We start from the raw sequence: 81,170 nt of genomic DNA, 5'->3' as shown, positions 1-81,170 counted from the left end.
GGGTGTTGAGCGGGGTGACCACGCCACCGAGGTTCAGGACGCCGAGCGCCGCGACCACGCCGAACAGCACGATAAGCCAGAAGGCCACATCGCCCAGGCTGGCGCCGACGGAATGTTTCGGATTGTCGGACAGGTTGGCCTTGGCGGCGCCGGGAATGCGGTCGACCCCCTTGGCGATGGCCCATTTGATCGCCTTGCCGATGAACCAGGCGGCGATAAGAATGACGATGGCCCCGAGGGCGCGCGGCAGCCAAACCTGCAGCAGCGCCTCCCAGCCGATGAATTCGTAGCCGGTGTTGTTGTACACGCGTGCCCCTCATGCGTCGGGACGCGCGGCCTCTCCGCGCGTTACCCCTCGGATAAGCCAACCCGCGCGGTCGAACAGAGTTCCGAAACGGTCGCCGCGGGTCCTAGGGGGGTGGCGGCGTGGCTGTCGCCGATGTCGCTCCGCTGGTCAGGCCGGGTGCTCCGGGGTTTGGTTTTCGGAGGGTGACCGTAATCAGCCGAGCCGTGATGTCATAGTCGAACTGCAACTCTGTCAATTGAGCGGCCAAGGCGATTTCGTTCACCAGCGCAATGTCCTGGGCCAGAGCCAGCCGCTCGGTTTCCAAGATCAGGGCCGCCTCCGCGAGGTCGGTCAGGGCATCACCGACGCTGATCTGGCCGGCGGCGGGGGGAACGGTCGAGGCGGAACGCTGCGCCCTCGCGCCATCCGAAATCAGGACCCGGTCCGGAACCCTATCCGGGACAGGCGGCAGATTGATCGGCGTCAGCGTCTGGCTGATGCCGCTCAACGCCTCGTGGGTCTGGATCTTTTTCAGATCGGATTGGGGATCGGTGCCCGAAATCAGGGTGTCGACCGCCCTGAAAGGCGATGCGAGGATGGCCGCAACGGTTTCCAGAGGCGTGAACCGCAGATCGCGGTCTTCGGCCAGGAGGGCGGCATCCAGGCTAAGGGCGTCGGCAGCGTACGCGGCCGGCCAGCGTTCCCCACCTGCGGTGATCGCATTGACCAGGACTCCGATCTGTCCCCGCGCGACCGACAGGGCGTGACAGTGATCGACCACCTGTTGCGCATCGGCCAGGATCACGGCGCGAGGCCCGGGAACATTGGTCCAGGCGGTGACCTGATCGAGCGTAGCCTCGGCCGGCTGGCAGGAGAAATCCAGCGACGATCCGGCGCGGGAGGGTCGGGCGGCTTCCCGCCCGTCAGGCGGCTGGCTCTGAGCGGGGTACCGAGCCTTCAACCTGCGAGCCGCGCTGACGAGGCCGTCGTAGCGGGCCGTGATCAGGTCCATGCCCAGGCCGCCGGCGAAGAACAGGTCGCGGGTCGGCTCGTTGGCGTTGAACTGGGTCAGCACCACAGGCGCCAGCGCGCCGTAGATCCAGTTGTTCTGGGTGTTGGTGCTGACATTGCCGCTGGCCGCGGCACCGATGGCGCCGATAACGGTGACGCCCGACGCAGCGTCGAGGAAGCGCTGTTGACGGCTGGACCTTTGCTGGTACGCCTCGGCCAAGCCCCGAGCTTCCAGCCTGACCGCCTCGTGAGCTTTCGCGATTTCCTGGCTCGACGCTGGCGGAGCACTCAACTCCCTGAGCTTATTGAGGCAACCCGCCCGCGCATTCAGGTCGCCATAACGAAATGGATCGCCTTTGACGTTCGGCGGACAGCTCGCTGTCGGCTGTTCATGACCCGCAGCCTTGTCGTCATTGTTTCGTTGGGCGTCGTCCGTCGTCGAGTCATCCTGCGCCCCTGGGATGGGAGTCGCGGACGGCGCGTTGGTTTGCTGCGGCGCCGTAGCCTGCTGTGCAATCGCAGAGGGGCTCCACATCAGAACGACCGCCGTCGCCAGAGCCTCAATTACGCGGTGTGTCGTCATGGCGCCCACCCTCAACCTCAAGCTGAGTGTGCTACCTGCGCGCGTCCGAGTCCATACCCGCGTTATGTAAGCCGGTCCGCCTTTCTCAGACCCGGAAACAGCCTGGCCCAGATGCCCGTGGCGGCCAAGGCGCCCAGGCCCCCGAACACGGCTGCGCCAATGGGGCCGAGGAAGCGGACGGCCACGCCGGAATAGGCCTCGCCGAGTTCGTTCGACGCGCCGATGAACAGCATGGAGACCGAACTGACCCGGCCGCGCATGTGATCGGGGGTGGCGATCTGGATCAGGGTCTGGCGGATGTTGACGCTGATCATGTCGGCCGCGCCGCCGATGAACAGCACCAGGGCGCTCAGCCACACCCATTTCGACAGACCGAAGGTGAGGGTGCAGACGCCGAACACGGCCACGGCCGCGAACATCCACAGGCCGCCGCGCCGCATGATCGGATAGCGCGACAGATAGAGCGCCATCATCAGGGCGCCGACCCCAAAGGCCGCGCGCAGCAGGCCAAAGCCCTCCGGCCCCACATGCAGGATATCGCGCGCGAAGATGGGCGTGAGCAGGGCGACGCCGGCGAACAGCACCACGATCAGGTCCAGGGAGATGGCGCCCAGCACGATGCGGGTGGTCCAGACGTATTTCAGCCCTTCCTTCACCGCCGCCCAGCGCGAAGCCTGCTGATCGACGGCGGGCGGCTTGCCGGAGGTGCGGATCAGCAGCAGGCAGGTCGCGCCGATCAGGAACATCATGACTGAGGTGGCGTAGGCGGCCGGCACCGCGAAGCCGACGATGACCCCGCCCAGCGCCGGTCCGGCGATGGCCCCGGTCTGGAAGGCGAGGCTCTGGGCGACGATGGCGCGCGGCAGGCCCGGCCGTCCCACCACCATGGGCAGCAGCGCCTGGCTGGCCGGGGCGAGAAAGGCGCGGGTGGCGCCGAAGAAGGCGGCGACGGACAGCAGCCCCCACAGCGGCGGAGCGCCGTGCAGCGCCATGGCCAGGAAGGCGACGGCGCACAGCATTTCCAGCCCGACGCAGGCGACGACCGTCAGCTTGCGGTCGCGGCGATCCGCCATCTCTCCCGCCGGCAGGGTGAAGGCCAGCAGCGGCAGGAACTGCACCAGCCCGACCAGCCCCAGATAGAGGCTGGCCTGTTCGATCGGATGATCCTGGCGGGCGATCTCATAGACCTGCCACAGCAGAGCGGAGGACTGGACCTGAATGCCGAACACGGCCGCCAGCCGCCCGACCCACAACAGGCGGAAATCGCGCAGCCGCCAGGGATTGGTCGCGCCCTCGGGCGGATCCTCGGGGACCGGCGGGGCCGGCTGCGGATTTTCGGGAGCGTCGAGATGCGTCACGAGGACGCGGACCTAGCCTGATCCGCGCCTCGCGTCGCCAAGGATTTCAGCCCGGGATCAGGCCGCGCCGACGGGCGTACACCAGCGCCACGCCGCCCAGCCCCATCGCCAGGATGATCATCGCCCATTCCGTCAGGGTCGGCACCGTCGCGGCGGCCGCCGAGAATGTCACGGCGGCTGGTCCGTCGAACGCGTAGCCGTAGTCGCCGTCGCCCGGTGAGTTGAGGCTGCTGAGCACGACCGTGTAGACGCCCGCCGGCAAGGCGACGGTCAGGCCGTCATCGACCGTGGCGACGCAGCCGACCGTCGGATTGTTGGTGTCGAACGCCCCGGAATAGATGCCGAGCGAGGCGTCGTCGGGCACGAACAGATCGGTGACGTCATAGGACCCGCCGACGCTCACCGTCATGGTCTGGGTCTCAAACAGGGTGTCGCCGACCCCGCTGTGGATGTTGCAGGGTTGGCCCGTGTCGAAGTGGTGGTCGTTGGTCAGGCTGTCGCCCGGCGCGAGTGTGTAGTTGATCGTGCTGACCACCTGAGCGGCGGCCGATCCGGCGGTGGCGAGCGTGATCGCCGCCGCAGCCAGGGCGAGTAGTTTTTTCATCGAGACCCCTCCAAGAGTGCTGCGACGAATTAGCGCACCCTTGAGCGATCGGGGAGTCATATTTCGCGGTTCGCTCAAGAATTTCGCAGGCTTGGCCAGCTATGCCGCCCGACGCTCATTCTCTATGTCTTGCCCATGACCCTCGCCGCCTTCGACACGCGCCACGACCCCGTCGAGCTGACCCGCGCCCTTATCCGCAAACCCTCGGTTACGCCGGTGGACGCGGGGGCGATGGATATCGTCCAGGCGGCTCTGGAGCAGTTGGGATTCGCCTGTCGCCGGATGGCCGTGGAGGGGATCGAGAACCTCTATGCGCGGCGCGGGACCACGGGGCCGAACCTCTGTTTCGCGGGGCACACCGATGTGGTGCCGGCCGGCGACCTGGGCGCCTGGACCCACGATCCCTTCGCGGCGGTGATCGAGGACGGCAAGCTGTACGGGCGCGGGTCGGCCGACATGAAGAGCGGCATCGCCGCCTGGATCGCGGCGGTGTCGGCGGTATTGGCCGAGGGTGAGCCACAGGGATCGCTGAGCCTGCTGATCACCGGCGACGAGGAGGGGCCGGCGCTCTTCGGCACCAAGGCGGTGGTGGCCAGGCTGCTGGAGGAGGGCGAGCGCATCGACGCCTGCGTGGTCGGCGAACCGTCGTCGATGCAGGCGCTGGGCGACACGATCAAGATCGGCCGGCGCGGCTCGCTGAACAGCTGGTTCACGGTGCGCGGCAAGCAGGGTCACGTCGCCTATCCGGACCGGGCGGCCAATCCGGCGCCGGTGCTGGTCGGCCTGATGAGCGAACTGGCGGGCCACCGGCTGGACGACGGCTATCCGGAGTTCCAGCCCTCGAACCTGGAGATCACCACCCTGGACGTCGGAAATCCGGCGCCGAACCTGATCCCGGCCGAGGCGAAGGGCCGGACCAACATCCGCTTCAATCCCGGCCAGACCGGCGCGGGGCTGATGGCGTGGATCGACCAGGTCGCGGCCCGCCACGCGGCCGACAGCGGCCTGTCGATCACGGTCGAGCACATGCATTCCGGCGACGCCTTCCTGACCGAGCGGGGGCCGTTCGTGGACGCCGTGGTCGCGGCCGTCGAGCGCACCACCGGCCTGACGCCGACCCTGTCGACGACGGGCGGGACCTCGGACGCGCGCTTCATCCGGGCGATGTGTCCGGTGCTGGAGCTGGGCCTCGTGGGCCAGACCATCCACCAGGTCGATGAGCATGTGGCGGTCGAGGATGTTCATCGCCTGACCGCGACCTATCGCGCGGTGATCCGGGCCGTGCTCGGCTGATCCGCCTCAGTGGTTGTCGCGCGGCAGGCGGTCGACCAGGCGATGGTATCCGACGGCGGGGGCGAGGACGGCGCCCGTCTCCAGCTCTGTCACCATCCCGCGCTGGATCTCCTGCCACGGGGTCTGGGAGGCTGGACAGGCGTAGCCGCCGGCGGCCTGGAGCGCCGCGCGTCGGTCGGTGAGGTCCTCGTCGGACAGAAGGACGTCCACGCGCCCGGTGTTCAGATCGACCCTCAGCCGGTCGCCGTTCTTCAGCAGGGCGATGTTCCCGCCGGTGGCCGCCTCGGGCGAGGCGTTGAGGATGGACGGCGACCCGGAAGTGCCCGACTGGCGGCCGTCGCCGATGCAGGGCAGGGCGGCGATTCCGGCTTTGATCAGATAGTCGGGCGGGCGCATGTTGACGACCTCGGCCGCGCCCGGATGGCCGACCGGACCGACGCCGCGCATGACCAGGATGTGGCCCTCGGTGATCCCCTCGGCCGGGTCGTCGATACGGGCGTGATAGTCTTCCGGCCCGTCGAAGACGGCGACCACGCCCTCGAAGGCGTCGGGGCTGTCGGGGTCCGACAGATAGCGGGCGCGGAAGTCCTCGGAGACGACGCTGGTCTTCATGATGGCGCTGTCGAAGACATTGCCGCTCAGCACCAGAAAGCCCGCGTCCTTGACCAGGGCGGTTTCGACCGTGCGGATCACGTCGGGCAGGACGATCTCGGCGCCCTTGCAGTTGTCGCCGATCGAGCGCCCGTTGGCGGTCAGGGCGTCCTCGTGGATCAGGCCGTGGCGCATCAGTTCGGCCACCACGGCGGGCACGCCGCCCGCCTGATGATAGTCCTCGCCCAGATAGGCGCCGGCGGGCTGAAGATTGACCAGCAGGGGCACATGATGGCCCAGCCGCTGCCACTCGCCGATCGGCAGTTCGACACCGACGTGGCGGGCCAGGGCCGTCAGGTGGATCGGCGCATTGGTCGAGCCGCCGATGGCCGAATTGACCACGATGGCGTTCTCGAACGCCTCCCGGGTCAGGATGTCGGAGGGCTTCAGGTCCTCGGCGACCATCTCGACGATGCGGAGGCCGGTCTCATAGGCGATCTGACCGCGCTCGCGGTACGGGGCGGGGATGGCGGCCGAGCCGGGCAGCTGCATGCCCAGCGCCTCGGCCAGGCTGTTCATCGTCGTGGCCGTGCCCATGGTGTTGCAGTAGCCGACCGAGGGGGCGGACTTGGCCGCCAGCTCAAGGAAGCCGCGATAGTCGATCTCGCCCTTGGCCATCATCTGACGGGCCTGCCAGATGATGGTTCCGGACCCGACCCGCTCGCCGCGATGCCAGCCATTCAGCATCGGTCCGACCGACAGGGCGATGGCCGGGATGTCGACCGTGGCCGCCGCCATCAGGCAGGCCGGCGTGGTCTTGTCGCAGCCGATGGTCAGCACCACCCCGTCAAGCGGATAGCCATGCAGCAGCTCGACCAGGCCGAGATAGGCCAAGTTGCGGTCCAGGCCGGCGGTGGGGCGCTTGCCGGTCTCCTGGATCGGGTGGACCGGAAACTCCATGGCGATGCCGCCCGCCTCGCGGATGCCCTCGCGCACCCGCTTGGCCAGCTCAAGATGGTGGCGATTGCAGGGGCTGAGGTCGGAGCCGGTCTGGGCGATGCCGATGATCGGCTTGCCGGACTGCAGCTCCTCCAGGGTCAGGCCATAGTTGAGATAGCGCTCCAGATAGAGCGCCGTCATGTCGGGGTTGTCCGGATTATCGAACCAGGCGCGACTGCGCAGCGGCTTTCGGCCCGGGGGCGGTTGGGCGGTCATCTCAGTTCCAGCCGCCGTCGACGATGTGATGCTGGTTGGTGATGGCCGAGGCCTCATCGGAACTCAGGAACACCACCAGCCGAGCCACGTCGTCGGGGACCAGCCGCCGCTTCAGGCACTGATTGGCGTAGATGTCCTTTTCGGTCTCTGGCGTGACCCAGAGCTTCAGCTGGCGCTCGGTCATGATCCAGCCGGGGGCCACCGCGTTGACGCGCACCCCGTGCTCGCCGAAGTCGCGCGCCAGGGAGCGGGTCAGGCCCAGCACCGCCGACTTGGACGCCGTATAGGCCGCCATGCCGCCCTGGCCGATGATCCAGGAGCAGGAGCCGAGATTGACGATCGCGCCGCCGCAGGCCGCGATCATGTCGGGCAGGACCGCCTGGGCGGCGAAGAACTGGTGCTTCAGATTCACGGCGATGCGGCCGTCCCAATAGGCCTCGGTGACCTCCAGCGTGTCGTGGCGCTCGTCGTGGGCGGCGTTGTTGATCAGGATGTCGATGGGTCCGAGCGTCTCGCGGACGGCGCCGATGGCGGCCTTGAGCGCGGGGATGTCGGTGACATCGCAGCGCTGAAAGGCGATGTCAGGGCCCAGTTCGGCGGCGAGGGCGGCGCCACGCTCGGCGTCGATGTCGAGGATGCCGACCCGGGCCTTCTGGGCGGCGAAGGCGCGCACGATGGCTTCGCCGATACCCTGGGCCCCGCCCGTGATGACCACGACCTTGCCTTCGAGGTCCGGATAGATGGCGGCCATGGATGCTGCTCCAACCGGCCGACCATTTATGAGTAAAAGTCGTGCCTACCAGCGAAAGTGACGGCGTGCGGTCAGATCGTCAATGGCGCTGATCAGCGTCAGGCCTGCGATGCCGCCGTCATCTCACGGGAGATGCGGCCCGCCCCCTCGATCAGGATGGCCGGGACCGCGTCGAGGTCGCAGACCTTGGGCAGGCGCTCGATGTGGGGGCAGATCAGGGTGGCGATGATGCCGTCGACGCCCATGACCGGGGCGACAACATCGGTGACGCCGCGCACGAAGTCGCTGGGCCGGCGCGCATGGCCCTCGGCGGCGGCCGCCTCGGCCTCCTCGACGAAGACCTTCACGCGCCGCTCCCCGTGCAGCGGCTCCAGCCGGGCGCGCAGGGCGGCCTTGGCGGTGTCCGACGCCTTGCCGTACATCATCAGGCCCGAGGTGGCGTCGATGATCGGGCGGCGATAACCGACCCGCACCGAATAGCCGAGATCGCCAGGAGCCTCGATCCGGGCGACCACAACGATCTGATCCTCGGACGGCACCACCAGATGGCAGGACTGGCCGGTGGCGAGGGTGACGTCGCGCATCACCGGCAGGGCGACATCGATGATCGATTTGATCGGCGCCTGGGCCATGCCGAGCTGGAACAGCCGGTTGGTCAGGCGATAACCGTCGGCCGAGGGCTCGATATAGCCGCGGAACTCCAGCACCTGGATCATGCGGAACAGCTCGCTGACCGAGCGGCCCAGCAGCGCCGACATCTGCGACGGCGTCATCGGCCGGCCGCGCTCGGCCAGCATCTCCAGAATGTCGAGACCCTTTTCCAGCGCCGGGGCGCGGTACTTGCGGTCGTCGTCGGTGTCGTCGGCCATGCGCCCCTCGGTTTGCGCGGCCAAGCTAGCGCGGGGCGGGCGGCGCGGCCAAGCGGCTTCGGCACGGCATGATCGCGCGCCATTGAGCCCGCCCGCGCCCTCGTGTAACCCGCCCGCAACAGTCAGCCGTCGGAGGTCCGCTTGACCGCCTCGAAATATCCGTCGTCCTTCGACTACGAAGCCCTGCTGGCCTCGGGCCGGGGCGAGCTGTTCGGGCCGGGCAACGCCCAGCTGCCGGCCCCGCCGATGCTGATGTTCGACCGGATCAGCCAGATCAGCAGCGACGGCGGGTCCTACGGCAAGGGCTATGTCGAGGCCGAGCTGGATATCCATCCGGACCTCTGGTTCTTCCAGTGCCACTTCATCGGCGATCCGGTGATGCCGGGCTGTCTGGGCCTGGACGCCATGTGGCAGCTGGTCGGTTTCTATCTGGGCTGGATCGGCGGACCGGGACGCGGGCGCGCGCTGGGCGTCGGCGAAGTCAAATTCACCGGCCAGGTGACCCCGGACGTCAAGAAGGTGGTCTACAAGATCGACCTCAAGCGGGTCATCAACCGCCGCCTGGTCATGGGCATCGCCGACGGCGTGCTGGAGGCCGACGGCGTCAAGATCTATTCGGCCGAGGACATGCGCGTCGGCCTCTTCCAGGCAGCCCAGGGACCCGGCGAGAGCGCCGAGCCCGCGGGCGGCTAATCCCCCTCAACGACAAGACCCCATCCCAGGAGTTTCAATGCGTCGCGTCGTCGTCACCGGCATCGGCATCGTCTCTTCCATCGGCACGGGCGCCGAGGAAGTCACCGCCTCCCTGAAAGAGGCGCGGTCGGGCGTTGTTTCGGCCCCCGATCACATCACCCACGGCTTCCGCTCCCAGGTCTGGGCCCCGCCGTCGATGGGCGCCACGGCCGCCGACTGGGCCGACAAGGTCGATCGCCGCGCGGCGCGCTTTCTGGCCAACGGCACGGCCTGGGGCCACATCGCCTTCGAGGAGGCGCTGAAGGATTCCGGCCTGTCACCGGACGAGATCAAGGACGAGCGCATCGGCCTGATCGTCGGCGAGGGCGGACCCTCGACCCAGGTCATCCTGCAGGCGGCCCAGACCACGATCGAGAGGGGCTCGCCCAAGAGGATCGGCCCGTTCGCCGTGCCCAAGGCGATGGCGTCCGGTCCCTCGGCGGTGCTGGCCACCTGGTTCGAGCTCAAGGGCATCAATTATTCGATCAGCTCGGCCTGTGCGACCAGCGCCCACTGCATCGGCGCGGCGGCGGAGCAGATCGCCTGGGGCAAGCAGGATGTCGTCTTCGCCGGCGGCTGCGAGGACATCGACTGGTCGATGTCGAACATGTTCGACGCGATGGGCGCGATGTCGTCCAACTTCAACGACACGCCGGCCAAGGCGTCCCGCGCCTATGACAAGGACCGCGACGGCTTTGTCATCGCCGGCGGCGCGGGCATCGTGGTGCTGGAGGAATACGAGCGGGCCGTGGCTCGCGGGGCGAAAATCTACGCCGAGGTCACCGGCTACGCCGCCAATTCCGATGGGCACGACATGGTCGCCCCGTCGGGCGAGGGCGCCGAGCGATGCATGAAGCTGGCGCTGAAGATGGCCGGCGATCCGACGATCGACTACCTCAATCCCCACGGCACCTCGACGCCCGTCGGTGACTCCAAGGAGATGGCGGCGGTCAGGAATGTGTTCGGCGACGTCGTGCCGATGATCTCCTCGACCAAGAGCCTGACGGGTCACTCGCTGGGCGCGGCCGGCGCGCAGGAGGCGATCTACTGCCTGCTGATGATGGCGAACGATTTCGCCGCCGAGAGCGCCCACATCGAAACTCTAGACCCTGAGTTCGACGGCATGCCGATCCTGAGGCAACGCCACGACGGTCCGCTGACCCACGTCATGTCCAACAGCTTCGGGTTCGGTGGGACCAACGGCACGCTGATCCTGTCGAAGGTCTGAGCCGCAGGGCTCAGGCCGGGGCCATGGCCCTGAGCCGGCCGGCGGCCTTGTCCAGCAGGTCGGTGGCGGCGCGGCCGTCCAGGTCGGGGATACTCTGACCCGCCAGGTCGTCCTCGATCTGCGGCGTCACCAGCACCTGACCCATCGACCAGTCGGAAAAGGCGCGTCCGGGCGCCTCGCCCTCGGCCAGAACTCGTATGTCGGAGTGGCGCGGGTCGCGCTCCAGCCGCGCCATCAGCATGGCGATCCGGCCCCGGTCGCCCTCCAGCACCTGCAGGAACCAGCCGCCATGCGACAGCAAAAGGCCGGTCAGGCCGTCGCGCGCATTGTTGCGCTGGGATTCACCGAGAATCTCGACGATCGAGAGCAGGTTCTGGCCCGCCTTGCCGACGGCCTTGCTGATATAGACCGTCCGCCACACCTTACTCATACGCATAGACTCCACTCTCGGATGTACCGGTTCTGACCGTGGAAGGTTAAGGATGATTGGAGACGGCGTCTGTCCGCCTGGCGACGTCAGCGACTTGATGCGAGCAGCCGCGCGGGCCATCTGAGCGCCATGCAGACCTCAAGCTTTCCCGACTGGCACGGCACGACCATCCTGGCGGTGCGCAAGGACGGCAGGACCGTCATCGCCGGCGACGGCCAGGTGTCGATGGGCCCGACCGTGGTCAAAGGCGCGGCGCGCAAGGTGCGCACCCTGGCGGGCGGCCAGGTGCTGGCGGGCTTCGCCGGCGCCACGGCTGACGCCTTCACCCTGATCGAGCGACTGGAGGCCAAGCTGGAGCAGTATCCGGATCAGCTGGCCCGCGCCTGCGTCGATTTGGCCAAGGACTGGCGGACGGATCGTTACCTGCGCCGGCTGGAGGCCATGCTTCTGGTGGCGGACAAGAGTTCGATCTTCACCGTCACCGGGGTCGGCGACGTGCTGGAGCCCGAGCATGGCGTGGCGGCGGTCGGGTCCGGGGGAAACTACGCCCTGGCGGCCGCGCGCGCCCTGATCGACCACACCGACCTGCCGGCCGAGGACATCGCACGCAAGGCCATGGCCATTGCGGCGGACATCTGCGTCTACACCAACGGCAATCTGACGGTGGAGACGCTGGGATAATCAGGCATCTCCCTCCCCGCCAGGGGAGGGCGGTCGTCGCGCCAGCGAGGACCGGGTTGGAGCGGCGGGTGCTGACCGCCGCTGCACGTTGTGCGAGGCGCGCCCCGACCCGGTCGCTTCGCGACCACCCTCCCCCGAGGGGGAGGGAGATTTGAGCCCTCAGTCTTCCTCGGGCTCCATCGGGCCTTCGATCTCGGCCTGGGCGTAGTCCATCAGGGGCTGCATCATCTCGGGATCGGCCATCTGGCCGGTCATGTTGCTGACGCCGATCATCGTGCCCTGGGCGTTGGCGGCGATCTCCGCGCCGGCCTCGACCATGGCTTCGGAAACCAGAGCGTCCACGTCTATGTCGGCCAGGGCCTCGCCGGCGATCAGGGAGGCGTGGCTGGTGGCCAGGGTGGTGAAGGCGGCCACGTCGCCCGCGTATTCGCCCCACAGGGCGGCGATGGCGACGCCCTTCGCGTCTTCAGACAGGCCGTCATCGTCGCTGATGGCTTCGGCGCGGGCGCCGAACTCCTCCATCCGCGCTTCGAAGGCGGCGCCGGCGGCCTCGAGCTCGGCTTCGGCGGCCGACGTCGGGGACGCGTCGGGCTCGGCGGCCAGGGCGGACGACAGCGGCAGCAGGGCAAGCGCCGCGACGAGGGACAGGTTCAGGGCGGACTGGCGCAGGCGGGTCATGAAGACGCTCCGGGGATCAAGGGTCGCCGAAGGGTCCGCCCGAACCGCTCCGCGCTCAAGTGAAATCGCGGTAAGGCGGCGCTCGTCTTGCGTTTTCGCGACTTTTCGACCATAAGCCGCCGCTTCCAGCGCAAGTGATCCTCGCGCTCGACCCACACGGTCTCTTTGGTCGTGCTATCGCGCTTCGCGCTACTTGAGCACGCTCCGTCCGGGCTCAAGTAGGCCGCAAGGCCGGTGGCCCAAAGAATGAGGTGGGAGAGAACCCCCTGCCGACGTGATCGTCGCCAGGGGTCGAGGTCGTTTGGCGCGGTGCTTTTGAGTGGCCCATTGCTCTGAGATCAGGCCTGCGGCCTGACCCGAGAATGGGCGTTGAGGTTTGAATGTTCGAGGCTCTGAACGAGCGGCTGACAGGGGTTTTCGACCGGATCACCGGTCGCGGCGCCCTGTCCGAAAAGGATGTCGCCGAGGCGATGCGCGAGGTGCGCGTGGCCCTGCTGGAGGCCGACGTCGCCCTGCCGGTCGTCAAGGACTTCATCGCCTTCGCCTCCGAGCGCGCCATGGGCGAAGAGGTCATCCGCTCGGTCAAGCCGGCCGATCAGGTGGTCAAGATCGTCTATGACGGCCTGGTCGAGATGCTGGGCGGCGAAGAGCCGGTCCCGCTGAACCTCAACGCCACGCCGCCCGCCGTCATCCTGATGAGCGGCCTGCAGGGCTCGGGCAAGACGACGACCTCGGCCAAGCTGGCGCTGCGCCTGACCAAGACCGAGCGCAAGAAGGTGATGATGGCCTCGCTGGACACCCGGCGTCCCGCGGCCATGGAGCAGCTGGAGACGCTGGGTCGCCAGATCGAGGTCGCCACCCTGCCGATCGTCAAGGGCGAGACGGCGGTCCAGATCACCCGTCGGGCGCTGCAGGCGGCGAAGCTTCAGGGCTTCGAGGTGCTGATCCTCGACACCGCCGGCCGCACGACGCTAGACGAAGCAATGATGGCCGAGGCGGCCGAGGTCGCCGACATCTCGCGTCCGATCGAAACCATCCTGGTGGCCGACAGCCTGACCGGCCAGGACGCGGTTCGCACCGCCAAGGCCTTCCACGAACGCCTGCCGCTGACGGGCCTGATCCTGACACGGGCGGACGGCGACGGGCGCGGCGGCGCCATGCTGTCGATGCGGGCCGTCACCGGCCTGCCGATCAAGTTCCTGGGCGCGGGCGAGAAGACCGATGCGCTGGAGGTGTTCGACGCCCGCCGCGTGGCCGGCCGCATCCTGGGCCAGGGGGACATCGTCGCCCTGGTCGAGAAGGCCAGCCAGGACCTGGACCAGGCCAAGGCCGAGAAGATGGCCAGGAAGCTGTCCCAGGGGAAATTCGACCTGGACGACCTGGCCAGCCAGCTGCAGCAGATGAAGCGGATGGGCGGCCTGCAGGGCCTGATGGGCATGCTGCCCGGCGCCCAGAAGATGAAGGCCCAAATGTCGGCGGCCAATATCGACGACAAGATGATCCTGCGTCAGGAGGCGATCATCTCCTCCATGACCAAGGCCGAGCGCAAGAAGCCGGATCTGCTGAACGCGTCCCGCAAGCGGCGCGTGGCGGCGGGCGCCGGCGTCGATGTGCAGGACATCAACCGCCTGTTGAAACAGCACCGGCAGATGGCCGACGCCGTGAAGTCGCTGTCGCGTGGCGGCGGCAAGAACCTGATGAAGATGGCGCAGATGATGGGCGCCGGCATGCCGGGCGGCCTGCCGGGCATGCCGTCCGGCGCCGACATGGAGCGCCTCAAGGCTCTGGGCGGCGGCAAGCTGCCCGGCATGAACACCGACGCCCCGCCGGCCCTTCCCGGGCTCGGCGGACCGCAAGCGCCGGGAGGCCTGCCCGGTCTTCCCGGCTTTCCCCCGAAGAAATGATCCCTTCCTTCTAGAAAGAGACTGACAATGCTGAAGATTCGTCTGAGCCGCGGCGGCGCCAAGAAGCGCCCCTACTACCACATCGTCATCGCCGACTCGCACGCGCCCCGCGACGGCAAGTTCATCGAGCGCGTCGGTTCCTACAACCCGATGCTGCCCAAGGACCACGCCGAGCCGCGCGTGAAGCTGAAGGCCGACCGCATCGCCGAATGGCTGAAGAAGGGCGCCCAGCCGACCGACCGCGTCGCCCGCTTCCTGAGCCAGGACGAGACCCTGGGCGAGACCGTCAAGTGGCAGGCCGGCAACAACCCGAACAAGGCCCAGCCCGGCAAGAAGGCCCAGGAACGCGCCGCCGAGCGCGCCCAGCGTGAAGCCGACCGCGCCGAGGCCGAAGCCGCCGCCAAGGAAGAGGCCGCCGCCGCCGCCGCCCAGGCCAAGGAAGACGCCAAGGCCGCCGAGGAAGCCGCCAAGAACGCTCCGGCGGAAGAAGCTCCGGCTGCCGAGGAGGCCCCCGCCGCCGAGGCCGCGACCGAGGAAGCTCCGGCTGCTGAGGAGGCTCCGGCCGCCGACGCCGACAAGGCGGACGACAAGACCGAAGAGAAGGCCTGAGCCTAGCCCCAGAGGCGCTCAAGCCCAGATACGACAAGGCCGCCGCCCCGAACCGGGACGGCGGCCTTTTTCTTTCGCGAACGCTACGCCCCTACCAGAGGCGGACGCGCTCCTCCGGAGCGACGTAATAGGCGTCGGTCGGTTGGACGTCGAAGGCCTCATACCAGGCGTCGACGTTGCGGACCGGGCCGATCACGCGGAACTCCGCCGGCGAGTGCGGGCCCTGGGCGATCTGCTGACGCAGCGCGTCGTCACGGTACTTGGCGCGCCATACCTGGGCCCAGCCGTAGAAGACGCGCTGGTCGCCGGTCGTGCCGTCCAGAACCGGCGCCTCCTGCCCGTTTAGCGACACGCGATAGGCTTCCAGCCCCAGGGTGACGCCGGCCAGGTCGCCGATGTTCTCACCCATCGTCAGCCGTCCCTGAAGGTTCTGGCCCTCGATCGGCTCATAGCTGTCGTACTGGGCGCCCAGCCGCGTGGCCTGGGCCTCGAAGCGCTGCTCGTCGGCCTCGGTCCACCATTCGGTCAGCACGCCGTCGCCATTGGACTTGCGGCCCTGATCGTCGAAGCCGTGGCCGATCTCGTGGCCGATCACCCCGCCGATGGCGCCGTAATTGACCGCCGGGTCGGCGTCAGGGTCGAAGAACGGCGGCTGCAGGATGGCGGCCGGGAAGACGATCTCGTTCTTGGTCGAGGAGTAGTAGGCGTTGACGGTCTGGGGCGTCATCGACCACTCCTCGTCATCGACAGGGCCGTCCAGACGGTCCAGCTGATAGTCCCAGTTGAAGTCGCTGGCGCGGACCATGTTGCCGAACAGATCGCCCGGCTGAACCTCGAGCGCGGAATAGTCGCGCCACTTCACCGGATAGCCGATCTTGACGCCGAACTTGTCGAGCTTCTCAAGGGCCTTGGCCTTGGTCTCCTCGCCCATCCAGTCGAGGTTGCGGATGCGCTCGGCCAGGGCCGTGCGCAGATTGCCGACCAGTTGCTCCATCTGGGCCTTGTTCTCGGCCGGGAACCAGCGCTCGACATAGAGACGGCCCAGGGCCTCGCCGACCCGCCCGTTGGCGAAGCCGACGGCGCGCTTCTCGCGCGGGCGCTGTTCCAGCTGGCCAGACAGCTCGCGGCTGCGGAAGTCCCACTGGGCGTCAGCGAACCGCTTGGACAGATAGGGCGCGGACTGATCCACGACATTGAAGGCCTGCCAGGCGCGCAGGGTCTCGATGGGGGTCTCGGCGTAGATGGCCGCGATCTTGGGGAAGGCGGTGTTCTGGCTCAGCACGAAGCGCTGCTGGTCGGCGACGCCGGCCTGTTCGAAATAGGCCGCCCAGTCGAAGCCGGGCGCGAAGGCGGCCAGCTCGGTTGGGGTCATGGGGTTGTAGGTCCGGTCCCGGTCGCGGCTCTCGGCGCGGGTCCAGTGGGCCTCGGCGATCTTCGTCTCCATGGCCACGATGTCGGCGGCCGCCTGTTCGGCGTTGTCCCAGCCGATCATGGCCAACATGCGCGCCACATAGGCCTGATAGGCGGTCAGCTTGTCGGTGAAATTGGCCGTCAGGTAATAGTCGCGGTTGGGCAGACCCAAACCGGACTGGCCCATGTAGGGGGTGTACTGAACCGGGTTCTTGGCGTCATCGGACACATAGAGACCGAACACCGACGAGCCCGGCCGCGACTGGGTCGCGCCCATGTGGGCGGCCATGGCGGCGTGGTCGGCGATGCCGCGAATCTCCGTCAGCATCGGCTCGATCGGCTGCATGTCCAGCGCCTCGACCCGGGCCTCGTCCATGTAGCTGTTGTAGAGGGCGGCGATCCGGTACTCGTCGGTTCCGGCGGCGGGGCTGGAGCCCGCGATGTCGTTGACCAGGGTTTCCAGCCGGTTCTCCGACAGCTGGCTGAGCAGGTCGAAGGAGCCGTAACGGGTGCGGTCGGCCGGGATTTCCAGCGCATCGACATAGGCGCCGTTGGCGTACTGGAAGAAGTCCTCGCCCGGACGAACCGAGGTGTCGCGACCGTCCAGGTCCACGCCCCAGTCACCGTATTTGGGCGACTCGATGCCCTCATAGCCGGTGGCGCCCAGCACGGGCGCGTCGAACAGGGCGACGGTGTCGCAGGCGGCGTCGAGGCAGTCGGCGCCGTCGAGATCATGGGCGAGGGCGGTCGAAGGCAGGATCAGGGCGCCAAAGGCGGCGCCGACGAGCAGGCGTTTCATCATAACTGGTTCCTCGTAGGCGCTTCATGCGCTCTGGAAGCGGAAGGCGCGCACCTTATGCCCCCCGGCGGCGCGTGATCCTTAAAAATAGTTCATCAGCGGAAAAGTGAAAGGCGGCCGATCCGCGCGGCGATGCTTCACCGCCAGCGACGGCCCTCGCCGTGCTTGCCGGTCGAGGCCCAGCGCGCCTCTTCGGCGCGATGCACCCATTGTTCGGAGACAAGCCAGCCCTTCACCGGACGCAGCGTCGCCAGGCATCCGGCCACCAGCACAGGCAGGGTCACGAGCAGATGGAAAAGGATGGAAGGCCGATAAGCGATCTCGATCACCAGAAAGATCATCATCACGACGATGCCGATGCCGGACATGACGAAGAAGGCAGGGCCGTCCGCCGGGTCGGCGAAGCTGTAGTCCAGCCCGCAGGCCGGACACTCGTCGCGGATGGTGAGGAAGCCTCGCAGCAGCGGTCCGTCGCCGCAGCGCGGGCAGCGGCAGCGCAGGCCCGTGGACAGACTGGACAGGCGGGGATGTTCGGGCGGCGCGGCGGGCTCGGTCATGGCTGCCGACATATAGGATCCGATGCGGCGAACGCACAGGCCAACGTCGCGCGGCAAAATAGTCCTAGCGGTTAATCGGCATTAAGATACAATATGTTGTGGAGAACAAATCCCGAATCGCGCCGTGTCAGTGATTCGGTCCTGATTCGTTTCGCGCCTGTTCCGCGACTCCGCCCAGCACGCTTAACCCATGGAGCCCCGGCGTGATGTCTAATCTTGCCACGCCCCTCGCTTGGCGCCCGATGACGATGGCGGACCTCGAAGGCGTGGTCGCCGTCGCCGCCGAGGCCTTTCGCGACCATTTTGAGGACCGGGTCTGTTTCGCAGAGCGGCTGACGCTTTATCCGCAGGGATGCCGGGCGCTGGCCGAGCCGGACGGATCGGTGCGCGGCTATGTCTTCGCCTATCCGTGGCGGGCGGACAGCGCGCCAGCGCTGAACAGCCTGATCGGGGCGATCCCGGCCGATGCGGCGGTTCTTTATCTGCATGATCTGGCGCTGAGCCGCGCGGCGCGCGGAGGCGGCCATGGGCGATCGGGCGTGGAGACGGTCATCGATCTGGCGCGCGAGGGCGACTGGCCCGCGATCACCCTGGTCGCGGTCAATGACGCGGCCGCCTTCTGGGCGCGTCATGGGTTCGCGGTCGCCGATCCGCCCGGCATGACCGAAAAGCTGGCCAGCTATGGTCCCGACGCCCGCTACATGGAGCGGCGGGTCTAGGCCCTCGTCGCCACCATCATGTAGTTGATGTCGCTGTCGCCCTCGCTCCAGCGGTCGGTCAGGGGCGAATAGACCAGGCCGTACGGGCCGGACACGGCTACAGGCTCCTCGGACAGCATCAGGCGGATCTCATCGGGCTTGAGGAACTGGCGCCAGTCGTGGGTGCCGGCCGGGACCCAGCGCAGGACGTATTCCGCCGCCACCTTGCCCAGCGCCAGGGACTTGAGCGTGCGGTTCAGGGTGGCGACCACCATCATCCCGCCGGGCGCGATCAGCCGGGCGCAGGTGCGCAGGAAGGCCTCGGGGTCGGCGACATGCTCGACGATCTCGAGCGCCAGAACGACGTCGAAGGGGCCGGCGCCCTCGGCTTCCATCTGTTCGGCGGTGGCGGCGCGGTAGGCGATGTCCAGACCCATCTGTTCGGCGTGGGCGCGGGCCGTGCCGATGTTTTCGGACGAGGCGTCGACGGCGGTGACCTCGAAGCCCAGGCGCCGCATCGGCTCGGCGATCAGCCCGCCGCCGCAGCCGATGTCGATCAGGCGCAAACCCTCGAACGGCGCGCGTGCCCTGGGATCGCGATCGAAATGCCCGGCCGCCCGGTCGCGGATGAAACCCAGCCGCGCGGGATTGAACTTGTGCAACGGCGCGAACGGCCCCTTCGCATCCCACCATTCGGCCGCCTGGGCCGAGAACCGCGCCACGTCAGCCGGATCGATCGAGGCGCCACGCGCGGTCCCGACATCGGGGCTTTGGGCTTTGCCGGAGCCGGACGGGTAGGTAGAAGCGACCATGGCCCCGGGATGAACCCGCCGGGCCTCCCACGCAAGATGCGGTGAGCCCCGGGGAGACGCGCCGTCACCATGACGCGACTGGTGTTGAAGTTCGGCGGCACCTCCATGGCCGATCTGGAGCGCATTCGTCGCGTGGCGCGGATCGTCGCGGCCGAGGCGCGCTCGGGCAAGGCGGTGGCGGTGGTGGTCTCGGCCATGGCCGGCAAGACCAACGAACTGGTCGCCTGGACCGACGGCGCGGGACGGCCGGGCCCGGGCATCGACCTCACCGACGACGAATACGACACCGTGGTCGCCTCGGGCGAGCAGGTCACGGCGGGGCTGCTGGCCCTGACGCTGCGCAACATGGGACTGAAGGCGCGGTCGTGGCTGGGCTGGCAGATCCCCATCCTGACCGACGACGCCCACGGCCGCGCGCGGATCGAGGATGTGCCGGGCGACCGGCTGGGCGCCGCCATCGACGCGGGCGAGATCGCCGTGGTGCCGGGCTTTCAAGGCGTGACCCGCGACGGCCGGCTGACCACTCTGGGCCGCGGCGGCTCCGACACCTCGGCGGTGGCGGTGGCGGCGGCGCTGGGCTGTCGTTGCGACATCTATACCGACGTGGACGGCGTCTATACGACCGACCCCAGGATCGAGCAGAAGGCCCGGCGGCTGGACCGGATATCCTATGAGGAGATGCTGGAGATGGCGTCCTTGGGGGCCAAGGTGCTGCAGACCCGCTCGGTCGAACTGGCCATGGCCAAGCGCGTGCCGGTCCGGGTGCTGTCCAGCTTCGTCGAGCCCGACGCCTCCGGTAAGCTACCAGCCGAGGCCGGCACCCTGATCTGTGACGAGGAGGAAATCGTGGAAAAGCGCATCGTGTCGGGTGTGGCCATGAGCCGCGACGAGGCCCGCATCACCCTGCTCGGTCTCGCCGACCGGGTGGATGGTCCGGCGGACGTCTTCACCCGCCTGGCGGAGGCGAACGTCAATGTGGACATGATCGTCCAGTCCCAGTCGCGCACCGAGGGCACGGTCAATCTGACCTTCACCACCGGCCGCCGGGACGCCCAGCGGGCCGCCGAACTGATGCGCGCGGGTCAGGCGGAGATCGGCTTTTCAGAAATCCGCGTCGACGAGGACGTGGCCAAGGTCTCGGTCGTGGGCGTCGGCATGCGCAGCCACGCCGGCGTGGCCCAGACCATGTTCCGGGCCTTGGCGGACAAGGGCATAAAATTTCAGGCGATTTCCACTTCCGAAATCAAGATCAGCGTTCTTATCGATGCCGCCTATGCCGAACTGGCGGTTCGCGCCCTACATTCGGCGTACGGACTGGAGACGGTATAGTCTCAGGCGACATGGCCGGCGATCGGCCCTGACCGGGAGGACGGATGCCCCAGGGCGGCGGATTATCGACGCGAGGACCCAGGAACCTCCTGCGCCAGATCCGCGAGGCGATGGCCGGCGGCGGGCCCGCCCAGGCCCGCCTCAACCAGGTGGTCCGCATCATCGCCCTGTCGATGGTGGCCGAGGTCTGTTCGCTGTATCTGCGCCGCGCCTCGGGCGAGCTGGAGTTGTTCGCCACCGAGGGTCTGAACCCCGAGGCGGTTCACAACACCCGCCTCAGGCCCGGAGAGGGCCTGGTCGGCGAGGTGGCCCGCATCGCCGAGCCGATCAGCCTGATCGACGCGCCCAGCCACCCCAGCTTCTCCTATCGGCCGGAGACGGGCGAGGATCCCTATCACGCCTTCCTGGGCGCGCCGCTGCTGCGCGGCGGCCGGGCTGTGGGGGTGCTGGTGGTCCAAAACCGGGCGGCGCGGCACTATGACGCCGACGAGATCGAGGACATCCAGACCATCGCCATGGTGCTGGCCGAGACGGTGGCGTCCGGCGAGCTGGTCGGGCTGGAGGAGCTTTCGGAAGTCGAGCTGGCGCCGCACCGCGCCGAGCGGCTGAAAGGACAGAAGTTCGCCGACGGCCTGGCGGTCGGCCACGTCGTCCTGCACGAGGCGCCGATCGCGCCCGAACAGCTGCTGGCGCTGGATCCCGTCGCCGAGGAAATCCGGCTTCACGCCTCCCTTGATGCGCTGAAGAGCGGCATCGACCACATGCTGGACGGCGGTCAGGGCAAGCTGGGCGGCGCCTCCTACGAGGTGCTCGAAACCTACCGGATGTTCGCCGACGACCGGGGCTGGAACCGGTCGCTGGAAGAGGCGGTGCGCTCAGGGCTCACCGCCGAGGCGGCCGTCGACCGGGTCAGGAACGAACACCGCGCCCGCTTCGCCAAGGCGCGCGACCCCTACATCAAGGAGCGACTGCACGACTTCGAGGACCTGGCCAACCGGCTGCTGCGCATCCTGGCGGGCGACAAGCCGGGCGACCGTGCCCTGCCCGACGACGCCATCCTGGTGGCCAAGAACCTGGGCCCCGCAGACCTGCTCGAATACCCGCGTACAAAGCTGAAGGGCTTGCTGATCGAGGAGGGCTCGGCCGCCAGCCACGCCGCCATCGTGGCGCGGGCGCTGCAGATTCCGTGCGTGGGCCGCCTGATGGGTCTGCGCGACCGGCTGAGCGAGAACGACCTCGTCATCGTCGATGGCGAGGGCGGCGAGGCGTTCCTGCGGCCCCGGCCCGACATGGTCGAGGCGGTCACCCAGCGCATGGCCATGCGCCAGAGCCGCCAGGCCGAGTTCGACAAGATCCGCGACCTGCCCGCCGTCACCCAGGACGGCACGCGGGTGACCCTGCTGACCAACGCCGGCCTTGCCGTCGACCTTGAGCTGCTGGACAAGAGCGGGGCCGAGGGCATCGGCCTGTTCCGCACCGAATTCCAGTTCATGGTCTCGGACGAGTTGCCCAAGCTGAACGCCCAGACGGCTCTGTACCGCCTGGTGCTGGACGCCGCCGACGAGCGGCCGGTGACCTTCCGCACCCTGGATATCGGCGGCGACAAGGTGCTGCCCTATTTGGAGGCGGAGCGGGAGGAGAACCCGGCGCTGGGTCGCCGCGCCATCCGGCTGGGGCTGGATCGTCCGGCCCTGCTGAGGATGCAGCTGCGCGCCCTGCTGACGGCGGCGGGCGGGCGCGAGCTGCGCGTCATGTTCCCGATGATCGCCACGGTCGACGAGTTCCGCGCGGCGCGCGAACTGGTCGACTATGAGGTGGCCTGGGCCCGGCGTCGCGGCCGGCCCCTGCCGGAACTGCTGCGCGTCGGGGCCATGATCGAATGCCCCAGCCTGTTGTGGCATCTGGACGCCCTGCTGCCCCTGACCGACTTCGTGTCGGTGGGCTCCAACGACCTGTTCCAGTACATGTTCGCGGCCGACCGGACCAATCCCCTGGTGGCCGAGCGCTACGACCCGCTGTCGCCGCCGGCCCTGCGCGCGCTGCAGTATATCCAGAAGAAGTGCGCCGACACCGGCACGCCGGTCTCGGTCTGTGGCGAGATCGCCGGCAAGCCGCTGGAGGCCTTCGCCCTGGTCACCCTGGGCTTCACCCGGCTGTCGGCGCCGGCAGCCGGCGTGGGGGCGGTCAAGCGCATGGTGCTGTCCACCGACCTGGTCGCCGCGCGGCGCGGCATGGCCAATCTGCTCGGCTCCTCGGCCGCCTCGATCCGGGGCGAGCTGGAAAGCCTGGCCCGCAAACTGAACGTCGCGCTCTAACGTCGGCGCCTGTGGCTGAGGCGGTTCATCACCACGGGCACGACGGGGCCACAGCGAACACAACGGGTTCCTCGAGGACGACGGGCTTGAACGCGAGCGTCGAACCGCGAAGACAATGATCGAGGCCAAGGGCCTCGATCGCTCGGAACGGACCGGCGCGATCTGAGCTGTGGATGTGTGCCCGGTTTCGTCGTGTTCGTTGTGATTCCGCTGTGTTCTCCGTGATGAACCTGTTTGTCACCGCGCCGCAGATGACGCCTGCAGAGGATGGGTCTAGGCTTTTCGGAAACGGGGAGCGGACATGCCGGCGGATCGGGATCGCGGACAGGGACGGATCGACACCTATCGCCACCCGTGGGTCGTGCGCATCACCCACTGGGTCAATGTGCTCTGCGTCGTCATCCTGGTGATGAGCGGGCTGCAGATCCTGCGGGCGCATCCGCACCTTTACTGGGGTCTGGCCTCGACCTTCGACGATCCGTGGCTGAGCTTTCCGAACATCCCGTCGTGGGCGACCCTGCCCAGCTGGCAGGACCTGGCGCGGGGGCGGCGCTGGCACTTTTTCTTCGCCTGGCTGTTCGTCATCAACGGCCTGATCTACCTGGCCTACATCCTGATCTGGGGACGGCTGAGGCGGGTGCTGTTCCCCACCCGCGCCGACATCGCCGACATCCCGCACAGCGTCGTCGAGCACGCCAAGCTGAAATTTCCCGAAGGCGAGGCGGTGCGACGCTACAACGTCATTCAGAAGCTGACCTATCTGGCCGTGTTGCTGGTTCTGCTGCCGCTGATGCTGTTCACCGGCTTGGGCATGTCGCCGGGCATGAACGCGGCCGCGCCCTGGATGATCGAGATCGTCGGCGGTCGCCAGTCGGCGCGCACCCTGCATTTCATCGCCGCGGCCGGGATCGTGATCTTCGCCATCGTCCACGTGCTGCTCGTGGTGTTGTCCGGCCCGATCAACAACATGCGGGCCATGATCACCGGCTGGTACCGCATCCGCCTGACGGGAGATGACCGTGCCGAACCCTGACCGCCGCCGTCTGCTGCTCGGGGCCGGAGGGCTTGCCGCCCTGCCGCTGCTAGGCTCGTGCGACAGCCTGGCCCGCAACGAACAGGTTCAGTGCACCCTGGCCACGGCCGAGAAGGCGACCAAGCGCTCGCAGCGCGCCCTGGCCCGTCAGGCCCTGGCCCCCGAGTACGAAGAAAAGGATATCTCCGACGACTTCCGCGCCAACGGCTCGGTCGACCCGGCGGCGGCGGAGTACCGCGCGCTGAGGGCCAACAATTTCCGCGACTATCGCCTGATCGTCGACGGCCTGGTCGAGCGGCCGCTGGCCCTGTCGCTGACCGATCTGCGGCGGATGCCGTCACGCACCCAGATCACCAAGCACGACTGCGTCGAGGGCTGGACCTCGATCGGCAAATGGAAGGGCGCGCGGCTGTCGCACATCCTGCGTCAGGCGCGGCTGAGGCCGGACGCCAAGTATCTGGTGTTCCACTGTTTCGACGCCCTGAGCCAGACCGAGGACGGCGAGCGCTACTACACCTCGATCGATCTGGTGGACGCCTTTCACGAACAGACCATCCTCGCCTACGAGATGAACGACGAGATCCTGCCCATCAAGCATGGCGCGCCGATCCGCCTGAGGCTCGAGCGCCAGCTCGGCTACAAGATGGCCAAATACGTCAAGCGCATCGAGGCGGTCGAAAGCTTCGCCCACATCGGCCGCGGCAAGGGCGGCTATTGGGAAGACCGCGGCTATGAGTGGTACGCCGGGGTCTAGACCTCCGACGCCCGCTTGCGGGTGAAGGCGTAGAGCGCGAAGGCCAGGGCGGCGAAGGCGATGACGCCGACGATCATGGCCGGCCAGCCGGTTCCCTCGGGGATCAGGGCGAAGGGCGAGCCGTTCTCGGTGCCGACCACGACGGCGGCGGTGAACACGCCGAACAGGCTCTCGCCGACGATCAGGCCCGACGCCAGGAGGACGCCCATGCGCTTGCCGACGTCGGCGAACCGAGTTTTCGACACCCAGCGCTCATAGGCCCAGCCGGCCACCGCGCCGATGACCAGCATGGTGGTCACCGCCGCCGGCAGATAGACGCCGATGCCGACGGCCAGGGCGTGCAGCTTGATCCGGTCCTTCGTAGCGCCGCGCAGGGCGATGTCGGCGACGATCACCGCCCCCCCGATCAAGGCGCCGATGCCGATCAGGTCCCAGCGCAGGTCGCCGCCGATGACGCCGCGCGCGAGGGCCGCGATCAGGGTCGCCTGGGGAGCGGGAAGGGGATCGGTGCCCTCCACCGTCGGAGCCGGGCCGCCGACGAAGCCATAGGCCTGGTTGAGCAGATCCAGGATCAGCGGAATGACGATGGCGCCGGCGACCACGCCGACGATCAGGGCGGTCTGCTGGCGCCAGGGGGTGGCCTCGACCAGCTGACCGGTCTTGAGGTCCTGCAGGTTGTCGTTGGCGATGATGGCGACGGCGAAGACCACGGCTGTGACCATCAGGGCGTAGGCGATGATCGACGGATCGGCGGGCACGCCGGCGATGGACATGACGCCGAGCATCAAGAGCGAGGCGACGATGATGGCCAGGATGCCGACGCCCGACACTGGACTGTTCGACGAGCCCAGCAGGCCCGCCATGTAGCCGCAGATGGCCGCCACCATGAAGCCGATCACGGCGACATAGATCAGTCCGCCGACAACCAGCAGCGCCGTCGATCCGGCCAGCACCGTCCCTTGCGCGAAGACCGCCAGCAGCACGGCGATGCCGACAAGGCAGGCCAGGGAGATCATGGCCACGATATTGATCGGAATGTCCTGTTCGGTGCGGTCCAGCACCTCGCCCGAGGCGCGTCTGGCGTTGGCGGCCAGGGCCGAGGTCAGGCCGCCGATCAGGGGGCCGGCCATCTTCAACAGGGTCCAGATGGCGGCGACGCCGATGACGCCGGCGCCCATGAAGCGCACCTGCTCGGCCCAGACCCCCAGAGCCGCCTCCTCGGCCGCCCCTGGCGTGGCCTGCATGGCCGTCATGATCGGAACCGCCAGGCCCCAGGCGATGATCAGCCCGACCAGCTGCGACAGTCCGACGGCCAGGCCGATTAGGTGTCCGGCGCCCAGCAGCGCGAACTGCATGCCGAAGCCAAGCCCCGTGGCCCCGCCGCCCAGCGCGGCCGGGAGCCGGAAGAAGGTGGCGGCTTCGCCCGCGAACACCCGCGCCCCGGCGCCCAGAGCATAGGCGGCCGAGACGACGGCGCCGATGACCACGATGCCGAGACCCTTCTTGTTCTCGCGCACCGCGCTTTCGGTCTGGGCCGCGCCGCGCGATCCGACCTTCAGCACGGCGGCGGCGGCGACGCCTTCGGGGTAGGGCAGGCCGGCCTTGACCACCAGCGACCGGCGCAGCGGGATGGAGAAGGTGACGCCCAGAACGCCGCCCAGAATGCAGATCGCCACCGATTGCCAGAAGGGGAAGCTGGTCCACCAGCCGACCATGACCAGGGCGGGCAGTACGAAGATGATGGCGCTCATCGAGCCACCGACCGAGGCGACGGTCTGGACCGTCATATTTTCCCAGATGGTCGACGTCCGGAACAGGCGCAGCGCCGCCATGGAGATGACCGCCGCCGGAATGGCCGAGGCGAAGGTCAGGCCGACCAGCAGGCCCAGATAGGTGTTGGCGGCGGTGAAGACGACGGCCAGCAGACAGCCCAGCACCAGGGCGCGCAGGGTCAGCTCCAGCCGGCGTCCCAGGCTCGGCGTGGCGGCCGGGCTGGCGGGCGTCGGCGTCGCGGCGGGCGTATCGGTCATGTCAGGGGCTCCCTCTCCCGGAGGCGGAGGTAAGACCGGATTGAGCGAGGCGTCCAGCGACATGATGAATCGCGCTAAGGGACGGCGCATGGACACTCTGGAACAGCGCTGGGCGCGGCTGGCCCCGCACACCACGATGGTCGGCCCTGACGACGAACGGCGGCGGCCGACGGCGCTTCTGTTTCACGGCTGCGGCGGGCTGAGGGATCACCTGCCGCTCTATGCCGAGGCGGCGACGGCGGCGGGCTGGCGGGCGGCGATCGTCGACAGCTATGCGCCGCGCGGCTGGAGCCGGGAATACGCCATGGCCACGGTCTGCACTGGGCTGCAGTTCCACGGCGACAAGCGCGCCGGCGATGTGCTGGCGACCATTCGGGGCCTGTCCGACCACCCGCTGGTCGATCCCGAGCGGCTGGTGCTGGCCGGGTGGAGCCACGGCGGCTGGGGCATCATGGAGGCGATGAGCGCGGAGTGCTCCCGGCCCTGCCTGGGCGTGGCCGATCCGGGCGCGGTCTCGCTCAAGGGGGTCAAGGGGGCGTGGCTGGCCTACCCCTATGTCGGCATCGGGGCGTGGAACCGGATGCGGGCGTGGCGCCACTGTCCCAAGGTTCTGGCGGTGATCGCGCGCAAGGATCACCTGACCACCGTCCGGAACGCCGAGCGGGTGCATGACATGGTCCGGGGCTGCGGCGCCGAGGTCGAGACCTGGATCGCCGAGGGCAGCCACAGCTTCGACGAACCGATGAACGCGCCACCCATGCGTCACGACTCAGCCCTGGCCGAGGAGTCACGGCGCCGGTTCCGCGCCTTCCTGGAGGATGTCGCGCCGATCTAGATGGGCAGGGTCGCCGCGAAGGCCGCGAGGTCCCCGCCGGGGAACAGATGACCGGCGACGCCCGCGCGTCGCGCCGCTTCCAGATCGCTATCCCGATCGCCGATAAGGAAGGATCGAGGGAGGTCCAGATCGAGATCGCGGGCGGCCCTCAGGATCATGCCGGGGTTGGGCTTGCGGTCCGGATGGTCGGGGTGGCGGTAACGGTCGTCGACCGCCTCGCCGTGAAAGGGACAGGCGTAAACCGCGTCGATGCGCGCCCCCTGGTCGGCCAGTCGCGCGACCATCAGGGCGTTGAACGCCTCCATCCGCTCCAGGCTGAACAGGCCGCGCGCCACGCCCGACTGGTTGGTGACGACGACCGTGACGAGGCCCCGGTCGTTCCAGCGCCGCACGGCCTCGACGGCGCCGGGCATCAGGCGCAGGTCCTCGTCGCGGTGGGGATAGCCGACGTCCTCGATCAGCACCCCGTCGCGGTCGAGGAAGACCGCCGGCGTCACGCCTCGCCCTCGGGCAGGACGTCGGTGGCCATGGTCATCAGGTGATAGAGGCTGGAGGCGGGAACGCGCCCGTCCAGCGGCCGCCCCTCGGCGTCGAAGCTGTCGATCCACAGTCCGGGTGTGTCGGTCGCCAGATGGGTGTCGAGCACCCGAGCCAGCAGCCGGTCGGCCTCCACGGCGTCGCCCAGCCGGTCCAGGGCGCGGACGGCCTCGGTCTGGGCCCACAGCCGCTCGCCGCCGTCGATCAGCTCGGCCGTGGGCGTCACTTCGCGGACCAACAGGCCCTGCGAGCCGAGGCCGCAGGCCATCGCCGCCGTGGCCAGTTCCGTCGCCTCCGCGCGCGGCGCGCCGGCCTCCAGCAGCAGCCAGGCCCACTCCATCTGATGGCCCGGTTCGACAACCGCGCCGCGCTGGGGGTCGAGCGCGAGGTCGTCGGTGAAATACTCCCGCACCGTTCCGTCGGCGCGGAACCGCGTGCGCATCAGCTCCAGGCATCGCTCGGCCGTGCGCGCGAAGACGGCGTCGGGCGCCAGGGCCTTCCACGCCAGCATGGCCTCCAGCATGTGCATGTGCGGGTTCTGGCGGCGCGGCGTCACGGCGGGGACCGCCTCGACCCAGCCGCCGGCGGGATGCGCCATGGCCACGCTCATGGCCTCCAGCGTCTCCAGCGCCAGGTCGCGGGCGCGATCCTCGCCGAGCTCGCGGAAGGCCGCCGACAGGGCGTAGAGGGCGAAGGCCTGATCGTAGAGGTCAGGCGCGTCATCCACGACGCGGCCGTCGTCGTCCACCGTACGACGCCACAGTCCGTCGGCGCGGCGGTGGTCGTCGATCAGGGTCTGGAACGCCCGCCGCGCCAGCGCGCCGCCGCGACGCCAGCCGCGTCGCCGGGCCTCGCACAGCACATAGAGCTGACGCGCCTGGACGCGGCACCGAAGCGGCATGCCAACGACCGCCCGACCCTCGAAATCGAGCGCCTCGACCGCCCGGCCGCGCGCGTCGATCCCGACCTCGGCCCACAGGGGCAGGGCGGATTCGACCATCCAGGCTCGTAGGCGACGGCGGGGCTCGGTCAGGGGAACGGCGGACTCTCCCTCAGTCGATCAGGCGCAGGGCTCCGACCCGATCGCCGACGCCATCGGGCACCGGCACGGGCGAGGCGCCGTAGTCGGCGTTGATCACCAGGGTGGGCGAGCCCACGATCTGCAGCTTGCGCACGATCATCACTGTCCAGTCGGCGGCCTCGGCGACCTGGTTCTTGCCGGTCACCACGAACATCGAGGCCGGGGTGTAGACCACCCCTTCCAGCACGTCGACATTGTCGCTGGCCATGACGAAGAGGCTGCCCGTCGCCTGGGTGCAGCCGTCGAGATCGACGAGGTCGAGGACGCCCCCGAGCAGGCCCAGCAGACCGCCGCCGTCATCATCGTCATCGTCATCATCGTCATCATCGTCATCGTCGTCATCGTCATCGTCGTCGTCGTCGTCGTCATCGTCATCGTCGTCAGAGACGCCGCACCAGGTGCCGCTGGGCGGTTTCAGCCCCACGATGACGAACCCGGCCAGAGCTCCGTCCTCGCGGCCTTGCAGCTGGACCTTGGCATTGCCGCCGAATTCGAAGGCCGCGTCATCGAACACCAGGGCGACATCGGTCCCGAGCAGCCGGCTGTCGCCGATCATGGTCAGCATGCCGTCGACGAACCAGTGGTCGCCCGGCGCCAAAGTCAGGGTCGTCTTGCCCGATACCTCGATGTCGCCGCAGTGGACACCGGGCTGCAGGGTCGTGTTGGCTTTGATCTCGGTCGGCTTGGGATCCCTGGGGCAGGGGGTTGGCGGCGAGAAATCGATGCCGACATAGGGGTCGTCCATCGGCGGGGCGCCGGAGTGCGCGGCCTTGATGATTGAGCCCTGGGTCCGACCCACGGCTTGGGCGGCGCCGGTGGACATGCGCGCCAGGAGATCGACGCGGATGTCCGAATTGGAATGGATCAGACAGCCCTGGGCGTCGACCTTGGACAGGCCCTTCATGCGCAGGACCGCTCCGGCGTCAGGACTGTGGGCGAGGATGCACAGCGGCATGGTGGAAACGGACGCGGCCGTGGCGTCGGCATGGATCCGCCATCCGCCGGGCGGCAGCATGTTGCCGAAGAAGGACAGGCGCCGCCCCTCGACGCTGACCTTGATGGCCCGCTGGCGAGTGGGCAGTTCGATGACCTCGGCCTTGACCACGGCGTCAGGGTGATCGGTCAGCTGCGTCAGCTGACCCTTGGCCCAGGACTCCGCGCGGGCGGCCGGCGCCTTGCTGTCCACCGCCATGCCGAGCTCGCGGGCGCCGGCCAGGGCGGCGGCTTCGGCCACGGTCTGGAAGGCCGCGCGGTCGGCCGCCACGGCCCGGAGATCGACGGCGCCGACGGCCAGCAACGCCACCGCCGGCACGGCCAGGGCGAACTTCAGGGCGATGACGCCCCGTTCATCCCGGACGAAGCGGGAAACGATCCTCATTGTCGGAGGTTGGCGCGTTCGGCGCGCACCGCCTCGGCGGCGCGTCTCACCAGCGATTCGGCCCGGGCCGCCCGCAGAACGAAACGCAGCTGATAGGTCAGCAGGCGCCAGTTCAGCGGCTTGGATACGAAGGAGGTGGCGCCCATGCGAAAGGCGCGGTCGATGGCGGTCACGTCTTCCCGACCGGTTTCGACGACCACGGGGAGATGGGCGGTGCGGGGGTCTTCGCGCAGCCGGCCAAGCAGCTCAAATCCATCCATGCGCGGCATTTCGAGATCGACCAGCAGGAGGTCGAACGGCTGCTCGGCGATCCGCTCCAGCGCCTCAACGCCGTCGGCGGCGACCTCCACGTCGCAGCTTTCCGACGCCAGATTGACCCGCGCGAACTCGCGCAGGATCGGGTCGTCGTCGACGAACAGCAGACGGGCCTTCTCGTCGAGCACGTAGAAGAACTCGTTCACGCCACAACCCTTCGGGACCAACTAACGAACACGGCCTGGTCCCCCAACCAGACTCCCGTCTTAAGGGGAAGGTCATTAACCGCCCGTATAGCGAGAGAAAATCTGCCAAACAGGGCCTGTGGTGCGCGAGAACATCAGCTTCCGGAAGGGATCGATCGGCCGTCGTCTTGTGGGCCTCGTCCTGGCCGCCTTGGGCGCGGCCTTCCTGATCACCTCCATCAGCGTCGCCTGGACCGACGCGCGCCGTCAGGCGGCGGCGGAGACCCAGCGCCTCGCCCAGACGGCGCGCGTGATCGCGGCTCTGTCGGCGGAGTCGGTCGAGGCGCGGGATTCCGCCGGCGCCTTCCGGGCGCTGCGGTCCATCGGCCAGATGCCCGAGGTCAACTATGGTCGCCTGGATCAGAAGGACGGCCGCACCCTGGCCGAGATCGGCGGCGGCGCACGGTTGCTGACCGACGCCAGCGTGACGGGCGGGGACAACGTCAGCCTGTGGGACAGCCTGACCTCCGGCTCGATCCAGGTTGTCGAGCCGGTGGTGGTCGGTGACCGGGCGGTGGGGCGGATCACCCTGTTTGCCGAGACGCCCCAGCTTCAGGCGCGGGTGCTGGCGGCGATCTGGGCCAGCCTCTTGGGCGCGGGCATCGCCACCCTGGCCGGCCTGCTGATCGCGCTGCGCATGAGCCGCAAGATCGCCACGCCGATCGTCTCGCTGGCCGGCGCGGTCACCGACATGGGCCGGCGGCAGGACTATTCGCAGGACGCAAAAGTCGAGGCCGAGGGCGAGGTCGGCGCCCTGGTCGAAGGCGTCAACGGCATGCTGGCCTCCATCCGCGAGCGCGACGCGGCGATCGAGGCCCATGTCGCCGGACTGGAGCAGACCGTTGCCGACCGCACGCGGGAGCTGTCGGTCGCGCGCGACGCCGCCGAACAGGCCAATGCCGCCAAGTCCGACTTCCTGGCGGTGATGAGCCACGAGATCCGCACGCCGATGAACGGCATCCTGGCGCTGAGCGAACTGCTCGCCGCATCGGATCTGCCGGGGCGGCAGAGGCGCTATGCGGACGTCATCGCCAAGTCGGGCCGCAGCCTGCTCTCGATCATCAACGACATCCTCGACTTCTCAAAGGTCGAGGCGGGCAAGATGGATCTGGAGACCATCGACTGCGACCTGGCCGAGATCGCCGAGGACGTCGCCGGCCTGTTCCACGAAAAGGCGTATCAGAAGGGGCTGGACCTGGCCGTGTTCGTCGATCCGCGCCTCCCGGACGCCGCGACCGACCCGACCCGACTGCGCCAGGTGATCTCCAACCTGGTCAACAACGCCATCAAGTTCACAGAGACCGGCGGCGTGCTGATCGAGGTCAGGCCCGATCCCGAACGCGCGCGTCATATCCTCATCGGGGTGCGCGACACCGGACCAGGAATCGCGCCCGACGTCCTGCCCAAGCTGTTCGAAGCCTTCTCCCAGGCCGACCAGACCACCACCCGCAAACACGGCGGCACGGGGCTTGGCCTGGCCATCTGTGACCGGCTGGTCAAGGCGATGGACGGGGAGTGGAAACTGGCGTCCACGGTCGGCAAGGGGTCGATGTTCGCCTTCACGGCGCCGCTTCTGGCCGAAGGCGCCGAGCTGTTGGAGCCGCCGCAGCTCGCCAGCGTGCGGCTCGCGCTGTCGGGCCTGCCGCCGCTGACCGCGCATGCCGCCAAACGCTATCTTGCCGCCTGGGGCGTCGCGCCCGCGACGGCCGGGCAGGCCGACGCCGCCCTGGGCGTCACCGAGGGTGTCTCGGCAGACCGCACCGTGCTGGTCTGCGCCACCGATGCCGAGGCCGAGGCGGCGCCGATCCCGGCTAAGGCCGCCACGGCGCTGGTGCGACCGCTGCGCCGTTCCGACCTCGCCCAGGTGATCGGTCAGCTGGCCCGGGGCGAGACGCCGCATCTGGAGATGGCTGCAGGCGGACCCGCGACGGGCGGCATCGCCTTCCCCTCGGCCCGGGTGCTGGTGGTCGACGACGCCGAAGTGAACCGCGAGGTCGCCGCAGAGGCCCTGGCCCTGTTGGAAATAACGCCCATGCTGGTCGAGGGCGGCCAGGAGGCCATCGACGCCGTCCGCGTACAGGACTTCGACCTTGTGCTGATGGACGGCTCCATGCCGGGCATGGACGGGTTCGAGGCCACACGCCGAATCCGCGCCGAGGAGGCCGAGACCGGTCGCCCGCGCACCCGCGTTGTCGCCCTGACCGCCCATGTCGTCGGCGCCGCCGCCCAGGCCTGGCGCGAGGCCGACATGGACGGCGTGATCCACAAACCCTTCACCCTGGCCGACCTGATCGGCGCTCTGCAGGACGCCTGTCCGGACAAGGCCGCGACCCCGGTCGCCGCGGCGGCGGTGGCCGGAGGGCCGAAGAGCGAGGCGGCGTCACCGGCGCCCACGCTCGACGAAACCCTGTTCGACGCCAAGACCCAGGCCGATCTGGCCGCCATGGCCGCGGGCGGCAATCCGGACTTCGTGTCGCGGATCGAGGCGCTGTATCGCGACAACGCCCCACGCCGCATGGCCGAGGCGGTCCAGGCCCATGCCGACGGCGACGCCGAAGCCCTGTCGCGCGCCGCCCACGCCCTGAAGTCGATCAGCCTCAGCCTGGGCGCCAGGGCGGTATCGGACCGCGCCGCCACGCTTGAGCACGACGCTCGGGCCGGAGCGGCGGTCGACGCGCGCGCTCTACAGGATATCGCCGAGGCCCTGGCGCGCACCCTGAAGGCGCTGGACCGCCAGCCGAGCGCCGAACCGGTCGCCATTCCGGTCGAGATCGAACCGAAGGCCGACCCGCTGGTGGCGGATGTCCTGCGCGGCCTGGAGCGGGGCGAGTTCCACCTGGTCTATCAGCCGCTGGTCGATCGCACCGGCGCGACCACGCCCAAGGCCGAGGCCCTGATCCGCTGGGAACATCCCGAGCGCGGACGCGTCTCGCCCGACAACTTCATCCCCCAGGTCGAGGCGGCCGGGGAGATCGCCCGGATCACCGACTTCGCGCTGGAAACCGCCATGCGCGACTGCGCCGATATCCCGGGTCTGATCGTGGGCGTGAACGCCTCGGCGTCGGAGTTCCAGATGCCCGGTTTCGCCGACCGGGTGGTGGCCATCTGCGAGCGCCTGGGCTTCGACCGGCGCCGGCTGGAGGTCGAGGTGACCGAGACGGCCATGCTGGACGTCGAGGCCGCACGCCACACGGTCGACACCCTGCGCGCCGCTGGGGTCAATGTGGCGCTGGACGATTTCGGCGCCGGCTTCACAAGCCTGCATGCGTTGAAGGAGCTCCGCTTCACCACGCTCAAGATCGACCGCAGTTTCGTCGATCACTGCACCGACGACGTGGCCTCGGCCTCGATCATCCACGCCGTCATCGGCGTCGGCCGGGCGCTGGGCATGAAGGTGGTCTGTGAGGGCGTGGAGACGGCGGCCCAGGCTGATTTCCTGCGCATCGCCGGCGCGCACTATCTGCAGGGCTATTATTTCGCCAAGCCGGGCGCTGTTTCTGAGTTGAAAGAACGGCGTATTGCGACTGCAGCGTGAAAAATGTCGGTCTTTCAGGCGGTTATTTCGTTAAATCTCTCTTTTGAGACGGATCGTCGCACTTTAATGTTGCGTTGATCATGCCGCCGCTCCAAAGGCCCCGTACGGACGTTTTCGGGGATCTCCATGGCGCTGGTCGGCAAGCAGAACCTCTTCAAAAGCAAATGGCTGCGCGTGCACCAGGGATTGAGCGAAAAGGCGGACATGCCGGTTTTTCAGCTCGTGCTCGTCTCGCCCACGACCAAAGAGCCCAAGGCCATCAATATCGGCGGCCACCGCGCCAAGGAGATCGCTGACGATCTCGAGGCCGCGGCCCGGATCATCCGCAAGTCGCTGTAAGCCGCGCCGAAGGGCTCGACGGGAAGACACGCCGCCGCCGCCTCGCTAATCAGGCGTGATGGCGATCCCTTTTCGCATCTCTATCTCCGCTCCCCTGCCGTCATGAGGCCGCCCGGGTTCCGCTGGCCGCCTGTGAAGGCGCGGGTCGAGGCCATCTTCGCGCGTCTGTCGGGGGTCATGCCCGAGCCGAAGACCGAGCTCAGGTTTCAGGACCCCTTCACCCTGGTGGTCGCCGTCGCCCTATCGGCCCAGGCCACCGACGTCTCGGTCAACAAGGCGACCGACCGGCTGTTCGCCGTCGCCGACACGCCCGAAAAGATGCTGGCGCTCGGCGAGGCGGGCCTGACGCCCTACATCGCCTCCATCGGCCTCTATCGAAACAAGGCCAGGAACGTCATCGCGCTCAGCCGCCTCATCGTCGAGCGGCACGGCGGCGTCGTTCCCCTGAGCCGGGAGGCGCTGCAGGCCCTGCCCGGCGTGGGACGAAAGACCGCCAGCGTGGTGCTGAACGAACTGGGCATCGAGCCGGCCATCGCCGTCGACACCCATGTGTTTCGCGTCTCCCACCGCCTGTCGCTCGCCAACGCCAATACGCCCGACAAGGTCGAGGCCCAGCTGCACCAGATCGTGCCGAAGAAATGGCTGCCCAAGGCGCATCACTGGCTGATCCTGCATGGTCGCTACACCTGCACGGCGCGCAGGCCCAACTGCGCGGGGTGTGTGATTTCAGACCTGTGCCCGTCACGCGCCGGGCTGGTGGCCGAAGGACTGAGCCGATGAGCCTGACCGAGAAGCAGAAGATGCTGGCCGGCGACTTCTACGACCCCGGCGATCCGGAGCTCACGGCCGACGCCTGGCGGGCGAAGCAATGGATGGATCGCTACAACGCGGCCCAGGCCGTGCCGGTCGAGGCGCGCCGCGCCTTGCTGTCCGAACTGTTCGCGGGCGTGGGCCGGGGCGCGGTGATCCGGCCGCCCTTCTTCTGCGACTACGGGTCCAACATCACCCTCGGCGACGGGGTGTTCATGAACTTCAACTGCGTGGTGCTGGACGTCGCGACCGTCACCATCGGCGACCAGACCCAGATCGGTCCGGCGGTGCAGATCATGACCGCCGACCACCCGCGTGATCCCGAGCAGCGCCGTCAGGGTCTGGAGTTCGGCCGCCCCATCATCATTGGCCGGAACGTCTGGATCGGCGCGGGGGCGATCCTCCTGCCGGGCGTGACCATCGGCGATGACGCCCTGATCGGCGCCGGGGCGGTGGTGACGCGCGATGTGCCCGCCGGCGCGACGGCCCTGGGCAATCCCGCGCGGGTGCGCACCTAGCCCGCCAGTCGCCGAGCCACGGCCTCGGCGAAGGCGGCGCCGCCGTCTGGGGCCTGGCCGAGGTAGAAGTCCGGTTCGATCAGCTCGGCCTCCATCAGCAGCCAGCCGTGCTCGGCGTCCTCGACCATGTCGATGCGGGCGTAGAGCAGATCCTCCTCGATCGCGCCCAGCACCTGCTCGGCCAGGGCCACAGCCCCGTTGGGCGCTTCGACAGCTTCATAGAGTCCGCCGTACTGGACCTGGATGCGGAAATCGCCTGCGGCGGGGCGCTTCCTCACGGCGTGGCTCAGCCGCCCGCCGAACCACAGCAGCGACAGCTCGCCCTGTTCGATGGCGGGAAGATAGGGTTGAATCATCGCCCGTTCCTGGGGCCCGTCGATCAGCTCACGGGCCGACGACAGCTTAAGCGTCCGCCAGGCGCCGCCGGAGACGACGGGCTTGACGATCACCGGCGCGCCGAACTGGGCCAGCGCCGCCTCGACCGCCGCCGCATCGACCCGATCGACGAAAAGGGTCTGAGGAATGGCCACGCCCGCCTCCGCCAGCCGGCCGAGATAGCTCTTGTCCGAATTCCAGTTGAGCACCGACGGCGGGTTGGCCACGGGCAGACCGGCGCGCTGCCAGGTCTCGCAGGCCGCCCGCCACTGCACGTGCTCGCGGTGATAGCCCCAGACCACCAGCGGCAGGATCAGATCGAACCCCTCCAGACCCGAAGCGTCCTCGACATGATCCGTCCACGGCGCGGCCGTCACCTCATGCCCGTCGGCGGCCAGGGGCGCGGTCAGGCGCTCCACCACGCCCGGCCAATGGCTGGCGTAGGACGGATCGGTGGGGTCGGGGGTAAGGATCGCGAGACGGGCCATGGGCCGTCCGATAGCGCCGCCGCGCCGCCGCCGCCACTGGCCACGGCCGCCCCGCCCCGCTAAAGCGCCCGCCATGACCGATCTCCGATACGACGTCTGCGCCGTCGGCAACGCCATCGTCGATGTGCTGGCCCCCTGCGACCCCGGCTTCCTGACCGCCCAGCAACTGGCCCCCGGCTCGATGCAGTTGGTCGACGAGGCCCAGAGCGCGGCGCTGTATGACGCCATGGCGCCGGGTGTGGAGGCCTCGGGCGGTTCGGCCGGCAACACCGTCGCCGGCGTCGCCTCCTTCGGCGGACGCGCGGCCTATCTGGGCAAGGTCAGCGAGGACACGCTGGGCGAGGTCTTCACCCACGACATCCGCGCCGCGGGCGTGGCCTTCGAGACCGCGCCGCTGACGGCCGGGCCGGGCACCGGCCGGTGTCTGATCAATGTGACGCCGGACGGCCAGCGGACCATGGCCACCTTCCTGGGCGCCGCCAACCAGCTGTCGGCCGACGACGTCGACGCCGCCATGATCGCCGAAAGCGCCATCGTCTATCTGGAGGGCTATCTGTTCGACCCGGCCCCGGCCCGCGCCGCCTTCGAGCGCGCCGCCGAGGCCGCACACCAGGCGGGGCGCAAGGTGGCCATCACCCTGTCGGACGCCTTTGTGGTCGAGCGCTGGCGCGCCGAGCTGCTGGCCTTCATCGAGGCCTCGGCCGACATCGTCCTGGCCAATGAAGCCGAGCTGGCGTCCCTGTTCCAGACCGAGGATTTCGAGGCCGGCTGCGACCGACTGGCCGCGATGGTCGAGACGGCGGCGGTGACGCGCGGCGAAAAGGGCTCGGTGGTCGTCAGCGGCGACCGGCGCGTCGCGGTGGAGGCCTACCCCGTCGGCAAGGTGATCGACACCACCGGCGCCGGCGACCAGTACGCCGCCGGCTTCCTGCTGGGCCTCGCGCGCGGGAAGTCGCTGGAGGAGGCGGGCCGCCTCGGCTCGCTGGCGGCGTCCGAGGTCATCGCCCACTGGGGCCCGCGTCCGCAGGTGTCGCTGAAGGGTCTGGCGGCGGACAAGGGCCTGACGGTCTGATCAGCCGCGCCGTTTCAGCGTGACATAGATCGCCCCCTCTCCGCCGTGCCGCCGGTGAGCCGGGGCGAAGCCGGAGACGACGCCGCGCAGAGCGTGGGCGGTCAGCCATTCGTGGACATTGGCGCGGATCACGCCGCCGCCGCGCCGTCCCTGACCCGTGATCACGAGGACCGCACCATACCCGCGCGCCTGGGCTCCCAGCAGGAAGGCGGTCAGGGCGTCCTGCGCCTGGAAGCGGCCGTGGCCGTGCAGGTCGATCCGGGCGTCGATGGGGTCCCGTTCGCGCGCGAGACGCCGCTGGCGACGGGGCTCCAGCGCCTCCGGTGTCGATTGCGGTCGCGGCGCGGGCGCTGATCGCGGCGGCGTATAGCCGGGCGGGGCAGGGCGAGCCTTGGCGGCGCCCTTGATGACCGAAGGTTTGGCGGGCGTCTCGGGCTCGACCACCGGCGCGACCTTCCGAGTGGTGTCCATGGTCGCGGCGACCCGGCTCCAGATCCGGCGGTCGTCAGGCGTCAGGCCGCGCGCCACAGCTCAAATCTCGTCGGAGAAGGTGAGTGGGCCGGGCTCCCAGACCACCAAATCGCCGGGCTGGCAGTCCAGCTCGCGGCACAGGGCGTCCAGGGTCGAGAACCGCACGGCCCGGGCGCCGCCGGTCTTCAGGATGGTCAGATTGGCCTCGGTGACGCCCACGCGGTCGGCCAGTTCGGCCAGGGACATGCGGCGCGCGTGCAGCAGGCGGTCGAGCTGGATGCGGATGGCCATCAGATGGTCAGCTCGCTCTCGCGGCGCAGACGGGCGCCCTCGCGGAACACCTCGGCCAGGACGAAGACGATCAGCACGGCGAACAGCGGAGTCATCAGATCCCCCACGCTGGGCCGATCGACATAACCCAGCGCCGACCGGCTGACGAAGCTCTGGACGATGAAGACGCCGCCGGTGACCGTGGCCAGCACCAGGCCGATCTGGCGCAGTCGGGTGACATTGCGCGGATGAAAGGGGTCGCCCTGGGTCAGGGTGCGGAACATCTGGCGCAGATTGCGCACGATCAGAATGAAGGCGCCGAAATAGGCGATGAAAGCGCCGATGCCGAACAGCACCACCGATCGGACGAGCGGCAACTGTCGGTCCCCGTCGACGACGGTCAGATTGTCCAGAGGTACGAACACGAAGGTGATGAAGGCCAGGGTCAGCACACCCGCCATCAGCCACAGCAGGGCGTGGGCGACGTCGAGGGCGATCTTGAGCAGGCTGGCCACCGAGCCCGGGCCCATGGCTCGCGGGGTCGGAATGTGCGGCGCCCGAAGATGCGGGGCCTTGAAGGCGAAGCCCGGAGCGCGTCGGTGATTTCGCGTCTGTCCGGGCTGGTCGGTCATGGTCTCAAAGGTTGCGGGCCGGTGGGGCCGCGCGCCGGAGGGGATGTCGGCGCGCGGACCTCCTTGTCGCGCCCTTCATGGTCGTCGTCAAAGCCGACGCGATCAGAAGGACTGAACCAGGGCGGCGATGAAGCCGATCGGCAGGCCGGCCAGCAGGACAGCGTTCATGACCGTGTTGCCAACCCGGTCCATCCACAGCGAAGCGTTCATGGTGTTCATCGTTAGTCTCCGTCTTTCCTTTGGGTGTCGCCCCGGACTGCCCGGTTTGATCGTTTTGCTTGCCGCTTTTTCTTGTAGTCCGGAAGTTGTTCTTCCGAAGAACGTCTCGGCTTCGTTCTTGAGATGATGTGTATGACCGGGCCACTCTGTTCTCAAGTTACATCGGATTTATTGGGATTAAGCTTCCGCAATGGATTACGGGCCTGTAAGAGAAGGTCTCATGAGCCTGAAACTTCAGAACGGAACCCGGCTGGTCGCGGCCACGCACAATCCCGGCAAGGCGGTCGAGATCGCCGCCCTGCTGGACGGCCGCTTCGACATCGTCTCGGCCGGAGACCTGGGCCTGCCCGAGCCCGACGAGATCGAACAGACCTTCATGGGCAATGCCCTTCTGAAGGCTCGGGCCGCTGCGGATCGTGCGGGCCTCGTGGCCATCGCCGACGACTCCGGCCTGTCGGTCGCGGCGCTGGACGGCGCGCCCGGCATCTTTTCGGCGCGCTGGGCCGGTCCCGACAAGGACTTCGGCCATGCGATGAAGAAGGTCGAGGAGCGGCTGGAGGAGGTCGGCTCCGGCGACCGCGCCGCCTGGTTCACCTCCGCCCTGGCCGTGGCCTGGCCCGACGGGCCGTGCGTGGTGGTTGAGGGTCGGGTGGACGGGACGCTGGTCTTTCCGCCACGCGGCGAGCGGGGCTTCGGCTATGACCCCATCTTCCTGCCCGAAGGCCGCGACCAGACCTTCGGCGAGATGGACCCGGCCGAGAAGGACGCCCTCAGCCACCGCGCCCGCGCCTTCGAAAAGCTGAAGGCGGCGCTGTTTGAGTGAGGCGCTTGAGGATCGCCCCCGGGGCGTCGGCCTCTATGTCCACTGGCCCTATTGCGCGCGCATCTGCCCCTACTGCGATTTCAACGTGGTGCGGGCTCGGGGCCGCGAGGCCGAGGGGGCGCGGCTGGGCGAGGCGATCCTGGCCGACCTGGAGGCCCAGGCGGGGCTGATCGGACCCCGGCCGCTGGCCTCGATCTTCCTGGGCGGCGGCACGCCCAGCCTGATGCCGCCCGATCTGGCGGCGCGGATCATCGCCCGTGCGCGGGCGCTGTTTCCGGCCGACGAGGTCGAGGTGACACTGGAGGCCAATCCCACCGACGCCGAGACGGCCCGCTACGCCGCCTTCGCCGAGGCGGGGATCAACCGTCTGTCGTTGGGCCTGCAGTCGCTGGACGACGACGCCCTGAAATTCCTGGGCCGTGACCACTCCGCCGCCGAGGGCGTGCGGGCGGTCCGGGCCGGCCAGGCCGCGTTCGGTCGGGTCTCCGTCGATCTGATCTACGCCCGGCCGGGCCAGAGCGAACAGGACTGGCACGACGAACTGGCGCGGGCCATCGACCTCGGCCCCGAGCACGTCTCCCCCTATCAGCTGACCATCGAGCCCCGGACCGCGTTCGGCCGCGCCTTCGCCCGGGGCACGCTCCGTCCGCCGGAAGAGGACGCCGCCGCTGACCTCTACGAGGCGACCCAGGCTGGGCTCGAGGCCGCCGGGTTCGAGGCTTATGAGGTGTCCAACCACGCGCGCGGCGTCGCGGCCCGCTCGGCGCACAATCTGCACGTCTGGCGCGGCGGCGATTATCTGGGTCTTGGGCCCGGAGCCCACGGCCGGTTGACGCTCAACGGCGTCCGGACTGCGACCGTCGCCCACCGCGCGGTCAACGGCTATGCCGCCGGGGTCGAGGCGGGTCAGCCGTGGTCGGAGCGGGAGCCGCTGACCCCGCGCGACGCCGCCGAGGAGCGTCTGTTGTTGGGTCTGCGCACCGTCGAGGGCGCGCCGATGTCTCTGCTGGCGACCTTGGGCCTGTCGGTCGGGACGTCGCCCGCGGCCGACCTCATGGCCGACGGCTTCCTGACGGTAACCAACAACCGGCTGGTGGCCACCGCCAGGGGCCGACCCGTGCTGGATGGGGTGCTGAAGGCCCTGCTGGTCTAGGCCAAGCGCCGGTCGATCGCGTCCCACATCAGGGCGGCGGCGTCGATGCCGCTGAACCGCTTCAGCTGCTGGGCGCCGGTGGGCGAGGTGACGTTGATCTCGGTCAGATAGTCGCCGATCACGTCGATGCCGACGAAGATCAGTCCCCGTTCCTTCAGGATCGGGCCGATGGCCGCGCAAATCTCGCGGTCGCGGTCGGTCAGATCCACGGCGGCGGCGCGTCCTCCGACCCTGAGATTGGAGCGCACCTGACCCTCGGCCGGGATGCGGTTGATCGCCCCCACCGGCTCGCCCTCGATCAGGATGATGCGCTTGTCGCCGGCCGAGACGGCGGGCACGAATTTCTGGATCACCAGCGGGTCGCGCGACCCCGTGGCGTGGATCTCGACCAGGGCCTCCAGGTTCGGATCGCCGGCCTTCAGCCGCACCACCCCCGAGCCGGCGGCGCCGTGCAGGGGCTTGAGCACCACATCGCCGTGCCTTGCGTGGAAGTCGGCCAGGGCCTCGGCGTCAGATGAGATCAGGGTCGGCGGCTGAAGGCCGGGAAAGCGCGTGGCCAGCAGCTTCTCGGGAGCCGAGCGGACCTCAGACGGATGGTTGACCACCAGGGTCCCGGGATGGACCGTCTCCAGCAGATAGGTGGCGGTCACATAGGCCATGTCGAAGGGCGGATCCTGACGCATCAGGATGACATCGACGTCCTCGGCCAGATCCAGCCGCACAGGGTCGCCGAAGTCGACATGGTCGCCCTGGCTCTCCCGCAAGGTCACCGGCCGCGCCCGGCAGAACAGCCGTCCGTCCTCCAGCGCCAGGGTCCGGAAGTCATAGACCCACTGGCGGTGGCCGCGCGTCTGGGCCTCCAGCGCCATCATGAAGGTGGTGTCGGACCGGACGTCGACCGACTCGATCGGGTCCATCTGGATGGCGACACGGAGCATGGTGGACCTCTGAACGACCGGCGGGACCGTTCAGTGGGGGCGGGGCGCGCCCGGCGCAACCCCGCCGTCGGCGTCAGTTGCCGGTGGCCGAGCCGTCGGGTTCGATCGTGCCCATCGCCGTCTGCAGATAGTTCTGGGCGCCCACCTGTTCGATGATCTTGAACTGGGCCTCGAGGAAATCGATGTGCTCTTCGGTGTCCGACAGGATTTCCATCAGGATCTGGCGGCTGACGTAATCGCCGGCTTCCTCGCACTGGGCGATGCCCTTCAGCTGGTCGGCGCGACCGCCCAGCTCCAGCTCCAGATCCGCGCCCAGGCATTCGATGGCGTGCTCGCCGATCTTCAGCTTGTGCAGATCCTGCAGGTTGGGCAGGCCGTCCAGGAACAGGATGCGTTTGATCACCTTGTCGGCGTGTTTCATCTCGCCGATCGATTCGTCGTAGATCACCTGGCCCAGGTGCTTAAGGCCCCAGCTCTCGAACATGCGGGCGTGCAGGAAGTACTGGTTGACCGCGGTCAGCTCGTTGGTCAGCACCGCGTTCAGGGTGCGGATGATGGCGGGGTCGCCCTTCATGGCCGTGGTCTCCTCTCGACGTGGGGAGGGCTATAACACAGCCGCTTGGCCGTTGTTTATTTGCGAGTTTTTATCACTCTATCGAGAGTGAAACGCAGAACCGTCAGCGATTATTCGGCCGCCATGGCATAGGCTTCGCGGCTGTCCTGGATCATCTGTCGCATCTCGCAGACGCACTTGGCGCACTGGGCCGCGCACTGGTGCCGGGCGAAGACGTCGCGCGGCCGACAGGCCCCCGCCTCGATGGCGGCGGCGACATCGCGCTGGCGCAGACCGTTACAATTGCAGACGTACAAGAGGCCGCCCCGACGACGGATGACTGATAATCATTCTCTATAGCGCCGATAACGCGGATGCAAGGCGTTCGCATCGTCGTGAACGCTTGACGCCCGCGACCTGAGCGCGCACCCGCCGGCCATGACCTGCCGTCTCTATCTGATCACACCGCCGGCCATCGCCGACCTCAACGCCTTCGCGCGCGATCTGGAGGCGGCGCTCGACGCCGGGGATGTGGCGGCGCTTCAGGTCCGTCTCAAGCCGGCGGACGAGGCCGAGGTGGTGCGGGCTGTGGAACAGCTCATGCCCATCGCCCAGGCGCGCGGCGTGGCGGTGCTTCTCAACGATCGACCCGATCTGGCGCGGCGGCTGGGCTGCGACGGTGTCCATGTGGGTCAGTCGGACGCCTCGGTGACGGAAGCGCGCCGGATCATGGGGCCGGACGCCATGATCGGCGCCACCTGCCATGACAGCCGCCATCTGGCCATGGAGGCGGCCGAGGCGGGCGCCGACTATGTCGCCTTCGGCGCCTTCTTCCCGACGGCGACGAAGGAAACCGTCCATCGGCCGGACCCCGAGATCCTGACCATCTGGCAGGAGACGATGCAGATTCCGTGCGTGGCCATCGGCGGGATCACGATCGACAACGCGGCCGGTCTCGTCGCGGCGCGCGCGGACTTTCTGGCGGTGTCGGCCGGCGTCTGGGCGCACCCGCAGGGACCGGCCGAGGCCGTTCGGCGGTTTAACGCCCTGTTCCAGGCCTGAACTGGCTGGAAGCGGTTCTGTACTCGCAATTTGTTAGGAGGCTTGTGCTCTAGCTGAGGCCATGTCGTCCGCTCAGCTGGTGTCCATGCCCTTCAGCCGCGTCCTGGACCGATCGCCATTGCCGCCCGAGGGGGCGCAGGCCGTCGCCGCACGCGTCTTGCCGAACGCCCAGGGGGCGCTGGCGGTCTCTCCCCTCGCGCCGATCCTGACCAGCGTGGCCATGGCCGTTCTGGTGATGCTGTCGATCCGTTTCGGGCGGACGGCCGAGGGGATCGTGGTCATGTGGCTGCCGGTGGCTTTGGCCGTGGCGGCCTGGATCCGAACCGGGCGCGGCCTGTCTCACGACCTGCTGTTCGGCGGCGTCCTGTCCCTCGGCATCCTGATCGGCGAGCTGCTGTCCGGGCATCATCTGGCCCCGGCCTTCTGGCTGACGGGCGCCAATATGGCCGAGATCGTTCTGGCCGTGGCTCTGGGCCGACGCCTGGCGCCGGATTTCAGCGTCAGCTCGGTCACGGCCATTCTCAGACTGTTCGCGGTGGTGGCCTTGGCGACCCTGGTCGGGGCGGCGATCGGTTCGGCCTATTTCACCCTGGCGACCGGCGCCTCCTACTGGCTGGGGGTTCAGACCTGGTGGTTCGGTCACACGCTGGGGATGGTCATCGCCCTGCCGCTGCTCCTCTCCGTCGGGCGCCAGTCCTTGGTCGCGCTCAGCAAACCCGTTCGCCTTCTGGAGTGGGCCGGACTCATGGCCATGATCGCCGGCGCCTGCTGGTGGATCTATTTCTCGGCCAGCATTCCGATGGGCTTTCTGCTCAACGCCCTGATGGTGCTGGTCGCCGCGCGGCTCCGTGTCGCGGGTGTGTCGCTGGCGATGCTGATCGCCTCGGGCTTCGTCTTCGCGGCCATGCTCGGCGGCGCGGCGACGGGCGCCGTGGGGTCGCTTCCGATCGACGAGCGGCTGATCGCGACCCAACTGATGCTGGTGTCGGTCGCCCTGCCGTTCCTGATGGTCGCGGCCCTATTGCAGGAGCGGGACGGTTACGCCGAGCGCGCCGTCGCCGGCCAGGCCAAGGCAGAACGCGCCAGCGCCGCCAAGTCGCGCCTGCTCGCCAATGTGGCGCATGAAATCAAGAGTCCGGTCGCCGGGGTTATCGGCATCGGCGAGCTGTGGTCATCCGGCCAGCTGGGCACGGTTACACCGCAACAGGCCGAGATGGCCGACATGCTGGTGCGGACCGCGCGTCAGGTCGAAACCCTCGCGCACGACCTGCTCGACGTCGCCCAGGCTGAGGCGGGCCGCGTGCCGTTGGAGCTTCGCCCCGTCGACGTGGCCGGGGTGGTCGATGATGTGCGGCGCAAGATCGCCCTCATGCCCGAGGCGTCCAAGCTGCTCGTCGATGTCGTCCTGGAAGGCGACGGGCTCGTGGCCCGGGCGGACTCCATCCGGCTGACCCAGGTGATCGGCAACCTCGCCACCAATGCGGTGAAATATGGCGGCGGCGGCGGCGAGGTCCGTTTCCGTGTCCGCCGACTCGGCGAGGTCGTGCGCGTCGATGTCACCGATCAGGGCCCCGGCCTGACCCCGGAGAAGCAGGCCCAACTGTTCGAGCCCTTCAATCGCCTCGGACTGGAGCGCTCCACCATCGAAGGTCACGGCATCGGCCTGACCCTGGCCAAGCGCCTGACCGAGCTGATGGGCGGGACCATCGGCGTGAAAAGCGCGCCGGGAGAGGGCGCGACCTTCTGGATCGAGCTCCCGGCCGTCGGCTGAGGCGGATCAGCCTTCGGTCGCGCCGGCGGGGCTGAGCTTCCAGCGAATCTTGGTTTCAGCATCGGTGCGGGCCGACCCGCGCACCACGATCTGCTGGCCTCGCCGGATCACGCCCCGCTCCGCATGAACCGCCGTATCAACGGCCAGGTCCGGGCCGTCGGTTCGGAACCACCAGCCGCGCCCGGAGCGCCCGCGCAACAGGATGCTGCGGCGATCCCTCGACAGCTCCGCCGAGACGCCGGGCTCCAGATGGAAACGCACGGCCCAGGGCGCCGCGATCGGCCGCTCGGCGACATGGCCGGGCGCGGGCCACAGGCGTTCCTCGGCGCGAAGTTCGTCCAGTCGCTGGTCCAGATAGAGCCGCCGCTGGTGCAGCAGGCCAAACTGCGGCTTCCAGCCGTCGTGCTGGATTTCCAGCCACACCGCGCCCTCGCCGTCGCGCCGGTCGTGGGTGACATCGAGCGCGGGGCCGTCCAATCGCGCGTCCAGCAGTTCGCCGGTCCAGCCGGTCAGCGGTTCCTGCACCGACCCATCGCCCAGCATCAGGGTCGAGCCCCCAGGCGTCAGCCGCAGCGCCTGTCGCTCCGGTGCGGCCGGCGTCCAGCCGGAATTGGTGATCAGCCGGTCGCGGCCGCACAGGATTTCGACCGCCAGCGGCTGGGCGCAGGCGTGACGCGACCAGGGTCCGGAGGGCGGCGCCTCGGCGTCGGCCACCACGCTCAGCAGCGGGCTGCCCAGGCGGACATAGCCGCCGACCGGCTTGCGGCTGGGCTCCTCCGCCTTGAACTTGCCGGGATGGGCCGCGGCGACGCGCGCCGCTTCGGACGGGCCGCCGCCGTTGAAGGCGGGCAGACGGCCATCAGGCAGGCGGTGGAACTCCAGCGCCCGCGTCAGCCGCTGGATCGCCGCCGTCACCGCCGCCGGGATCGGCGCCGAAACCTGGTGCAGAGCCTCCTCCAGCGTCTGCAGATCGAGCAGCAGCTCCAGCCCGGCCTCAGGACTGCGCGAGGCGTGGGAACCGTCGGCGGCGACCGTCAGCTCCAGGGCGGTGGCCAGCTGCTTGCAGCCGACACGCTTCAGTTTTTCGGCGGCGGGACCCGACAGGGCGCAGCCGACGATGGCCGCCGCCGCCGCCCGTTCGGCCCGGCCCGCGACCCCGCCGGGCGGCCGCAGCAACTGACGTCCCTGGGCCGCGACCACGCCCAGCAGCAGGGGCCGATCGGCCTCCGCCGCCGTCCCATGCATACGCCGCGCCGCGACCGCCAGATTGTAGGCGCGCCGCGCCAGAATCTCCGGGTCCCAGGCGAAGGGCGACCAGCGGGCGAAATGGGCATGCCACAACAGGGTCAGGCGCGCGCCCTGACGCGCCCCGGCCTCGCCCTGGGACATCAACCCGGGCAGCCAGTCGAAGCCGTGCAAGGCCTGGGCGAAGGCGCGGCTGGGGCTGGGCCGATCGAACGGATCCTCGGCCTCCATCGCGGCGCCGGCCAGCAGGAAGCGCCCGGCCAGGATTTCCTCGCCCTGAACCTTGTCCACCGGCCGGAAATCGCGCGGCGCGCCGCCCAGGCCCGTGACGCCGCCCGGCAGGGTGCGGCGATAGCCGGGCATGCCATAGAGCTCGATCCACGCCTGACGGGTGACCAGCCGACCGGCGACGGCCGGCCACAGGCGCGGCGGCAGGCCGCTGGACCGCTGGCGGACGGGGGTCCGGACCGGGGCGCCCGGCAGACCGGCGATGGGCGTTCCGTCGCTCACGCTGCTTTCAGAGCCTGGATGCTGGCGCGATAGGCGCCCGCGCCGCCCTTGAACACCGAAGTGCCGGCGACCAGGGCGTCGGCCCCGGCGTCGACGCAGGCGCGGGCGTTGGCGGCAGTCACCCCGCCGTCGACCTGCAGATGCGCCTCCGATCCCGCCTGATCGAGCAGGGCGCGTACGGCGGCGATCTTCCTCAGAGAGGCGTCGATGAAGGCCTGGCCGCCGAAGCCGGGATTGACCGACATGATCAGCACCAGATCGACCAGCTCGATCACCGGCTCCAGCGCGGCGACCGGCGTGCCCGGGTTCAGGACCAGCCCGGCCTTGGCGCCCAGCCGGCGAATTTGGCCCAGCGTGCGATGGACATGCGGGCCGCTCTCGGGGTGGACGCTGAGGATATCAGCGCCGGCCTCGCGATAGGCCTCAAGCCACGGATCGACCGGCGCGACCATCAGATGCACGTCGAAGGGCAGGGCGGTGTGCGGCCTCAGAGCCTTCACGATCGCCGGCCCCATGGTCAGGTTGGGCACGAAATGGCCGTCCATGACGTCGACATGGATCCAGTCGGCCCCGGCGGCCTCCAGCGCGGCGACCTCCTCGCCCAGTCGGGCGAAGTCGGAGGCGAGGATGGACGGGCAGATTAGAGGCGTCGAACTCATCGCCCCGCGATAGGACGCCGATGCGGCGACGGCAAGGCGAGCGGCTGGATTCCGATGCTACCCTACCCGCTCCAGACGCGCGACGAAGAAGCCATCGACGCCGCCGCGTTCGGACCACATCGACGGCAGGATGCGCAGCCAGCCCTCCGGCGTCAGGGCCTCGTCGGGCGCGCCGACCTCGGCCGGAACGGCGGCGACCGTGCGGAAGGCCGGGTTGCGGCGCAGAAAGGCGATGATCTGGGTCTCGCCTTCTTCGCGCTCCAGCGAGCAGACGCAGTAGACCAGCCGTCCGCCGGGCTTCACCTTGGCCGCGGCCACGTCCAGCAGGCGGTGCTGCACGTCGGCCAGCTTGGCGACGTCGGCGGGGCGGGTGGCGCTCAGGGCCTCGGGGTTGCGGCGATAGGTGCCGGTGGCCGTGCACGGCGCATCCAGCAGGACGGCGTCGAACTGCCGGGCGTCCTCCCAGTCCTCGGCCGGGGCGACCACCACCTCGGCCTCCAGCTTGGTGCGGGCCAGATTTGCGCGGAGCCGCTTCAACCGGCTGTCGGAGCGATCCAGGGCGGTGATCACCGCGCCGGTCGCGGCCAGCTGTAGCGTCTTCCCGCCTGGCGCGGCGCAGAGGTCCAGCACCGTTTCGCCGGGGCGGGCCGTCAGCAGGCGGGCGGGCGCGGCGGCGGCGGCGTCCTGAACCCACCAGGTCCCGTCCTCGAACCCTGGCCAGCCGGCGACGTCGCCCTTGAGCCGGGTGCGCACCGAGCCGCCGGGCAGGGCTTCGCCCTCGACCGCCGCGGCCAGGGCCTCGGCGCCGGACGGGTCGCGCCGGGTCAGGTCGGTCGGCGGCTCGTGGCGCGTGGCCTCGGCCAAACCGGCCAGGGCCGCCTCGCCATAGGTGGCGCGCCAGCGTGCGGCGAGCCAGTCAGGCAGGTTGGCGACCGGATCGGTGGGGCCGAAGCCGTCGCGTCCGATGCCGCGCAGCACGGCGTTGACCAGACCCTTGTACTGGCGCGTCGCCCCGTCTCGCTCGGCCTGGCGCACGGCGGTCGAGACCACGGCGAAGGCCGGCGTCTCCAGAACCAGCAATTGGGCCAGCGCCAGACGCAGGATGGTCATCACAGCGGGGGAGGGGCGTTTGGCCAGCCGACGATCCAGGATGGCGTCGATCTCGCCCAGCCGCCTCAGCGCCGCCAGCGCCACAGCGCGGGCGAAGGCGCGGTCGGGCCCGGACAGGGCGGCGACCTCGGCCTTGCCCATCACCTCGTCCATGCCGCCGCGCCGCTCCAGGGCGGCGTTCAGCAGCACGCCCGCGGCGATCCGCGCCTCGACGCCCGGCCCCTGGGCGTCCGCCTCGGCCTCGCGACCCCGCAGACCGCCCTTGCCGGGTTCGCCTCGGGGCTTACGCCCGCCGGCGCCGCCGGCCCTCACACCTGCACCTGGGTGCCCATCTCGACCACGCGGCCGGGCGGGATATGGAAGAAGTCGGTCGGGTTGGCGGCGTTACGCATCAGGAAGATGTACAACCGATCCTGCCACAGGGGCATGCCGTGTCGCGCCGAGGGCACGATCGAGCGGCGACCCAGGAAGAAGCTGGTCGACATGATGTCGAACTTCAGCCCCTTCTTGCGGCACAGGCCCAGAGCGCGGGGCACGTTGGGCGTCTCCATGAAGCCGTAGCTGACGATCAGGCGGCTGAAGTCCTCGCTGATCGGCTCCATGCGCACCCGCTCGCTCTCGGGCACGCGCGGACGATCCTGGGTCTTCACCGACAAGATGACGTTCTTCTCGTGCAGCACCTTGTTGTGCTTGAGGTTGTGCATCAGGGCGACCGGGGCGACCTCGGCGTCGGAGGTCAGGAACACCGCCGTGCCCGGCGTGCGGTGCGGCGGCCGCGCCTTCAGCATCTGGATCAGATCGGTCAGGGGCAGGCTGTCCTTGCGGGTCTTTGCGGTCAGCAGTTCGGTGCCGCGCGTCCAGGTCCACATGATGGTGACCAGGCCCGCGCCCATGGCCAGGGGCGCCCAAGCGCCCTGCGGAATCTTCAGCAGGTTGGAGCCGAAGAAGGCCAGGTCGATGATCAGGAAGGGCAGGATGGCCAGGACGGAAACCGGCAGGCTCCATTTCCACAGCCGCCGCACGATGAACCAGGCGATCAGGCTGTCGACCAGCATGGCGCCCGTCACCGCCACGCCATAGGCGCCCGCCAACTGGGACGAGGTCGGGAACATGGCGATCAGGAACAGCACCCCGACCAGCAGCGCCATATTGACGGCCGGCACATAGATCTGGCCGGCCTGAACCTCGGACGTCTGGAGGATCTTGGTGCGGGGCAGCAGGCCCAGCTGCACCGCCTGCTGGGTCAGGGAGAAGGCGCCGGTGATCACCGCCTGGCTGGCGATGATGGTGGCCAGGGTGGCCAGGATCAGCACCGGCCAATAGAGCATTTCCGGGATCATCTCCCAGAACGGGTTCAGCCGAGCGCCGGGCTCGGACAGCACCAGGGCGCCCTGGCCCAGATAGTTCAGCATCAGGCACGGCAGGATGATGAACAGCCAGCCGGCCCGGATCGGCGCTTTTCCGAAATGGCCCATGTCGGTGTAGAGCGCCTCCGCCCCCGTCACGGCCAGGAAGACGCTGCCCAGCAGCACGAAGCCGAGAAAGCCGTTGTCTATCAGGAACAGCGCGCCGTAGTGCGGCGACAGCGCTCTCAGGATCGAGGGGTCGTCGAAGATGTGATAGACGCCCAGCGCCGCCAGGGTCAGGAACCAGACCAGGGTCAGGGGCCCGAAGGCCCGGGCCATGCTGGCCGTGCCCCGCGACTGGACCAGGAACAGGCTGATCAGGATGCCGACCGCGATCGGCAGGATGAAGGGGCTGAGGGTCTGACCCACGCCCGGCGCGTCACCCAGCCCTTCGACCGCCGAGAGCACCGACACGGCCGGCGTCAGGGCGCCGTCGGCGTAGAACATCGCCGCGCCGCAGACGCCCAGGAAGAAGACCAGGGTCGAGCGTTTGCCGATGGCGCGCTGGGCCAGGGCCATCAGCGACAGGGTGCCGCCCTCGCCCTTGTTGTCCACGCGCATCAGGAAGGTGACGTATTTGATCGTCACCACGATAATCAGGGCCCAGAACACCAGCGAGACGGTGCCCAGCACGGCCAGCTCGGCCGTGCCGCCGCTGCGGGAATGGGCCAGGGCCTCGCGCAGGGCGTAAAGCGGGCTGGTGCCGATGTCGCCGAACACCACGCCGACCGCGCCGATCAGCAGGGCGGCGAAACCCGCGCCCTTTACGCCGTGGCCGTGGCCGTCCTGCGCGGCGGCGCCGTCGCCAGGAGGCGCGGGCGGCGTCTGGGGTGTCACGGATTTTGGATCCTGCGGCGCGGCGCCGGATGCGCCGTCGTCGGGGAGGTTGTCCCCTGCCATGGTGTTCCTCCGGCCATCGGACCCACCATGGGCCGGCCATAAAGGCGCGAGCGTTTAGGCGCTTTTCGCAGTTGCGGCAATCGCGACGAAATCACGGATTGTGCGAGCATCATGATGCGGTTTGTGGAAACCCTTCCGAGCGCCTAGGTTCCGGGTCTCACGATGTCCGACAGTCAGCGCTTTCCCGTCGCCGCCCACGCCCTCGCCTATCTGGCGCACAAGGGCGCGCACTCGGCCGCCCAGGCGGTGGCCAGCGGCGTGCTGGCGGCCTCGGTGCCGACCAATCCGGTGGTGATCCGGCGCGTCACGGCCCTGCTGGCCAAGGCCGGGCTGATCGCCACCCGGGCCGGGGCGTCGGGCGGCTCGTGGCTGCTCAAGCCCGCCGAGACCATCACCCTGGACGAGGTGCTGCGCGCCGTGAACGGCTGCGCCCATCTGGGCTCCCCGCCGGCGGGGGCCAAGGGCTGCCCGGTCGGCCAGCATATCCCGCGTCAGGTGGCGCGCGTCCTGACCGCCGCCGACACCGCCGCCGCCGAACGGCTCAGCCGCATCACCATCGCCGACCTGCTGGCCGACGATCCGGCGTCCCTGTCCGAAATCCCGCGCCCGCGCGCAAGGGCCGTCGCGCCGGCATGAGCGAGGCTGCGGAGCGGGCGGGCGGGCGGCCGAAGGTCGCCCTGATCACCGGCGCCTCGGCCGGCATCGGCGCGGCCTTCGCCACCCTGCTGGCCAGCCAGGGCTGGTCGGTGATCCTGACCGCGCGGCGGGAGATCCAGCTGGAGTTCGTGGCCTCGGAGTGCCGCCGCCTGGGCGCGCCCAAGGTCTGGAAAATTCCTCTCGATCTCAGCTTGCCCAAGGCGCCCGAGGCTCTGGCTCTGGCGCTGATCGCCGAACGGGCCATTCCCGACGCCCTGATCAACAACGCCGGCTATTCCCGCACGGATGGTTTCCTGTCCTCAGCGCCCGAGGCGCATGACGCCATGCTGCGGCTGATGCTCCAGGCGCCGGTCACGCTCAGCCGACTGCTGGCTCCAGCCATGGTCGAGCGGGGCTATGGCCGGATCGTCAATGTCGCGTCCCTGGCCGGTTTCCTGCCCGCCACCGGCGGCGACACTCTCTATGGCCCGATCAAGAGCTTCCTGATCAGGGCCAGCCGGGGACTGAATCTGGAGCTGCAGGGCACGGGCGTGCACGTCTCGGCCCTGTGCCCCGGCTACACCCTGACCGAATTCCACGACGCCAACGGCTCGCGCGATCAGGTGTCCCGCGCCTATCCGGACTGGATGTGGATGACGGCCGAGGCCGTGGTCGCCGCCGGTTGGCGCGGGGTCGAGGCCAATCGGCTGGTGGTCGTGCCCGGCCTGCTGAACAAGACGGTCGCGGCCGTGTCGGCGGTGCTGCCCGAACCCCTGGCCATGGCGATGGTGAAGTCTCAGGCGCGGCGTCTGAAGCGCCTCTGAACCTGACAGACTGGACTCAGCCGGCGAACGACGCCACGGCCGCGACGATCCTGTCCTGCGTCGCCTCGTCCAGATCGGCGTGCATGGGCAGGCTGATGACCCGGTCCTTGATCCGTTCGGTCACCGGCAGGCCGCCGTCGCCGCGCGGGAACCCCTCATAGGCCGGCTGCAGGTGCAGCGGGATCGGATAATAGACCGCCGTCGGCACGCCCTGGGCCTTCAGATGCGCGGCCAGAGCGTCGCGGTCATCATGCTCGATCGTGTACTGGGCCCAGTTGGAGACATTGCCCTGGGGCACATCCGGGACCTTGGCGACATGCGGCCGCAGCGCCTCGTTGTAGCGGGCGGCCACCCGATTGCGCATCTCGATTTCCTCGCCGAAGACCTTGAGCTTCTCGATCAGGACGGCGGCCTGGATGGTGTCCAGCCGGCTGTTCAGGCCGATCCGCATGTTCAGATACTTGGGGTCGTGGTCAAAGGTGCGGTCCTTCAGATCGACCGCCACGGCCTTGCCGTGCACCCGGATCGAATCGATCAGCTGAGCCAGTTCGTCGTCGTCGGTCAGCACCGCCCCGCCGTCGCCGTAACAGCCCAGCGGCTTGGCCGGGAAGAAGCTGGTCGTGGTGATGTCGGCCCATTTCAGCGGGTGGTCGCCGCCCAGGGTGCACCCAAACCCCTGCGCCGAGTCCGAGATCAGCTTCAGGCCGTGGCGGTCGCACACCGCCTTGATGGCCGGATAGTCGGCGGGCTGGCCGAACAGGTCGACGGCGATGACCACGCGCGGGGTCAGCCGACCCTCGGCCTTGATGGCGGCGATGGCCCGCTCCAGGGCCTCCGGGTCCATGTTGTAGGTGTCCGGATCGACGTCGACGAACACCGGCTCGGCGTCGAACCACGGCACGATCTCGGCCGTCGCCGCGAAGGTGAAGCTGGGCACGAACACCGCATCGCCGCGCCCGATCCCCCAGGCCATCAGCGGAAGGGCCAGGGCGTCGGTGCCGTTGGCGCAGCCGAGCGCGTGCTTGGCGCGCCCAAAGACGGCCAGCGCCGTCTCGAACTCGCGCACCTGGGGTCCCATGACCCAGGCGCCGCCCTCGACCGCCGCCTGCACCGCCGCCTCGATTCTGCCGCCGAGGCGCAGACGCTGGGCCTGGAGGTCGATGAAGGGGATGGACATGGGCGGGGTCTCCTCGTCGCGCAGGCTCGCCGCCGCCATATCAGCGCGACGGCTCGCCCGCCAAATCCCGGCGGGTCAACTCGAGTTGCCCGATGCTACGACGCCTGGTCGTCCGCTGTCTCCGGCGCCGGCTCGATCTTGCGCAGGACGCGGACCCGGCATTGCTCGCGCACACCGCCGCCTCGGGCGACGACATCGGCCAGATCGCCGACGCATAGATTGCTGCCCGAGCCGATCGAAGGGACCAGAGCGATGCCCTGGGCCCACCGGATATCCTGACAAACGCCCAGCGGCTCAAGCTCGAACTCGTCGCGCACCCCGGCCCGGACGGAGATGGTGTCGCGTCGCTCCCCCTCGATCGGTGAGAAGGCGTTGACGCTTGAAACGAAGAAGCACTGGCGCGGCTCTCGCGCCATGTCGCCGTCCGAAGCGGCGGTCGGGGCGCAGGCGGCAAGGGCGGTCGCGGACAGGCCGAACAGGGCGATGATGATGGGGCGCATGACGGGTCTCCTTCAGAACCAAGGGGCTGTCGCCCGGAAGGTTCCTACGGCTCAGCTGTATGCACGATGAACCGGCCGGGATCGAGCCGGGCGGACAGGGCGCAGGGCAGCGGTGACGGCGCGCCCGCGATCGAGGCGGCGAGGTGCTCTCCCAGAAGGGGCGCCATCAGGAAGCCCCGCGACCCCAGGCCTCCGAGCACCCAGAGGCCCGGCGCCGCCTGGCCGCAGACCGGCAGATGATCGGCCGTCGTGGCGCGGACAGCACCCCGGCCCTCGATGCGCGAGCTGTCGAGCCGGCCAGCCGCTTCCGGCAGAGCCCGTGTGAGGGCGTCGAGATTGCGCCGGTCGTCCGCCGGATCGGCCTCCACATCGGTGCGGCCGCGATCATGGGTGGCGCCGAACAGCAGGCCGCCATCCACGGGGACGGCGTAGCCGCCCCAGGTTACGGGCGGGATCGGCCCCCCGCCAGAAGCCCAGCTGACCTGACCCCGTGACGGGCGCAGCGCGAGATCGGGACTGAGAGCGGCTGAGCCCCAGCCGGCGGCGATCACGACCTGCGCCGCCTCTGCGATCAGGCCGCCGTGGACGTCCAGGGCCGACCATCGGTCCGAGCGCCGCTCGAGTCGCGCGACCTCGGCGGCGATCCTCTGAGCATCCCCCAGCCACGACCGCCGGATGGCTTGCGGCCGCACCGCCAGGGCCGAGCGCAGGGTCAGGCCGCCCATGGCGACCGGCTCTCGCAGGGCGGCGGTCATGGCGGCGGCGTCGCACCGCTGCAGCTCTCCGTCCGACCACAGCGATTGCGCGGCGATCCGGTCGAAGCGCTCTTCGTCTCGCGGTTTGCCTTCCAGCCGGACCACACCGCGCTCCAGCACGGCGTCCGGCGCGGCGTCATAGAGAGCGCCTGCGCGCTCCAGCGCCTGGGCGTTCAGCGCCGCGACCGCCGCATCGCCAAGATCGAAGCGGGGCGTGACCAGCGCGGCGCGAAAGTCCGAGGCCATGCCGACCTCATCCTCGGGCGCGATCACGACCGGGCGCAGGCCTTGGGCGCTCAGGGCGCGGGCGACGGCCGCCCCGGCGACGCCGGCGCCGATCACCAGGACATCGCCTTCAGCCGGCTCGCTTACGATTCCCGGCAGTCTCGCCTCCAGCCGTTCGCGCTTGCGCCCGTGGCCGGGGCGCTTGTCGACGACGAAGCCGCGCTCGGCCAGGCCGCGTCGCACGGCTCCAGCGACGGTGAAGGTGGCGACCCGCGCTCCGGGCGCCGACCGCTTGCCGACCCCGTCAAACACGACGTCCGACCACATGGCGGGGTTGGTCGAGGGCGCGAAGCCGTCGAGGAACCAGGCGTCCGCCCGCCCCGACCACTGCTCCAGCGCCCAGGCCGCGTCGCCGATCGCCAGATCGAGAGTCGCGCGCCATTCGGGCAGATCGCGCCGGTGAAACCCGGGGGTCGTCGCGGGCCAGGCCCGGGTCAGGGCCTCTGCGGCTGGCACGATCTCCGGCCAGGCGGCCAGGGCGCGGGCAGCCTCCCCGGCGGACAGCGGATGCGCTTCGATGGAGAAGATCGACAATCTGGCGTCCGGCGGCGCCGTCTCGCGCCACAGGGTCAAAAGGGCCGCGATGTTCAGTCCGGTGCCGAAGCCCAACTCGGCGACCGTAAAAGTGCGGCGATCCCGCCACGCTTCGGGCAGGCCGCACCCCGCCAGGAATACGGCGCGGCTCTCGGCCAGTCCGTCCTCGAGCGAGAAATAGACGTCGCCATAGGCACGCGACCGCGGCGCGGCGGGGTCTGACCAGTCGATGTCGGAGGAGGCGACCACGCCGCTTCCTGGGTCAGGGGCGAACGGCGCGCAACGAAAAAGGGGCCGCCCGAGGGCGGCCCCTTTCCAGAATTCGCCGTGGGGCGAGAGTCTTAAGCGGCCGGGGCTTCGGCGGCCGGGGCGGCCGGAGCCATCGCGCCGTCGGCCGGGGCCATGGCGCCATCGGCCGGAGCAGCGGCGTCGGCGGCTTCACCAGCGGCCATGGCGGCGTCGGTGGCGGCGGCGTCGGCGGTGGCGGCGGCGTCAGCGGCGGTGTCGGCGGCGGCGGCCGATTCGGCGGCGGCGTCTTCGGCGGTGTCTTCAGCGGCCGGCTGGCAAGCGGCCAGCGACAGGGCGGCGGCCGAAGCGGCGGCGGCGACGATCAGCGAACGGATGTTCATTTGGGCAATCCTTCAGAAGGGTCATACGAGGTCATGAATCCTCGCAAGCGGGAGATAACGCGAATGTGAGCTCGCTCGCAAGCGATATCTCACGAACGCGTGATGCGGCCGTGATCAAGCCCGGAAAAAAGGACGCCCGGCGCGGGGATTGCCCACCCGCGCCGAGCGTCGGTCCGTCGTCGTGGCTTACTCGGCCGGCGGCGGCGGGGTCATGGCGTCGGCCGTGGCGTCGGCGGCGTCGTCAGCGGCTTCGGCGGTCGCGGCGCCAGCGTCGGCGGCGGCCGAACCGGCGGCCTCGGCGGCGTCACCAGCGGCGTCCATGGCGTTGTCGGCGGCCATGTCGGCTTCGGCGGCGGCGGTCTCGGCGTTGGCCTCGGTTTCGGCGGGCTGGCAGGCGGCCAGGGCCAAGGCGGCGCCGGCGGCCAGGGTCGCGGCGGTCAGGGTGCGCAGGTTCATTCGGAACTCCTCCCGGTCGGGGCCGGACCGGCCCCGCGCCTCACGGGCGGCGGTTGCTGAAGCGGTCACGGGACCGTGACCCCCCGTGATCGGCGCACCTTGCGACGCCTATGGTCGAGCTTCAACCCCTCAGGGGTTGGGGGCCGTCGCGCCGCTGGAGGCGCCGCCCGGCGACAGGGTGGCGCGGGCCTCTTCCTTCTGCTGCTCGACCGAAGGCACGCCCTGCATGCTGGAGGCCGAGCCCGGATTGGCCGTCGACAGATCCTCGCCCATCGCGCCGGTGGTCGTCGTGGCGCTGGCCTCGGAACCGGCCATGTCGGCCGACATAGCGCCCGAAGCACTGGAGCCGCTGGCGGCCGAGCCATCGGCGCTCATCGCCGCGTCGTCCATGGCCGTGGCGTCCTCGGCCATATCGACTTCGTCGGCGGTCTGGTTCTGGTTGCAGGCGGCGAGCGCCAGGGTCGACAGGGCGGCGGCGGTTAGCAGGATGCGGGTCTTCATGATGTCCTCGCGGGTTGCCAGGCGAGGCGCGGAGGCGCTCACGCCGTGTTCACGGATACTTGAACACGCGGAGACCTTGGGTGTTCCGTGCCCGGAGAAGGGCGTCAGGCCTCGACAGGCGCCGCGTTCAGCGCCTCTTCCAGCTCCATGAAGGACGGCTGGGCGGTCGAGGGGATGTCGCCACGGCCGATCTCGACCGATATCTGCGCGGCGTTGCCATGCAGGTGGGCGACCAGCACCGACTGGATGATCTTGTAGAAGGCGGCGTCGCCGTCGATGATCTCTTTCAGGCGGGCAGCCATCGGCCCGACCAGACCATAGGCCAGAAACACGCCCAGGAAGGTGCCGACCAGGGCCCCACCGATCATGCCGCCCAGCACTTCCGGCGGTTCGGTGATCGCGGCCATGGTCTTGATGACCCCCAGCACCGCCGCGACGATGCCCAGCGCCGGCAGGGCGTCGGCCATGTTCTGCAGGGCATGGGCCGGAGCGAGCGCCTCGTGGTGGTGCTTCTCCAGCTGCTTTTCCATGGCGTCCTCGATCTGGTGAGGATCCTCCAGGTTCATGGTCATCATCCGCAGCGTGTCGCAGATGAAGTCGATGGCGAAGTGGTCCTTCATGATCTTCGGATACTTCTGTAAGATCGTGGATTCCGACGGCTTTTCGATGTGGCTTTCCAGAGCGATGACGCCCTTGGATTTCATGGTCTTGGTCAGCTGGAACAGCAGGCCCAGCAGGTCCTTGTAGTCCTGCTTCTTCCACTTCTGGCCGGCGAAGATCTTGCCGAAGCCGCCGGCCACGCCCTTGATGGTCGAGGGGGCGCTGGAGATCAGCAGGGCCGCGATGGCCGCGCCGCCGATCATCATCATCTCATAGGGCAGGGAGTGCAGGATCACCCCCATCTTGCCCCCGGCGATGGTGTAGCCGCCGAACACCATGGCGAAGAGCAGCACGATGCCGATGATCTGGAACATGGGGCGCGGGTCGTCCTTGGGCCGGAAGGGGCGACTGCACAGTGGCCGTTAATGCTTAAGGGGAGATTGCGCCGCGCGAACGGCGCTCGCCCTCAGTCCGACAAGGCGTCGTCCAGGCGCTGGATCAGGTCCGCGTGGAACACGCCCGCCCGGGCCAGGGTGTCACCCTCGACCCAGTCGATCCTGTCCTCAGCGGAGTGAATACGCTGGAACACGGTGGGTAGATTGTCGGGCCCGATCTGGGCGTCGGGATCGTTGAAGGCCAGCCACATCTCGTGGGCGCCGACCTGATCCTGCCAGCCGATGGACACCACCGGGGCGCCGGCGGCGGAGAAGGCGCGGTCATCGCTGGGCGGATACTCGGGATAGGCGATGCACTGGATAGCCGCCTCGACGCATTGTTCGCGTAGCGCCCGAACCACGAAGCCCGACTGCGCGCCATTGTTGAGGCCATACATGATCGTGTCGCCCCAGGCGCCGACGTCAGTGTTGACCACCGCCGCCACCCGCTCGATGCCGTGCGTCTCGATCCATTTCTCCGCCCCGATCAGGCCCAGCTCCTCCTGATCGACGAACAGCACCACGACCCGGTGATCCAGGTCCTGGCCCTGCAGCGCCCTGGCCGCCTCGATCAGCGACACCACGCTGGCGGCGTTGTCGACCAGGCCCTGGGACAAAGAGCCGTCGCGCAGCACCGCCGCGTCATAATGAGCGACCAGCAACAGATCCCTGTCGCCCTCGCCCAGGGTGACCACGACGTTGGAGCCCTCCATCGGCCCGGTTTGGTCGTTGCCGCCCGCGAAGGTTTCGACCTGGTGCGGCAGGCCGGCCTCGGTCAGCTGACGGGTCAGCACCTCCAGCCGCGCCGCGTTGGTCGGCTGGGCATAGGCCTGGACCCGAGCAACCAGATCGGGGCGCGCATCCGCGGCGGATTCGGCCTGTGCGGCGGCGGGTTGCTGCGCGGCGGCCTGAGCGAGGGCTGCACTACCGAGCGCCAGCGACAGGGCTAGGGCCGAACCGGCCGAAAGGATCAGCCGACGCATCAGACGCGCTCCACGCACAGGGCCACGCCCATGCCGCCGCCGACGCACAGGGTGGCCAGACCCTTCTTGGCGTCGCGCCGTTTCATTTCGTGCAGCAGGGTGGTCAGGATGCGCGCACCCGAGGCGCCGATCGGGTGGCCGATGGCGATGGCCCCACCGTTCACGTTCACCTTGTCCGTATCCAGGCCCAGTTCCTTGACCACGCAGAGCGACTGAGCGGCGAAGGCCTCATTGGATTCGATCAGGTCCAGGTCGGCGACGCTCCAGCCGGCCTTCTCCAGCGCCTTCTTCGAGGCCGGGATCGGGCCGGTGCCCATGATCGCCGGATCGACCCCGGCGTTGGCCCATGACGCAATGCGCGCGAGCGGCTCCAGCCCGCGCTTCCTGGCCTCGTCGGCGGTCATCAGCACCAGGGCGGCGGCGCCGTCGTTCAGGCCCGAGGCATTGGCGGCGGTGACGGAGCCGTCCTTGGTGAAGGCGGGGCGCAGCTTCTCCATCGCCTCGATGGTCGCGCCGTGACGGACGTACTCGTCGGTGTCGACCACGGTGTCGCCCTTGCGGCCCGGCACGGTCACCGGCGCAATCTCGTCGTCGAAGCGACCGGCCTTCTGGGCCGCCTCGGCGCGGTTCTGACTGGCCACGGCGAAGGCGTCTTGGGCTTTGCGGTCGATCTGCCATTTCTCGGCGATGTTTTCGGCGGTCTGGCCCATGTGATAGCCATTGAAGGCGTCCCACAGACCGTCCTTGATCATGGTGTCGACGAAGCCGAGGTCGCCCATCTTGTGGCCGGTACGCAGGTGCTGGGCGTGGGGCGCCTGGCTCATCGATTCCTGGCCGCCGGCCACCACGATGTCGGCGTCGCCGTTGACGATCTGCTGATAACCCAAAGCGACCGCGCGCAGGCCCGAGCCACATAACTGATTCAGGCTCCAGGCCGGAGATTCCTGCGGGATGCCCGCGGCCATCGCCGCCTGACGCGCGGGGTTTTGGCCCGCCGCCGCCTGCAGCACCTGACCCAGGATCACCTCGTCGACATCGGCCGCGTCCACGCCCGCGCGCTCCAGCGCCGCCTTGATCGCCACCTCGCCCAGCTTTGAGGCGGGCAGGGACGACAGCCCGCCCAGGAACGATCCCACGGGGGTACGGGCGGCGGATACGATGACGACGTCGGGCTTGGGGGAGGGATCGGCCACGGTTAACTCCTCGGCAAACAGTCGTGGCCTTTTAGCCGCAGCCCGCGCCTCTCGTCACCCTGTTCATCGCCTACTCATGCTGTTGAGGCACCCTGCCCGGGAACCCAGACGAAGCTCCGCCATTGGAGTCGGGCATGTTGAACGCGTTGAAAAATCTGGCCGGGCGGGTGTGCGAACCCGACGAGCTCGACATGATCGAGCACTACCAGACGCGATCCGAGCGTCAGGCCGATCTGTTCGTCCATGTGGTCGGCCTGGTCCTGGCCGCGGTCGGCGGGGTGATCCTCGCGGCTCTGGCGGGCGCCTATGGGGGCGTCTCCACGGCCATGTCGACCGCCATCTACGCCCTGTGCCTGATGGCGATGCTGGCCTGTTCGACTATCTACAACGCGTCAAACCCGTGCGCCGCGCGGCCGATCCTCCGGCGCATGGACGAAGCCGCCATCTTTCTGATGATCGCCGGTTCCTACACCCCTTTCACCACCCAGAGGTTCGAGGGCTGGTGGTCGGTGGGCTTCACCCTGCTGGTCTGGACTTTGGCCTTCAGCGGCGTGCTGGTGAAACTGGTCGCGCCGCGCATCTCGGACCGCTTCTGGAGCCTGGTCTATATCGCCTTCGGCTGGCTGGCCGTGGTGGCGCTGAAGCCGATGATCGATACGGTCCACCCCTTCGCCCTCGCGCTACTGGTGTTGGGCGGCCTGATCTACACCGCCGGGGTGTTCGTCTTCGTCAGCCCCAAGGTGAAATTCCGGCGCGCCATCTGGCACGGCTTCGTGGTCGCGGGCGCCGGGGTGCACTGGTGCGCGGTCCTGGTCGGCGTGGTCCTGCCCACGTGACCCCTCTAGGCAGCGGCGCCGCGACGCGGGATAAGCGGTGCACCGCCGAACAACGAGAGTGACCGACGCGTGACCGACGCCCGCCCCGAGAAAGGCCGCACCGCCGACGACGCGGTGGTGATCAAGAAGTACGCCAACCGGCGGCTCTACAACACCGCCACCAGCGCCTATGTCACCTTGGACGATCTGGCCCAGATGGTGCGCGACGGCGTCGACTTCGTGGTCTTCGACGCCAAGTCGAACGAGGAGCTGACCCGCTCGGTCCTGACCCAGATCATCGTGGAGGAGGAGAGCCGGGGTGAGAGCCTCTTGCCCATCCAGTTCCTGCGCCAGCTGATCGGCTTCTACGGCGGTCAGATGCAGGGGGTGCTGCCCGGCTATCTGCAGCTGTCGATGGACAACTTTTCCAAGTCACAGGACCAGTTCCGCGACCAGATGTCCAAGGCTCTGGGCGCCACGCCGGGAGGGGCCATGCTGGACGCCCAGATCAAGCAGAACATGGCCATGTTCCAGCAGGCCATGAAGGCGTTCACGCCCTTCGCCTATCCGCAGGGATCGCAGGCTCCGGGAGCCGCCAAGCCCGCCGAAACCACAGCGAAACCGGCCGATCCGCTGGATGAGATGCGCCGTCAGATGGATGAGATGCGGGCGCAGATCGATCGCCTCGCTGGAGACGGCCAGACCGGAGCGGGCGGCAAGACATGACGCGACCGGTCGATCCTGCCGGGTCGATCCGCGGCGCTCCGGCCGCCGGGGACGGCGCGGCGGAGCGTCGGCGAGATCAGCGCCGTCGCCAGGATCGCCGCGAGGCCGAGACGCCCGGCACAGCCCTGGTCCCCGTCGGCCCGGTCGAGAGCCACGCCCACATCCCGAAAACGATCGAGACGGCCGCCTTCGCCGCCCAGGTGCTGGGCCAGGCCGGCCAGAAGCGCGGCCTCAAGGGCGGACCGCCGGTCCTCGGCGCGGCGCGCGGCGCCTATCTCGGGGCCCAGTACGCCGGTCCGGGCGATCGGCGGCCTTCGCCCGGCAAGGGCAAGAAAACCGAGGTCTGATCGGGTCTGGCCCGTCTCTTGCTGGGACCCGGCTTCAGTCCGGAGCCGCCCATGACCGCCTTTCTGATCAAGACCCTCGACGTCGCCGTGGTGGCGGTGATCTTCACTCTGCTGGGCTAGCGCGGCCCCATGTCGAAGTCGCGCCTCGCCGCGACGATGGTGACGATGAAGCCCGCCAGCACGTCCAGCAGCACCATGGTCATGATCAGGAAGAAGACCGAGGTGGCGAAGCCGCGCAGCAGCAGGAACTCCACCAGGCAGACCACGAACAGGATCATCGACAGGGCGTGATTGACGATCGCCACCCGCTGGCTGTTCGTCGACTTCAACAACTCGACGAACAGCAGGATCAGCGAGAAGAACAGCAGGATTTCGCCCATGCCGACGGTCCAGTAGGCCCCGGACGCCATCGGCACGGAAAATACGGGATCGGCCAGGGCGGCCAGGGCGGCGCTGTCGCCTCGCCCCTCGGCGCCGACCAGGATGAACAGATTATAGACCAGGACCGGAATGGCCAGGAGCGGCGCCGCGACCAGCATCGTCGAGTTTCCCCCGCGCGGTCCGTTGCGACCGGCCGCGATAGGGTCATGGTTACTCCGCTTCGGGGCCCCTCGCCAAGACGATGGCCCAGGACAGAGAGCATGATACATCTGTCATGATGAACCGACCCGACCTGGATCAATGGATCGCCGGGTGGCGCGGGCCGATTCTGGCCGCGCTGCTCGCCGTGCTGGCCGGCCTGCCGGGCCTTCTGCTGGCCCCGGTGCTGGACCGCGAGGAGACGCGCGTCGCCCAGGGCACGGCCCAGATGATCGAATCAGGCGACCTGGTCGACATCCGTTTCCAGGACGAGCGCCGCTATCGCGAGCCGCCGGGCGCCAACTGGATGCAGGCGGTGGCGGTGCAAGCGACCGGTGGGCCCGAGGCGCGTGACATTCGCGCCTATCGCCTGCCGTCCCTGCTGGGCGCGGCCCTGGCGGCCGCCGCCTGCGCCTGGGCGGCGGGGGCATTGTTCGGATCGCGGGCGGGGTTCCTGGCCGGCGCCCTGATGGCCTCGACCTTCCTGCTCAGCTCCGAGGCCGGGATCGCCAAGACCGACGCCCTGTTGTGCGGCCTGATCACCCTGGCCATGGCGGCGCTGGGTCAAATCTATGTGCGGCTTCGCGACGAGCGGCGGGTGGGACGGCGGCTCAAGCTGATCTTCTGGTCGGCGGCCGCGGCGGCGATCCTGGTCGGCGGCCTGACCGCCCCCTTCATCATCGGCCTGACCTTGCTGACCCTGTGTGTGGCTGATCGGCGCGTGGCCTGGCTGGGACGGCTGGGCTGGGGCTGGGGTCTGCCGCTGACGGCCCTGATCGTCGGACCCTGGGCCATCGCCGTGACCATCGGCACCGACGGCGGCTTCTGGCGCGGCTATCTGGCCGAGAACCCGCTGTGGGCGGCTCTCAATGGCCGCGAGGACTGGGGTCTTCCAGGGGCCTATCTCCTGTCCGCGCCCCTGATGCTGTTCCCGGTGATCCTGATCCTGCCCGCCGCCCTTGTCGCGGCCTGGACCCGCCGGCACGAGCCGCCGATCCGCTTCGCGGCCGCCTGGCTGATCCCGGCCTGGGTGGCCCTGGAGATCGGTCCCGGCAGCCAGTGGCACGAGGTGCTGCCCCTGTTCGGCGCCATCGCCTGGCTGGCCTCCGCGGCGCTGCAGCGGCCGATGGGCCGCGTCCCCTATCTGGCCGGGACGGCCCTGGCGGTGGTCGGCGGCGTCTTCGTCACCATCGCCACCCTCTACGCCCTGTCCGAGTTCGGCGGCGAGAGCGCCCACGTCTGGGCGACGCCCACCATCGGCCTGACCCTGGCGGCGGCGGGCATCGGCGGCTTCCTGATGTTCCACCGGCTCGCCATTCCGGCGGTGGCGGCCTCGATCGTTCTCGGTGTTCTGGCCCACGGCGCCCTGGCCGGGGTGGCCCGTAATCTCCAGCCTCTTTGGGTGTCGAACCACATCGCAGATGAACTGCTCGACGCAGGCGCGCACCCGGTGGCCGGCCGCCTGCCGGGACCGGTGGCGGTGACCGGTTACAGCCAGCCCTCGATCGTCTTCCTGCTGGGCTCCGAGACCGAATTGACGGACGGGCGGGGCGCCGCCCGGGCCATCGCCCAGAACCGCCCCGCCGCCGTCGAACAGGCCGACGAGGCCGACTTCCGCGCCGCCTTGGCGTCGTTCGGCGAGTCGCCCGTGACCATCGGTGAGGTGACCGGCATCAACTATTCCAACGGCGACCGTGTGACCCTGACCCTCTATCGCCCCGAATGGCCGGGCGCGACGCCGGGAGGCCGTCCATGAGCCGCCCCGTCCAGATCGTCGAGGTCGGCCCGCGCGATGGCCTGCAGAACGAAACGGCTATCCTCGAACCGACCGAACGTGTCGAGTTCATCGTCCGTCTGGAGGCCGCCGGGGCGCGCCGGATCGAGGCGGTCTCCTTCGTCCATCCGAAATACGTGCCCCAGATGGCGGGCGCCGAAGAGGTGATGGCCGCGCTCCCGCCCGCGCCCGACCGCAGCCGGATCGGCCTGGTGCTGAACGCGCGCGGCCATGAGCGGGCGCTGGCCGCCGGCGTGGACGAGGTCAATGTCTCGATTTCGGCCACCGAGAGCTTCGGTCTCAAAAACCAGGGACTGGACCTCGCCGCCCAAGCCGAGATGGTCGAGGGCGTGGTCGCCCGCAACGCAGAGGCAGAAAGTCCGCCGCGCCTGTCCGTCACCTTGTCCTGCTGCTGGGGCTGCCCGTTTGAGGGTGAAGTCGATCCAGAGGCGGTCGTCGCCATCGTCCGGCGCGTCGCCGCCCTGGGCGTGGCCGAGATCGCCCTGGCCGACACCATTGGGGCCGGCGACCCCTGGCGGGTGCGCAGCCTCGTCGAGCAGGCGCGGGCTGCCGCGCCGGACGCCGTGCTGCGCCTGCATTTCCACGACACCCGCGCCACCGGCCTGGCCAACGCGGCCGCCGGAATCGAGGCCGGGGTCGATGTGCTGGACGCCAGCTGCGGCGGCATCGGCGGCTGCCCCTTCGCCCCCGGCGCCACCGGCAACATCGCCACCGAAGATCTGGTCTACATGCTCGAGCGCGGAGGCTTCCAGACCGGCTACGACCTCGACGCCCTGATCGAGACCGCCCGCTGGATCGGCGACCGCCTCGGCCGCCCGGCGCCGTCCAGTCTCAGCCGGGCAGGGGTGTTTCCCCGCCCCTGAGACAGGCCTTGTTCCCGCATTCGCGCCGCCCTCGTCCCGCGTCCTCGACCGTTGCGGCGAACCAGCGTCCGAATCGACCTCGCCTCCCGGCAATGGCCTATGCTGCCCGATCAGCCGGCCTCCCGAACCGGCGTTGGACTGTCTGTGCGCTATGAGTCTAACGCCTCGAGCAAACCAGCATCCGGTCAAGACGCGGATTTAACAGGGAAAGCAGATTGGCTGCAGGCTTCGGCCTGGACTCCTGGACTCATTTTTATGCGTGCCCCGAGTCTCGGCATCGATCCGGCCGACGGTTCGGGGTGGTGTTGACGAGTGGCGGCCCAGAGCCGACAACCCCGCCACTGACCACAGGCGGTCCCGTCGCTCCGGCGCCGGGGCCGCGTTCGCTTTGATGCAGGAGAACTCGCCGTGTCGCACATCATGGGTGTCTATAATCGCGCACCGGTCGAGGTTGAGCGCGGCGAGGGCGCCCGGCTGTTTGCGGCCGACGGCACGGTCTATCTGGACTGCGTCGCCGGCATCGCCACCAACTCCCTGGGCCACGCCAATCCGAAGCTGGTCGAGGCGCTGAAGGCGCAGGCCGACAAGATCTGGCACGTCTCCAACATCTTCAAGATTCCGGGTCAGGAAGAGCTGGCCGACCGCCTGTGCGCCGACTCCTTCGCCGATGTGGTCTTCTTCACCAATTCGGGCTCGGAAGCGGTGGAGTGCGCCCTCAAGACCGCGCGGAAGTACCACTCGGCCAATGGCGCGCCCGAGCGGATCGTCATCTACGGCTTCGACGGCTCGTTCCACGGCCGCACCTACGGAGCCATCAACGCCGCCGGCAACCCCAGCTATGTCGAGGGCTTCGGCCCGCGTCTGCCGGGGTATCAACAGCTGGTCTGGGGCGATCGCGAGGCTCTGGAGACGGCCTTCAAGGCCCCCGACACCGCCGCCATCATCCTGGAGCCGGTTCAGGGCGAGGGCGGGGCGCGCGCCATTCCCGAGGAAGACCTGCGCTGGCTGCGCCAGATGGCCGACGACAACGGCGTGCTGATCATCTTCGACGAGGTCCAGTGCGGCATGGGTCGCACCGGCAAGCTGTGGGCCCACGAATGGGCCGGCATGGCGCCCGACATCATGGCCGTGGCCAAGGCCCTGGGCGGCGGCTTCCCGGTCGGCGCCTGCCTCGCCACCGCCGAGGCGGCCAAGGGCATGACCGTGGGCGTCCACGGCTCGACCTTCGGCGGCAATCCGCTGGCCATGGCCGTCGGTCTGGCCGCCTATGACGAGATTTCGAAGCCCGAGACCCTGGCCAACGTCAATGAGGTCGCCGGCTATCTGAAGCAGCAGCTGAACGGCCTGAAGGACCGCCACCCCGACATCATCGAGGAGGTCCGAGGCAAGGGGCTGCTGGTCGGCGTCAAGCTGAAGCCGAACAACCGCGAGTTCATGGCCTGGGCTCGCGACGAGGCCCTGCTGGTCGCCGGCGGCGGCGACAACTGCGTGCGCCTTCTGCCGCCCCTGAACCTGACCCTGGACGAGGCCCGCGAAGCCATCGAGAAATTCGACGCCACCTGCGCCGCCGCGCGCGGCAAGATGGCGGCTTAGGGACTTAAGGGGTTCATCACAACGGGCACGGCGGATGCACGACGGACACCACGAGCCCGAGCCCGTGTCTCCCGCTGTGAACCGGGTCGGGCGGGCCGTGATGGATGCCGCCTTCACCGTCCATCGAACGCTGGGCCCCGGTCTCCTTGAGTCCGTCTATGAGCATTGCCTGGCAGAGGAGCTGCGTCAGGCCGGGCTGGACGTCCAGCATCAGGTCGGCGTTCCGGTGACCTACGGCGCGGTCCAGATCGATGTCGGCTTCCGGCTGGACCTTCTGGTCGAACGAAGCGTGATCGTCGAGGTGAAGGCGATCGACGCCCTGGCGTCGATCCATACGGCCCAGGTCCTGACCTATCTACGCTTTGCGCAGGTCCGACTCGGCTATCTGATAAACTTCAACTCTCTTCGTCTAAAAGACGGCTTCCGCCGTCTGATCCTTTGAGCTCCCGTCGTGTTCGTTGTGACCCCGTTGTGCCCGTTGTGATGAACCCGACCATCTGCCGCCGGTCCTTCGGCCGCATGAGGCATCGCCCATGATCCGTCACTTCCTCGACATCCATCGTCTGACGCCGGACCAGCTGCGCGCCATTCTCGATGACGCCCATGCTCGCAAGCGCGCCCGCAAGGGCTGGCCCCTGGGACGTGCAGACGCCGACGCCCCGGCAAAGGATCGCGTCCTGGCCATGGTGTTCGAGAAGAACTCCACCCGCACCCGGTTCTCCTTCGACGCCGCCATCCGCCAGCTGGGCGGGTCGTCCATCATCGCCACGGCCTCGGACATGCAACTGGGCCGGGGCGAGCCGGTCGAGGACACCGCCCGGGTGCTGTCGCGCATGGTCGATGCGGTGATGATCCGCGCCAACCAACACGAGGACGTCGAGAACTTCGCCCGCGTCTCGACCGTGCCGGTGATCAACGGCCTGACCGACCGCTCCCACCCCTGCCAGATCCTGGCCGACCTGCTGACGATCGAGGAGCATCGCGGCCCAATCCTGGGTCAGAAGATCGCCTGGGTCGGCGACGGCAACAATGTCTGCGCCAGCTTCATCCACGCGGCGCCGCTGCTGGGCTTCAAGCTCGCCATCGCCTGTCCGTCCGACTACCACCCTGACCTGCGCGACCTGGCCAGGGGCGGACCTGCGGTGACCCTCACCTCCGATCCCGAAGAAGCCGTGGCCGACGCCGATGTGGTGGTCACCGACACCTGGGTGTCGATGGGTGACGCCGACTATGACGCGCGCCTCGACGCCTTCGAGGACTACGGGGTCGACGAGGCGCTGATGGAGCGGGCCAGACCGGACGCCCATTTCCTGCACTGCCTGCCCGCCCACCGGGGCGAGGAGGTGGCCGATGCGGTCATCGACGGTCCGCGCTCCCTGGTCTGGGACGAAGCCGAGAATCGCATCCACGCCCAGAAGTCGGTGCTCGCCTGGTGTTTCGGCGCCTTCTGAGGGCTTGCGACGCTCCCACAAGTCAATGAAATCGTTCAATGTTCGACCTGCGCCTTAAGGACGTGCTAAGGTAGGTGAACGACGGCCGCGCCCGCGTCTTCCGACGCGTGTGGCGCACCCAGCGCCCGCTGACCAAACAAGGAGAGCTCCATGCCCGAAGAAGGCTTCATCCAGATGTATGTGCGCGATTTCACCGCCATGGCGACGCGCATGGAGGCGGGGGCCGACGTCGAGGAGCAGGTGACCCGACGGGTCAAGGAGCTGCGCGCCCACGCCGAGATCATGGATGCCCGCAAGGCCCCCGGCCACCGTCTGGCCGTCATCGACCGCCTGACCCATGAGGGCGAGCGCATCCACGTCCGCCAGGGCCGCATCGGGCCGGAAGACAATGAGCAGCTCGAGCGCCGCCGCGCCTTCCTGATGCATGTGGCCGACATGCTGGCCGACGACGCGGACCTCCACGCCAACGCCGCCTGATCGCCCGGGACGAGTCGCCGTCAGCGGAATGGCGGCTCGTCGAAGGCCCTGAGTTTGCGGGAATGCAGGCCCGCGCCCTCATCTCGCAGCATTTCCAGCGCCCGGATGCCGATCGACAGGTGCTCGGAGATCGAGCCCTCGTAGAAGCGGTTCGCCTGACCCGGCAGCTTGATCTCGCCGTGCAGCGGCTTGTCTGACACGCACAGCAGCGTGCCGTACGGCACCCGGAAGCGGTAGCCCTGGGCGGCGATGGTGGCCGATTCCATGTCGATGGCCACGGCCCGGCTCTGGTTGAAGCGCAGGGCCGACTTCGTATAGCGCAGCTCCCAGTTCCGGTCGTCGGTGGTGACCACCGTACCCGTGCGCAGCCGCCGCTTCACCTCCTCGCCCGGAGAGCCCGAGATATGCTTGGCGGCGTCGTAGAGGGCGCGCTGCACCTCGGCGATCGAGGGAATGGGGATGTCCGGCGGCAGCACCGCGTCCAGCACGTGATCGTCCCTCAGATAGGCGTGGGCCAGGACATAGTCGCCGATGGTCTGTGAAGGCCTCAGGCCGCCGCAGTGACCGATCATCATCCAGGCGTGTGGGCGGGTGACGGCGAGGTGGTCGCAGATGGTCTTGGCGTTTGACGGCCCCACCCCGATGTTGACCAGGGTCACCCCGTTCGCGCCCGGCGCGGTCAGGTGATAGGCGGGCATCTGATGCCGCCGCCAGGCGGTGTCGGAGATGGCCAGATCCGGGTCGGGATTGTCCTTGGTCAAGACCATCCCCCCGGCGCAGGCCAGGGTCTCATAGGGGCTGTCCGGATCCGCCAGCTGGGCGCAGGCCCAGCGCACGAACTCATCGACATAGCGGTGATAGTTGGTGAACAGCACCCAGCTCTGGACGTCCCCGACCGAGGTGCCGGTGTAGTGCCGGAGCCGCGCCAGCGAGAAGTCCGTGCGCAGCCCATCGAACTGCGACAGCGGGAAGTCCTCGGCCGGGTCGAACAGGCCGTCGGAGATTTCGTCGCCGATGTGGGCCAGGTCGGTGGTCGGGAACCAGCGGGCGATGGCGGCCGTCATCGTAGCGTCCAGCGCCACGTCCGAGCCGTCCAGCACATAGGGGAAGGGGATCTCCTGCTCCGACGGCTCGACCTTGAAGGTCGCGCCGTAGTCCTGGGCCAGCAGGGTCAGCTGTTCGATCAGATAGGGCCGGTAGAGGTCCGGCCGGGTGATGGTGGTCGAATAGACGCCCGGCCTCGACATGCGGGCATAGGCGCGGGCCTCTAGGTTACGGGGGCGTTCGCCGAACCAGCTGACGGTCAGTTTGGGATAGGAGAACAGGCCCTTGGCCCGAGCCTCGGGGTCGGCGCGCTCGCCGGTGTCGAGGAACGTGCGCACGGCCTGGCGCAGGTTCTGGACGGAGCGGTCGTAGAGCTCTTGCAGGCGGTCCAGCGCCGCCTCTGGGGTTATGTGTTCTGTCATGGCCTCCTCTAGCGGAGGATCGTGACGGTTTCGAGGGGGGTCAGCCGAGCGATCGGCGAAGGAAGGCCGTGACGTCGTCCAGCACCGGCGCCTTGTTGCGGAACAGCGGCGAGACGGTCGCGATCAGATCGGCGTGGTTCAGGCCCTCGTACAGCTTGCGTTCGACGGGAGCGCCCAGCGCTCGCAGGCGATCGGACAACAGGATGGTGTCCTCGGCGTGCACCGTCTCGTCGGCCGTGCCATGCCCCAGCCAGATCGGCGGGGCATCGGCGCGGGCGAAATGGAGCGGCTGGGTCTGGAGAGGATCGGGGGCCTGACCAAAGGCATCGATGGAGGATTTCACGTTCAGCGGCAGGAATTCGTAGGGACCGGCGAGGCCAGCCGCCGCTTTGATGATGTCGGGCGCGCCGGCCGCCGCCATGTAGCGCCGATCGAGGGTGATCATCAGGGCCAGATGCGCCCCGGCCGAATGGCCAACAACGCCCAGCTTTTCGCCATCGCCCCCCCAGCTCCCGGCGCGCTCACGCACCAGAGCCGTCGCCACCGCCGCGTCTTCCAGAAAGGTCGGAAACCGCACCTCGGGCACAAGACGATAATCGGGAACGGCGACCACGAACCCCTGCGCCGCGAGGGCCTGTGCGGCCCAGCCGTAAAGGGCCCTGCTGCCCGAGCTCCAGCCGCCGCCGTAGAAGAACACGAGGGTTGGCGTCGCATGTCTGCCCGCCGGACGCTCGCGGGGGGCGTAAACGTCCAGCTTCTGGCGGGGGTGATCGCCATAGGCGATGTCGCGCGCCACCCGCCCGGCGCCCCGATCGCGGGGGCCCAGCGCGTTCAGGGCGCCCAAGGGAGAGCAGGCGGCGACCAGCGCGCCGAGGGTGGGGGCAAGAAATCCGCGTCGGGTCATCGGTCAGATACGGGCGAGGCCGGAATTGGGTTCACCGCGCCGAGGCGATCAGGGCGCCGCAGTTGGCGTCCTCGGCCAGCCCCGGATCGACGAAGGGCAGCAGCGCCACCAGCGGATTGACCAGCGCCCCGAGCGCGCCGGCCAGCCCGCCCTGGGTCACCAGTTCCGAGGTGTCGACGCCGACTTGCGGCGAGACCAGCGACCCCCGCACCGTGATCGGAGCCCAGGCGCGGAGCAGCCGCGGCTGTTTCGTCTCGCCGTCCAGCCTCAGGTTCAGGGTCTCGCTCTCCAGATTGATGGTCCCGGTCCCCTGGGTCAGCACCACGTCGGTGTCGATCACCAGGGTGCGCGCCGTCGCCGTGCCGTTCTGGACCGTGAAGTCGGCCACGCCGCAGCGGATCGGCGTCACCGACCGATCGCCGCTGAACAGGCGCAGCAGGCCCGCGCTGACGTTGATGCCCAGCAGTTCGGCGAAGGCGCGTCGCATCTGGCCCTGGGGCACCACAAGGCTGAGATTTCCGTCGGCGTTCGAGGCCAGGTCGTGCAGCGACGCCCCCGGCCCTTCCAGCCGCGCCCGGCCGAGCGCCACGCCGGTGACGGTGGGCGCGCCGTCGCGGGCCGGAACGATCGACTCCAGCGGATAGCCGGCTAGGCGGAAATCGACGTTGCTATAGGGCACGTCGCGCGTGGCGTTGATCCTGGCCGTGCCGCGCAGCGTCCCGCGGTTGAAGGCGAAGGCGACCGGATCGAGGTCCAGGATACCCTGTTCGAGCGCCGCGCCCAGTTCGACCTCGCGGATCTCGAAGTCGTTACGCTTGACGCTGGCGGCGCGATAGCTGAGCCGTCCGTCCATCTGGCGCAGGCGATCGGCCTGCAGCGGCGCGTCAGGCAGCAGCCGCGTGGGCGAGCCGGAACTCGCGACCGTGCCGGACGGCGTCACCTGAGGCCGCGCACCCAGGACGGTGGCCAGGTCATCGATGTCCAGGGCGCGCGACGCCAGGTCGGCCTCGACGAACAGCCGATCGTTGACCCGGTCCACCGACATGTCGCCGCCGAGATCGGACGAGCCGACGCGGCCGCTGAAGTCGTTGAAGGTCCAGCGGTTGCGATTGCGCTCCAGCTTGCCGGCAAGCCGATAGGGCGGGGTGTTGGGGGCGGCGATGCCGGTGATGAGATAGAGGTCGTTGAGGTCGCGGCCTTCCAGGGTCAGGTCCGCCGTGAACCGCCTGAGATCGAAGGGCCGGGTGATGGCGCCGTCGGCGCTCACGGTCGTGCCCGCGCCGCTCAGTTCGGCCCGGAATCCATAGGGCCGATCCCGCCGAACATTGATGAAGGGTGCGCCGCGCACCCGGAGCTCCAGCGGCTCGCCGTTCAGCGAGCCCTCGCCGATCAACCGGAAGCCGACCCGCTCGCCGTCCTCTTCGAAGCCCTCGGCGGTTTCCCGGGCGTCGATGCGGGCGTCCAGGGTGAGATTGCGGCCCCGCTCCTCGAACCGGAGCCGACCCTCGCGGATGGTCAGGCGCTGGATGGCCGGGAGGTTCTCCCCGGAGTCGTCGGTGCGGTCGGGATCGAGCGCCCAGCTTTGGCGCCCCTCCTCGTCGATGATCAAGACGGCGTCCGGCCGCGTCACCGTCAGGGCCGGCACCTCGATCTGGCCGGCCAGTAGTTTGCGCAACCGGGCCGAGGCCTCGATCTGCCCGACCCTCAGGGTGTCCTGCTCCCGGGCCCAGTCCGGGCCGCCGATGCGGAGCGCCTGGACGCTGACGCTGGGCGTCCAGCTGAACAGGTTCACGTCCAGATCGCCGGCCAGCACGATCTCGCGGTCGTACTTCGCCGAGGCCCAGCGTCCGATGGGCCCCCTCAGCCAGTTCCAGTCGAACAGCAGCAGGAACACCACCACCGCCAGGACCAGGGCCAGAGCGATGCCGGCCGCGGTCTTTTCGGGCTTGCCTGGCCGACGAAAGCCGGCCGTCACGGGATCGTTGACGAGGGCCCAGTCATAGTAGCCGCGGGCCCGGCTTCGGCCGCCCGCCCAGCCCTCGCCCAGGCGTCGCCGCCAGGCCTCTGCGTCAAAACGGCGTCGGGGCGAAGGGTCGGCCATCGACCCGCAACGCCCGACACGCGCCGAAGTGGCGCCGTGCCGCTATTTTGGCGATCAGCCCCCGGCGCGCGCCTTGGCCCACTTCTCCAGCCAGTGGATGTCGTAGTCGCCACTGAGGATATCCGGCTCGGCCAACAGGCGCTGAAACAGCGGAATGGTGGTGTCGATGCCGCCCACGACCATCTCGTTCAGACTGCGCTTCAGTCGGGCCACGCACTCCTCGCGGTCGCGCCCGTGGACGATCAGTTTGCCGATCAGGCTGTCGTAATAGGGGGGGATCGAATAGCCGGCGTAGATGGCGCTATCCAGGCGCACGCCCAGTCCGCCGGGGGCGTGGAAATCGCTGATGGTGCCGGGAGATGGGGTGAAGGTGTCGGGGTTCTCGGCGTTGATCCGCACTTCGATGGCGTGGCCCTCGAAATGGATGTCGTCCTGAGTGAAGCTGAGTGGCAGTCCGGCGGCGACGCGGACCTGTTCGCGCACCAGATCGACTCCGGTGATCATTTCGGTGACCGGGTGCTCGACCTGCAGGCGAGTATTCATCTCGATGAAGAAGAACTCGCCGTCCTCCCACAGAAACTCGATGGTGCCGACGCCCAGATAGCCGATGGCGGCGATGGCCTTATTGACCGTCTCGCCGATCTGCTTGCGACCCTCGGCCGACAGGGCCGGGGAGGGGGCCTCTTCCAGCACCTTTTGGTGACGGCGTTGCAGCGAACAATCGCGCTCGCCCAGGTGGACGACATTGCCGTGGCTGTCGGCGATGACCTGAATCTCGATGTGGCGAGGTTTCTGGAGGTAGCGCTCCATATAGACCGCGCCGTTGCCGAAGGCGGCCTTGGCCTCGGACTGGGCGGTCTGAACCGCCTCGACCAGGTCGTCGGGGGTCAGGGCCACCTTCATGCCGCGTCCGCCGCCGCCGGCCGCCGCCTTGACGATCAGGGGAAAGCCGATCGACTTCGACGCCTCGATAGCGGCCTCAACCGTCTCGACCTCGCCGTCGGAGCCGGGGACGACGGGGATGCCGGCGTCCATCACCGTCTTCTTGGCGGTGATCTTGTCGCCCATCACGCGGATGTGCTCGGGCTTGGGCCCGATGAAGGTCATGCCGTGGGCTTCCACGATCTCGGCGAAGCGGGCGTTCTCGCTGAGGAAGCCGTAGCCGGGGTGGATCGCCTGGGCGCCGGTGATCTCGGCCGCCGCGATGATCGACGGGATGTTGAGATAGGATTTCGCTGCCGGCGCCGGGCCGATGCACACGCTCTCGTCGGCCAGCCGCACCCACATGGCGCCGCGATCCGCCTCGGAATGCACCGCCACGGTGGAGATGCCCATCTCCTTGCAGGCGCGGTGGATGCGGAGCGCGATCTCGCCGCGGTTGGCGATCAGGACCTTGGTGAACATTGTTGGCCTCAGGCCTCGAGCAGAACGAGAGGTTCGCCGAACTCGACCGGTTGGGCGTCGCCGACTAGCACCTCGGCCACCACGCCGTCGCGGGGTGACTGGATCGGGTTCATGGTCTTCATGGCCTCGACTATCAGCAGGGTCTGGCCCTTCTTCACCGTGTCGCCGGGCTGCACGAAGGCCGGAGCTTCGGGCGAAGCCTGCAGATAGGCGGTGCCGACCATCGGCGATTTCACCTCCTCGCCGGCGCGCGGCAGGATGGTGGCCGGGTCGGACGGCATGGACACCGGCGCGGCCGCAGGGGCGGCTGCCGGCGCCGGGGCCGCGAGCGGAGCCGGAGCATAGGCGGCGGGCGCAGCGACCAGCTTGGTTTCCCGTTTCACGCAGATCCGCAGGCTGCCGCGTTCCACCTCGATCTCCGTCAGGTCGGTCGCCTTCAGGATCGTCGCCAGCTGTCGCACCAGAAGGGTGTCGATGGTCGAGCGTGACCGGGGGCGGGGCGCTGGGGTGGAGACCGCAGCGCCCTCGGCGGGCGCGGCGGCAGCCGGGGTTGCGCCCTTGGCGGCGGGGGAGCGGGGAGTCTTGGCGGAGGCCATGGGTGTTCAGCCTTTCTGGACGGTCGAACGGTCCGACGCGGACGCCCGTTCCGAACCCGGCCGCCGGGCCAGATCAAGGGCGGCCCGCACGGCCAGCTCATAGCTCATGGGCCCGAAGCCCGAAATCACGCCGGCGGCGACCGGCGAAACAAACGATCGATGACGAAAGCGCTCGCGCGTCATCGGATTGGACAGGTGGCATTCGACCACGGGAATGGCCAGAGCCCTCAAGGCGTCGAGCAGCGCCACCGAGGTGTGGCCGTATCCCGCCGGATTGAGAACCACGGCATCGGCCTCGCGGCCGGCGGCCTGGACCCAGTCGATCAGCTCGCCCTCGTGGTTGGTCTGGCGAAACACGACATCGGCGCCCTCGGCCGCGTCACGACAGCGGCGCTCGATGTCGGCCAGGGTGTCGCGGCCATAGATGTCCGGCTCGCGCGTCCCCAGCAGATTGAGGTTGGGCCCGTTCAAGACATGGAGGACGAGGTCGGCCAAGCGGTGGTTCCGGGCGGGGCGGATGAGAATCCGCAGGGGGCGCGCCTTTTAGCCCAGCCTGATGCGGCGTCAAAGCGGCCATGCCGCCTGCGACCTCTGGCGAAACGCTTCGCGAGCCGTCACATGGAGGCCATGCAGATCACCGTGAACGGCGAACCCCGCGAGACCGAGGCCGCGACCCTAAGCCAACTGGTCGCCGAACTGTCGCTGGATCCCAACAAGGTGGCCATCGAGCGCAATCTGGAGATCGTGCCCCGCTCCCTGCACGCCGCCACACCCCTGGGCGAGGGCGACCGGCTGGAGATCGTCCAGTTCGTGGGTGGTGGCTGAAAGCTCAGTCGTTGGTCGGCAGGCGCTCGACGTCATAGTCGGGGCCGAAGTCGAAGATGAAGACCGGGCCCAGCTCCACCGTCTGGGCCGCCCCGGCCAGCTGGACCGAGGCGTTGGCCCGGCCGCCGACGAAGGCCTGATCCGCACGCCCTTGTGCGAACCAGAGCTTCCACTCCGAACCGGGGCTGACCGTCCCGGCCGCGATCTCGGGATAGGGCGCGTCCGAGCCCTGCAGCCGGATATTGACCGTCGCCCCCGGCGTATCCGATCTCAACCAGACGCCCAGCAGCATGACGTCGCCGGCGGCGATGGGGTCGGCGGTGAAGGCCTGGGCGGCCACGTCCCAGGGATTCGCGCCCGCTCGCGTCACCTCGACCTGCAGCGCCTGACCGCCCTGAACCTCGGCCTCGATGACCTGATGGCTCAGGCCGGGCCCATAGACGGTCCAGCTGCTGACGCGCGGATTGTTGACCGCCCGGTCGATCAGGGGCGGTTCAGTCGCCGGCTCTTGGGCGAGGGTCGGGCCGGCCGCCAAGGCGCCGGCCAGGGCGAGAATGATCGGGCGCATGGCTTCCCCTCCAGCGATATCGAACGAAGCTAAAGCCTCGATCCTGCTCGCCAAGTCACATCGGGTAAACGTGGGGCTTCAGCGGCGGCGCGCCTCGATCCAGCCCGGCAACTGGTCCAGGCTTTCCAGCGCTCCGTACAGCGGCTCATCCTCCGGCGCGTCGGCCAGCTCGTGGGCCCAGGTGACGGCGTAGGGGATATGCACCCCGAACGCCCCGGCCTTGATCGCCGGCAGTACGTCGGACTTCATCGAATTGCCCGCCATCACCGCCTCGGTCGCGCCCGAGCCATGCCGCTCGAACACCCGGGTGTAGGTGTCGGCGGTCTTCTCCGACACGATCTCCACCGCCGCGAACAGGTCGCCCAGACCGGACGCCGCCAGCTTGCGCTCCTGGTCCATCAGGTCTCCCTTGGTGATCAGCACCAGGCGATAGCGTTCAGACAGGGCCGCCAGGGCCTCGTCGACGCCCGGCAGGGTCTCGACCGGATGGGCCAGCATCTCGCGACCCGCCGCCAGGATTTCGCGGATGGCGGCCGAAGGCGGTTCTCCGCCACAGAGCTCCATCGCCGTCTCGATCATCGACAGGGTGAAGCCCTTCACCCCATAGCCGTAGAGCCGCAGATTGCGCTGCTCCGTCGCGGCCAGCCGGCTGTCGATCTCCGTTGGATCCGCATGATCGGCCAGGAGCGCGGCGAACCGGTCGTGGGTCAGGCGAAAGATGGTCTCGTTGTGCCAGAGGGTGTCGTCGGCATCGAGGCCGACCGTGGTGATGGTGCGGAGCATGGCCGGCGGGTTAGCATGAGTCATGAGCCTCGGGGATAGGACAGCCATGGATCGCCACGTCCTGATCGTCGGCGCCTCGGGCGGGATCGGCCACGCACTGGCCGACGCCCACGAAGCGGCCGGCTGGCGGGTCGAGCGCGCCTCTCGCGCCACGGGGCTGGACCTGCTGGACGAGGCGTCGATCGCCGCGCTGGCCGAGCGCGCGGCGCCGCCGGACCGCGTCATCGTCGCCACCGGGGTTCTGCATGACGGCCGCCAACCCGAGCGGTCGATGAGGGCGCTGGATCCCGAACATCTGATCCGAGACTATCGCATCAACGCCATCGGTCCGGCCATAATCGCCAAGCATCTGATCCCGCGCATGCGACGCGATCGGCCGGTCGTGTTCGCGGCCCTGTCGGCGCGGGTGGGGTCGATCTCGGACAACCGGCTGGGCGGCTGGCACGCCTATCGCGCCTCCAAGGCGGCGCTGAACATGCTGATCCGCACCGTGGCGATAGAGGCGGCGCGGACCCATCCCGAGCTGATCGTCTGCGGCCTTCATCCCGGTACGGTGGCCACCGACCTGTCGGCGCCCTTTCAAAAGGGCGTGCCGGCCGAGCGGCTGTTCTCGCCCGAGCAGGCCGCCGAACAGCTGATGACGGTGATCGACGGGCTAACGCCGGCCCAATCGGGCGGCGTGTTCGCCTGGGACGGAGCAGCGATCCCCGCTTGACCGCTGGGTCAGCAACCGCCACCCCATCCGCAACGCGGAGGGGCCGATGACGACAGTGGGAGCGACCACGCCAAACACCGCTGGCCGGCTCGGCTGGGGCGTGGCCGGCCTTCTGGTCGCCGGCAACATGATCGGCTCCGGCCTCTATCTGCTGCCCGCGACCCTGGCGCCCTTCGGATCGTCCAGTCTGATCGGCTGGCTGGTGTGCGGCGTCGGCGCGCTGGTGTTGGCCCTGATGTTCGGAGCGCTCGGTCGGTTTCGCCCCGGCGCGGATGGGCTGATCGACCAGGCCGAGCAAGGGCTGGGCCGGTTCGCCGGCTATCTCGCGGCGCTGGCCTACTGGATGGCCTGTCTGGCCGGCAACGTGGCGGTGGCCATCGCCGGCACCGGCTATCTGGCCTTCTTCTTTCCGGTGCTGGAGCAGCCGTGGCCGGCGGCCATGGCCAACCTCGGCTTCATCTGGGTCGCGACCCTGGCCTATATCTTCGGGGCGCGGTCGGCGGCGCGGCTTGGCGCCGCAGCCCTGATCGTCGGCCTGCTGCCCATCCTGATCGCGGTGGCGGCGGCCGGCGTCGCCTTCCGCCCCCAGACCTTCGCCGCCAGCTGGAGCCCGGAAGGTCTCAGCCTGGCCCAAAGCGTCCCGCCGTCGCTGGCCATCATCTTCTGGGCCTTCCTTGGATTGGAGAGCGCGGCGGTGTTGTCTCGGCAGGTGCGGGATCCCGCCCGCGACGTCGGCCGCGCCACGGTCGCGGGGGTGGGTCTGGCCCTGGTCGTCTATATCGCCGCCTGCGTGGCGGTGTTTGGGGTCATCCCGGCCGAGCGCCTGGCCCTGTCGACCAGCCCCTACGCCGACCTGGCCGCGCGGGTGTTCGGCGCCTCCATCGCCGGTCTGGTCGCCGCCTGCGCGGTCATCAAGGTGCTGGGCACCGTCACCGGCTGGACCATGATGGGCGGCGAGACGGCGCGCCGCGCGGCGGAAAAGGGCTGGGCCCCGCGCTGGTTCGGCGGCGGCGGGCGGGGGCGTCCCCTGTCCAATCCGCTGATCAACGGCGGTGTGATGACCGTTCTGGCCCTGATCAGCGTCCAGCCCACCCTGGGCGAGCAGTTCGGCGTGCTGGTCGGCGTCACCTCGGTTTTGTGCCTGACCCTCTACGCGCTCTGCGCCGTCGGTCTGTGGAAGGCCTCGACCGAGGTGCGCTGGCGGCTGCTGGCCCTGGCGGGTCTGGTGTTCTCGGTGGCGGCGGTGGTCGCGGCCTCGACCGGCTATGTCTGGCCGACCCTGGGCTTCTTCACCCTGTGCGCCCTGGCCTGGCTGTGGGTCAGGCGTCAGGCGCCGCCCGCCGTTGACCCCGGTCCCGGCCCTCTATAGTCACGCCGCCGTTTGCCCGCCGGAATCTTTCGCTAGGAGAGCGCCATGACTGAGCTTCTGAAAGGCGTCACCGGCGTCCTCGTCCTGGCCGATGGCACGGTGCTGCAAGGTGTCGGCTGCGGCGCGACGGGCGAGGCTCTGGGCGAGGTGGTCTTCAACACCGCCATGACCGGCTATCAGGAGATCCTGACCGACCCCAGCTACATGAGCCAGATTCTGGCCTTCACCTTTCCCCACGTCGGCAATGTCGGGGTGAACGTCGAGGATGTGGAGCAGATGGGCGGCGGCTCCGAGACGGCGGCGCGCGGCGCGATCTTCCGCGATCTCCCCACCGATCCGGCCAACTGGCGCGCCACGCCGGGTGAGGGCGGAACCCTGGACGGCTGGATGACGCGGCGCGGCGTGGTCGGTCTGGCCGGGGTCGACACCCGGGCGCTGACCGCCGCCATCCGTGACAACGGCGCCCCGCATGCGGTGATCGCCCATGATCCGGAGGGCCGTTTCGACCTGGAGGCCCTGGTCGCCAAGGCCCGCGC

At 69.1% G+C, this 81,170-nt stretch carries 82 protein-coding genes (1 of these 82 cut by a window edge); 36 read left to right on the top strand and 46 right to left on the bottom strand.

Annotated elements, in window-relative coordinates; translation table 11 throughout:
• From EES48_RS09840 to EES48_RS09825, 4 genes are all read right to left on the bottom strand, one after another.
• The coding region (locus tag EES48_RS09840) for a mechanosensitive ion channel family protein (protein WP_420807947.1) at nucleotides 1–307 on the bottom strand (307 nt) is incomplete at its 3' end.
• Between the two features lie 103 nt (nucleotides 308–410).
• Nucleotides 411–1,889, bottom strand: a complete 1,479-nt coding sequence (locus tag EES48_RS09835) for a hypothetical protein (protein ID WP_162998107.1) — start codon at nucleotides 1,887–1,889, stop codon at nucleotides 411–413.
• 53 nt (nucleotides 1,890–1,942) lie between these two features.
• Nucleotides 1,943–3,238 carry an MFS transporter gene (locus EES48_RS09830; protein WP_122466188.1) on the bottom strand — a complete coding sequence of 432 codons (1,296 nt, stop codon included), beginning with the start codon at nucleotides 3,236–3,238 and terminating at the stop codon, nucleotides 1,943–1,945.
• 46 nt (nucleotides 3,239–3,284) lie between these two features.
• Nucleotides 3,285–3,842, bottom strand: a complete 558-nt coding sequence (locus tag EES48_RS09825; RefSeq protein WP_122466187.1) for a hypothetical protein — start codon at nucleotides 3,840–3,842, stop codon at nucleotides 3,285–3,287.
• 135 nt (nucleotides 3,843–3,977) lie between these two features.
• Between EES48_RS09825 and dapE the strand changes: the two genes are divergently transcribed.
• Complete coding sequence (dapE, locus tag EES48_RS09820; protein WP_122466186.1) at nucleotides 3,978–5,135, top strand: succinyl-diaminopimelate desuccinylase; 1,158 nt, start codon at nucleotides 3,978–3,980, stop codon at nucleotides 5,133–5,135.
• Between the two features lie 6 nt (nucleotides 5,136–5,141).
• On the opposite strand, the gene EES48_RS09815 is transcribed toward dapE, so the two are convergent.
• The 3 genes from EES48_RS09815 to EES48_RS09805 form a co-directional block, all read right to left on the bottom strand.
• Nucleotides 5,142–6,941 (bottom strand): IlvD/Edd family dehydratase, encoded by a 1,800-nt coding sequence (locus EES48_RS09815; protein ID WP_122466185.1) that lies wholly within the window; start codon nucleotides 6,939–6,941, stop codon nucleotides 5,142–5,144.
• A gap of 1 nt (nucleotide 6,942) precedes the next feature.
• The gene (locus EES48_RS09810; protein ID WP_122466184.1) at nucleotides 6,943–7,692 is read right to left on the bottom strand and encodes an SDR family NAD(P)-dependent oxidoreductase; all 750 of its coding nucleotides are present in this window, start codon (nucleotides 7,690–7,692) and stop codon (nucleotides 6,943–6,945) included.
• A gap of 98 nt (nucleotides 7,693–7,790) precedes the next feature.
• Nucleotides 7,791–8,561, bottom strand: a complete 771-nt coding sequence (locus EES48_RS09805; RefSeq protein ID WP_122466183.1) for an IclR family transcriptional regulator — start codon at nucleotides 8,559–8,561, stop codon at nucleotides 7,791–7,793.
• 141 nt (nucleotides 8,562–8,702) lie between these two features.
• Between EES48_RS09805 and fabA the strand changes: the two genes are divergently transcribed.
• On the top strand, nucleotides 8,703–9,254 hold the full coding sequence (fabA, locus tag EES48_RS09800; protein ID WP_122466182.1) for a 3-hydroxyacyl-[acyl-carrier-protein] dehydratase FabA: 552 nt from the start codon (nucleotides 8,703–8,705) through the stop codon (nucleotides 9,252–9,254).
• A gap of 37 nt (nucleotides 9,255–9,291) precedes the next feature.
• The gene (fabB, locus tag EES48_RS09795; protein ID WP_122466181.1) at nucleotides 9,292–10,521 is read left to right on the top strand and encodes a beta-ketoacyl-ACP synthase I; all 1,230 of its coding nucleotides are present in this window, start codon (nucleotides 9,292–9,294) and stop codon (nucleotides 10,519–10,521) included.
• A gap of 10 nt (nucleotides 10,522–10,531) precedes the next feature.
• Here the strand turns inward: fabB and EES48_RS09790 are convergent, their stop codons facing one another.
• Nucleotides 10,532–10,957: a BLUF domain-containing protein gene (locus EES48_RS09790; RefSeq protein ID WP_162998106.1), complete on the bottom strand. Its 426-nt coding sequence runs from the start codon at nucleotides 10,955–10,957 to the stop codon at nucleotides 10,532–10,534.
• A 123-nt stretch (nucleotides 10,958–11,080) separates the two neighbouring features.
• On the opposite strand from EES48_RS09790, the gene hslV reads away from it, so the two are divergent.
• Nucleotides 11,081–11,632, top strand: a complete 552-nt coding sequence (hslV, locus tag EES48_RS09785) for an ATP-dependent protease subunit HslV (protein ID WP_122466179.1) — start codon at nucleotides 11,081–11,083, stop codon at nucleotides 11,630–11,632.
• 159 nt (nucleotides 11,633–11,791) lie between these two features.
• Here hslV and EES48_RS09780 read toward each other — a convergent pair whose 3' ends face one another.
• A complete protein-coding gene (locus EES48_RS09780) occupies nucleotides 11,792–12,310 on the bottom strand; it encodes a hypothetical protein (RefSeq protein ID WP_122466178.1) in 519 nt (172 codons plus the stop codon).
• A 380-nt stretch (nucleotides 12,311–12,690) separates the two neighbouring features.
• Between EES48_RS09780 and ffh the strand changes: the two genes are divergently transcribed.
• Together ffh and rpsP are read left to right on the top strand one after the other, a co-directional pair.
• The gene (gene ffh / locus EES48_RS09775) at nucleotides 12,691–14,214 is read left to right on the top strand and encodes a signal recognition particle protein (protein ID WP_122466177.1); all 1,524 of its coding nucleotides are present in this window, start codon (nucleotides 12,691–12,693) and stop codon (nucleotides 14,212–14,214) included.
• A 27-nt stretch (nucleotides 14,215–14,241) separates the two neighbouring features.
• Entirely contained in the window at nucleotides 14,242–14,823 is a 582-nt protein-coding gene (gene rpsP, locus EES48_RS09770) for a 30S ribosomal protein S16 (protein WP_122466176.1), read from the top strand.
• Between the two features lie 91 nt (nucleotides 14,824–14,914).
• On the opposite strand, the gene EES48_RS09765 is transcribed toward rpsP, so the two are convergent.
• On the bottom strand, nucleotides 14,915–17,032 hold the full coding sequence (locus EES48_RS09765) for a M13 family metallopeptidase (protein ID WP_122466251.1): 2,118 nt from the start codon (nucleotides 17,030–17,032) through the stop codon (nucleotides 14,915–14,917).
• 137 nt (nucleotides 17,033–17,169) lie between these two features.
• Complete coding sequence (locus EES48_RS09760; protein WP_122466175.1) at nucleotides 17,170–17,589, bottom strand: DUF983 domain-containing protein; 420 nt, start codon at nucleotides 17,587–17,589, stop codon at nucleotides 17,170–17,172.
• A 248-nt stretch (nucleotides 17,590–17,837) separates the two neighbouring features.
• Between EES48_RS09760 and EES48_RS09755 the strand changes: the two genes are divergently transcribed.
• Nucleotides 17,838–18,308, top strand: coding sequence for a GNAT family N-acetyltransferase (locus tag EES48_RS09755; protein ID WP_240623305.1), 471 nt, complete (start codon nucleotides 17,838–17,840; stop codon nucleotides 18,306–18,308).
• On the opposite strand, the gene ubiG is transcribed toward EES48_RS09755, so the two are convergent.
• A complete protein-coding gene (gene ubiG / locus EES48_RS09750; protein ID WP_122466173.1) occupies nucleotides 18,305–19,099 on the bottom strand; it encodes a bifunctional 2-polyprenyl-6-hydroxyphenol methylase/3-demethylubiquinol 3-O-methyltransferase UbiG in 795 nt (264 codons plus the stop codon). The two genes, EES48_RS09755 and ubiG, sit on opposite strands and share 4 nt — an antisense overlap.
• Nucleotides 19,100–19,168: 69 nt before the next feature.
• Between ubiG and EES48_RS09745 the strand changes: the two genes are divergently transcribed.
• The 4 genes from EES48_RS09745 (at nucleotide 19,169) to EES48_RS09730 (ending at nucleotide 24,530) form a co-directional block, all read left to right on the top strand.
• Nucleotides 19,169–20,428, top strand: a complete 1,260-nt coding sequence (locus EES48_RS09745) for an aspartate kinase (RefSeq protein ID WP_122466172.1) — start codon at nucleotides 19,169–19,171, stop codon at nucleotides 20,426–20,428.
• Nucleotides 20,429–20,472: 44 nt separating this feature from the next.
• Nucleotides 20,473–22,743: a phosphoenolpyruvate--protein phosphotransferase gene (ptsP, locus tag EES48_RS09740; RefSeq protein WP_122466171.1), complete on the top strand. Its 2,271-nt coding sequence runs from the start codon at nucleotides 20,473–20,475 to the stop codon at nucleotides 22,741–22,743.
• 301 nt (nucleotides 22,744–23,044) lie between these two features.
• Complete coding sequence (locus tag EES48_RS09735) at nucleotides 23,045–23,776, top strand: cytochrome b/b6 domain-containing protein (protein ID WP_122466170.1); 732 nt, start codon at nucleotides 23,045–23,047, stop codon at nucleotides 23,774–23,776.
• A complete protein-coding gene (locus EES48_RS09730; protein WP_240623304.1) occupies nucleotides 23,763–24,530 on the top strand; it encodes a molybdopterin-binding protein in 768 nt (255 codons plus the stop codon). The genes EES48_RS09735 and EES48_RS09730 overlap by 14 nt, the downstream gene beginning before the upstream one ends.
• Here the strand turns inward: EES48_RS09730 and EES48_RS09725 are convergent.
• On the bottom strand, nucleotides 24,527–26,560 hold the full coding sequence (locus tag EES48_RS09725) for an OPT family oligopeptide transporter (protein ID WP_122466168.1): 2,034 nt from the start codon (nucleotides 26,558–26,560) through the stop codon (nucleotides 24,527–24,529). The two genes, EES48_RS09730 and EES48_RS09725, sit on opposite strands and share 4 nt — an antisense overlap.
• A gap of 61 nt (nucleotides 26,561–26,621) precedes the next feature.
• Here EES48_RS09725 and EES48_RS09720 point away from each other — a divergent pair, with 61 nt between their 5' ends.
• Entirely contained in the window at nucleotides 26,622–27,395 is a 774-nt protein-coding gene (locus EES48_RS09720; RefSeq protein ID WP_240623303.1) for a dienelactone hydrolase family protein, read from the top strand.
• Here the strand turns inward: EES48_RS09720 and EES48_RS15155 are convergent.
• From EES48_RS15155 to EES48_RS09705, 4 genes are read right to left on the bottom strand one after another with little or no spacing between them, the layout of a single operon-like run.
• Nucleotides 27,392–27,892, bottom strand: coding sequence for a D-glycero-alpha-D-manno-heptose-1,7-bisphosphate 7-phosphatase (locus EES48_RS15155; protein ID WP_338067380.1), 501 nt, complete (start codon nucleotides 27,890–27,892; stop codon nucleotides 27,392–27,394). The two genes, EES48_RS09720 and EES48_RS15155, sit on opposite strands and share 4 nt — an antisense overlap.
• Entirely contained in the window at nucleotides 27,889–28,932 is a 1,044-nt protein-coding gene (locus EES48_RS15150) for an AGE family epimerase/isomerase (protein ID WP_240623301.1), read from the bottom strand. The genes EES48_RS15155 and EES48_RS15150 overlap by 4 nt, the downstream gene beginning before the upstream one ends.
• Nucleotides 28,933–28,984: 52 nt before the next feature.
• Nucleotides 28,985–30,391: a TadE/TadG family type IV pilus assembly protein gene (locus EES48_RS14860; protein ID WP_162998105.1), complete on the bottom strand. Its 1,407-nt coding sequence runs from the start codon at nucleotides 30,389–30,391 to the stop codon at nucleotides 28,985–28,987.
• Nucleotides 30,388–30,852: a response regulator gene (locus EES48_RS09705; protein WP_122466166.1), complete on the bottom strand. Its 465-nt coding sequence runs from the start codon at nucleotides 30,850–30,852 to the stop codon at nucleotides 30,388–30,390. The genes EES48_RS14860 and EES48_RS09705 overlap by 4 nt, the downstream gene beginning before the upstream one ends.
• Before the next feature lie 121 nt (nucleotides 30,853–30,973).
• Here EES48_RS09705 and EES48_RS09700 point away from each other — a divergent pair, with 121 nt between their 5' ends.
• The 4 genes from EES48_RS09700 to EES48_RS09685 all read left to right on the top strand — a co-directional run bounded on the left by EES48_RS09700 (nucleotide 30,974) and on the right by EES48_RS09685 (nucleotide 36,093).
• Nucleotides 30,974–34,426 (top strand): EAL domain-containing protein, encoded by a 3,453-nt coding sequence (locus tag EES48_RS09700; protein ID WP_162998104.1) that lies wholly within the window; start codon nucleotides 30,974–30,976, stop codon nucleotides 34,424–34,426.
• A 126-nt stretch (nucleotides 34,427–34,552) separates the two neighbouring features.
• The gene (locus EES48_RS09695; RefSeq protein ID WP_122466164.1) at nucleotides 34,553–34,765 is read left to right on the top strand and encodes a hypothetical protein; all 213 of its coding nucleotides are present in this window, start codon (nucleotides 34,553–34,555) and stop codon (nucleotides 34,763–34,765) included.
• 102 nt (nucleotides 34,766–34,867) lie between these two features.
• Complete coding sequence (gene nth / locus EES48_RS09690) at nucleotides 34,868–35,545, top strand: endonuclease III (RefSeq protein WP_122466163.1); 678 nt, start codon at nucleotides 34,868–34,870, stop codon at nucleotides 35,543–35,545.
• Nucleotides 35,542–36,093, top strand: a complete 552-nt coding sequence (locus EES48_RS09685) for a sugar O-acetyltransferase (RefSeq protein WP_122466162.1) — start codon at nucleotides 35,542–35,544, stop codon at nucleotides 36,091–36,093. The genes nth and EES48_RS09685 overlap by 4 nt, the downstream gene beginning before the upstream one ends.
• Here EES48_RS09685 and EES48_RS09680 read toward each other — a convergent pair.
• Nucleotides 36,090–36,956, bottom strand: a complete 867-nt coding sequence (locus EES48_RS09680; RefSeq protein WP_122466161.1) for an ATP-grasp domain-containing protein — start codon at nucleotides 36,954–36,956, stop codon at nucleotides 36,090–36,092. The genes EES48_RS09685 and EES48_RS09680 overlap by 4 nt on opposite strands.
• A 73-nt stretch (nucleotides 36,957–37,029) precedes the next feature.
• Between EES48_RS09680 and EES48_RS09675 the strand changes: the two genes are divergently transcribed.
• Nucleotides 37,030–38,028 (top strand): adenosine kinase, encoded by a 999-nt coding sequence (locus EES48_RS09675; protein WP_122466160.1) that lies wholly within the window; start codon nucleotides 37,030–37,032, stop codon nucleotides 38,026–38,028.
• Here EES48_RS09675 and EES48_RS09670 read toward each other — a convergent pair whose 3' ends face one another.
• From EES48_RS09670 to EES48_RS09660, 3 genes are read right to left on the bottom strand one after another with little or no spacing between them, the layout of a single operon-like run.
• Entirely contained in the window at nucleotides 38,029–38,556 is a 528-nt protein-coding gene (locus EES48_RS09670) for a Smr/MutS family protein (protein ID WP_240623300.1), read from the bottom strand.
• Between the two features lie 3 nt (nucleotides 38,557–38,559).
• Nucleotides 38,560–38,790, bottom strand: a complete 231-nt coding sequence (locus EES48_RS09665) for a helix-turn-helix domain-containing protein (protein WP_122466159.1) — start codon at nucleotides 38,788–38,790, stop codon at nucleotides 38,560–38,562.
• Nucleotides 38,790–39,401 carry a DUF2975 domain-containing protein gene (locus EES48_RS09660; protein ID WP_122466158.1) on the bottom strand — a complete coding sequence of 204 codons (612 nt, stop codon included), beginning with the start codon at nucleotides 39,399–39,401 and terminating at the stop codon, nucleotides 38,790–38,792. The genes EES48_RS09665 and EES48_RS09660 overlap by 1 nt, the downstream gene beginning before the upstream one ends.
• Nucleotides 39,402–39,840: 439 nt before the next feature.
• Here EES48_RS09660 and rdgB point away from each other — a divergent pair, with 439 nt between their 5' ends.
• Both rdgB and hemW read left to right on the top strand, forming a co-directional pair.
• Nucleotides 39,841–40,443 (top strand): RdgB/HAM1 family non-canonical purine NTP pyrophosphatase, encoded by a 603-nt coding sequence (gene rdgB / locus EES48_RS09655; protein ID WP_122466157.1) that lies wholly within the window; start codon nucleotides 39,841–39,843, stop codon nucleotides 40,441–40,443.
• Nucleotides 40,436–41,596: a radical SAM family heme chaperone HemW gene (gene hemW / locus EES48_RS09650; protein ID WP_122466156.1), complete on the top strand. Its 1,161-nt coding sequence runs from the start codon at nucleotides 40,436–40,438 to the stop codon at nucleotides 41,594–41,596. The genes rdgB and hemW overlap by 8 nt, the downstream gene beginning before the upstream one ends.
• On the opposite strand, the gene gshB is transcribed toward hemW, so the two are convergent.
• The 3 genes from gshB to EES48_RS09635 all read right to left on the bottom strand — a co-directional run bounded on the left by gshB (nucleotide 41,593) and on the right by EES48_RS09635 (nucleotide 43,404).
• Nucleotides 41,593–42,534 carry a glutathione synthase gene (gshB, locus tag EES48_RS09645; protein WP_122466155.1) on the bottom strand — a complete coding sequence of 314 codons (942 nt, stop codon included), beginning with the start codon at nucleotides 42,532–42,534 and terminating at the stop codon, nucleotides 41,593–41,595. The two genes, hemW and gshB, sit on opposite strands and share 4 nt — an antisense overlap.
• Nucleotides 42,535–42,607: 73 nt before the next feature.
• Nucleotides 42,608–43,108 carry a bacterioferritin gene (gene bfr / locus EES48_RS09640; RefSeq protein WP_122466154.1) on the bottom strand — a complete coding sequence of 167 codons (501 nt, stop codon included), beginning with the start codon at nucleotides 43,106–43,108 and terminating at the stop codon, nucleotides 42,608–42,610.
• A gap of 110 nt (nucleotides 43,109–43,218) precedes the next feature.
• Entirely contained in the window at nucleotides 43,219–43,404 is a 186-nt protein-coding gene (locus EES48_RS09635; protein ID WP_122466153.1) for a (2Fe-2S)-binding protein, read from the bottom strand.
• 121 nt (nucleotides 43,405–43,525) lie between these two features.
• On the opposite strand from EES48_RS09635, the gene thiE reads away from it, so the two are divergent.
• Together thiE and EES48_RS09625 are read left to right on the top strand one after the other, a co-directional pair.
• The gene (thiE, locus tag EES48_RS09630) at nucleotides 43,526–44,149 is read left to right on the top strand and encodes a thiamine phosphate synthase (protein WP_122466152.1); all 624 of its coding nucleotides are present in this window, start codon (nucleotides 43,526–43,528) and stop codon (nucleotides 44,147–44,149) included.
• 61 nt (nucleotides 44,150–44,210) lie between these two features.
• Nucleotides 44,211–45,920 carry a sensor histidine kinase gene (locus EES48_RS09625; RefSeq protein WP_122466151.1) on the top strand — a complete coding sequence of 570 codons (1,710 nt, stop codon included), beginning with the start codon at nucleotides 44,211–44,213 and terminating at the stop codon, nucleotides 45,918–45,920.
• 6 nt (nucleotides 45,921–45,926) lie between these two features.
• Here the strand turns inward: EES48_RS09625 and EES48_RS09620 are convergent, their stop codons facing one another.
• The 4 genes from EES48_RS09620 to EES48_RS09605 are packed head-to-tail and all read right to left on the bottom strand — an operon-like array spanning nucleotide 45,927 to nucleotide 51,750.
• Entirely contained in the window at nucleotides 45,927–47,675 is a 1,749-nt protein-coding gene (locus EES48_RS09620) for a heparinase II/III family protein (protein WP_240623299.1), read from the bottom strand.
• On the bottom strand, nucleotides 47,672–48,334 hold the full coding sequence (gene rpe / locus EES48_RS09615) for a ribulose-phosphate 3-epimerase (RefSeq protein ID WP_122466149.1): 663 nt from the start codon (nucleotides 48,332–48,334) through the stop codon (nucleotides 47,672–47,674). Before rpe ends, EES48_RS09620 begins: the two co-directional genes overlap by 4 nt.
• A 57-nt stretch (nucleotides 48,335–48,391) precedes the next feature.
• Nucleotides 48,392–49,756 (bottom strand): RsmB/NOP family class I SAM-dependent RNA methyltransferase, encoded by a 1,365-nt coding sequence (locus EES48_RS09610; protein ID WP_122466148.1) that lies wholly within the window; start codon nucleotides 49,754–49,756, stop codon nucleotides 48,392–48,394.
• A complete protein-coding gene (locus tag EES48_RS09605) occupies nucleotides 49,753–51,750 on the bottom strand; it encodes a potassium transporter Kup (RefSeq protein WP_122466147.1) in 1,998 nt (665 codons plus the stop codon). The genes EES48_RS09610 and EES48_RS09605 overlap by 4 nt, the downstream gene beginning before the upstream one ends.
• A 162-nt stretch (nucleotides 51,751–51,912) precedes the next feature.
• Here EES48_RS09605 and EES48_RS09600 point away from each other — a divergent pair, with 162 nt between their 5' ends.
• Nucleotides 51,913–52,386: an Rrf2 family transcriptional regulator gene (locus EES48_RS09600; RefSeq protein ID WP_122466146.1), complete on the top strand. Its 474-nt coding sequence runs from the start codon at nucleotides 51,913–51,915 to the stop codon at nucleotides 52,384–52,386.
• Entirely contained in the window at nucleotides 52,383–53,210 is an 828-nt protein-coding gene (locus tag EES48_RS09595; protein ID WP_122466145.1) for an SDR family NAD(P)-dependent oxidoreductase, read from the top strand. The genes EES48_RS09600 and EES48_RS09595 overlap by 4 nt, the downstream gene beginning before the upstream one ends.
• A 16-nt stretch (nucleotides 53,211–53,226) precedes the next feature.
• Here the strand turns inward: EES48_RS09595 and EES48_RS09590 are convergent, their stop codons facing one another.
• From EES48_RS09590 to EES48_RS09550, 9 genes are all read right to left on the bottom strand, one after another.
• Nucleotides 53,227–54,387: a DegT/DnrJ/EryC1/StrS family aminotransferase gene (locus EES48_RS09590; RefSeq protein WP_122466244.1), complete on the bottom strand. Its 1,161-nt coding sequence runs from the start codon at nucleotides 54,385–54,387 to the stop codon at nucleotides 53,227–53,229.
• Nucleotides 54,388–54,482: 95 nt separating this feature from the next.
• The gene (locus EES48_RS09585) at nucleotides 54,483–54,887 is read right to left on the bottom strand and encodes a DUF6491 family protein (RefSeq protein WP_122466144.1); all 405 of its coding nucleotides are present in this window, start codon (nucleotides 54,885–54,887) and stop codon (nucleotides 54,483–54,485) included.
• 44 nt (nucleotides 54,888–54,931) lie between these two features.
• Nucleotides 54,932–56,710, bottom strand: coding sequence for a tRNA (5-methylaminomethyl-2-thiouridine)(34)-methyltransferase MnmC2 (mnmC2, locus tag EES48_RS09580; protein WP_122466143.1), 1,779 nt, complete (start codon nucleotides 56,708–56,710; stop codon nucleotides 54,932–54,934).
• A 92-nt stretch (nucleotides 56,711–56,802) separates the two neighbouring features.
• The gene (locus tag EES48_RS15025) at nucleotides 56,803–57,090 is read right to left on the bottom strand and encodes a hypothetical protein (protein ID WP_205679417.1); all 288 of its coding nucleotides are present in this window, start codon (nucleotides 57,088–57,090) and stop codon (nucleotides 56,803–56,805) included.
• A gap of 186 nt (nucleotides 57,091–57,276) precedes the next feature.
• Nucleotides 57,277–57,546 carry a hypothetical protein gene (locus tag EES48_RS09570; RefSeq protein WP_122466142.1) on the bottom strand — a complete coding sequence of 90 codons (270 nt, stop codon included), beginning with the start codon at nucleotides 57,544–57,546 and terminating at the stop codon, nucleotides 57,277–57,279.
• 129 nt (nucleotides 57,547–57,675) lie between these two features.
• Nucleotides 57,676–58,047 carry a hypothetical protein gene (locus EES48_RS09565; protein WP_162998103.1) on the bottom strand — a complete coding sequence of 124 codons (372 nt, stop codon included), beginning with the start codon at nucleotides 58,045–58,047 and terminating at the stop codon, nucleotides 57,676–57,678.
• A 104-nt stretch (nucleotides 58,048–58,151) separates the two neighbouring features.
• Nucleotides 58,152–59,021: a flagellar motor stator protein MotA gene (gene motA / locus EES48_RS09560; RefSeq protein WP_122466140.1), complete on the bottom strand. Its 870-nt coding sequence runs from the start codon at nucleotides 59,019–59,021 to the stop codon at nucleotides 58,152–58,154.
• 92 nt (nucleotides 59,022–59,113) lie between these two features.
• Nucleotides 59,114–60,064: a M28 family metallopeptidase gene (locus EES48_RS09555; RefSeq protein ID WP_122466139.1), complete on the bottom strand. Its 951-nt coding sequence runs from the start codon at nucleotides 60,062–60,064 to the stop codon at nucleotides 59,114–59,116.
• The gene (locus EES48_RS09550) at nucleotides 60,064–61,257 is read right to left on the bottom strand and encodes an acetyl-CoA C-acetyltransferase (protein ID WP_122466138.1); all 1,194 of its coding nucleotides are present in this window, start codon (nucleotides 61,255–61,257) and stop codon (nucleotides 60,064–60,066) included. Before EES48_RS09550 ends, EES48_RS09555 begins: the two co-directional genes overlap by 1 nt.
• 134 nt (nucleotides 61,258–61,391) lie before the next feature.
• On the opposite strand from EES48_RS09550, the gene trhA reads away from it, so the two are divergent.
• The 3 genes from trhA (at nucleotide 61,392) to EES48_RS09535 (ending at nucleotide 63,145) form a co-directional block, all read left to right on the top strand.
• The gene (gene trhA, locus EES48_RS09545; protein WP_122466137.1) at nucleotides 61,392–62,093 is read left to right on the top strand and encodes a PAQR family membrane homeostasis protein TrhA; all 702 of its coding nucleotides are present in this window, start codon (nucleotides 61,392–61,394) and stop codon (nucleotides 62,091–62,093) included.
• 69 nt (nucleotides 62,094–62,162) lie between these two features.
• On the top strand, nucleotides 62,163–62,798 hold the full coding sequence (gene phaR / locus EES48_RS09540; RefSeq protein WP_122466136.1) for a polyhydroxyalkanoate synthesis repressor PhaR: 636 nt from the start codon (nucleotides 62,163–62,165) through the stop codon (nucleotides 62,796–62,798).
• On the top strand, nucleotides 62,795–63,145 hold the full coding sequence (locus EES48_RS09535) for a hypothetical protein (protein ID WP_240623298.1): 351 nt from the start codon (nucleotides 62,795–62,797) through the stop codon (nucleotides 63,143–63,145). Before phaR ends, EES48_RS09535 begins: the two co-directional genes overlap by 4 nt.
• A gap of 116 nt (nucleotides 63,146–63,261) precedes the next feature.
• On the opposite strand, the gene EES48_RS09530 is transcribed toward EES48_RS09535, so the two are convergent.
• The gene (locus EES48_RS09530; RefSeq protein ID WP_122466135.1) at nucleotides 63,262–63,684 is read right to left on the bottom strand and encodes a hypothetical protein; all 423 of its coding nucleotides are present in this window, start codon (nucleotides 63,682–63,684) and stop codon (nucleotides 63,262–63,264) included.
• Nucleotides 63,685–63,800: 116 nt separating this feature from the next.
• On the opposite strand from EES48_RS09530, the gene EES48_RS09525 reads away from it, so the two are divergent.
• The 6 genes from EES48_RS09525 (at nucleotide 63,801) to EES48_RS09500 (ending at nucleotide 69,903) form a co-directional block, all read left to right on the top strand.
• The gene (locus EES48_RS09525) at nucleotides 63,801–65,480 is read left to right on the top strand and encodes an ArnT family glycosyltransferase (RefSeq protein WP_240623297.1); all 1,680 of its coding nucleotides are present in this window, start codon (nucleotides 63,801–63,803) and stop codon (nucleotides 65,478–65,480) included.
• Complete coding sequence (locus EES48_RS09520) at nucleotides 65,477–66,382, top strand: hydroxymethylglutaryl-CoA lyase (protein ID WP_122466237.1); 906 nt, start codon at nucleotides 65,477–65,479, stop codon at nucleotides 66,380–66,382. The genes EES48_RS09525 and EES48_RS09520 overlap by 4 nt, the downstream gene beginning before the upstream one ends.
• Nucleotides 66,383–66,802: 420 nt before the next feature.
• On the top strand, nucleotides 66,803–67,975 hold the full coding sequence (locus tag EES48_RS09515) for an aspartate aminotransferase family protein (protein ID WP_122466235.1): 1,173 nt from the start codon (nucleotides 66,803–66,805) through the stop codon (nucleotides 67,973–67,975).
• Nucleotides 67,976–68,009: 34 nt separating this feature from the next.
• Entirely contained in the window at nucleotides 68,010–68,417 is a 408-nt protein-coding gene (locus EES48_RS09510; protein WP_122466134.1) for a GxxExxY protein, read from the top strand.
• Between the two features lie 91 nt (nucleotides 68,418–68,508).
• Nucleotides 68,509–69,426 (top strand): ornithine carbamoyltransferase, encoded by a 918-nt coding sequence (argF, locus tag EES48_RS09505; protein ID WP_122466133.1) that lies wholly within the window; start codon nucleotides 68,509–68,511, stop codon nucleotides 69,424–69,426.
• A 150-nt stretch (nucleotides 69,427–69,576) separates the two neighbouring features.
• Nucleotides 69,577–69,903, top strand: coding sequence for a hypothetical protein (locus EES48_RS09500; RefSeq protein ID WP_122466132.1), 327 nt, complete (start codon nucleotides 69,577–69,579; stop codon nucleotides 69,901–69,903).
• A 20-nt stretch (nucleotides 69,904–69,923) separates the two neighbouring features.
• On the opposite strand, the gene EES48_RS09495 is transcribed toward EES48_RS09500, so the two are convergent.
• Genes EES48_RS09495 through aroQ form a run of 6 tightly spaced genes read right to left on the bottom strand, consistent with a single transcriptional unit; the run spans nucleotide 69,924 to nucleotide 76,869 of the window.
• Nucleotides 69,924–71,369, bottom strand: a complete 1,446-nt coding sequence (locus tag EES48_RS09495; protein WP_122466131.1) for an AMP nucleosidase — start codon at nucleotides 71,367–71,369, stop codon at nucleotides 69,924–69,926.
• A gap of 40 nt (nucleotides 71,370–71,409) precedes the next feature.
• Complete coding sequence (locus tag EES48_RS09490; RefSeq protein WP_122466130.1) at nucleotides 71,410–72,273, bottom strand: alpha/beta hydrolase; 864 nt, start codon at nucleotides 72,271–72,273, stop codon at nucleotides 71,410–71,412.
• 31 nt (nucleotides 72,274–72,304) lie between these two features.
• A complete protein-coding gene (locus EES48_RS09485; RefSeq protein WP_122466129.1) occupies nucleotides 72,305–74,374 on the bottom strand; it encodes an AsmA family protein in 2,070 nt (689 codons plus the stop codon).
• 54 nt (nucleotides 74,375–74,428) lie between these two features.
• On the bottom strand, nucleotides 74,429–75,778 hold the full coding sequence (gene accC / locus EES48_RS09480) for an acetyl-CoA carboxylase biotin carboxylase subunit (RefSeq protein ID WP_122466128.1): 1,350 nt from the start codon (nucleotides 75,776–75,778) through the stop codon (nucleotides 74,429–74,431).
• Between the two features lie 8 nt (nucleotides 75,779–75,786).
• The gene (gene accB, locus EES48_RS09475; protein WP_122466127.1) at nucleotides 75,787–76,374 is read right to left on the bottom strand and encodes an acetyl-CoA carboxylase biotin carboxyl carrier protein; all 588 of its coding nucleotides are present in this window, start codon (nucleotides 76,372–76,374) and stop codon (nucleotides 75,787–75,789) included.
• Between the two features lie 6 nt (nucleotides 76,375–76,380).
• On the bottom strand, nucleotides 76,381–76,869 hold the full coding sequence (aroQ, locus tag EES48_RS09470; RefSeq protein ID WP_122466126.1) for a type II 3-dehydroquinate dehydratase: 489 nt from the start codon (nucleotides 76,867–76,869) through the stop codon (nucleotides 76,381–76,383).
• Between the two features lie 132 nt (nucleotides 76,870–77,001).
• Here aroQ and thiS point away from each other — a divergent pair, with 132 nt between their 5' ends.
• Nucleotides 77,002–77,199, top strand: a complete 198-nt coding sequence (gene thiS, locus EES48_RS09465; RefSeq protein ID WP_122466234.1) for a sulfur carrier protein ThiS — start codon at nucleotides 77,002–77,004, stop codon at nucleotides 77,197–77,199.
• Between the two features lie 4 nt (nucleotides 77,200–77,203).
• Here thiS and EES48_RS09460 read toward each other — a convergent pair whose 3' ends face one another.
• Together EES48_RS09460 and EES48_RS09455 are read right to left on the bottom strand one after the other, a co-directional pair.
• Nucleotides 77,204–77,767, bottom strand: a complete 564-nt coding sequence (locus EES48_RS09460) for a carbohydrate binding domain-containing protein (protein ID WP_122466125.1) — start codon at nucleotides 77,765–77,767, stop codon at nucleotides 77,204–77,206.
• A 78-nt stretch (nucleotides 77,768–77,845) separates the two neighbouring features.
• A complete protein-coding gene (locus tag EES48_RS09455) occupies nucleotides 77,846–78,550 on the bottom strand; it encodes an HAD family hydrolase (RefSeq protein ID WP_122466124.1) in 705 nt (234 codons plus the stop codon).
• Nucleotides 78,551–78,596: 46 nt separating this feature from the next.
• Between EES48_RS09455 and EES48_RS09450 the strand changes: the two genes are divergently transcribed.
• The 3 genes in view from EES48_RS09450 to carA are tightly spaced (at most 46 nt apart) and all read left to right on the top strand, a layout consistent with a single transcriptional unit that may run on beyond the window.
• A complete protein-coding gene (locus EES48_RS09450; RefSeq protein ID WP_122466123.1) occupies nucleotides 78,597–79,265 on the top strand; it encodes an SDR family NAD(P)-dependent oxidoreductase in 669 nt (222 codons plus the stop codon).
• Nucleotides 79,266–79,311: 46 nt separating this feature from the next.
• Nucleotides 79,312–80,634, top strand: coding sequence for an amino acid permease (locus EES48_RS09445; protein WP_122466122.1), 1,323 nt, complete (start codon nucleotides 79,312–79,314; stop codon nucleotides 80,632–80,634).
• A 45-nt stretch (nucleotides 80,635–80,679) separates the two neighbouring features.
• A protein-coding gene (gene carA, locus EES48_RS09440; protein WP_122466121.1) for a glutamine-hydrolyzing carbamoyl-phosphate synthase small subunit crosses the window boundary here: on the top strand, nucleotides 80,680–81,170 show its beginning. Its footprint extends 676 nt past the window's final position; the window shows 491 of its 1,167 coding nt (coding positions 1–491); it begins with the start codon at nucleotides 80,680–80,682; the stop codon falls past the right edge of the window.

This window comes from Brevundimonas lutea, assembly GCF_003704105.1.
In the GTDB taxonomy this organism is placed as follows: Bacteria; Pseudomonadota; Alphaproteobacteria; order Caulobacterales; family Caulobacteraceae; genus Brevundimonas; species Brevundimonas lutea.
The sequence above is the reverse complement of the archived record's forward strand: the minus strand, read 5'-3'. Positions and strand labels throughout refer to the sequence as shown.

Bases quoted from the DNA above. Each gene is read 5' to 3' on its own strand.
- EES48_RS09525 (WP_240623297.1), top strand. From the start codon at position 63,801: ATGATGAACCGACCCGACCTGGATCAATGGATCGCCGGGTGGCGCGGG.
- rpsP (WP_122466176.1), top strand. From the start codon at position 14,242: ATGCTGAAGATTCGTCTGAGCCGCGGCGGCGCCAAGAAGCGCCCCTAC.
- EES48_RS09450 (WP_122466123.1), top strand. From the start codon at position 78,597: ATGGATCGCCACGTCCTGATCGTCGGCGCCTCGGGCGGGATCGGCCAC.
- gshB (WP_122466155.1), bottom strand. From the start codon at position 42,534: ATGCTCCGTGTCGCCATCCAGATGGACCCGATCGAGTCGGTCGACGTC.
- EES48_RS09570 (WP_122466142.1), bottom strand. From the start codon at position 57,546: ATGAACCTGCGCACCCTGACCGCCGCGACCCTGGCCGCCGGCGCCGCC.
- EES48_RS09675 (WP_122466160.1), top strand. From the start codon at position 37,030: ATGACCGATCTCCGATACGACGTCTGCGCCGTCGGCAACGCCATCGTC.
- ubiG (WP_122466173.1), bottom strand. From the start codon at position 19,099: ATGGTCGCTTCTACCTACCCGTCCGGCTCCGGCAAAGCCCAAAGCCCC.
- ptsP (WP_122466171.1), top strand. From the start codon at position 20,473: ATGCCCCAGGGCGGCGGATTATCGACGCGAGGACCCAGGAACCTCCTG.
- EES48_RS09485 (WP_122466129.1), bottom strand. From the start codon at position 74,374: ATGGCCGACCCTTCGCCCCGACGCCGTTTTGACGCAGAGGCCTGGCGG.
- EES48_RS09790 (WP_162998106.1), bottom strand. From the start codon at position 10,957: ATGCGTATGAGTAAGGTGTGGCGGACGGTCTATATCAGCAAGGCCGTC.
- hslV (WP_122466179.1), top strand. From the start codon at position 11,081: ATGCAGACCTCAAGCTTTCCCGACTGGCACGGCACGACCATCCTGGCG.
- EES48_RS09515 (WP_122466235.1), top strand. From the start codon at position 66,803: ATGGGTGTCTATAATCGCGCACCGGTCGAGGTTGAGCGCGGCGAGGGC.
- EES48_RS09760 (WP_122466175.1), bottom strand. From the start codon at position 17,589: ATGACCGAGCCCGCCGCGCCGCCCGAACATCCCCGCCTGTCCAGTCTG.
- EES48_RS15150 (WP_240623301.1), bottom strand. From the start codon at position 28,932: ATGGTCGAATCCGCCCTGCCCCTGTGGGCCGAGGTCGGGATCGACGCG.
- EES48_RS09660 (WP_122466158.1), bottom strand. From the start codon at position 39,401: ATGACCGACCAGCCCGGACAGACGCGAAATCACCGACGCGCTCCGGGC.
- EES48_RS09595 (WP_122466145.1), top strand. From the start codon at position 52,383: ATGAGCGAGGCTGCGGAGCGGGCGGGCGGGCGGCCGAAGGTCGCCCTG.
- EES48_RS09590 (WP_122466244.1), bottom strand. From the start codon at position 54,387: ATGTCCATCCCCTTCATCGACCTCCAGGCCCAGCGTCTGCGCCTCGGC.
- EES48_RS09445 (WP_122466122.1), top strand. From the start codon at position 79,312: ATGACGACAGTGGGAGCGACCACGCCAAACACCGCTGGCCGGCTCGGC.
- EES48_RS09585 (WP_122466144.1), bottom strand. From the start codon at position 54,887: ATGCGCCCCATCATCATCGCCCTGTTCGGCCTGTCCGCGACCGCCCTT.
- accC (WP_122466128.1), bottom strand. From the start codon at position 75,778: ATGTTCACCAAGGTCCTGATCGCCAACCGCGGCGAGATCGCGCTCCGC.
- EES48_RS09685 (WP_122466162.1), top strand. From the start codon at position 35,542: ATGAGCCTGACCGAGAAGCAGAAGATGCTGGCCGGCGACTTCTACGAC.
- thiS (WP_122466234.1), top strand. From the start codon at position 77,002: ATGCAGATCACCGTGAACGGCGAACCCCGCGAGACCGAGGCCGCGACC.
- EES48_RS09455 (WP_122466124.1), bottom strand. From the start codon at position 78,550: ATGCTCCGCACCATCACCACGGTCGGCCTCGATGCCGACGACACCCTC.
- EES48_RS09565 (WP_162998103.1), bottom strand. From the start codon at position 58,047: ATGAAGACCCGCATCCTGCTAACCGCCGCCGCCCTGTCGACCCTGGCG.
- EES48_RS09500 (WP_122466132.1), top strand. From the start codon at position 69,577: ATGCCCGAAGAAGGCTTCATCCAGATGTATGTGCGCGATTTCACCGCC.
- EES48_RS09460 (WP_122466125.1), bottom strand. From the start codon at position 77,767: ATGCGCCCGATCATTCTCGCCCTGGCCGGCGCCTTGGCGGCCGGCCCG.
- EES48_RS09825 (WP_122466187.1), bottom strand. From the start codon at position 3,842: ATGAAAAAACTACTCGCCCTGGCTGCGGCGGCGATCACGCTCGCCACC.
- EES48_RS09755 (WP_240623305.1), top strand. From the start codon at position 17,838: ATGGCGGACCTCGAAGGCGTGGTCGCCGTCGCCGCCGAGGCCTTTCGC.
- EES48_RS09815 (WP_122466185.1), bottom strand. From the start codon at position 6,941: ATGACCGCCCAACCGCCCCCGGGCCGAAAGCCGCTGCGCAGTCGCGCC.
- accB (WP_122466127.1), bottom strand. From the start codon at position 76,374: ATGGCCTCCGCCAAGACTCCCCGCTCCCCCGCCGCCAAGGGCGCAACC.
- EES48_RS09625 (WP_122466151.1), top strand. From the start codon at position 44,211: ATGTCGTCCGCTCAGCTGGTGTCCATGCCCTTCAGCCGCGTCCTGGAC.
- EES48_RS09745 (WP_122466172.1), top strand. From the start codon at position 19,169: ATGACGCGACTGGTGTTGAAGTTCGGCGGCACCTCCATGGCCGATCTG.
- fabB (WP_122466181.1), top strand. From the start codon at position 9,292: ATGCGTCGCGTCGTCGTCACCGGCATCGGCATCGTCTCTTCCATCGGC.
- EES48_RS09735 (WP_122466170.1), top strand. From the start codon at position 23,045: ATGCCGGCGGATCGGGATCGCGGACAGGGACGGATCGACACCTATCGC.
- argF (WP_122466133.1), top strand. From the start codon at position 68,509: ATGATCCGTCACTTCCTCGACATCCATCGTCTGACGCCGGACCAGCTG.
- EES48_RS09490 (WP_122466130.1), bottom strand. From the start codon at position 72,273: ATGACCCGACGCGGATTTCTTGCCCCCACCCTCGGCGCGCTGGTCGCC.
- EES48_RS09555 (WP_122466139.1), bottom strand. From the start codon at position 60,064: ATGCGTCGGCTGATCCTTTCGGCCGGTTCGGCCCTAGCCCTGTCGCTG.
- dapE (WP_122466186.1), top strand. From the start codon at position 3,978: ATGACCCTCGCCGCCTTCGACACGCGCCACGACCCCGTCGAGCTGACC.
- EES48_RS09805 (WP_122466183.1), bottom strand. From the start codon at position 8,561: ATGGCCGACGACACCGACGACGACCGCAAGTACCGCGCCCCGGCGCTG.
- EES48_RS09810 (WP_122466184.1), bottom strand. From the start codon at position 7,692: ATGGCCGCCATCTATCCGGACCTCGAAGGCAAGGTCGTGGTCATCACG.
- EES48_RS09535 (WP_240623298.1), top strand. From the start codon at position 62,795: ATGACGCGACCGGTCGATCCTGCCGGGTCGATCCGCGGCGCTCCGGCC.
- rpe (WP_122466149.1), bottom strand. From the start codon at position 48,334: ATGAGTTCGACGCCTCTAATCTGCCCGTCCATCCTCGCCTCCGACTTC.
- EES48_RS09695 (WP_122466164.1), top strand. From the start codon at position 34,553: ATGGCGCTGGTCGGCAAGCAGAACCTCTTCAAAAGCAAATGGCTGCGC.
- EES48_RS09780 (WP_122466178.1), bottom strand. From the start codon at position 12,310: ATGACCCGCCTGCGCCAGTCCGCCCTGAACCTGTCCCTCGTCGCGGCG.
- bfr (WP_122466154.1), bottom strand. From the start codon at position 43,108: ATGAAGGGCGACCCCGCCATCATCCGCACCCTGAACGCGGTGCTGACC.
- EES48_RS09520 (WP_122466237.1), top strand. From the start codon at position 65,477: ATGAGCCGCCCCGTCCAGATCGTCGAGGTCGGCCCGCGCGATGGCCTG.
- nth (WP_122466163.1), top strand. From the start codon at position 34,868: ATGAGGCCGCCCGGGTTCCGCTGGCCGCCTGTGAAGGCGCGGGTCGAG.
- ffh (WP_122466177.1), top strand. From the start codon at position 12,691: ATGTTCGAGGCTCTGAACGAGCGGCTGACAGGGGTTTTCGACCGGATC.
- EES48_RS09665 (WP_122466159.1), bottom strand. From the start codon at position 38,790: ATGGCCATCCGCATCCAGCTCGACCGCCTGCTGCACGCGCGCCGCATG.
- EES48_RS09720 (WP_240623303.1), top strand. From the start codon at position 26,622: ATGATGAATCGCGCTAAGGGACGGCGCATGGACACTCTGGAACAGCGC.
- rdgB (WP_122466157.1), top strand. From the start codon at position 39,841: ATGAGCCTGAAACTTCAGAACGGAACCCGGCTGGTCGCGGCCACGCAC.
- trhA (WP_122466137.1), top strand. From the start codon at position 61,392: ATGTTGAACGCGTTGAAAAATCTGGCCGGGCGGGTGTGCGAACCCGAC.
- EES48_RS09495 (WP_122466131.1), bottom strand. From the start codon at position 71,369: ATGACAGAACACATAACCCCAGAGGCGGCGCTGGACCGCCTGCAAGAG.
- EES48_RS15025 (WP_205679417.1), bottom strand. From the start codon at position 57,090: ATGAACATCCGTTCGCTGATCGTCGCCGCCGCCGCTTCGGCCGCCGCC.
- motA (WP_122466140.1), bottom strand. From the start codon at position 59,021: ATGTTCCAGATCATCGGCATCGTGCTGCTCTTCGCCATGGTGTTCGGC.
- EES48_RS14860 (WP_162998105.1), bottom strand. From the start codon at position 30,391: ATGAGGATCGTTTCCCGCTTCGTCCGGGATGAACGGGGCGTCATCGCC.
- EES48_RS09680 (WP_122466161.1), bottom strand. From the start codon at position 36,956: ATGGCCCGTCTCGCGATCCTTACCCCCGACCCCACCGATCCGTCCTAC.
- thiE (WP_122466152.1), top strand. From the start codon at position 43,526: ATGACCTGCCGTCTCTATCTGATCACACCGCCGGCCATCGCCGACCTC.
- EES48_RS09510 (WP_122466134.1), top strand. From the start codon at position 68,010: ATGCACGACGGACACCACGAGCCCGAGCCCGTGTCTCCCGCTGTGAAC.
- EES48_RS09765 (WP_122466251.1), bottom strand. From the start codon at position 17,032: ATGAAACGCCTGCTCGTCGGCGCCGCCTTTGGCGCCCTGATCCTGCCT.
- EES48_RS09600 (WP_122466146.1), top strand. From the start codon at position 51,913: ATGTCCGACAGTCAGCGCTTTCCCGTCGCCGCCCACGCCCTCGCCTAT.
- EES48_RS09530 (WP_122466135.1), bottom strand. From the start codon at position 63,684: ATGCTGGTCGCGGCGCCGCTCCTGGCCATTCCGGTCCTGGTCTATAAT.
- EES48_RS09605 (WP_122466147.1), bottom strand. From the start codon at position 51,750: ATGGCAGGGGACAACCTCCCCGACGACGGCGCATCCGGCGCCGCGCCG.
- EES48_RS09725 (WP_122466168.1), bottom strand. From the start codon at position 26,560: ATGACCGATACGCCCGCCGCGACGCCGACGCCCGCCAGCCCGGCCGCC.